Raw genomic sequence first — 112,601 nt, 5'->3', positions numbered from 1 at the left:
GAGTAAGGTGGATCGTCACTAAACTCGATAGGACATTCCAACGTGAGCCTTTTTGAGTCTCTGCCCATTCCGTACCTTCATGGAGTGAAAATAATACCGCTCCATGTGAAGGAAAAGGCATTTTATTCGTAATCCCCGCTCTCATCAATTCTGCCGAATGGTGATCGCCTACCTTCGAATGGTAGATATAGTGATTGGTAAATGCCGAAATGCTTGGATGCATCCGCCGCTGTTCTGGAAGTAATAATAACTGAGGGTGGTCCTTGCCCTTATCAACGGCATTTGCCACCTGAGCCGAATGGAAGATGTCTTCTTTCAGCCACTTGGTTACCATCGGATGAAAGGAAGTAGAAATAGGCGGGAGCTGTTTAAAATCCCCGCAAATAATGATCTTTTTACCAAGGGATGCAGCAAATGCTATCTGAGGTATATAGGCCATACTCGCCTCATCCACGATTACAAGGTCAAACTCTTCTTCATAAAGAATGCCATCAATCGCAGCTTTAGATAAAGTCGTACCGATGACCCTTGCCTCTGTAACAAGTTCACCTTCTCTTCTTTTAAACTTTTCTTTGATTTTTTGATAATGGACCTCAAGTTGAGACAACCTTTCTGAATCATAACTTGAGTACGTTTTAGCCAGTTTATTTTTTAACCTTCTCCGGTAGGTTTCGACCTTTCCTTTTTCCTCTGCAAGGCTGGGGTCAAGGTGTTCCAATAATTGAAGGACACTTAAATCTGTAACTTCTTCCCTATACCCTTTCCGATTGGCACCATAGCGGAGGACTTCTCCTCTCTTCCACCGATCATGACTGCTGAGAAAGTGATGCATTTCTTCTATTAAGACATCAACTGCAGCGTTACTATGGGAAAGAAGCAGCACTTTTTTTCCTTCTGAATAATGATAAGCAGCTACTCTGGCAAGTGTATAGGTTTTTCCTGTTCCAGGTGGTCCCCATAGATAAGTGACAAAATTATACTTACTGCGCACATATGCTTCGTGTAAAGGGTTTTTAAACGTAGTCTTCGGATGCCTTGTTTCTTTCATTGGATTCATCACATGCTGAATACGCTCTGTTTTTACGTGGCGCTCTTTTGCTTCTTCTAATCTTTCTATTAACTTCTCTAATATCTCCCATGGTTCATGCAATATTTGTCCATGAGAAATGGTGTCTCCAATGAATTGATCGAGCTCAATCATGCACTCCCGATCCTCTGAACTAATCACCACCCCTGTGATTCTTGATTGTTTTCTTTTAAGAACTACGCCCCCTCCTTCTGGTAAAGACCCAGGGTAACTAAGGGTGAACCAATAAATATAGGCATTTTCTTCTTTTCGGATACATCTGCCTTTCTCTATCATAACTCCAGATGTTTCCTGTTTTTTTAGTTGTAGTATTTCCATATCAAGAGCGATTTGCCACTCTTCTATCATTTCAGTCGTTTTCATCTGAATCACCTTTGTCATACGTAAAAATTCAAGAACCTTATCATAACAATTTATTATGGGAGTGTATATGATTATTGGGTTATTGGGAATATGCCCCTCCTTTTTCAACCCAGGTCAAAAAATAAAAAAGAACCGATAGTACATTCCGGCTCTTCTCCATAAATATAAAAATTACATAGCCTCGCCTGACTCCTCTTCTTCATCTTCTACAAATCGATCTGCATAGTACATAACATCTTCTACATATTTTTCGCTATGATTGTAGGCAAATACAGCTTGTTCGATTTTTCCATCAGCTGCTCCATTTCGTTCCAAATAGTTTGCAGCACTAAATACTGCATCTTCAATTTGAAATGGATCGGCTATACCATCTCCATTTGCATCGACTCCATAACCACCATACTTTTCAATGACTTCGGGGTCTGTTTTTTGGTTTTGTGGAATATTCCCCTTCCCTAAGCCTGAGCAACTCGGGTGTGACCAGCCGACAAATGTACATGGCATGAATTGCATGTGTCCTTCAGCTCCCACAGGAGACACAAGAGTTTTCATGGTTGAAAATTTTGTTTCGACCCGGTGATGGGCAGCCAGTAAATACCATGGTACCCCGTATTCCTCTTCAGCTGCTTTATAAATGGGAATATATTCGGGGGGTACCTCTTCTTTACCAAGTGAGGACAGGTGATAAGTGGTTTCTTCATTATTTACGGCATAATAAATAGCTAAGACGACGATGGGTATAAGGACGATCTTAAATGGTGAGGATCGTTTATTTTTACTGGGACGCTTTTTTTGTGCGAATTTTTTTGTCATCGATGTCTCGATCCTTTACAAGAGTATTGATTCCTCTTGTATTTTAATATGAGAACCACTCTGTGACAATCATTATGTAAAAAAAGATGACCCCCTGAAGTCATTCTTTCTTCACCGGATATTGGTAGAGAAATCATTGACTGTTGTTTGAGGTCACCTAACCATTATTCATTTATTATTAACAAACAAACGCTGCTCCAACGATAATTAATAGGATGAATAAAACTACGATTAACGCAAAGCCACCAGCGTAGCCACCACCGCAGCCATATCCATATCCAGGGTATCCATATCCATACATCATCAGTCACCTCCAGTTATCTTACTACGATATTAATGTATGTAGTGGACAAATTGTAGGTTAATTAAAATCTCCATTCACTTTTTGACTGTGAAGTGCATCTGGAGCAGATTGCCTATGAATAGAGGGTTTTGCATTTCTTGGTGAGGCGAAAAATGAGTAAAATGTCTAGATAGGAAGTGCTTGATATGAAAAAATGCGCCTGGAAAAATTCCAGGCGCTAAACCAATTTTACATGTGCTCTTTAGGTTCTTTTGTTTTTCTTGGCTTTGGTTTGATATATAAACCAAGCTCTTTTTTCTCTTGATTCAGTGATTTATACAGAGACAGCATCATCAGGGCCATAATGACCGAGAAAGGCAGTGCTGCGACAATTAATGCATTTTGTAATGCCTGTAATCCTCCACTATAGAGCAGGATTAATGCAACAGTAGACTGAGCAAGTCCCCAAGTTAACTTCACATAGTTTGGAGGGGTTAATGATCCATAGGTTGTTTGCATCCCCAGAACGAAAGTAGCCGAGTCAGCAGACGTAATGAAGAAGGTTCCGATTAATGTGATGGCAATGACCGATAGAATCGTTGACCATTCAAAACCGTTAAATACAGCAAATAACACCTCTTCAGTATTTAGCCCTGAGATATCCGTTCCTGCTTGTTGAATTTCAATGGCAGATGTACCAAAAGTAGCGAACCAAATGAAGCTGACTAAAGCAGGCAGCAGTAGTACACCGATTAAGAATTCACGAATGGTTCTTCCTCGTGATACACGTGCGATGAAGATTCCGACAAAAGGAGACCAGGAAATCCACCATGCCCAATAGAAAATCGTCCAGCCATTAATCCACCCGCGATGCTCTTCGTTTAATGGGGCAATCCGGAAACTCATGGCAGCGATGTTTTGAATATAGGCACCGATTGTATCGGTGAACATATTCAGGATGAGCAATGTAGGTCCAATAAAGAACATTAACACGAACAGGCCAATTGCCAGTACCATATTCGTATTAGATAGATATTTAATTCCCTTACTTAATCCAGACCATGCCGATATCATAAACAAGACGGTTACTACCGCAATGATAATGAATTGAACGGTGAAATTATTTGGAACTCCCAGTAGATATGAAAGTCCTCCGTTAATTTGTGCTGCACCGAATCCAAGCGTAGTGGCAACACCGACAACAGTGGCGAATACAGCCAGTACATCGATGATCGTTCCCAGTGGACCGTTCACTTTATCTCCAAAGATCGGTTTCAATGTTGCTGAGATTAAGCCTGGCTCATCTTTACGGAATTTATAATAAGCAAGTGCCAAAGCGACAATCGCATAGATTGCCCATGCATGTATCCCCCAGTGGAAGAACGTATAGCGCATTGATTCTTTGATCGCCTGATTCGTTCCACCTTCAGCAAGTGGAGGCGTCAAATAGTGTGACAGCGGCTCGGCTGCCCCCCAGAATACTAAACCGATTCCCATCCCTGCACTAAACAACATGGCGAACCATGTTCCTTTCGTGTACTCAGGTTTCTCGTCTGGCTTTCCTAATCTTATCGTTCCCATTGGACTAAAGATCAAGAATACGCAGAAAATAACAATGACTGTTACTAAAATAAGATAATACCAACCGAATGTTGAGGTAATAAAGGATTGCATATCAGCTGTTACATTTTCGAATGACTTTGGTGCGATGACACCATAGGCAACAGAAGCTGCAACTAATGCAACGGTAATCCAGAAAACATTTGATATCCTCTTCATAAAATTCTCCTTTCCATTTTCAATGTGTTTTTTGCTCTTTTCTGTGTGAAGGTAACGACAGCCGGATTGAAGGTGTTAATCTTAGTATGTACACCAGCGGCAATAATCTTCATCTTGAAAGAGTCTCAGTTAATGCAGATGGGAATATGTGCATTCTGAGGATTGGGGAGGAATAATTACTTATTACCTATTCCCTCACGACACTCTCATAAAACCAACATTTGTTACCCTATCAGAAATAAGTTTAACTTTGCAAGTGATAACCATTATATTTTTTATAGTGTCTGTTATTTAAACGTTTTCATTCCAATAAAAACTAATGAAGTATTAACTATGGGTTCTGGGTAAAGTTCTTGTAGTAATTTTCATGTATCGGTGAATGTTAATAACAGAATGTATGGGAGGAGGTCGAGACATGAAAAATGAACAAAACAAATCGCAACATGAAACAGCTGAAAAATTAGCTAAGCAACAAATGGGTGAGGAAATTGAGATAAACTCCGTAGCTCCTTCTGCTAGAAAAGGTTCCGAAGTTCAAGAAAAATAGTTTTTTGATACAAAAAGGACGCCTAAGTCGGCGTCCTTTTCAATTCATTACTCTTCAATGATTTTCACTTTGACATCCTGTACACCATATTTAAGGGCATCTTTTTCTTTTTCCATATAAATGTCGATGCGTTTTCCTTTAATGGCCCCACCTGTATCTTCTGCACGGGCATAACCGTATCCTTCTACATATACCTTAGATCCCAGTGGAATGACACTTGGATCGACGGCAATGACTCTGGCATCAGGGTTCTCGATTAAGTCCACCCCTGTCTTTGTAATGCCTATACAGCCTTCACAATAAGCTGTATACGCCGTAGCGGTTACGTTAACCTCTTTTACAACATTGTCCCCGGAAGTTTCCGAATCAGCGGATTTAACAGCTTGTTCTTCTTGTACGTTATTCACAGTATAGCCTTCTTCTAAAAGTTGTTGGCGAGTGCCAACCTCATCTATCGAAACGTGATATCGATTTGCAATCTCCCAAAGAATATCGCCTTGTTCTATATTATGATAGTCATTCATTGCCGTATCATCTGAATCTGCAGAGGCAGTAGTAAGTCCGATTGTTAGAAAAACTGTGAAGGAAAATATGGAAAATAATACTTTTTTCATCTTGTAGAATTCCTCCTTTTGTGTTTGGTCTATGAAACCAACAGTTGAAATAGTATCATAGACTTACCTCAGACATATAACAAAGTGTTTATAAACGGATAACAATTAGATGACAAGCATGTAATATTTATTGTTTTCTGTCGATTCAGCTGGAAGTGTTTCTAACTCTTTCATTTGTAGGAAAATGTTAGTTGAAAAGCGTAGATGAATTGAAAGGGAATTGTTAATGTAGAGACTATTATGAAAGTTATTCCATCTGCATCATTAGTTTAAGAGTTATGCTATTAGAAATGTATTGAAAAGCAAAAAAACCACTGAGAATGACTTCTCAGTGGTTCCGATCTATTATTTACTTTCAAGGATTTTTACGTTAACTGATTTTCTGCCCCAATCAACTGCTTGATCTTTTGATGGGATGAATACATCGATTCGATTTCCTTTAATCGCTCCACCAGTATCTTCAGCAGTAGCATATCCGTATCCTTCAACATATACTTTTGATCCCAGTGGAATGACATCCGGGTCTACTGCAATTACTTTTGCATCAGGGTTTTCTAAAAGGTTAACGCCAGTAGCTGTCGTACCTGAGCATCCTTCACAACTTGCTGTGTAAGCAGTTGCTTCTACAGTGATTTCCTTTACAGCTTCCTCTTGTGGAGCTGGTTCTGCTGCCGGTTCTTCTTGAGCAGGTTGTGCCTCAGCTGGTTCTGCTGCAGGCGCTTCAGCTTCTGGAGCTACTTCTGCTGTTTCTTCTTGAGCAGGAGCTGCTGCTTGCTCAGAAGTATTTGCAGTAGCTGAAGGTACTTTTTTATCTTCTAAATTGATGACTAACTCTTGTCCTGGGACAATCAGGTCACTCTCAAGTGCGTTCCAGCCAATTAAACTGTCGACGGAAACTCCATATTGTGAAGAAATTCCCCAGAGTGTGTCACCTTTTTTCACTGTATAGTATTCTTTGGATGATACCTTGAGTTCTTGGTCAGGGTAGATTAAATGTGAATTCAGATTGTTCCATTTCATGAGTTGATCAACTGATGTACCGTATTCCTGCGCAATTCCCCATAAAGTGTCACCTTTATTAACTTCGATGTCTTGTGCTGAAGCGCTAGCTCCACCAGACACTGCAAGTGTAGTAAATGCAGCCACAGAAATAATCGATTTTTTTAGTTTCATAGAAAAAATTCCTCCTTATGTAGCTAGCGGTTTATTTATTTTTGCTAACAGGGAAAATACTAACATAGTAAAATCTCAATTCAATAACAGGAACTTTAATATCGTGCGTCAAGAATATTTCACGACTGTAATAGAAAACGATTTCCTGTATAAACTATCATGTATAGGAATACTATGGTAATGATTAATGAAAATAATAGGTATAAAGGGTATTAATGGATAAAATAATTAAAGAGTTCTATTTTATTTGACGAAGATATTAGAAATCAAGGTGTCTTTTTGGTAGATGAATAATTCGTAAATGCTTCAAACATATTTATTTAAAGGAGGTATTGTCTAAAAATGAAGGATGTTTAATCTTAACAAGCCAGATGATTCCGACTATACTATAAGAAGTATCGGTTGAATTGGAGGCTGACTAGGTTGGAAAATCAGGATGAAAATATCGTACTTTATAAAGATGATCCCGACGAACACAGCGGTCGCTGCGACTGTGGGAACAATATTTTCAAATCACGTGTATTAGATGGGAAGTTTTATCGAAAGTGTCAAGAGTGTGGTAAAACGAAAATCGTTTAATAGAAAAAAGGGAAACCGGCATTAGAAATCGGTTTCCCTTTTTTTCTATTTATTCATTTTTTGAATGATTGTAGAAGCAAACTGAACCAATTCATCTGTTGTATGATTGATTTGCCTGATGGCTTCTACAATGTGATTTAATTCAGATTGATTTCGTTTGAACATACCCATATAGTTTTCCATTTCCATTTGAACGGTCATTATGCCATTTTGTACATTGCCTATCTCGTTACGGGAGTTCTCCGTTAAGTCTGTCATATTACGAACCCGGTTTGAGACAACTCCGATTTGCTTGTTGCTTTCATTCACGAGTTGATGAATGGAGTGACTCAGCTCCTTGGAGTCTTCGGCAAGCTTTCTCACTTCAGAAGCAACGACTGCAAACCCCCTTCCCTCATTACCGGCTCGTGCTGCTTCAATCGAGGCATTTAGTGCAAGGAGATTTGTCTGCTCAGCTATTTGCTGAATCGAATTTGAAAGCGGCGTAATCTGTTCTGCTATTGCTTTTACCCCTTGAATCTCGTTTAATAGCGTGTTGATTTGCTCCGTAATGATGCCAAAGCTTTCGATCATATTATCTGTTTGATCTTTGTTCATTTTTGAGAGCTGAAGAAGATTTTTACTGCTCTTTTCTGTGTTTTCAGATTCTGCACGAATTCGTTCCGCTTTCGTAGCGGTCTCTTTTAGACTTTTTTCTGTTTGGCTTAATGAAGAGCCGAGTTCTGTATTCATGTTGAACATTTCTACTTGTAGGTCCTGGTTTTCCTGATGAAGTTTCTCTAGCTCATCCATTCTGCTTTGGATATAGTATTCAGATACAATACTTGCGTCCAAATGGATACCATGATCTATTGCGACCAGTACGGAAGCGAGTTTAGATGGGTCGTTTTGATAAAGTTCTACAATCTTCGGAATCAATAAATGCTGAATGGTTGTGTAGGTGGAAATAAACCAATCAATTGTAACACCATTCCTGTTATGGGTCTTCCCCATCCTCTCCCTCATGGAGAAATATTCTTCATCTAATTCGCCAGAGAATAGAGAACGAAAGTAATCATGGAAAACGTTCTTTAATCGCTCTCGGCTGGAATGATTAACAGCAATCTCTACTAAACTTGGATGTTTATAAAGATGGTCCAATACCGTATCAAGTAAGGAATCGGATAACTGCTCATAGACGGGGAGAACTTCTTTTAGTTCATTTAAATGGTGTTCCTGGAATTGCATATAGTGCAATCTTTCATTCAATTTCTTGTCTTGCAGGACTATGACGTTAGATGTAGGTACAATTACAGATTCAGTCTTGGGTTTTCTTGAAAATAAAACAGCCATGGGGGGTCCTCCGATAATTAATGTTATTTTTTGTTTTATATGTATAATTTTTGTATAACTTCAATATATCTACTTTACCCCAACTTTTTTCCTATGACAATCATTTTGTTTGTGAAATTTAGATTATTCATTAAAGATGGTTCTATTGGATGTCTAAGGGAACCTTGCCCCGAAATTAAGATTCAACCATTCAGCACTTACTATTCCCTCCTATGTAACTTATTCAATTATCATTGTACAAAACTTATACAAAAAGAGGGACGGACCTTTGATCCTAGGAGTTACTCCTAGGAATCAAGGTCCGTCCCTCACTGCTTTATTGTGTTAAAATGATTGGTTCGTCTTTGGTTATGATGATGGTGTGTTCGATTTGGGCTACGAAGCTGTTGTCGGGTGTGATGTAGGTCCAGCCGTCACCTTTTTCGATTACGTTTTGAGCCTTGGTTGAGATGAAGGGTTCAAATGCAATGACCATTCCTTCTTTTAACAGTGCATTATCCCAAGGATCGAAATAATTTAAGATGTGATCAGGTTTCTCATGAAGAGACTTTCCTACACCGTGGCCGGTTAAGTTCATAATTACCGTATACCCATTTTTTCTTGCTTCATTATTAACCGCTTTGCCGATTCCGTTTTGTTTTGACCCAGCCCTTGCTTTCTGGAGTCCCGCTTGGAATGATTTTAATGCCGCTTCGCATAAATTTGTAAGCATTGGATCTCCTTCCCCAACAACAAACGAGATTCCTGTATCAGCATAGTAACCATCTTTAGATCCGGATACATCGATATTGACAAGGTCTCCCTCATTGATTACTCGTTCACCGGGAATTCCATGAGCCACTTCTTCATTTACACTAATACATGTGAAACCGGGAAAGTCATATTCCCCTTTAGGGCCTGAAATGGCTCCGTTATCTTCAAACATTTTCCCGGCGATATCGTCAAGCTTTTTTGTCGTTATACCAGGCTTAGTATGAGACCGTAATTCATCACGGATCTTAGCCACGATACGTCCTATCTCTTTTAACGCTTTTAAATCTTCATCAGTTTTGACAATCATATTATCTTCCTTCTCTTTTGAAATTTCACCTTCCCTTACTATACCGAATCACGCTCTGTTTTTAAAGGGAAAGCTATAACATACATACCTTTAACCATAAGTTTGAAAAGTAGTCCATTTGCATTTCATTTTTCTTCCACTTATCATTCCGGCTTCAACATTTCAATTTTTTCAGTTAAATAGTATAAGTCCCATTCTTGCATTTGGTTCATATCCATTCCATGCAGTACATATTTATGAAAATCGTACACGATATGCTTTCGATCCATACTGACTTCACGATACACCATGATGAGAGCGTCCATTATTGATAAGATGACTGAAATATCCTCTTTTCCATAGTGAACGAGTTGATAAAAGGTTTTATAAAGAATATGGTTAAAGGAAAATACAGTTACCAGTACCCTTGGGTGACGGTTTTCATCATGCATTGTAACGATTCCATCCTTTACCCGTTGAGTTTCACTGATGATAAGTCCGAGATATTTAATGGAATCCCTGGCAGTGTTGGGATCATTAATACCCGGGGAAATCGCCCTTAAAGCTATTTCAACTATTTTTTGTAGAGAATATGCGAGGTCATACTCTCCCATCCGTTCTCTTCCAAAATATATGTAAGAATGGTAATCCTCTACGTTACTTACCTTGCCATGAATCCGATAGAGAATATCTCCTTTTTTAACAAACTCCCCGACCTTTTTTTCAAAATCAATTAGTGTATTTTTCTCTGAAGCGAGTTTGACTAATTCTGAGAAATCAATATATTGAATAAAACCTGATTTAGGAGAAGGAATGTCCAACACTTTTTCGTAGTGATGAGGAATTGTCTTAAATGGTTTTACTTCTTGATCTTCCTGGATAGTGCAATAGTAATCTATCACTTTCAACGCTTCTTGTTCCAAACGCTCAATTAAACGGCTGATTTGAATGGATGTTGCAATATGGTGGATGAAGTAAGCGAAAAAAGCTAAGCAGACAATCGCATAGATGACTCCGACAAATGCAGATGATACGAGATGCTCCTCTAAGCTTTGTCTCATGAATAAGAGAGAAATAATGGAATAAATAAAACCGCCCAGAAAAATCCCCAGACCCCTCATCGTTGTTTTGTCTTTAACGAAATTTTGCAGGGTTCGAGGTGAGAACTGTGAAGAATAAGTTGTTAATACAACCATCACAGTAGAAAATGTGAAAGTTGTCATTGTCAGTAACGACGATGCAATGGCGCTAAGTACAGTTTGAGCGAGGTCAATACTGGTGAGCATCATCTCGGGCAGAAACGGTTCGACTTTATGGATCCAATAGGTATCAAGGGAGACTGTGAGAATGGCTAATGCCAATGAAGCCGCGCTGTAAATGGCAGGAACGACCCAAATGCCTTTGCGTAATTTCATTAAGAATCGTTTCATAGGCTCATTTCTCCTTTATATAATAAAGATGCTTTTCTTCATTAGCTTCTCCTTTCTACCAAACATCAAACAAAAAGAAAAAGTAAAGGGATGGCAAAAGACATGATAGTAGCGGTTAATGCCATCGCAGCACCACTGACCGCCCCCTCCCTGTCGCCTTCTTTAATAGCCTGTGCCGTCCCAACTCCATGGGAAATCACACCGAATGGAAGTCCTTTTGCTATGGGGTGTTTTACTTTCAACCATTTTAAAATAGTAGGGATGATCATAGCACCGAACATCCCTGTCACAATGACGACCGTCGGAATGACTTCTATATTCGCATCAATTACTTTCCCTATATCAACAGCTACTGGGGTTGTAATGGTTTTAATAAGCAAGGAGCGGTTCCATTCAGATGGGATCCCCAACCACATACTAAATAAATAAGAAATAACCATAGACATACCACTTCCGAAAAGGATACCGAAAAGGATCGGCTGTACATGCTGCACTAATAACTTTCGGTGCTGATAAAGGGGATACGCAAGGGAAACAGTAGCAGGTCCAAGTAAATAGGTTATGTAAGATGTGAAGTCTGCATACTGTTCATATGGAATATCGATAAACAGTAATGTGACAATTACAGCAATCGTACTAAGAAAAATAGGTATCGTTATCGGGATTGGCCAAAGTCGGTGAATTTTCACCCCAAAGATAAAATACAATATTGTAATGCCTATTGCCATAAGTGAACTAATGAGATGGATCATGGTTTCGCTTCTCCTTCCATCTTATTAAACTCTCTGCTGATAGGGCGGTTCCTACAAATCCTGTTATCCCGCTAATAACCAGAATGACAATGAGTTTCCAGCCGAAATCAATAAAATATGGCCCCAGAACCATTGCGCTAACTGACAAGGGAAGAAAAAAGAAGGAAAAATGTCTTAGAAAGAATCCTGTACCGTCCATTAATAATCTTTCTTTCACTACCCCCGTTAATAAAAGTAGAAGCAAAAAAAGCATCCCGATAACGCTTCCCGGAACGGGTAAATGAAAGAAGTCTGTACACCACTTTCCGAATTCATAAAATAAGCATAGAATGGCAATTTGAATGATCGTTCGAAAAACTTGCATAATTATCTCCTCGCTATATAGTCTTCTCACGATTTTATCACAATTGGGAGGTCAGTAGAGAGGAGTGAATAACAGAAAAAGAGCATGAGGTGTCATCACCCATGCTCTTTAGAATGAAAATACGTTTTATAGTACTTTAGCGAACGCTTCTGCAGTGGACTGACTGGATTGTGGATTCTGTCCTGTCACGAATTTCCCGTCGGTGATGACATGCTCACTCCATGCTTCAGATTTTTCAAATTGAGCTCCTTGCTCTCTTAATTTTGTTTCTAATAAGAAAGGCATTAATGAATCAAGTCCGGTTTGCTGTTCTTCTTCGTTGGTGAACCCAGTCATGCTTTTTCCTTCAACCAGCCATTTTCCATTTGATAGTTTCGTTCCAACGAATCCAGCAGGACCGTGACATACAGATCCAATGGCTTTGTTGTTTTCAGCAAAGTGAGCCAGTGCTTGCTGAAGTACTGGACTGTCAGGGAGATCAAACATTGTTCCATGTCCGCCCGGTAAGAATATCCCTGAATACTCGTTAACGTTCAACTGCGAAAGGACCATTGTTTGATCCAATTCTTTGGTGACGCCCTTCCACTTTTCCACCTGTTCATCATCAAGGCTGTTAGGATCTAAAGGAATACGGCCTCCTTTTAAGCTAGCCACATCTACATCAAATCCCTGATTCTTAAATTCTTCATATGGTTCAGCGAATTCAGATAACCAAAGACCTGTTTCGTGTTCATCATCAATTTTGCTTTCATTCGTTAAGACCATTAATATCTTTTTCAATGTGTACCCTCCATTTTTATATAGCTGTTTTCCTACCCTTTTGTTTTATCCTCTTCTCATGAAATTAAACTTCTGTAATCCAATTATTTTCTTTTTAAAGGTTTTAAGCTGAAAAAACGACTCCCTTAATGAGAGTCGTTTCGATGGGTTAATGTATATCAAATACGAATTGAATTTTCTTTTGTACAGGATCCCAACTAAGGTAAGCTGAAAACTCCTTCTCTCCTTTTTTGAAACCGTCGATTCGTTCGGATTTCCCATCCGTAAGTACTTTTTTTACGATTGCTTGTGTCATTCGCTTCGAGAGAATAGTCTTAGAAATGGTGAAGCTGCATTTTGTTTTTTGATAATTGGAACAGCCGTAGAACTTTCCTTTGTCAACCACTTTCCCGCCACATATTAAGCATGTGCCGACGCTGGTTTTCGATGTCCTTTTTCCTTTACTCCCTTTGGATCGTTGGATGGAAGCAGTATCGAGGTCTTCGAAATTCCATCTATTTGCCTCTTGAAGGGCGTTTTGAACAAGTTTGTCGCTTAATTTCTTCACTTGCTCCATAAACTCGGGTGCCGAAGCTTGCCCTTTTCCTATTTCCTGTAGTCGCTGCTCCCATTTTGCTGTCATTTCAGCTGATGCCAATACATTTTCACCAATTGCCCGAATCAATACCTTTGCTTTATCGGTAGGATAGACAATATTCTTTTGGATATCAATGTAGTTCCGCTCTTTAAGCATGGTTATGATTCCAGCGCGTGTTGCCTCAGTACCCAGACCTTCTGTTTGCTTTAGCACTTTCTCGAGCTCGTCATTATCCATGTATTTCCCTGCTGTTTTCATTAATGTAATCAGTTGACCCTCTGTGTAACGTTTTGGTGGCTGGGTTTTTCCTTCCTTCGTTTGGACACTTTTGACTTTGCCCTTGTCGCTTTCCTTAACAGGTGGCAGGAGCGGATCGTCATCCTTTTCATTCTGCATCAGAACCTGTCTCCATCCTTCTTGAAGAATTTGCTTTCCTTTAGAAATGAATTCAGCCCGTTCGTCCACGACGGTAGTGATGGTAGTGTAATGGATCACAGCTTTGTCGTGATGTGCAGCGATAAAACGTTTAACCACAACATCATATATTTTCCTTTCGTCTCCTGATAACGATTGAGGATCGGTTACCTGTTCAGTTGGAATAATCGCGTAGTGATCTGAAACCTTTGCTTCATTTACAAAACGTTTGTTATTCAGCAGGCTCTCATGAGGAGTCGGAATCCAGCTATTGTAAGGGCTATATTCCTTAAGCTTAGACAATATTTCCGGGAAGGTTTCAGCTTCCCCTTTCGTTACATATTGTGAATCTGACCTTGGGTACGATACAATGCCTTTCTGATAAAGCTTTTGCAGGACATCCAGTGTCTTTTTAGGTGAAAATTTATACATCTTGTTTATCGTTGCCTGGAGAGCTGAAAGATTGAATAGCAATGGAGGGGCAAATTCTTTTCTTTCTGTTTTCATCTCCAGAACGCTTGCAGGCTTACTTTGGCAGAACGAAGCAATTTTCTCTGCCAATTCCTTTGTTTGAATTCGGGACTCTCCATCCTTTTGCCAAACCCCTTCGTACGTGTGGTCTCCCATTTGAAAGACTGCTTTCACTTCCCAGAAGGGTTCGCTTTTGAATTGCTTTATTTCTTCCTCTCTTTTCACAATCAAGGCAAGAGTCGGCGTTTGTACCCTTCCTGCAGAGAAAACATCCGACATGCCTTGCTGCTTTAGTAGAATGCTATACGCTCTCGATGCATTCATTCCCACAAGCCAGTCCGCACAAGCGCGGGAATAGGCTTCATAATAGAGGCTCCGCATTTCCGTTTCTTCCCTCAAACTGGTGAACCCTTGAATGATGGCTTTCTCTGTAAGAGATGATATCCATAATCTCTTCATGGGCTTTTGAACGCGTGACATTGAAATAATATTCCGGATGATCAACTCACCTTCACGCCCCGCATCCCCTGCATGGATGATTTCTGTGACTTCACGTTTCTTTAGAAGTTCTTTAATGACTGCGAATTGTTTCGCTTTTGCCCGTTGAAGCTCATATTGAAATCGTTGAGGAATGATGGGGAGGTCTTCTAACGTCCATTTTTTCCATTTGCTTTCATATTTTTCCGGGGCTTGAAGCTGAAAGAGGTGACCTACAGCCCATGTAATATAAGCTCCTTTAGGGAACACATCATTAGAGTGTATTTCAATGTATCCTTGTCGTTTTCGATGAGGGAAAGGTTTAGCGAGGGTGGCTCCTTGATCGGGTTTTTCGGCAATAACAACTTTCATAACAATCTCCTGTCCGTCTTTATGATTCCTTCATTATAGCATGTTTTTAAGAACTCTTGTTCTATACGTGAGAAATCATATTTGTTTTTTTCGGTCATAGTTGAAACTAGTTTAATACAAATCTACTTGATAGAATAGGGTTGAATTTTTTGTGGAGCCAAGGGGGGAGTGTGGCTGTAGCTAGAGTGGAGATGGGTAATAGTATGATGGTGTTACGGATAAGGAGTCTTATCCGTAACACCGTTTGCTTATTGTCCTAAATTTTCCAGATTACCTTTAATCTCTTGTAACTGATTAAAGGTGTTGACGATCTCAAGGTTTTGTAACTCAGAAATTTGGACTTCTCCTTTATCAATTTCTACTAAGGCACGATCAATTCCTTCCAGCGCTTGCTCATTATATCCTTCTACTTTTTTGTGGATGTTTTCTGCAAGCTGAGGCGGAGTCAGATCATTGATTTCTTGTATTTCTGTTTTCATGTCTTTTAATCTTGTTTCAAGAGCCGGTATGGTGGATGGGTCTGCCGATGCATTTTCCACTAATCCAGGAAAATCGTTTGCAAATTGCTCTGCTTCATTGAGATAATCGGTCATTTCCTCAACATAGGTCAAACTGTTGTTTGCTTCTTCCAGGATTCCACAGCCTGCCAGCATGAAAAAGCTGATTAATATGAAAAATTTTTTCATTGAACTTCATCCTTCCCTAGCTTTCTTTCCTAATATATACGAATGACCTTCGTATTGGTTTCATTTCTTTTTCATGAAAAGAAGGCTAACACGCTGTTAGCCTCCTTTATGTCTTATTCAATAATTTGCAGTTCTTTAGGGAAATTGGTCAAGGTTTCATAACCATCCTTTGTTATTAGCACATCATCTTCAATTCTTACACCGCCTATTTCCGGAACGTAAATTCCAGGCTCGATGGTGTAGGTCATTCCTTCTTTTAAAATCCCATTATTTAAATGGCTCATTGATGGGAATTCATGTACGTTGATCCCAAGACCGTGACCAATCCGGTGTGGGAAATAGTCCCCATACCCTGCTTCTGTAATGATATCCCGTGCGATTTGATCCAGATCACCAATACGGTTTCCGGGCTTACTTGCTTCCAGTGAAGCCAGTTCTGCTTTTAAAACGGTAGTATAGATTTCTTTTTGCTTGTCTGAAATCGATTTATAAGCGAAAGTACGGGTGATGTCAGAAGTATATCCTTCAAGGACAACTCCAAGATCAAACAAGACAAAATCTCCTGCTTTCAGCTTCCGGTCTCCTGGGTTTCCGTGTGGATCTCCAGCTTTTTCTCCAAAGAGCACCATCGTAGAGAAAGACATTTCACGAATCCCTTTTTTCTTCAACTCATACTCGATCTTCGCAAGAACTTCCATCTCCGTAATGCCTTCTTGAAGTGCACTCACACCTACTTCAACCCCGAAGTCTGCCATTTCTGCTGCACGACGCATGATGGCGATTTCACCATCATCCTTCACAACACGCATCTCATTTAATTTGTCTTCAACATTCACTATAGTCGGCGAGTTGAAAATGTTTATAAATTCCTGACTGCGGCCATACGTTACGACTTCATTTTCGAAAGCCACCTTGCTGCCATCAATTCCTCGTCTTTGAATGGCTTGTTGAATGAATTCCCATGGGTTTTCATGATCAGAGTAGCCGATCACTTCGTTACTCCAGCCGGCATCCTTTACTTGACGTGCTTCCATTCCAGGTACGACCACAAAGGGTTCGGCATCAGGAAATACAAACAGACCCATTAATCGCTCATGTGGATCCGTGTGGAAATTTGTTAAGTAGAATACATTTTCAGTTGAATTGATAAATGCGGCATCGATCTTTTCTTCTTTTAACCAATTTTTCAGCATTTCTATACGTTGTTTCATCGTGTGTTCCTCCTCGAATTTCGTGATGGTATGTAATTGATTAATATGAGCATATCTATGCTAACACATTTTGAAGAAAGTTTGAAATAATCGTATTGTATCTGAAAGTTCTCAATGGGGTTTTATGTTTTTTTGGTAGGGGTAAGCTTTTCCTACCTCTTGCCTATAAAGTACAGGGGGCGTTTGTGATATAATTTGAAGCACACAGTGAATGTAGGGTGGGAGTGGCCACTTCCTTATAGAAGGAGGTGGTGCTTATAGTGACAACGTATGAGGCATTAACGCTAATGATTACTTTTGGCTCTTTAATTGTCTCCATCATTGCCGTAGTTATTTCAAATGACAAAAAGAAATAACCCCACCCTCATGAAGCGCCTAAACTTTGAAGGGTAGAGTTATGTTCCTTTCTCTATTGGGCCACTGCTTTCCTTGCAGTTTGCTGTGTAGCAAGAGACATTGGTTGCCGCCAGTGTCTCTTGTTTTATCATTATGCTCTACTTTTAAGATAGTATAAATCGAGTCTGAAAGCAAGATGAGTACAAGCAAAACTTCACGAAAAAATGTAGCTTGAAGAAGAAATCCTCTAAATACCTGATTAATAAACAGGATCTGCTTTCTTAGGCTTGCGAACAAGTGCCATGACTCCTGCTATCAGGAACAGAAGGCCAGGTACGAAACCAAAACCTATCGTGCCAAGTCCGATGACAAGGGCAGCAATGATAAACATGATTCCGGATAATACCGGTTTTTTATTCTTTACAATGGTCAGTACAGCAATGATCCCCAGGATGGACGCAATGATCCCTAATATAACAAGGTAAGAACCAGCTGATTCGGCAGCGCTTATAATGGAGCTTAGATCTCCGGCAGTCATCTCTGCATTTTGTATATTTGGATCACTTTCCATACCTTCTTCGAGTTGTGACATGACCTCAGGATCACTCATCCCCATATTGACTACGATTCCGATTATGGAAAATAATGCGGATAAGATAATTCCGATGACTCCCATTACTACTTCTCCTGTTCTTTTCACCATTCTACTCTCTCCTTTATAAATAAATACTTTATAATATATTGTGCTAAAACGATACTATTCCCTTAAATGGATAGTGTGTTTAGCTTCTTACTCATGTAGGATTCCAGGATGGAGTGATCTTCTGGAAATCCCAGGGGCAGGTTCTTTAACTCTTGAAGTGAAATCCATTTTATTTTATGTATTAATTGATCAGGGTCCTGTATGGTTGCCTCTCCTCCAAGGAACCTGACTTCATAGTAATGAATTCTTATAGAAATACTTCCTTCATTCCCCCACTTAGTATACAGATGTTTTTCTACTTCAACATCATAGCCTGTTTCTTCCCAAACTTCACGTTTACAGCATTCCTGAAGGGATTCACTTGATTCCATCCCCCCTGAAGGAACCGACCAACGTTTCTCTTCTTCTTCTTTCCCTTGTAATACCATCAATAAACGGCCTTCATGCATGCAAAGAGCAGATGCACCCTTCCATTCATTCAATCAATCACCTCATTTCGTGTAGAAGCACTTAAACTCATTCAATTTTTTAATAAGTGAGTTTAAAGAAATGTCTTCTTTAGCATATTCTCTCTTTTGACAAAATTCTCCTTCTGTATAATAAAATTCTTTATATTCAGACATTATCCGTGCTTACTATAAGGTCCGTCCCTCTTGGGTCTTTTTCATCCCGAGTTTCTTTAAGATGATGTTTTCCATTATGCTCCATGGTAGGATACTTTTGAGTAATAGGGTTAATCGCACTCCTTTGCCTATGGGAATTCTAAAAGTTTTTTTCTTGTTTTGTGCTATTTCACATACGATCGAGGCAACCTCCCTTGGATCTCCAAGTGTATCTGCACCTGCTTGAATTTCCGTGTTGATTGCCTCCATATAGCGAAAGTAAGGAGAGTTTTTCTGCATCGAGAGTGGAGTGACTTTCTTACCTGATGTCCAGATATTCGTTTGATAAGAACCGGGTTCGATCAGGTGCACGGTTATGCCGTAGGGCTTAAGCTCCAATCTCAAACTTTCGGTGTATCCCTCCAATGCGTGCTTGGATGAAACATAAGGACTGAGTCCAGGAAAGCCGAATCTGCCACTAATGCTGCTCATATTGATGATTTTCCCTTCTCCTTGCTTTCTCATATAAGGGAGAACAATTTGAGTCATTCTCATGACACCAAAAACATTCGTTTCAAATTGTTCGCGGAACTCATTGATTGTAACTTCTTCTGCAAATCCTGCACCGGCAAACCCTGCATTATTCAGGAGAATGTGCACCCTGCCCAAATCATTAAGAGAGGTAGAGAATTCCTTGATGGATGCTTCCGACGTTACATCCAATGGATGAATATCAACCAAATGCCCCACCTTTAGTTCCTTAGCACGTTGAAGCAATGCACTTCCTTTATGAGGGTCTCTCATGGAGGCGATTACTTTATATCCAAGTTGTGCAAGCCCCAGTGTCGAGAGAAAGCCAAACCCGCTATTTGCCCCCGTCACCACAGCTATTTTATGATTCATTCCAGCTTCCTCCCCATTTTTCTTTCTATTAGTATAGCAATAATATTCTTATCCACTGACTTTTTTGTTAAAAAAATGCAAAAAAAGGGTGGCTTCATCCCATTGAAGCCACCCTTTTGACGAGGAAGTCGTGTCAATTTCTATTCTTAATTTACAGCAACGTCATAGGATATTCAACAACACTAAGAAGAGATGAACAGTTCTCTCGGGAAATGAATCGTCATATACGGTCAATTTCATCAACTATTCATATATTTATATAATTGTAAGCATATTTATGGATGATTATTTTGCCTGTGTCGAAGCAACTATTGTTCCATCACTAGAATAAAAGTTCACTTGAGGAACAAGGAGCATGCCTGAGTAAGGTTCCATGTGAATGAAATAATCATTCTCTTCAAGCTCGATTCGATTGAACTGGATATTTTCCCGGTATGTAAAGTAGTCAGCCTCAATTTCGTCGCGGTCACCGTAAACGATAAACTGATTAGTAGGGAGAAATTCCGTTCCGACAGATAATTGTGGAGAATCATTAATCCTGTATAGCTCATAAAGGGGAAGGACATTCATTTTTCTATAAAAGGCCAGGCCGATTTGCTTTTCTCCGTCATTATTCAAATATGTGTAGAGAAGGAGGTATTGCTCCCCGGCTTTCTTTTCTGATACAACGTTCAGATCATGGTAATGGCGACCGAATTCTAACTGTTCAAGGTGCTGCCTGAATGCACCCTTTCTTGTAATAGAGTCACCTTTTTCGAAATAGAAAGTGATGGCAAAGGCAATTAGTGAAGACATTGACAGTGATAGGAGGAACCTTCCCCTGGTATTCTTTTTTTCTTCCAACCAGCATTCCCCCCAAGTTGACATCTTTATCCCAATTTTACCATGTGCCCTACAGGAATTCCCAGTGTATACAAAGAAAAGGGCAGAAATTCATACTGCCCTTTTCCTGCTTACGACTGCAAATCCACTGGCACTACTGCATTCTTAAGCTCATTATTCAATTCCACTCTATATTGCTGTTCCTGCTCTTCATTCCATTTCAGAAGCTTCGCCATAATCTCGATCACAGGCTCCTTCCATTTCTCCACCCACTCACGATCAAAGAATAAAGCACCAGTCCTTCTAATAAAGAAATCAACCGGCGTCGCTGCCATCTCCTCTTGGATCGCATAAATCAGTTGCGCATATAAATAAGGAGGGACGGACCTTACATTACTTGCTCCACTATAAGCATGAGCGAGTTTAAATAATTGATCCACATTTGATCCATACATTCCTGCAAGCTTCCTTCCCTCTTGATATGTTAGTCCATATTGAAGGGCCTCGGCTGCTTTTTGATCAATAAACGCGTGAAAGTTTTTCGATCCGCCTACATGACCTCCAGAGATCGGCATATATTTCGTGGACGATGCTGGGAATTTCTTTTTGTTCTCTTCACGTAAACGTTTCGATACAAGGTCCACAACGGTCTCTCCCATTTTACGGTAACCTGTCAGCTTCCCGCCGGCGATCGTGATGAGACCGCTGTCGGCTTCCCAAATTTCATCTTTACGGGAAATTTCAGAAGGGTCCTTCCCTTTTTCAAAAATTAAGGGGCGAACACCTGCCCAGCTCGATTCTACATCCTCTTTTCCTACGGATACATCGGGAAACATAAAATGAATTGCATCCAAGATATAATCCCGGTCCTCTGAAGTCATATGGGGAGATGTTTTATCCTGATCAAAAAATGTGTCAGTTGTCCCTACATAGGCCTTTCCATCCCTCGGTATGGCAAATACCATTCGCCCATCAGGTGTGTCGAAATAAACGGCTTGTTGAAGCGGGAATTTGCTTTGATCAATGACAAGATGAACTCCCTTCGTTAACCTTAGCTGTTTGTTATTCGTACTATAATCTTTTCCACGAACATCATCGACCCATGGGCCGGCAGCGTTGACGAATTTTGAACCTCGGATTTCAATCGTATCCCCCGTCACCAGGTCCTCAGCTTCAATTCCGACTACTTTCTTATTATCATATAGGAATCGTTGAGATTTCATATAGTTTATGACAGTCGCACCATGTGCAACTGCTTCTTTCATGACTTCTATCGTTAAACGGGCATCATCAGTCCGATATTCAACGTAGTACCCGCCTCCTTTAAGGCCATCTTTTTTCACAAGAGGTTCCTTATTCAGTGTTTCTGAAACTGAAAGCATGGATCGTCGTTCACTTCTCTTTACTCCAGCAAGATAGTCATACACCTTTAATCCAATCGATGTGCTGAATTTACCGAATGTGCCACCTTTATGCAGGGGGAGCAGCATCCATTCAGGAGTCGTTACGTGAGGTCCATTCTCATAAACGATTTCACGCTCTTTTCCTACTTCCGCGACCATTTTCACTTCGAATTGCTTTAAGTAACGTAATCCACCATGAACGAGCTTTGTCGAACGACTGGAAGTCCCGGCTGCGAAATCCTGCATTTCGACCAATGCCACCTTCATTCCACGTTTCGAAGCATCGAGGGCGATCCCTGCGCCAGTAATTCCCCCTCCGATCACAATCATATCAAAGTGGTTTGAGGCTAATGTTTCTTTCACTTCTCGTCTTGCAGTACTTGAAAATGTCATAAGTGGATCCTCCTCAGGTATCTATATATTATCTGTACTCTCACTCTTATTGTTTAACCATAAAAAAAGAGACCAAAACTAACATTATGGTGAATGGTTCCATAATGCAGGTTTGGTCTCTCGTGGTCTCTAACCGATTTTATTAACTTGTACTCAGTATATCATACGTTTCTTTTATTTAAAAGCCATAGCTGCTTTAACAGCTTTTTTCCATCCGTTATATAGTTCTCCTTGGGTTTCAACAGGCATTTGCGGCTCAAACTGCTTGTCTTTATTCCACTGCTTTGATATTTCATCCCGGTTATCCCAGAAACCTGTGGCTAATCCAGCTAAATAAGCGGCACCTAAAGCAGTTGTTTCATTTACAACTGGTCGCTCAACAGGAACAGATAAGATATCACTTTGGAATTGCATTAAAAAGTCATTTTTAACAGCACCGCCATCGACTCTCAGTTTCTTAAGGGAGATTCCGGAGTCGGCTTCCATCGCCGTCAGTACATCTTTCGTTTGATAAGCAAGGGATTCCAAGGTGGCTCTTACAAAATGCTCCTTAGAAGTTCCTCTTGTTAAACCGAACACGGCTCCCCGAACATCACTATCCCAATAAGGAGTTCCTAATCCTACAAAGGCAGGAACAACATAGACGCCATCTGTTGAGTCAACCTTTTCTGCATACCCTTGGCTGTCCTTGGCATCCTTCAGCATACGAAGTCCATCACGAAGCCACTGAATCGCAGAACCAGCCACGAAAATACTGCCTTCTAAAGCGTATTCCACTTTTCCATCAATTCCCCATGCCAAGGTTGTGAGTAAACCATTAGTAGACTTTACAGCTTTCTCACCTGTGTTCATCAGCATAAAGCAACCTGTTCCATACGTATTCTTTGCCATACCCTCTTCGTAACAAGCTTGTCCAAACAATGCTGCCTGCTGATCCCCTGCTGCACCGGCAATCGGAATCTCCTTCCCGAAGAAGTGGTAAGGAACCGTTTTCGCATAAATTTCTGATGAGGGACGGACCTCCGGAAGCATGCTCTCAGGAATGCCTAATATATCAAGGAGCTCCTGATCCCACTTCAGATCGTATATATTATACATAAGCGTGCGGGAAGCATTGGAGTAATCCGTTACGTGGGCTTTTCCACCAGACATCTTCCAAATCAACCATGTGTCGATCGTCCCGAACAGAAGCTTACCATTCTCCGCTTTTTCCCTCGCTCCTTCTACATTGTCAAGAATCCATTTAACCTTGGTACCAGAGAAGTAAGCATCGATCAATAATCCGGTTTTATCACGAAACGTCTCGTTATGACCTTGTGATTTAAGTTCTTCACATATCCCCGCTGTTTGACGTGACTGCCATACGATGGCGTTATAAACCGGATCGCCGGTTTCTTTATCCCAGACCACTGTAGTTTCACGTTGATTGGTAATCCCGATCCCTTCAATCTGATCAGGTTTAATACTCGATTCAGATAAAACGCTTGCAATAACGGCTAAAATCGATCCCCAAATTTCATTTGCACTATGTTCAACCCAACCCGGCTTTGGGAAATGCTGAGTAAATTCTTTTTGTGCAGTATGGGCGACCTCTCCTTTTTTATTGAATAGAATTGCTCTTGAACTTGTCGTCCCCTGGTCTAATGATAAAATGTATTTCTCCATTTTATTATCCCTCCAAAAAATTAGTTATCGGTTGATAGTTGATGCACTTTTTGAGCTAAGCTGATCTTTCTGTCACTGGCATAAGCAAGTCCAAGTACTGTCAATGTAACAAGTAGGACTACCCAAAAGCTTGTTGTGACCTGTCCAATGAAAATGGCTTTATAAAATACGCCTCCGAATGAACCTCCCAGAACTGGCCCGACTACAGGAATCCAGGAATACCCCCAGTTGGATGGTCCTTTACCTGGAATCGGCAGCAGGAAGTGAGCAATGCGCGGTCCTAAATCACGGGCGGGATTAATGGCATAACCTGTAGTCCCACCGAGAGAAATTCCGATAGCAATGATCAAGAAACCGACGATAAATGGATTAAGTCCATCTGTAAATGTATTCGCTCCTATAGATAATAATCCTACTACTAACACAAAAGTTCCAATGATTTCACTTAATAAATTGGAAAAATAGTGTGGGATGGCAGGTCCTGTCGCAAATACCCCCAATTTCACCCCGGGATCTTTCGTTGCATGCCAATGGGGTAGAAAGTGTAGATAGGTGATCGTTGCCCCAATCATCGCTCCCATCATTTGAGCTAAGATGTACTGAGGAACCTCATCCCAAGGGAAGTCTCCATTAAAAGCCAGTCCCAGTGTAACAGCAGGATTTAAATGAGCTCCACTAAACTGTCCAACGGCGTATACACTCATGGCGACACCCAGACCCCAACCAAATGTGATGACAATCCAGCCAGCGTTATAAGCAAATGATTTCTTAAGATTTACATTTGCACAAACCCCTGCACCAAAAATGATGAGTAAGGCTGTTCCAACTACTTCTCCTAAAAATGCTGTCATGCTTTTTCCCTCATTCCATTAATTTTTTTAAAAATAAAAAGACTCACGGAATGCCCCCTTGGAAATAGGCAGTTCACGTGAGTCTCTTCATCTCTTTCACAACGTATTAACTTGTGGATAATGTTACTCCACAATGAAAACGTTGTCAATACATTTTTCAGTATTTATTTCTGGTCAAAATGCTTCCATAACACACGATCTGACGTAGTGATGGCCGTAGCACCAGCCTCAAGTGCGGATTCCACTTCTTCAATAGTATCAATGAGCCCTCCCGCAAAAATAGGTTTCCCCGTTTTTTCTCTTATTTCCGTAATGATTTTAGGAATCACTCCAGGAAGTACTTCAATGAAGTCAGGGTCTGTTCTATGTATAAGCTCAATGCTGCGATTCATAGCACTTGAATCGATCACAAACATTCTTTGAGTGGAAAAGATACCTTTTTGCCTTGCTTTTTTAATCACATTCCCTTTAGTAGAAATGATGCCATAAGGCTTAATTTCCTGACAGACATATTCTGTTGCGTACTCATCACTGGATAGTCCGTGGATTAAGTCTAAATGCAGGAACATTTTCCGATTTTCCTTACGTGCGAAATCGAAAACACTCTTCAGCATTCCAACATGGAGATCGAGGAATACACCGTACTGGAAAGAGGTTTCGAGCATTTTATCAAAATCTTTCATGGACCGAATGGCAGGTAATATTTTCTGACCTTCAAAACTCACCTTCTTTTTCCTCCCTTTCTATTTTTAATGGATCTTTTTCACAAGGAGAAATTATATCATAAATAAAATATGTTTTCGTGAGAGTCCCATCGATTTACCACAATATTACATTGTTGTGGTACTGGCACATTCATCGGGGCGTAAAATTCGATTTCCCTCCTACAGATGATTATAATCATCTGTAAGGTTTTATATAAAGGAGTGTTCAAAATGAGTTCATTATATACTCGACTATTTTCAAAAGGAAACCTCGGTGCCAGCCTAACAAAGAATCGTTTCATCGTCGCACCCATGACAAGGGTGAGCGCAGATGAACGTGGCGTGGCAAATGAAACGATGGAAAAGTATTATGAACGTTTTGCAAAAGGCGGTTTCGGACTCATCATTACAGAAGGGATTTACACAGATAAACAGTACAGTCAGGGATACTTCAATCAGCCTGGGATTGTAGATAAAGAACAGACCGAAGCATGGAGAAAAATTGTGCAAACGGTTCATGAACAAGGAGCTTTAATGATTGCACAGCTTATGCATGCTGGAGGTCAGAGTCAAGGGAATGTTTATCAAGATTCAACTAAGGCACCTTCTGCCGTTGCCCCTAAAGGTGATCAGCTCGGATTCTACGGTGGAGCCGGACCCTTTCCAGTACCCGGGGAGATGACGATTGAAGATATAGAGGCTGTCAAGAAGTCTTTTGTAGAAAGTGCTCTGAATGCAAAGGAAGCAGGATTTGAAGGTGTAGAGATCCATGGTGCAAATGGATATTTATTAGATCAGTTCCTTACTGATTATTTAAATAAACGGGAAGATGCATATGGTGGATCACTTGAAAATCGACTTCGTCTATTAACCGAGGTCATTTACGATATCCGTAGTGCTGTTGGAGATGACTTTGTGGTAGGAATTCGTGTTTCTCAAGGGAAAGTGGCAGATCAAAGCTATAAATGGCCAGAAGGACAAGATGCTGCACAGACTATCTTCACTACTCTAGGAAAAGCAGACCTTGATTATATCCACACAACTGACGGAGATGGTGCAGAACCTTCTTTCGGTAAAAACAGTAAGACGCTCTCCGAGGCTGCTACTTTCTTTAGTCAATTACCGGTAATAGCCAATGGTCAACTCGGTGACCCTTCTAAAGCAGAAGTACTTTTACAAAAAGAACAAGCTGAGTTTATCAGCTTGGGTACAAGTGCCCTTGCGAATCCGGATCTTCCGAATAAGGTTCAAAAAGGCATGGATGTTGAGAAGTTTGACTTTGAAAAAACCTTGCTACCTCAAGCATATGTGAAAAAACATGAACTTGAGATGAACATCGTGGAATAAGCATAAACAAAAGAAGAACCTTTACTGACATGAAGGTTCTTCTTTTGCGATTTATGAGAAAGTAAGTGAATAATATTTCTTTAATAAATTCTGCAAGTTCAGTCCTGTTTTTCTAGGTATTTTCCTTTCGATGACAGGATATCGATTGCAAGACCTTATTTCACTTTTCCTAAAAGGGACTCGATACGAGCATGCATTTCCTTTGTACTTTGATACTCGAACATACCGATTCCATTCCCCCATGGATCTTGAAAGGTTGCCCACTTGACTGGGACTTCCTCTCTTTCATGGATGTCAAAGTGCTTTGTACCTAAAAGGGATGACAGTCTTTCCCGTTCTCTGCTAATATCTTCAACACCCAAACGGATGGGACCGGAATTAGGCGTTGGTTTGCCCTCTGCTACCTGTAGCCAACAGCCGGGAATGAGTTCCCATTCTGCAAATCCTTCGTGAGGAATGAAATCAGGAGTGCGGTTTAATAGAGTTTCATACCATTTTTGCCCTTTTTGCATATCAGTTACCCGGACTTGTACCGTCATTTCATAAATCATAGAATCTCTCCTTTTTTTAAGCAGGGTGATTTAATCATCTATTTCCTTTTAGGGAAGAGTGATTTAGGGTGATTTGATTTAGCAATACAACAACTGACCAAGACTAATAACTATTAAATCAGATAGCCCAGTTCCCATTACGGAAAATAGCGATCTTTCTTCCATCATGGCACACTCCATCTATATTCATATGTTCTGAACCAATCATGAAATCTTCGTGAACCACACTTTCATTGAGTCCTTTTTCTTCCCGTTCTTCATCGGATAAGATGTTTCCATCCTTAATACATGTAGGGTAAGAGGAACCGATTGCTAAGTGATTGGATGCATTTTCATCGAATAAGGTGTTAAAGAATAGGACGCCAGAATCAGAGATCGGTGACTGATGCGGTACAAGTGCTACCTCCCCAAGGTAGGCTGCGCCTTCGTCTGTCAGAATCAATTTTTTCAGAATTTCCTCCCCTTCTCTTGCTATGACTTTCTTAATTTCTCCATCTTCAAAAGTAAGGCTGAAATCATCAATCACGTTCCCATTGTAGGCCAGTGGCTTGGTACTTGAAACCGTGCCATTGACTCCGGTTTTTATTGGGACAGTATAAACTTCTTCTGTAGGCATATTGGCAATAAAATGGGTTCCTTCTGGTGTTTTACTAGCTCCTGTGAGCCATAGGTGGTCTTCATGTAGTTCTATGGTAAGGTCCGTCCCTTCCGATTGGTAGTGCAGGTTTTTGAGCTTTAATTGATTGAGTTCGCTTGCTTTGTTGGTTAGGGTTTCGATATGTGTTTGCCAAGCAAGGACTGGATTTTCTTGATTGATACGGACGGATGTGAAGATACGGTCCCAAAGGCACGGAATTCTTTCTTTCACTGGTAAATCAGGAAACACTTTGTCCGCCCATCTTTGTGAAGGGATGGCTACGATGGACCAGCTGATCTGGTCCTTTTCAATCGCTTCATAGAATCGGTCAAGAGCATCTCCACTTGCTTTTTCAAAATTAAGGATGCGGTCTGGATCTATTCCTTTCAACAGGTCCGGATCATTGGCTTCTATTTGAAGGAAGGCTCCTTTATTGTCCACAACCCATTCATGTGCAGCGGCCAGCCAGCTTGGAAACTCGTAGAATGTGTCATCCGGGGCAAGTTCATAATGTGTTCTCATGATTTCCTCGTCATACCACTGAACATGCACGTTTCTTGCTCCGGCAAGATAGGCTTCTTTTACAACAATGCGTACGAATTGTTCAGTTCCCAGTGGTGCAGAAATCCATAGAGGCTGATCATGCTGAACATTTACCCCCACTTTAATGGCGAGCTCAGCGTATTGTTTTAATTTTTCATCGAAATCTTTATTGAACGTCATATTATTTACTCCTATTCTAGTAATCTACTTATGTAGGTTTTCATTTTCTTCTGGGTTTCTTCCAGGGATCCACTGTATGTTTCAACGTCGGCCTCACCGTAGAATAAGTCTCCGAATCTTTCCGCTTCCTCATTACGAGGGATAACATGCATATGATAATGAGTTAATTCGTTGTATATGCCTCCATTCTGGCAGACAGTAATGCCATTTGGTTCATATAGAGCCTGAACGGCTTGAGCAATTAGTTGTGAAGCCTTCATTACGGAGAGGCTTTCTTCTGCATTTAATTCCGTTACTTCCACTTTGTGTCGTTTGGGGAGGATCAGTGTATGTCCGGGGTGATGCGGGACATGGTCCAAAAAGCAGGACACATGATCATTTTCGTATATAATGAATACTTTCTCCTTTTCATTTGCAAGGCGGCATCCGAGACAATTTTCCATTCATATACCTCCAATTTAAAGGATTTCCACCATTAATGTCGAAATCTGTTTGAATAGCTGAAAATTAAGGCTCCTCTCATAATATCATGTAATGGAAAGAAGGTCAGAAAATAATGGAAATTCAATTGCTCAATGAAAAACACGCCGAAACATATTGGCAGCTTCGTTTGGAAATGCTGCAACAGAGTCCTACGAGCTTCGGCAGCAGCTATGAAGAAGCGATTGTCCGTAAAAATCCACTTCAGATGACAGCCGAGAGACTTGTACAGAATGGCAGCTACACGTTTGGTTGCTTTGATGACGGTAAACTAGTAGGAGCGGTGACCCTTGTACGTGAAGGAGCTTTAAAAATGAAGCATAAAGCTTCTATTTTTGCCATGTATGTTGACCCTGCACATCGAGGGAAAGGGTTCGCAAGAGGGCTGCTTCAAGCTGCCATCACTCAAGCTAAGGCCGAGGATGGCATTGAACAAGTCATGATTACTGTTGTCACAACCAATGAAACAGCGAAGGGGCTTTATCATTCTTGTGGATTCAAGCCTTACGGGACAGAAAAGCGGGCATTGAAATATAACGATGAATATTTCGATGAAGAATTGATGGTTTTGTTCTTATAATCCCCTTTTCGTATTGCAAAACGGTGAGTCCCAAGATGTGGAATCACCGTTTTTTATAGTACATGATAATCAAAGCTAATAAGTAAAAACGCAATGACAAACACTGAAAGGACCAATGCCCGGACAGGATTTTTGAAATGAAGGTGCAGCATGGGGAACATGATAAAATAAAACAGTAGGGTCCACCATAGATTCCAGCCTTCGAAATATTCAATGGAATCCGTCTTTCCCGCTGCCCATTCAATAAATGTAGCAACGAATATATATTTTAAATAATAGAGGATTTTCACCCTGATTTCTTCTGGGTAGTGGCTTAAAAATAGAACCACAAGGCAAGGATAAGCGATCATCGTGTAAAGAGAATCCGTCACAAACATATTGATGAAAAATCCATCTAGTTCCCAAACCGCCTTCATGGTGTAGCTGATATACTGATAAAACATATTGAAAAAACTAAAATAATAGATCGTGGGCAGAAATTCTCTCCATCTATTCCAGGATCCCCACTTCAAGGAACTGAGAATGATTACTACAATGACTACAATATGAAACATGGGATCCCCCCATAGCCGGACTCATAATATAGACCTTATTGTTACCAAATATTTGGAAATTCATTCCTCGATCGATTGAGGTGCACCATTCTTCAGGAAAATAGGTCTGCCACTTTGTTACTAAACTCCCGTAAATAATATAGGTATTGGTCTCCTCCATAGTTGTATCGCTTGTTATACATCTTTGCCACCACCAAATTATAAGCAGGAATAACAAGAATCGTTGGACCGGTGACACCTACTATTTGATAAGAACCTGAAGGTACCCTATCCCCCAGTTCACTTTTATTTCGTGGAATATCTTGAACGTACCAAAAAAGACCGTTCCCAGGAATAGTGGAATCAGAATACGAAACATTCTGAATGGTGGTGGCAGTCTCAATCACTTTAGAGGGGACAATTTGTCTTCCATTCATCATGCCTTTCTGAACATGTAGCTGCCCCCAGAGAGCAAATTCCCTGGGAGATACAAATAAATTCTTCTCCTTACCATCTGAAGTAGTACCCAGGCCATGGAGTGCCGGTTTATCAAGGCGGTCGATGATAGGTACAAGATTTTCATTTGGCTCCGTTTTCCATCCCGTTTCACTAAATCCCAATGGAGTAAAAACCCTCTCTTTTAAAAGCTGCGTGAACCCTTTTCCGTACAATCGATGAATTAATTTTGTCATAATGTCCACACCTACGTTACGGTATGCCCAGCTGCTACCGGGCTTGAATTCACGAAATATGTCTCCTTTTTCGTTAGAATCAAGTCCATGGGAATGAGTAACAAGATGACGGATCGTTGTCCCTCTATACAGATGTTTATCAATCTCAGGAAAATATTGAGTGATGGGATCATCTAGACTTGAGATATGTTTATCATGTAAAGCGTAGGCAACCGTAAGCCCTAAATAACTTTTACGGGCAGAAGCTACATTAAATTGAGCCTTTTCTGTGATTTGAGGAGCATTTTTTTCATGGGAGTGCCTTCCGCTATAATGCTCTAAAACGACCTGGTCTTCTTTAATAATATAAAGGGATGTAGCAGAACTCCCGTTTTTATATTTAATGTCTTCAACCCAGGAGATCAATTCCTTAAGTGGTTCATGTACGGTCTGTTTCAAGACTTCTTCCATTCGTCAGCGAGCATGCCATATACAATATGATCTACATAATGATCGTAAATCCATTCCCTTTGCCGCAGCTTCCCTTCTTCCTTGAAACCAAGACGCTCGGGTATTGCCCGACTCCGATGGTTGAATTCTGCAGCGGTTATTTCGACTTTATTCATTTTATAGTAATCAAATGCGTGTGTCGTGAGTCCCTTTGCAACTGTCGTCATAATCCCTTTTCCTTGGTAGCCTTCACCTAGCCAATAGCCGATGTATGCCACCTTGTTCGACCAATCAAGTACGTTGAATCCCGCTACTCCCACTAGTTCATTTTGATAAATGATGCCAGTTGTTAAGCTCTTATTATTCGCGAAGCCTAAACGTGTCCCTTTAATAAATTCCGTTGAATCCTCAACCGTTTTTGAGTAATCCACCCATGGGAGCCACTCACGCAGATAGGATCTGGACTGATCAGTCAGTTCATGGATTCGTTCAGCATCCTGTAAATCGAGAAGTCTTAATTCTAATTCGTCGTTTAGTTTATATGTAAACATGATGATTGCTCCTTTATCCTTTTTGGATGTAAACTTTATATTGATAGGGTTAGAGAATTCGCATGACGATTGGCTTTTCTTGCTCTTCGTAGTGGCGATTCCATCCATACATTTTTCTAAGCACCGTTAAGGTCTGCTTGTAGTTCCCTTTTTTTCGCTTGCGACTAGCCTATGATGTAAATTCTTTTATTTGTGTTCATGAGAATTGCCGGTCTTTGTCTAATAGATAATCCAAGATCACCTGTTTAAAGCGATCGGCTTCCTCGTAATGGGGTGTATGACCACTACGTTTAAAATGAACGATACTCCCCTTTGCTGCATCTCTCTGAAATGTTTCTACATGTTTTTCACATGTAACGGGATCATACTCTCCTGTCAGAAGAAGCATAGGTGTTTCTATCAGCTTGATTCTATCTAACAAACTGGTAAAAATGACACCCTCTTCCCGGAGAAGATGATAGTGATGATCTGAACGGTCGTATAGGGTGTCCCATTCTTCGTCTGTGTAAGTAGCATAATAGTCAGTAGGGTTATCAAAATTATGAGTATAGATTTGCATGCGGTGTTCACCAAGTTCATCACTTAGCTTCATATAGTTTTCTGTAAAGTCCCTTGGAGAAATGTCCTCCTCTGCCAAATTCATGGCCTTCTCTTGTAACTCAGACTGATTGTATTTACCGAATAATCGAGCGGTTTTTTTAAGCAGTCCTTTGGATGTTAGGGTGAAATCGAAGGTAGGACATTCGAAAATGACTTTCTCGATGGAGTCAGGATACTGGGAGACATATGCAAGAGCGAGAAACCCTCCAAAGGAGTGACCTAGTACAGACCATTTATCGATTCCTAATTCTTTTCTAAGTGCTTCACAATCCTCTACCAAATCTTGAAAACCAAACTCTTCATTCCCTTGAATGGCTTCTGAACGGCAAACACCTCTTTGGTCAATCGCAACAAGATAAAAATGTTTCCCTAATCGTTCACTTTGATGAAAAGAGAAATCGTAGCAACTTTCCCCAGGGCCCCCATGCAAGTATAGTAAGGCGGGATGCTCCTTAGAACCATAGGTTTCGACATGAATCCCTTTTTTTCGAATGGTCCTTACATTTGCTTTCATTAATAAAAACTCCTTAGCTGAATTCTGTTCCTCATTAGACTTCTAGAAGATGGAGGGATTTTCCTTTATTATGTTGGAATATGTTGGTCCATGTCGGAAATGGTTTGATATAATACAGAAGATTGGAGGCGCTGAAATGGAAAAAATAAAACAAAATAAACTAATATATATCATGTTCTCCTTCACATCTGTGATTAATTTTCTAGTGTTTTGGTTAGATCCAAAATCCTACATGTATTTGGTCATCAGCCTTATCTTTTTTATGAATGCCTGTGTTTTCTTTATTAATAGCAGGGAACCCGGTGGCGACTACTGGAGACGTTGGGAAACCATCCGAAATAAAGGGAAATGGTTCTTTTCAGTTGTATATGGGTCGCTATTTACTGGAATGATAGTTTCAGTGATTCTGTATACAGTGATCAGAGACTACCTTCCCCTTTTGATCGTATGCTGTGTAGCAGCCGGATGGGTTTGGGGATACACCATGTGGATGTTGAATGAAAAACGATATCACTTTTTGAAGAAGTAAGCAGAAAAAACGTCCTGGAGCAGGACGTTTTTTTATTGTTTATATGAATGATTGTATGACTTTTCCTTTTCCACCTGAAACTTCCACCTCTCCATATGCGCCATTAATAAAAGTAATCTGAGGAGGCTGATGCCCACAGTCGATGTCGTACACGATTGGAATCTGCAGCTCGTCTGACAGCTCTTGGTAGACATCTTCAATCATATAATCACCAACAGGAGTGTTGCTATCACTTCTTCCAAACAGAATACCGGAAGAATGGTCGAACCAGCCGGCTAATTTCATCTGTACAAGTGTCCTGCGCAGATCAGCGGTATTCAGTTCACAGTTTTCAAAATACCAGAGGATGGAGTCATTCTTTATATACTTCTCTCTAAAATCTGCTATATTTCCGTAAGAGGTTCCGATCAAGTGCCTGATGACATCTATGCAGCCTCCGAGTAAACGTCCATTGACCTTTACACCTTGATTTCCTGCGGTTTTCCAATCAGTTGGCTCTGTTAAGTGAAAAACTGTTGGAGAAGGCTGGTCGTGATTCCATTCTTTTTGATAGTGTTGGGATGAATACTGAATAACAGATGATCCTTCTTTCGTTGAGAGAACGGATTCCCATTTTGCCGTCGTTGGATCGGAGTACTCCCCTCTTAAATCAACAAGATTGGTGCCATGTGCAGTGGCGATTCCGGTTTTTAATGTTAGTGCCAGTAATAGCACACTCGTGTCGGAATAGCCCAGCACCCATTTTGTTTTGGTATTTTCATAATCAATGAGGTCCAGGATTTCTATGAGAAGTTGGCCGCCCCATGGTGGAATGACAATGGAGATTTCTTCATCCTTCAGCATTTGGTTCAATTCTGCCGCTCTTTTTTGAGCTATGGAAGATTTAGCTTTATTCTGCGTCCATACGGTCTCTCCGCACTGAACGGAGTAGCCTTTGCTCACCATTTTTTCGATCGACTCCTTGAGAATGCCATGCAGTTCCGAGGGTACTCCCGATGAAGGTGCTGTCACGCCTATGGTTGCGTGTTTTTTTAGTATAGGGTATGTAATCATAATCTCTCTCCAAACTTTTTTAGATAATTTTACCAGATTGGTAGATTCGCTACAAGAGATGGGGTTGTGAATGGTTAAACATCATTTACGCAGCCCCCTTAATGTAAAACTTTCTTCATTCAATTCCACTGGTTTATAAGTCGCGTTGTCCCTTAAAGTGACTGTTGGATTCCTCCTCGAAACATTTCTCACCATGATTCTCTTAAATGAATGAGCGATTCCATTCAGCAAGAGAATAGTGAGGGCGAAACAGATCATCGGCACGAGAAATATCCACCATGCATTGTATAATTCTGAGTAATTTGTTCCCATTAATCCTGACCATTCCTGGACGAATGGCTTCGGCGGATGGCAAAATGGCTGATAGCAGATATCCGTTCCTCCGAAAAACAAAGTGAAAAAACCCAAGTGAGCAATGATCAGAAGGACTTGTATCACAATTTTGGGATAAATGACAAATAACCGGTTCTTAAGATGAGGCAAGAGATGCTTATAAAATATGTAGAAAGAACGTGCACCAAGGACCCTTGAGGAAATGATAAATTCCTCTTGCAGAATCTGTTCAGCTTCGTTTGCGATCAAGATGGCGGTCGTCGGAGTGACGATGATGGCCAGAACGACGATTTCAACGACTATCCTTTCTACTAGCGAAGTCTGAAACCCTTCCATAGGCTCCCACAGTAAAGGGTGAAGAATGTTATAAGCTATAATCGATTGCGGGATGAAATAAAGTGATGTAAATACCTTCTGAGTGAAGATTCTGAGCCTGCTTTTCGTGAATCCTCCTGCAATTCCAAAGAGGAAGGCCAGCAGAAAACTAAGAAATGATATAGTGAGGGCTGCACCTAACGTATATTGCGCTCCTTGAATGATTTTATCGGTCATATGATAGCCATCTCGGTCTGTTCCAAAAGGAAATTGAATGGATGGCGGGAATGGTGAATCTCCAAGGACTTTCCCTTCGTCACTGAACAGGATGAGAGTCTGTGAAATCTCCTCATTTGAGAGGTTGTATGCCATACTCCAAGATAGAAGAACAATGAGTATACTTGAGAAACCAATGAAGCTCATCCAATCATAACGATTCGATTTCATAGGCTCATCTCCTTCCCGATTTTTTTCCCAATGAGTGCCTGAAGGCTTTTTAGCACAAGATAGAGCGGAATGAACAGGAGAATGGAAGTTATTGCAAATATGGAAGGCTGATTGTAGGAAAACAAGAATGAAGTGACACCAAATACATTAAACAGATATTCCAAAACAAGTAGATTCGAAAGCATCATCCAAACGATCTGTTTTCCGTGATAGGTTAAACTGACCAACACATTTCGAATCGTATGTCTAAAAAGTATAGTAAACCTCCCAAGTCCTTTGCTTTTCGCCAATTCTACATAGGGCTTCCCTTCCTCATCCTTTAAGAAGACAATCATGTTGGTGAAAAAGAAAAATGTAGGAAGTATACATAGAGTGATAGCCGGTAGCAGTATCACCTGGTTTTCACCTACAGATGCCACGTCTAAAATCAGGATTCCGGTCTGTTTAAAATACCAGACAATCCCCAATTGAAAAAGAGCGATCACGAAAAGATCGGGTAGCCCCCCTATTAAAAAACCAACTGTCTGAATACCTTTTCTGAAAGATTTCCCCAAAGAATAATAGCCGATTAATAATATCGTAGAAAGTAATATGGAAATAACGAGAGCCAGAAAAAAGATCCTGATACTGCTCCAATAGGCTAAAAATATAATGGGAAACAAACTTCTTTCCACCCCGGAGCTCGGGTTTTCGTAAATGATCGCTTGCGGTGTCAGAAGCTCTTCACCGACATCCATCAACACAACGAAAAAACGATTTAATGAAAACGTCTGCCCCTCAAATAGCGCAGACGTTGCACTGACCAATACAATCCCAACCAGAATCAACCCCACCTCAAAACATACCTGCCACACTCTTCTCACCATACAGTTTCATCCCTTTGTCAGTTTAGGGACGGACCTCCATTTATCCAAAGAATGCGACACTTTTATTTCCAGGGTTAAATGGAGGTCCGTCCCTCTTCTTATGGTAACATTTTACTTTTTTGCGTGAAACAATTATTTACAATAATATGAACGATTTGAAAAGGTTATGGTGAAATGGGGTGTTTGTGAGGCTTGTATGGTAAAATAATTTGGTTGCGTAAAATTGTTTTTTGGAGGTACTGATTTGAAAAAGAATATGGTGAAGCAAAGCCTGTCGGTTTTGATGATATCCCTTATGGCCATGACGCCTTTTCAGCAAACGGCGCATGGGAAGACAAAATTAGATATTAATGCAGATGCTGCGATTTTAGTGGAAGCAGATACTGGTAAGATTGTGTATAAGGAACATGAAGATCAACTCCTCGGAATTGCCAGCATGACGAAGATGATGACAGAATACCTTGTGTTAGAAGCCATTGAAGAAGGAAAGATTGAATGGGATCAAACGTATAAAGTTAGCGACAAAGTCTATCAATTAGCGAATGCACCCGGATTGAGCAATGTACCCTTAAGAGCTGGCGAAGAGTATTCGGTAAGAGAATTGTATGATGCCATGGTGATTAAATCAGGGAATGGTGCAGCGATTGCTCTTTCCGAAGTTGTAGCAGGTTCCGAGGGTGAATTTGTAAAGCGGATGAATGCAAAGGCGAAGGAACTCGGATTTAAAAATTATCAATTTGTTAATTCCTCGGGTTTAAGTAACTATGATATGCTCGGCATGTTTCCAAAAGGGACTGATGTGAATGATGAGAACATGGTATCGGCTGAAGATATGGCCACTTTGGCATATTACCTTATTCATGATTTTCCGGAAGTATTAGAAACATCGGGTCTCTCGTCCAAAATTTTCAGACCGGGTACAGATGAAGAACTCGTTATGAGGAATACAAACGGCCTATTAAAAGATAAATCCTATTTTTATAAAGGTGCTGATGGATTAAAAACAGGTACGACACCCTTTGCAGGTTCCACTTTTACCGGAACTGCAGAACGGGATGGGGTACGATATATTTCAGTCATCTTAGATGCCAAAGATGAATATGGTCAGCCCAGCAGTGCCGAGCGGTTTATTCAAACAACAGAACTACTTGATTATGGATTTGATGAGTTTGAGACGGTTCATTATAGTTTGAGTGATATTGATGAGAAAAAGGAACCAACGTTAGAGGTTCCTGACGGTAAAGAACAATCGGTAACCATCAAGATAGACAAGCCTCTATCTATTCGAGTAACAAAAGAAGAGAAAGATAAAGTGAAAGCTTCACTCAAATTAGATGAAGAAAAACTTAATGACGATGGTACCCTTCAAGCTCCAATTGAAAAAGGAGAAAAGATTGGAGAAATGATGATCGAAACCCCGGAAAAGAATGAATATATTTTTGATGAAAAACAGCCTTCATATAAAGTGGATATTTATGCCGCTGAATCAGTAGAGAAGGCTAGCTGGCTAGTACGAAGTGCACGAAGCATTCAAGGATTTTTTGGGAATTTGTTTTAATTAGGCAGGCTACAATAAAGATTGGATGTTGCTTTTCTATCCAGTTCATGTCAAGCTTACTAAGTTAAAGGATTTAGAAAGAAGGTGGCATAATGATCGAAGTGAAAATATCGTCTCTTAGTGACGGTGATCTTAATCGCGGCGTTTTTGCAAAAAGAGATATAGCCAAAGGAGAGCTGGTTCATGAAGCACCAGTCATCCCCTATCCCAATGAGGAACATGAACATATTGAGAAAACGTTCCTGGCGGATTATGTATTTGAATACGGAATCAATCATACAGCACTTCTATTAGGATATGGAATGTTGTTTAATCATTCTTATACACCTAATACAATTTACGAGATAAATTTTGATAACCATACCTTCGACTTTTTTGCCTATAAAGACATTCAAGCTGGCGAAGAATTGCTCATTAACTATAATGGCGAAGTGGATAATGATGAACCACTTTGGTTTAATAAAGATAAGAACGAAGGTGAATAATTGAAAGGGACTTCCATTGGAGGTCCCTTTTTTTACTGACTAATGAGTTTCAGGAATGATCGTCATTCCATCATAGGCCCGGTCAGTCACCTTTTGATAGAAATACCAAGTAAGGATCATAAGAAAAAGGAAGATAAGCGAAAATAACCACTTTTTATTTTTCATAGGAACCTCCTTTATTAACGTCTAAAGATTACGACGGACGTGTCAGCTTCCCCCCATGTTGCAAATACATCGCCTATCTTTAAAATTTGCCACGGATTAAACATCGTTTGTCCGTGCTTATTAAAGACATAATTTCCTGTCAGTACATAGGCCGCATGAATGGGTTGATTGTGTTGGAACCAAACGAGTACATCACCGTGCTTATAATCAGTTGTATCTACTGGTGTATACTCGGCCCGTTCAAGGATCAAAAGCAAATCTTCCCCCTGCATCCATTTGTCCTTATAGGCTTGGTTCTTTGTGACAGCCGTAGCGACTGCAGCTAAACAGTTGGGGCCATTCTTGGATGAAAAGGTATCGATCAATGGTTGAAGATGTGGTGTCTGATTGGATATGGCTCGTTTACAAACTGCAGACAACCCTTTCCAGATGGGTTGTTCGTTTATCCACAAAGCTCCGTAGTTTAATAGAAACGTAAATTGTGATTGTTCTGAAAGAGAATCCCAGAGGATCCGATGTAAAAGGATGATGTCTTCCCCAGTCCCAAGTGTGGTGGTAGGGAGTTTCATGGTGGGTATTTGAAGTAATTCATGCAGATCTTCTTTAGTGAAAAGGAGTCCCCTTCCCATTTCCCATTGCTGTCTCACAATGTCATCTTGTGTTTCTTTTTCCAATGATACAAATAATTCTGGAGCCACTTTAGAATAGAACCGAGCATTTTTACTAATTCCCCAAGTAGCATAAGAGGTTCGGAGATCTATAGGCACCTGTGAATAATCAAGTGAATCCATGGACTCCATAGGAAGCGAATCATAATCATCAGCAAAATAAAACCACTCCACCTCAGGAATGAGCCTCCTTCCCCAATTCCTCAAAGTGTCTTCATCTATCCTATAACCATTTATATTCATCACCATATAAGCATCCCCAAGTTTTACTTTAATCTTAGCATGAAATTCCAATTCAGTAACATAAATAAAGATCAGAGGGACGGACCTCTGATCTGCATTCATCATTAAGAAAGATTGATATATAGGCTTTTCTACAGAATAGTTACATTTCGGAGGTCCGTCCCTCTTCCAGCTTCTCCAGGATCCGTCTTTTTCGGTAGAGCATACGACCGGTTTCGCCTATGTCTGAGATCATGGATTTGTTGATGAAGGAGCCGAACAGAATTCCTGCGATGGGAATCATTTGGAATAGTTTTTTCCAGCCGAAGTTGTCACGGAAGCTGGTCATCACTTCCCTCCAGCCTTGTAGCTGGGAAAGGGTCTGTTCTCTCTTCTCCTTATCCCTTTTGTTGAAGTCCGATAGTTCCTGAAGGATTGCTTGCTTCCCAACAATATCTGAAGAAACGAATTGTAAGCATTTAATAATGAAAATACGTTCCTGCTGATCATTTGGGTCGTATCCGTAACTTATTGCGATTTCCTGAAGAGTCTTAAGTGATATGCCGAGGATGAAAGGTATATCAATACTTAGAGTCAGGAAGCCGCCGATTCCGGTAGTTGCCCCCTGGGTCATCGCAACCTTCTTTCTCATACCCACTATCCCTTCGCTTACTCCATCCATATCAGCAATTGGCAGCTTTCCGATATCTTTTACCGTTAAATGAGGATTAGCTGTACTCTTAGTAAATCGCTTTACGACTTCTTTCTCACTTGTAAGGTAACTTCCGCCCTTTTGTATGTAGCTTCCTATTTCATCCAGTGCTTGTCCAATCTTGTTATGCACCATTTGAGGAGTGATTCGGTCCAGGATCATAAAGGGAATACGCCCGAGCTTCTCCCAAAACCATAACCCTTTTTGGTCTTCTGCCCATTTGTTTACAATTTCCAGTTCCCGTAAAAGAGCTTCTCTTGTTTCTGTCTCATGCATATAACAGTCTCCTCCTTCTTTCAATAATGAATCAAAAAAATAACAGGCAATGAAGAGCCTGTTATTTCCTGCTTATTGAACAATATCTTCGGTTTTTTCTTCCAGTATTTCCACTTTAATCGTGCGTACCCGGCGATTATCCACCTCTTCTACGCTCACTTTTAAGTTTTCATAGTCGAAGCTGTCGCCTTCTGATGGAAGGTCTTCAAAACTTTCTACGACCCAACCACCAAGTGTATGGTAAGAACTTTCAGGCTCTGGTACATCGAGTAACTCTGTAAATTCATCCAATTGGTATTGGGAGTCGAATTGATATTCTTTTTCACTGATTCTCCGCATGGAATGAGTTTTCTCATCTTGTTCATCCCATATTTCTCCTACAATCTCTTCCAAGATATCTTCAAGGGTGATGATTCCGGTTGTTCCACCAAACTCATCCACTACAATGGCCATATGCACATTGTTCTTTTGAAGCTTAGTAAGAAGAGTTGAGATTTTGACAGATTCAAATATAAACATTGGTTCCCGAATCAATTCCCGGATGTTTACTTCACCGAATTTGATCAAATGAGTAAAGAACTCTTTCTCTGAAAGAATTCCGATCACATTATCAATATGATCCTCGTAAACGGGAATTCGGGAAAATCGCTCTTCAAAGAACATTTCCTTAATTTCTTCAATTGGTTGATTCACTTCAACAGCCTTGACATCGATCCGGGGTGTCAAAACCTCGGTTGCAAGAATATCATCAAAGTCCATCGAGCGGTGAATCAATTCTCTTTCTTCTTTATCGATGACTCCTTCTTCTTCACTAATATCAAGCATCACTTTTAATTCTTCCTCTGTGACAGACGGCATCTCGTGATTTTTCGAGAAGAACTTCGATACCAACTCTTTTAATTTGATAAAAAAGAAGTTAATCGGTGTAAGAACTTTAATTAAGAAAAAGAGAACGCCTGATATGGTCAAGGAATAGGTTTCGGCATTTTCTTTTGCCAATGATTTTGGCAGGATTTCACCGAAAATCAAAATTAATAAAGTCATAACAAAAGTACTGATGACAAGACCCGTGTTTCCACCAAAAATATCTGTCGCAAGCTTTGCTGAAATACTGGCTGCGGCAATGTTCACGATGTTGTTTCCAACTAAGATCGTAGACAGTGCTTTATCAAAGTTTTCAGCAATATAATGAGCTTTAATGCTCCCTCTTCTTCCCTCACTTACAAAGTTCTTAAGTCTAATCTTATTCACGCTTGAGTAAGCCGTTTCTGCCGATGAAAAAAAGGCAGATAAAAGTATTAATGCCCCTAATAATATTAATGAATTCAGTGGTATATCGTCCAAAAAAAAGTCACTCTCCTGTAGTTGTTTATCTATTATGCTGGATTATCCAGAAAAAACCATTAATGTTTGGAATAAGGCCAAAGCCTGTGGGGATACCTGCTTTAGCATCCGTTTCCGTTCGTCATCCCCGAGCGTTTCCATAGCGTGTAAAACTTCATGTAATTCGTTATGCAAATGATCCATTTCATTTCGAATATGGTCTACTTGTTTTTCTAGAATCGAGGGATCTACTTCCACGGATTTCATTACCGTTAATCGATCTTTAATTTCATGTAAAGACATTTTCATCTGCTGACATTTTTCAATTATCTTTAAGTCAGCTAACGCATCTTCGTGATAATACCGATAATTATTACATGATCGATCGCATTTCAATAAACCCATTTTTGTATAATAATCAATCGTCCTCTTGGACACTTGACTGTGTTTGGATAGTTCTCCTATTCGATACAACTTCCCAAGGACATCACCTCTAGAGTAGTATACTTTATTTAAGGCAAACCGTACAGTTAAACGTTATGGTTTTATGTAAAAAGTATAAAGAGAACCTACCCATTATCATGCTTGTTTAGACTGCCCCTTCATTCGTAGATTTGGAGAAAAGTGAAAAAGAGTGGCGAGAATGATCAGAAAAAGTCCCATTAAGACAAATAACCAAAAAAGAATGTTCCCACCTGCTGTGGGGGAGGAAGCGATAAATGCACTCATCAAAAGATACATCCCTCCAAACAGAGTGAGGAATAATGGAAAGCCACGATGTTTAAGAAATCTGTGTCCAAGTAGAACCAAAAGGTAACTGGCGCTCATCATCATAACGCTTGGAAACAGTGGTGAAAACTTCGCAGCGTACACAAAGAAATCGAGATCCACTATCTGCCCCTTCATTAAAACACTGCCGTGAATCATCTCACTGAACGGAGTAGAATACTTCCATTCCCAAGGATCATCCAACAACGCACTCCCTTCATACCACGAAAACAATGCCGTAAATCCAAAGACCAACAAACCAACACCCACCTGAGACCAATACTTAATGGACATGAATTTTCTCCTTTCTTTATAGAGGGACGGACCTCAAATTGTTTCTACATTCACCTGAGGAATCCTTTATTTAATATGTATTAAACAGAATCCCATGATAAATAGAGGTCCGTCCCTCTCTTACTGAACTTTGATATGCATATTACTAATTTCCACCATAATGACAAGCGAATAAATGTATCTTTACCTCTTTTAACTAAGGAATATAGTCATAAAAAAACGCCAGGAGGCTCCCCCGGACACATTTGCTTACTGTCCGCCAGTAAACCAGCTGCCGGCTTTCACGCGTTCTTCTTCCTGGATCTGTCTTTCGTTTTGATTTCCTGATTCAAAGGAGTTCGTTGAAAACGTTCTTCTTAGAAACCCACTTAGTACTCCGAATCCGACGGCAATACCGATGATCCACCATAACATATGATTCTCTCCCATCAATTGAAGATGTCTATATATATGTACGTTTAATAAATGGATAAGTTTCACATTTACTTGAATTTCGGAACTCCAGTAAAAGTCTTGGTAGTTCACTTCAAGCCACTTAGCAAAAAATTAAAAGGAAGTACATGAAGATCCAAAATCAAATACGCAATCCTTCAATACAAAGGATTGCGTTTATGATTATTCCTCTTCATTTCCTTGTTCTTCCGTCTCTTCAAGTTGATCGGCATTACGGACCTCTTCTTCTGTGGATGAATCAAAGTACCCGTCTTTTTCGTATTGTTTCTTTAACTCGAAGTATTTGTCCATGGCACGTTTGGCGATGGTTTTGTTTACGTAAGGATCTTTGTTTTGGTGTGAATATGGTAATACGACTGAAAAGGCTACTTCAGGGTTGTTGTATGGAGCATAGCCAATAAGAGTCGTGTTGTAGGTATCATATTGTCTTTTTTCCTCAGGGCTATAATAGAAAGCTTGGGCCGTACCAGATTTTGCAGCTGCATCATAAGAAGCTGTTCTGAAATTAGTTGCTGTTCCTTTTGCACCATGAGTAACTTGATAGAAACCTCGCTGTACTTGTTGTATTTGTCTTTCCGTTGCATCTATTCTGTTTAAAACTTTAGATTGGTTTTCATATAAAAGTGGCCCTACTTTTCCTCTTTCCTGACTGGGTTCACGAATTTGCTTCATGATATGCGGTTGCATCCGGTAGCCACCATTTGCAATAGTTGAAGCGTATTGTACTAGCTGCATAGGTGTGTATAAATCATATTGTCCAATGGCCAAATCCATAAGTTTTCCAGGGATTTTCTCTGTTCCTTTTAATCCCTCAACTTCTCCAGGGAGGTCAATTCCGGTTTTTACACCTAGACCAAATTGACTATAGTAATGTCTCATTGTATCGAATGCTTTCACATCGATATCCATTGGTTGACCAGGTCGATATGTAGCATTAGCGATTTTGATAGCAGTTTTAAACATATAACCATTTGAAGAAATCTCAAGTGCTTGAATATCGGTGAAGTACTTGGAGTAATTGAACCATGATTTTTTTACAGGTGTGGCCTCTATACGTATCGGCTCATCATAAAGTGCATCCCCTACATTCAAAACCCCAGTCATATACCCTGTCAACACAGTAGCGCCCTTAACAGAAGACCCCACTCCATACTCAGAAGTGAAAGTACCTAAAGCATAATCCTGCATTTCCGTCTTTCCATCTGCATTCTTGCCATATTTCTTTCCGACCATAGAAAGGATTTCACCTGTGTGTGGATCCATCATGACAACAAATGCCCGATCCAGAAATGGAGATTCCCAATATTGGGATGCTTGTTTGCTCAGCTCTTCTTCTACGATCTTTTCGATTTCTTTTTGAAGCTGAAGGTCGATGGTCAATACGACATCCTTCCCACTGTGACCTTCGCTGACGAGCTGTGTATCAAGGACGCTTCCATTTTTAGTGATGTATTCGATTTCTTCCTTTTGCCCTTTTAGGACGTTTTCATACTGTGATTCGAAATAACTCGTTCCAACACGGTCGTTAAGTGCATATCCTTGAGCCTTGTATTCATTTACAAGCTCACTTGGGAGGCCCTGTTGTGAGGTCGAGACTCTTCCGAGAATCGTTCTTAACGTACTATCATTCACATATTTTCTTTCCCAGTCCGTGGTAACGTTCACACCAGGCATTTCTGAAAGGCGTTCACTGACTCTTGCCATTTCTTCCATGGAAACATCTTTATTTTTGATGATTTGAGGAGTAAGGGCGTAACCTGTATTAAACTCGCGGAATATCGCCAGAACTTCCTCTTCTTTTTTATTAAAAGAGTTGATGTTCTCTTCGGTTATCCTCTCGAGCTGCATTTCATAAACCTTTTTGTTCACATCATCTTTTGTAAGATCTTCGTCATCTTCGAGTTTCTTCAATTCATCCTCTGACACCAGATTCTCTGCTTTTTCAGGATGACTCAATAACCAGAAATCTTTTCGATCTCGATCTGTAATTTTGTCTGGTTTCATTTCGATTAACTCAGCCAGACTTCTTGCTACTTTCAACATATCCTCTGGTTTTGTCGTTTGCGTTCTGGTGTAAGTGATTGCATTTAAAGGTACGTTGTCCACGATTACATTTCGATAACGATCATAGACTTTTCCTCTTGGTGGTGTTCCATTATGTGATTTCACATTTTCGGTTCTCGCCACTTCCGCTTCATAATGGTTTCCCTGCACGATTTGTACAATCCCAAGACGAAGAATCAGAAGTGAAAATAGAAAAAAGACCGTAATAAACAGTAAATTCATTCTCAAAGGCACATGGGTTTTTTTCTTTTTCTTCTTTTCCTTCAATTGAATGACCCCTTCACAAGCTAGTATTTTACCAAAATATGATAATGTTCTAGTCCTATTTTATAGAAATCCAGACTATATTTCTACCTCTTTATGGCATAATTTCCAATTAGTATACTCATTTGGGGTATGATTCATGATCTGGAGAAAAGTGTTTGGGGGTTGAACGTTGGAAAAAAACGAAAATACTTATGGAAAACGCGAAATATGTCGAAGAAGGGTTATAGACAAGAGGGCTTATTTTCTTTTAGAATATAGTCGTAGAAAAGGTAAGAAAAGTGAAACCAAAGCTCTCCTGATTGCGTAGAATTAGTAACTAGATGAATGAGAGGTTGAATGGCTGTTATGTTTAGTAAACTGATGTGCAGGTTCGGTATTGGAGCAACAAAGATTGATTTGGTATTGAACAAAAAAGAGTTCTGCCCGGGAGACGTCATTAAAGGGGAATATGAACTTACAGGCGGACGAGTGGAGCAGAAATTAAAAAGGATTGAGACCGACCTATTACAGTACGATCAGAATAGTGATCGCTCATCTGTTCTTCATCACAATACTATATTAAGCTCATCAACGATGAAAGCAAACGAACAACGCACCATTCACTTTTCGTGCAGACTTTCAGATTCATTTCCACCGAGTAGTGACACTGTTTCTTATAAATTTGTCACCCGACTGGTCTTCGACGATGGTGTAAACAGTGTCGATCACGATGAGTTTCAGATAGTAGTATAATGTCAGAATTGAAATGAAGCCCTTCTATCTTTGAAGGGCTTTTATACTTTATTTCTTTCCTAAAGAAAAACCTTCGAACAATCGTCCTCCATGTGGTTCCAATACAGAGTCTACCAATCTTACAATAGGTTGTTTGTCCCCTTTGTGATAATAGTGGTTGAAAGCTTTTACATATTCTCTTGCAAAACTTTCATCATACTCCTTCAATGCCCGTATAATCCATTTCGACGCACCAATCCAATGACCTTGGGTTCTAAGTACAAACTCATGAAGGGATTCCCCAATAGCACCCGCGATAAAGATGCTTTCTCCTCTCTCCTCTGATCCAATAAAATCATCCAAAGCATCCGTAAGGAAATATCTCTTCATATCAATCGTTTGCCTGTTCCATTTTGGAGGTCCGTCCCTCAAAAGTTTATTCGCTTCTTCTTTGAGGCGTGGAATGATGGGATGATCGATGATGGGGATTCCTTCTGATACCATCCTTGGCAATGAAGGTCGGGCTCTTTGACAGTCTTTTTGGAAATAGTCCCGAATCGTTTCATTCGTGTGGACGAAGGCTTCAATCGGCCATCCATGTAAGTTGAAAGATTCCCGGTATTCTGAACGGAGGGTTCGGCTAATGATGACAATATCTAAATCGGATGTACTTGTTTCCTCTCCTCTGACAACACTGCCACAGAGAAGTGCTGCTTGACATGTTGGAAAGTTTTCTGATACAAATTTCTTGGCTGCTTCGATTGCAGGCAGTTTTTTCATTTTTATCCCACTTTCATTATTAAATCTTTCAAATCTAAGAGACAGCTTAACGTATAATCCGGTTTTTCTTTAGGACACTCATAACCAAATTTGTTGATCCATATCGTATCTAAACCGAAAGATTTCGCCCCTATTATATCTGTGAAATAATTGTCTCCAATAAATAGCGTGCGATCCGGACTACTCTCAAAGACATTCAAGGTGTGTTGGAAAATTTCAGTATCAGGTTTCGAAAAGCCTACCTTCTCTGAGATTATGACAGAGCTTTCCGGAAAGGTAGTGGATAGTCCTAGTCGATGTACCTTTTCATAAGCGTTAAATACGGTACCGTTCGTCACAATCCCCAATTTGACATATCTACTTAATTCTGATAAAAATTCATTCATTTCCTGCTGAGGTTGGATTCGATCAAGATAAGAGCATTGAAAGGCTTTTACGATGGCGAGGGAGACTTCTTTCTCTACAGAAACGTTGAATTCTATAAGGGTGTTCTCAAGTCTTTTCAAGGAGAATTCATGGAAATTTAAAAAATTGGAAGAAAACCTACCCCATAATAGATGATTATGCTTTAAAAAGGTTTTATAAAATACATTTGGTGCAATTGCCTTCAGTTCAGGAAATTGCTGAAGTGTATCCCAAACGCCCCTTTCATAAGCTTCCGAGTGACAGAACAATGTATCATCCAAATCAAATAATAATAAATCATAGTGTTCGAGAGTTAGAGGTTTCATATTAATATACTCCCTTTTTTAATTTGGTAAAAAAGAAAAGTCCAGCCGTCAAAAGTTAACTCATGAATACAATTCCTACTCCATCAATAATTAATCCCTTTCCGTCCCATCACCTTAAGAAATATCCACTTCTCTTAAAGGGATTCTGTAAAGTCTTCTTTTTCCTTTCTTCGCCCGATGCTGTACCCAATAACAATTCCGATAACTAGAATGAATAAATAATCCGTTTCAAATCCATTGGTGAAAAAGCCAGTGATTCCCCACCCTAAAAGTGCACCTACAATAACGAAAAAAAGTGATTTCATATGTATGCGCCTTCCTTTCTAATAGTATCCAATCATTGTGAGCAGCCCCACTCCTATTACGGTGGTTAAACCACCTGTTACGATTGCTATGAACAATATTCGTTTTTGTTTGGTTTCATACCAAATACTAAACGCAACCACGAGGGTGAGGATTAATCCAAAGAACACTGAAGCGTACGGGGTCGAAGGTGCTAATAAGTCATTCCAATTTAACCAGCTCATTTTGTCCTCTCCTTAAATACTAATTTTTTCACCTTCACTACTCATCGTCTTCGATTGGTGTAAATAGCCAGTCCGGCGAATAACTTCTATAATTTTTGTGGGTTCGTAGAGACCCGGTTGTTTGTGCATTATAAGGTGATACAGGAACAGGCGGCGTGACATTTCCGTTTATGAGTAACGTTATACATTTTTAGAAACTGGGGTGTGGGATCTTTCTCTTATGTTCTGCACTCCTTGCTTTTCTAAAAGTGATAGGATTCTATCCAAGTGAACCTGATTTCTGACTACTACAAACTGTGGTTGAAACCATTTGTTTTTCACCTTCACCTCTAATTTGTAGGCTTGATTGATTTTGTCATCCAGGCCGTACAGCTCGTGCCACTTAATAATCTTTTCTACTTTATATCCTTTAACCCTGCTCCAAGGAACATAATAGCCATTCAGTATAAGGCCTTCCCCTAACAAATAAAAATTTCCACGGTGTTTAATGGAACTGATCAGAATGAAAAAGAGATAGACAACGCTAAAAATAGATTGATGTAGCATATCGGTCAAGTATACAGCCGCTAATAAAGCAGTTAACAGGCTAATGACTCCTACCGTCCCCCATTTCACCCACTGATAAGATTTTGTTTCCTTTGTTAAAGGCTGCATCACCTTGAATTCACTTGGAATCACAATGCTGTTCATATCTTCTTCATTGGTTGGATACAAGGCATTGACTGCTTTTTCTGCGGAATATTTAAGGTTTAATCGAAACCGTATAAGATACACGATTCCGATGATGAAGATAATCATGAAGAATAAGTTGATCCACATAATGAAGCCCCCTTTGAAATGAATGTTGAAAGAGTAAGAATAGGTAAATTAATTTCTTCCTTTCCTATTTTACGATCATATGTAGTGTAAAGTTTCATTTTTTCCAATTATCTTGAATTCGCTTGTTTAGATTGAAACAATGTTTTATGGAATCTTTTTTTTCATTGACTGGAACATAAATAGTTACTATTTTCCATTATACCGATTAAAGACCATGATTTGGAATTTAATTAACTCTGATCATATAGTCACCACCTTAAACTATGAAAACATCCTAGTAATATTTACTATATGTTGATTTTATGGGATTACCGGGATGGTGGTAACAACTACCTGTTTCAAAATTAACAGAATTATATTTCAATAGAACTATGAAAACTTTAAAACTTTTATCTATCTTATTGTTGTCTGTCACTTTTGTCATTGGTTTTGGGCAAGCTTCTAATGTTTCCGCAGCAGGTACGTATACTGTGAGTTATGGAGACACAATGTGGAAGATTGCCGTTAAGCATCAGGTGGGTGTATCAGAGTTGATATCGGCGAACCCGAATGTCAGCAACCCGAATATGATTTATCCTGGACAAACCCTTAACATACCAGGAGCAAATCACACTGCTGAAAGTTATACATACGAAGTGGTGAAGCTGGTAAACCAGGAACGCTCAAAAGTGGGTTTACCTCCACTGAAGGAAAATTGGGAATTATCACGTGTGGCTCGTTATAAGTCAGAAGACATGATTGCGAAGAACTATTTCAGCCACACATCCCCAACCTACGGCTCTCCTTTCCAAATGATGAAGGATTTCGGAATCTCCTATCAAGCAGCAGGTGAAAACATTGCCGCAGGACAAAGGACACCTGCCGAAGTAGTTGAAGCATGGATGAACAGCGAAGGACACAGAAAAAATATCCTTTCTCCGACATATACAGAAATCGGAATAGGTTATGTGAAGGGTGGATCGTACGGTCATTATTGGACGCAAATGTTTATAAAGAGATAAAGCAAGGAGACCCTCAATGGTTATCGAGGGTCTCTCTTTTTTTACACCTTTGGAGGAGCGTAATACGTGTAGAACTCTCAGGTCAAATTAATAGATTTCCTGAACGATTTCTAAAATAACCGTGAAACGTTTGTCCCCTGTTGGAATGACATTTTGAATGGAAACATTTTGAGAGCCCGTTTCAGCTCTTTTTGCACCAATAAGATGTTGTAAGGTTTCTGATAATGAATCAGAAACCTCAATATCGATAAAAAATTGTTCTTTCATTCTTTTTCCTCCCCTATTCTTCCTTCTGTAAGCTCTCATACGAATTTATTGAGAAAAAAGTTTCATTTTGACGGAATATAAAAAAGAGCCAAACGAAGTTGACTCTTTCTTACTTTTAGAATGTTTGTGCTAAATCCTTAGCTCTTGCAATCGCATTGGCTTTGATTTCTTCAGCTTTGTCGGGCATAGCTGCATGACCTTCAACGAATAAGCCTTCGAACGAAGGAACTCCGTAGAATTGCATCATCACGTCAAGATAGCGGTGACCCATTTCCATTGTTGCAGCCGGGCCTTCAGAGTAAATACCTCCGCGAGCTTGAATATGAAGAGCTTTTTTGTCAGTTAAAAGCCCAACAGGTCCCTGTTCTGTATATTTAAATGCCTTCCCTGCAACAGATACAGAATCAATATATGCCTTCATTACTGGAGGGAAGGAGAAGTTCCAGAATGGAGTAACAAAGATGTATTTATCAGCTTCAACAAATTGATCTGATAATTCACCAAGTCGGCCTACTTTTGCTTGTTCTTCTTGTGAAAGCTCTTCAAATCCTTGCCCGGATTGTAATTTTCCCCAGCCGCTGAATACATCAGCGTCAATTTGTGGAATGTTTTCTTTGTATAAGTCTACATTCACAACTTCGTGAGTTGGATTTGCCACTTTATATGTGTCAATAAATGCTTTTCCTACTGCCATGCTATAGGAGTGTGTATCATCATGCGGATGTGCTGTAATGTATAAAACCTTTGTCATGTTGAATCGTCCCTTTCTGATTGTGAATTTCATCATCCAGTTCAATGAAATTAACTTGATTACCTCGAACTGAAATAGTTTTAATTCGAGATTAATATTATAGGATATTTTCTTTAATATCAAATATAAAGCTTCAACGTAAAAAAAATAAGGAATTAGTCATGGAAATTAGACTAATTCCTCCTTATTATCCTAATTAAGGATTGGGATAGGTTTTTTGAAGAAAGTTCACAGATTGATTTATCAATTGCTTTAAAACGTCTTGGTCCACATCTGCTACTTTGTTTATGTACACACATGCTTTTCCTGTTGTGTGCTTACCGAATACCTTCAATACCTTTTCCCTCTCAGGATCCCCTGGGGCAAAATATAGACTTATTTTCGCTTTCCTCGGTGAAAATCCGACTAACGGAGCATCCCCTTCGTGTCCTGTTTTATATTTATAATGATAAGAACCGAACCCAATAATGCTTGGTCCCCACATTTTCGCTTCAAACCCCGTTGTCTCTGTGAAAAGATCCAGCAATTTATAGGCATCCTCGCGTTTTTTTTCGCTCTCTACTGCTTCGATAAATTCAATTACACTGCTGTCATTTTGTCTTGTTTTCAATTCATACATTCGACTGCCCCTTTCTGATTCTCACATTTTATTCTACCCACATAGTTCTCTATATTCCAGCTCGATTCTTGCATCCAGCGTTAAGTTAAGAATATAATATGCACGGAATTGGTTAATGAAAATGAGTTTATTGGGTATTAGATGATTTATCGTCCGGATAAACACCAAATAATTGAAACCATATCAATCTAAAATCGTAAATATACTAACTATAAACTGAGTGGGGGAACGTGCATGGGAATCCTGATTGGGATTCAACTAATTGTTATAGTTCTTTTTTTATTATTAGGTTGGGCGATCCGATCCAAAAAAAATTACTGGCTGATTTCGGGCTTTGTGACGCGGAGTATGACAGAACAAGAAGAGTTGATTAATAATGGTTATCCCCAAAAGACCGGGTCTTTATTGATTTATACAGCGGTCGGAATGCTTATCCTCCTTCCCCTTGCTTTCACCTCTTTTCCATTTGTAATAGAAGTTCAATTTGGCTTTATGCTTGTCTTTTTAATGGGTGGTTTCATATATCTATCCAAATTTGAGGTTTCAGGCAAAAGGAAAAGAAGTTTCTGGATAAGTTCTACTTTGTTTGTGGCTGTTTTAGGATTTGTGAGTGTTCTTACTTATCTCGGGTATGAAGAATATGATTTGATCGTTAAGGATGATGAATTTGAGGTCACTGGTTTGTATGGAGAAGTATGGCAGCTTGAAGAGATTGAAACGGTTGAGTTAATGGAAGATATGCCAGAAGTCACCTGGAAAATCAACGGATTCGGTCTTTCCACCATGTCTAAAGGACAATTCAAAGTGAAAGGTTATGGGAAAAGCTTGTTGTTTATACACAAGGAAGCTCCTTATATTTATATAAGGGTGAATGATCAACAGATCTTCTTGAATGGTGAAAACCCTGGAGAAACCAAGAAGTGGTATGATGATTTGAGTAAAACATTGACGAGGTAACAGGACATAAAATCTCGCCACTTCACCCCGATACCCAAATTCATTGACAACCCTCCCCCCCATCGATTATGATAGTCTCATAATTTAATATTCTCCTAAAGGGGAGTAGCTGTAACAATAAAGTCGTCATTACAGAGTGTATCACTCTCGGCTTTATTGACAACCATGTTGTTAGCGAGACCTTTACCAGCTGGTGAAGGTATATATATGTCTAAAAAGACCTTTACCAATTCCGGTAAAGGTCTTTTTCTATATCACTTCATTTTGAAAGGAAGTTATCGTTAATGAAAAAATTAAAAACGAACCTCTCTCAACTAATAGAACAAAACAAAAATGAAATATTAAACGATAAAAATGAGATGAACAAAATTGAAGAAAAAATAGATAATAAATATTCTTCAATAAAAAAGGAGAATGGCTAATGATTTTACGTAAATATATGTCTCTCTTTGGTATAGGCTCTGCAAAGATTGATCTAGTACTACCTAAAAACTCGTTCAAGCAAGGAGAACTTTTACAAGGATACTTCTTTTTAGAAGGAGGTATTATCGAACAAAAGCTGAGGCGGGTGGAATGTGACCTGGTGATGCTTGATAATAATGGCAAGGAAGAAAAAATCATTGATTCAACTACCGTTTTAAAATCTGATAGCATAAAGGCTGAAGAACGAAACAAATTATCCTTCACCTACCGGATTCCTAAATCTCTGCCACACTCCGAAGAAAACGGGGTTCGCTACCTCTTTAAAACGAAGCTGACGTTCGATCAAGGCGTAGAAAGCCTGGATGAGGATTACATTACAATCGATTGAAGCAAGGCTCCTTAGTGAGGAGCCTTCTTCCATATGTATTATTTATTCTTGATTTCCTCGAGAAGCTTTATAATTCTCTCATTTTGCTCAATCATGGTTTGATTTTGCTTTCTGAATTTGGTGAAATCAAATGAAAAGATTAATAGAAAAATGGCTAGAATGATAACCACTCCATGACCTCCCTTTCCTATCTTCTTTGTTTATAGTAAACAATCTCCGGGTCCCCCGGGTCCAGGTTTTCGATCTTGCCACTTTGGGAATAGCCGTTTCCTTGAAATGTTTTATGCATTTGCTCGTTTGATCGATTTGTGGACGAGAATATTTTATCTGACTGCGAAATTTCTTCAACATATTTCAATAGTATAGAGGCATTGCCCTTCCTTCTTTCCTCTGGTGAAACAATGATGAGAGAGACGAAAGTGTTTCCGAAAAAGTGGTTGTTAAATATAAGAAACCCGGCAGCAGTCTCTCCTTCTCTAACGACTAAACATCTCTTTTCTACTATTGCCTGCTGGATTTGTTCATACCTGCTTTCATTTCCAATCACCTGACAATCTATTTGTATAAGAGATTCCATATCGTCAATTTGTGCATAGTGTACGATTCTCATAAGGCTCCTACTTTCTTTTCTTTAAAAATATGGAATGGAATACGATGATCAGGATTAGTACACCCGTTCCAATGATCAGTATACCGGCATTTCCTATTGAAAAATAACTGTCATTATAGATGTATTTTTCACTTGTTGCAGTCAATTTGCATTTCCACCTTTACATAGAAAGAGTCACCAAGGTATCCTTTGTTGGAACTTAAAGAGTCTTTGACATTAAGACATTGGTCACTTCGAACCCTGTATTCTGGTACAAGGAAAGAGCCACTTTGTTATGACCAAAAACATGCAGCGATATTTTTGATATATCTTTCTCCCTCGCATAGGAGTCAAGGGACTTTAAGGCTTCTTTTCCATATCCCCGCCCTCTTTTGCTTTCATGAATCTTAATATCATAAATGAATGCTTCTATACCATCCTCCTGTACATTAATCCATAATGACCCTACGTCTTCCTGGTTTTCACCATCAATTAAAGTAAATAAATAATGATCCTTTGACTCCAGTCCATCCGGCAGTAATTGATTAAATTCATTTTCGGCTTGCTCTAATGAAGTTTCCTTTTGGAAGTTACCGGCTATCGTCTTTTCCTCTGCGTACTCTTTAATCGATTCTTGAATCCAAAGAGTATATTCATGTTCTTTCATTGCTTGTAATAGAATCATAGAATGAGTGCCTCCTCTTTTTTTTCTATATCCAGCGGTTCCTGATTTCCCTCACTACAGTCTCAGGACGGTCCCAATGCAGTAGATGAGTGGTTTCGGGAATTGACTTTACTTCCCCCCTGGTTTGTTCCTTGAAAATGGCCGCAGTCTTATTACGGTTTTCCTCCATGCTACAGGGAAGGGTTGCTTTTAATAAAAGAATGGAACCGTCCAGCTTGTGATAAATATCCTCAGCTTCATCCTTGTGCATGGCCCTAATGATGTGACCGGCAGTACTACCACGTGCATGCCAATAATATCGATTATCTTTGTAGAGACAAAGATCCTTCGCGGCCTCCATCTTTATGGTGTTCCAGTTTAATGTTTCACTTTTGACGAGGGCGAGGAAGTCTTCCCAAGATTCCCAAACCTGCTCAAAGTCTTTGTTATAAAAATCAACTTCCTCTTCTACGCTTTGGTTTGAATGTCGCTTTCCCTGATAGCCCCCATCAATTAATATGCTATCGCGAACCCCATTAGGGTATTTTGCAGCATAATGAAGAGCGACAAAGCTCCCCCATGAGTGAGATAAGAAGTAAAAAGAATGTATTTCAAGAAGAACAATTACTTCATTTATCCAATCAGCCATCTTATCCATCTCATAGTCTTTTTCATTTTCAAAAGGAGGGGTTTTACCATGGCCCGGTGCATCAATTGAAATGATCCTATAATCCTCTTTTAGTTCCTCAGCCACTTCAATAAAACTGAGACTGGTACTACCAAGTCCATGCAGGCAAAATATCACTGGATCAGAAGAGGCTCCCCATTCTGTAATATGTATGTCTAAATTCCGGTGCTGAATATAATAGCGCTTCAACGGTGTTCATCTCCTATGTATTACGAATATCGTCACGAGCAAAAAAACAGAAGGAAGCAAGTTATTCGCCTCCTCCACCACCTCCACAATCCCCACCGCCAAATCCGGTGTCACAGCTGCCTGCTGAATCATGGCCACCATCATAAGGACCATAATAGCCCCCATCCCCACTTCTGCCGTCCCTTTTTGATGAATGGGAAAGATTTAAAGCAATCATTGTGAAGACGATTGGGATTAATATAATGAATAATATTCCTGTCATGTTCATCACCTCTTGATATAGTATACGGCTATGAATCAAACAAGGTTTCAGATTATTTAGAATTGATTCGGGGTGAACGTTGAATGAACAAATGGGAACAGCGTTTATCCAGCTCAGATAGAAAAAGCTCCTTTTCCCGAGGTGAAATCTTAACACTCCCCCAAAACCCGGTTCGGTAATAGATTTCAAGGGCATCCCTTGAAGACAAGATTCTGTATCCAGAAGAAATATCCCGGGTAGCTCTCACTCTGGTAAGATCACCATAGAAAATTCGGCTCCTGAATGGACCTCCTTTAATATATAGGTAATCTTCGCACAACTCATATTGCTGAAAGAATCCTGTCCATATAATGATTCCTGTTGAAAAAGCATATAAGCTTACAACGACTATGATATTCATTATGGATGGGCGACCTATAAAAATAAGTGGAAACAAATATGCAGTAGTGATAAGAAACAATGATATGAAAATCACAGAAATAAAAAATCGATCAATTTTAGAACGAAATTTCATTATATGTACATCCCCTTATGACTGTTTTTTTGACTTTCAGCGTTATGACCTGCTTGTTTGAAATATCCAAATATTACACGAATATGCCAGAATACATTCTAAATGCCATGGGAGTCAGGATTGATTGTACTATTCTTTTAGTTTACCATTATCATCCAATACTTTCACGTCAAAGTAATGGGTTTTATCAAAAAGCAACATCCCTCCTCCTAGGAATTCTTAACTGGATGCTGATTGTCATCTGGGTGAATCTTATTTTTGCTATTATTTAAGATGCATTGACTTTCATCAAAAAAAGACCCATGTCGGGTCTTTTTGATGATTACTAAATTATTCAGTTTATTATTGCAGCCAATAAAAAAGTATATATGAAACCTCCTACCCATTAATTCGGCTCCACATGTACATGCACATCGTACACTTCATGCTTCTTCATCAATTCTTTCTCTACGACGCTTGAAATATCATGTGCTTGTTTAATATCAAGTGTTGACCTTACTAAAATAACTACATCCACGACAGTGTTGTTCCCATAGTTTCTTCCGCGTATATCCTTTACCCCTTTTACACCAGGGATGGTTTGAATGGTCTCTTCATATGTTTGAATCAACTGTTCATCAAATCCGTCTGTTAAATAGTGTGAAGCTTCCCGAAAAATATTCCATGCGGTTTTACAAATTAAGAGTCCTACAAAAACAGCCGTCAGAGGGTCTAACCAAGGAAGATAGAATTGTGCTCCAACAATTCCGACTACTGTTCCGATACTCACCCATGCGTCTGAAAGATTATCCTTGGCAGCAGCCATAAGGGATTGACTGTTTATTTTTTCAGCCAGCCTCTTGTTATAGCGATATACCAGATACATGACGATAGCTGCACCCACTCCTGTCCATGCTGAAAGAAGATCTGGTGATTGGGTTTTTCCGTCAAATACAGACTGTATGGCATTATACAGTACTTGAAGCCCTACTATCATCATGATGAATGAGGCAATTAGAGAGGCAACGCTTTCTGCTTTCCAGTGACCATAGGGATGATCCTGGTCTGCAGGCTTTCTGGAATATTTCAGTCCAATAAGTACAGCAACAGAAGCCACAATGTCTGTCGCGTTGTTCAAGCCGTCTGCCTGCAATGCTTCTGAATTGGCCGTGTTGCCAATGATAAACTTTATTATTGATAATACGATGTATGCAAGGATACTGATGATAGCTCCGCGTTCACCTAATTTTAACTGTTTATATTTTTCTTGATCCACTGGTTAAATCCTCCACACTTTAATTGTGTTTATCATATCAATCCGCATTCATGTGGGTCTATAGCAACCTTCTTTAGTTCAGCTATCTTATTATGAAGAGGTTAAAAATGTTTTGTTGAGTAAACTTTTATGTAGGCATAAAAAAATAGGACAGCGAGTGCTGTCCTATTGATCTTGGAATTGTTGCTGCTTATGAATTTTTCGTTATTAATCTACAATATCCGCTGAAAAACTAGGCTTGGTCAAACCTGCTTCTTCATAAACGGCGGCCATTTTTTCTTCAAACGCAGAGAATTGTTCATCTGATTCTGTGTATTCGGCGTTCGCCTCATCTGAAAGATTGGCAGCTCTAGTTTCGTACGATTTTGCAAGGTCATCTAACGCTCCTTGGATTTCCTCTTTTTTAGAATCAAGTGAGGCAGGAACTTCAAGAGCATGAACATCTTCTGCCACGGTTTTAGCGGCAGCTTCTGCATCAGTTTTCAGTTTTGCGATCTCTTCATCAGATGGTTTGTCTTCTTCTTTCGCCTTGGCTGTTTCAAATGCATAAATAGCAGAATCATTTGCATTTACGGTGTTGATGATCTTCATCTGATAGTCTAATAGGGCACTCTTCATTTCCATTTCATCTGATTCTGACGTTTCCTCTGTTGCCACATTGTCCGTTTCTTTGTCTTTTTCATTTGTGCTTCCTTCATCGCTATTGCACGCGGCAATAAATAAACTCATAGATAGTAAAAGAAATGGTACAACTATTTTTTTCATCATCATTTTCTCCCCCAACGGTTTTTGTTTTTTCACTTACATATATTACCTTATTAAACTATAAATGTAAACAAATGGATATTTACTTGTATTATTTGTAAAAAGCAAAATGCAAATTTACCATTTCATCTCACTTTTACAAAACTCTAACTCTTCCTCTAATAAGTATTAAAAATCGTATGATACGTTGAATTCGATAAAAGCTCAGGGAGGGAATTTAATGTCTTCTCACAAATGGACGCTAATGGCTTTACTTGTTACTCTCTACTTCATCGGCTCGTCTTTTTCTTCAGCCAACAAAGAACGATATATTCCTGTACAGCTTTTAGGAGTCAATGATTTTCATGGTCAGCTTGAGACTTACCGGACAGTCGATGGGAAAATGACTGGTGGTGCTGAGTATTTATCCGCTTATATAAAGAAAGAGAAAGAAGAAAATGATCAAACTTTACTCGTTCACGCAGGTGATATGGTTGGAGGTAGCTCACCCGTATCTGCCCTTAAACAAGATGAACCAACGATGGAATTTATGAACATAGTCGGGTTTGATGTCGGGACAGTCGGCAATCATGAATTTGACGAAGGTGTAAAGGAAATGATGCGTTTACTCAATGGTGGGAAACATGAGAAAACAGGAACATTCAGTGGGGCAATATTTCCGTATACATTTGCCAATGTGGTGGATAAAAAAACGAGTAAGCCGATACTACCTCCTTATGTAATTAAGAAAATGAACGGTATTCCCATTGCGTTCATAGGAATCGTTACCACTGAAACAAAGGATATTGTTTTACCACAGGGAATTGAAGGAGTTGAATTCAAGGACGAGGTGACATCCATTAATGAAACGGTTAAAGACCTAAAGGGAAGAGGCATTCGTTCGATTGTCGTTTTAGCCCATGTATCTGCTTCCTCAAGGAAAGACGGGTCGATGCCTTCTAAAGAATTAGTCGATTTTGCCCCCCTTATTGATGATGAGGTGGATGTCCTTTTCGGGGGTCATAATCATCAACACGCCAATACCATAGTGGATGGAAAGCTCATAGTCGAGTCTTACTCATACGGAACAGCTTTTTCAGACGTTGATTTAAAGATAGATCCCAGGACAAAAGATATTGTTGAAAAGAAAGCGGACATTGTCCACACATTTCACGAAGGTATAGTGCCAGACAAAGAAACCCTTGAAATGGTTCAAGCACATGAAAGAGATCAAAGTGTACGTTTAAATGAAGTGGTCGGTCATGCTGACCAATCGATGACGAAGCATAAAAATGGTAGTGGCGAAAGAATATTGGGAATTGTCATTGCCGATTCAATCCGAGAAATGATGGGGAACGATTTTGCTTTTATGAATCCTGGAGGAATCCGTGCAAATATCGATAAAGGCGATGTTACTTGGGGTGAACTCTACACAATGCTTCCATTTGGCACCCATTTAGTGAAAATGTCCGTAACCGGTGCACAAATCAAGGATATTCTTGAACAGCAGTGGAGTGGAAATTTCCAAACCATTCTGCAGCCTTCTGGACTACATTATTCCTGGAAAAAGGATGCCCCTCGCGGTGAAAAGATTGTATCTTTAACTCAACGCGATGGTACGCCGATCTCACCTGAAGAAACCTATTCCATAGCAGTAACCAATTATCTTGCTACGGGAGGGGACGGATTTACCTTATTTAAGGAAGGAACAAATGTTATTAATGGTCCACTTACTTTGAATACATTCATAGCTTATTTGACAAAGAATGATGGGAACTTGTTACAACACCATGCGGGGAATCGCATTAGTCTAGAATAAAATAAAACGCAATGGTTCTTGGAAATGACCATTGCGTTTTATTTAGCTATTTACTTAAATATATTACGTTCTATAATTGTTGAATTAAGCCTGATTTCATCTGCAGAAATCATAAATTAATTAAAACCTCTCCGGTTACCACTCTATCCCATTTCCCACTAGCTTTTTTTCATGTATGAAAACCAAGGTTTTGGTTACGATGATTAATGAAAAAGATTCCCTTTGGAGGTGTGAATGGTGGTAAAAAAAGAATGTTCATGTGACCGCTGTACATGTAAAACTAAAAAAGAATGTGACTGCGCCTGCTGTTGTGAAAAATAATACATCCCCCTTGACTCTTCAGGAGTTGAGGGGATTCTTTTTTTATACCCTCACTTTGACGCCGACAATGTCGTCAAAGTATCGAACGGATTTCATCTCTTCATCAATCCATTCTGTTTGGTTCCAGGTATGTTCCATGAAAACCTCTGCGATCATTCGTTTTCTGTCCCCCCCCATTGTATAAGCGTCCTTTAAGGCAACGACACTTTCAAAAATTTTGGCCATTAACTCTCCCATTCTTTTTGCATGGTACGTTTGGGTATCCATATCAGCCGACACCATTTTTTTAGAAATCTGTTCTAACGTCGAGATTCCTTCTTTAACAGGTTTGCTGATTGAAGACAATTCTAAAGGGATATTCGATATCTCTTTCTTCATATTATTAATAAAATATTCGTGCGCCCGGTGCTTATTCATAAGCCTTAGTACTTCAAGGCCTAAAATATTCGCTGTTCCCTCCCACACAGTCAACACTTGGGCATCTCTTAGCAATCGTGGAAGGACAAAATCCTCGATATAACCATTTCCCCCGTGCATTTCAATTGCTTCATGCGAGAAATGAATCGCTTGTTCAGCTGATTCCTTTTTCAAAATCGCAATAAGTAATCTGTTGAGGACTGACTCTTCTTCTGTCGTCGGGATATCATCTGATACGACGCGATCAAATAAATGAACGAGATAAAATACTGCACTCGTTTCTACTTCCTGCTTGGCTGCAAGACGAGACAATGTTTCTTTGATCATCGGATATTGGGTCAATGGCTGACCGAATGCTTCACGGTAGAATGCATAATTTCTTGCTTCTAGATAGGCTCTTCTCATGATTCCAATCGAGGCAACGGCATTGCAGACGCGGGAAAGATTCAATGCCTCCATCATATAATATATGCCGCGATCCGGTTCTCCTACAAGATAGGCTTCAGCTCCATTGAATTCCACTTCTGCTGATGGAACCGCTCGGACACCGAGTTTATCTTTCAATCTTCTAATGTGAATGCCATTCAGTGAACCATCATCATTCCTCCAAGGAACCGCAAACAGACTGAGTCCTTTCGTTCCATCGCCAGAACCATCGATACGGGCAAGCACCATGGTCACTCCGCACATTCCTGAGTTGGATGCAAAATATTTTTCACCAAAAAGATGATAAGTATCACCGCTTTTGATGGCTTTTGTATCATTGGCGCCAACATCGGACCCTCCTTGTCGTTCCGTTAAGAATGTAGCCCCCTCGTATAATTCCACTTCTCCTGTTGAGAGGACATGTGGGAGGAATCTCTTTTTCACCTGTTCGGATGCGTATTTTTCAAGTAGCAGGGCTGTAGCCATGGAAAGGGTGACAGGACAATAGAAACCAGGCTCAGTTTGTGATAACAGATAGCCTTGAGCATAAGAATATACATAGTTTCCTTTATGGCCGAGTGCAGGAATGTCCTTATGGATATAACCTACTATTCCCTTGTTATAGGTTTGTTGCACCGTTTTCTTATACCCTTCGTTCACCCAGATTTCAGATATTTCTTCTCCTAATCTGTTGTATTTGATCAGTCTTGGCTGCCCTTCACGGTCGGTGTGTACGGCTCGGTCATCGATTTCCCCCGCGCACAATTCACCGAATGCGTCCAACTCTGGATCAGCCCATTCGAGGAAATCTTTGTCCAGATAATGCTTCATGAGTTCCTTGAAATGTGGATCCTCCCGATAGAAGTTATCAATTTTTTTCATGATTTCATCTCCTGTATTTCGTAGCGCCATGTTTTTTTCAAATCTTTACCCTTGGCCATTCGTGACAATAAACGTGAATTGTTCATTCTCATGTCGCTCCTGTCTCATATAATTTTCTGGTAAATTCATCCCTTAGTTCTTCCATTTCACTTCTCATGGCTTCTAGCTCTTCAATAAAGGTTGTCACCTCCTCAATTCGTTTGGTTCCATATTCAATCGTGCGTTCTAATTGCTTCCTTCCGGATCGGTCCTGATCAAATAATTGGATCATTTCTTTGATTTCATCCAAGGAGAAGCCGAATCGTTTTCCCCTGAATATCAATTTCATTTTCGTGATATCACTCTTCGAATAGATTCTCCTTCCTGACTCGCTCCTTTCCGGTTGCAACAAATTTAGCTCTTCATAGTACCTTATCGTGCGGGTTGTTACGTTAAATTCCTTAGCCATCTGAGTTATCGTATATGTCATTCTCATCATCTCTTTGTTAGAAAATTTTGATACTTACAGTTTACCATTGACGTTAACGTAAAGTTCAACTTGAATTGTAAAAGTTTTTGGTTCTTTAGAAGGAGTACCTGAATACATAATCTAAATACTGTTTTCCATATACTAGTATTAAATATTGCCGAGGTGGTGGATGAATCATGCAGAAGGTATTGTTATTTGCGGATATAGGAATCGACGATACCATTGCCTTGATCTATTCTTATCTGAGTGAAGAGATTGAACTGGTCGGGGTTGTTGCTGATTATGGAAATGTCCCAAGATCCCGTGCTGTGGCAAGTGTTCACTACCTTATGAAACAGTTAAACCTTATAGATCAGATTCCGATTATTGGCGGAGCAGAGGTTCCGATGACAGCAGAACAGCCTAAGTTCTATCCTGAAATACATGGAGAATATGGACTTGGACCAATTAAGCCTGGTCTTTATGAAGGAATTATTGAAAATTTCTTTGAGATTATAAGATTGATAGAGAAATATGGGGATGAACTGATCATTGTAAACGTAGGAAGGTTGACATCCCTTGCGAATATGTTCATCTTATACCAGACTCTTATGAACAAAGTAAAAAAGATCTATCTTATGGGCGGAGCGTTCTGGGTACCCGGAAATGTAACGGCGGTATCTGAAGCAAACTTTCATTCCGATCCGATTGCAGTTAAGATTGTTTTGACATATGCGAATAATCTTACCATCATTCCTTTAAACGTAACTGATCATGCCATTGTAACCCCTGAAATGGTTGATTACATTGAGTATAAAGGTCGATCGAAGCTTGTTAAGCCCCTGTTGGACTATTACTATGGTTTTTATAAGAAGAGAAATCCATTGATTAAAGGAAGCCCGGTACATGATGCTATCACCCTCATGTCAGCAGTCAATGATGACATGTTCACGTTTCGAAACCTACCCGTTCATGTAGTGACTTCCAGCACTGGTATCCACCGTGGACAAAGCATTGCTGATATCAGACCGTATATTCAGTTTGAAGAAACAGCCAAAAAGCATCGGATTGCCTTTTCGTTCGAGTATGAGATTTTTTTCGCGCGATTTATGAATGTGATGACCGGGGAATCATTTGAGAGGAAAAAGGAATGACCTCTTTATGAGGAGGTCATTCCTTCTCATTATATCAGGTGCTTATTTCAGGCAGTGCACATGAATCAGGGAGTTAATGCAAGTTCCTGCACTTTCTACTACCTGTCGTGATTCACTAATTTCTTAATATCGTCCTTCAGCTCCTGGATGGTCGCATTCATTTGTTTTTGTTGTTTTCCCATTGCGAAAATCTCCATGCTACATGCGATGAACAAGATGAACAAAAGGAATAAAATAATATTAATTAGTTCCATCATTGGTATACCCCCTTGAAGAGACGTTCTTCGCTAGGATACCATAATCAACCAAAGAACGTCTGCGTAGATGGTGTATTTTACTCCAATAATGATTTTGAATAAACGATCGGAGCGTCTATGCAATTCTTGGAATCATCGACTAATTCAATTAAAGCAATACCAGTTAACTTCGCTTCAATTAAGTCGCCTCTTTCTAAACAATGCTTAAAGCCCTGAGATAATTTTTCCGGTGAAAGCTTATTGGCTAAAGTACAGTGTGGAATCCATTTGTCAGGAAGATAGAGTGGATTAGCTGATTCATTGAATTCGTGAAAAAAATCATGATGATCCGAATGAAAGTTTAGCAGTTCTCTTGTGATGGTCGGGGAGAAAAATAGAGTACCAAAGTTTAGAAATGAACCTACGGTGTTAAAGGTGATATCGATCGGTTTTTTATGTTCATAGTACTCCTCTAATGCTAGTATGTATTTTTGCTTATCTAATTCTTCATAACTTCCTATCGTAATATGGGGACGCGCATCATTGATTTCTTCCTCATAGTAAGAAATATTTTTAACGGTAAGTTCCTTCCATATATCTTGTATCAACTCTTCAGTCTTTTCATCGAATAGAGCGATTACCCAGTACATAGCTTAACCACCTTTCCTATTATACGGATTGTTCATAAGCCCTTCTTCCTTATACTGTAACATAGACTCTCTTTCAGTGGGTTCATAAACTATTAATTGTAACCGCTTTAATACTTGTTGAATCAGGACTTTGTGCAAAAATCTAAAACCTTTTACCCTAAAATGATAAAAATCTTTGACATCGATAAGAAAATGATGTAAATTACCTTATGGACGAACATTTATAAAACAACCAAACTTTAATATTCGTGTTTAGGGGTGTAATAATGGAAAATGTATTTGATTACGAAGATATTCAATTAATTCCTGCAAAATGTGTGGTGAATAGCCGCTCTGAATGTGATACAAGTGTGACACTTGGTGGACATACGTTCAAATTGCCGGTTGTTCCTGCCAATATGCAAACCATTATTGATGAAAAAATCGCTGTATACTTAGCTGAAAATAATTATTTCTATATCATGCATCGCTTCGAGCCTGAAAAACGAATTTCATTTATTAAAGATATGAAGGCTCGTGGTTTGATTTCTTCTATTTCTGTAGGTGTTAAGGATGAAGAGTATGCATTTGTAGAGCAGTTAGCAGAAGAGAAGCTGATACCCGAATTTATTACAATCGATATTGCCCATGGTCATTCTAATGCGGTAATCAGCATGATACAACATATTAAAAAACACGTGCCCGAGAGCTTTGTGATTGCCGGGAACGTTGGTACTCCAGAAGCTGTAAGAGAATTGGAACATGCCGGTGCCGATGCTACAAAAGTGGGAATCGGACCAGGGAAAGTATGTATTACGAAAATCAAAACTGGTTTTGGAACAGGTGGCTGGCAACTGGCTGCACTACGCTGGTGTGCAAAAGCCGCTACTAAACCAATCATCGCTGATGGTGGTATCCGTACCCACGGTGATATAGCAAAATCCATTCGTTTCGGTGCGTCCATGGTGATGATCGGTTCCCTATTCGCTGGCCATGAAGAGTCCCCGGGAGATACAATCGAAAAAGACGGCAAGCTCTTTAAAGAATACTTTGGATCAGCTTCAGAGTTCCAAAAAGGCGAAAAGAAAAATGTTGAAGGTAAAAAGATGTTTGTTGAACATAAAGGATCATTGGAGCATACGTTGATCGAAATGGAACAAGACCTTCAATCTTCAATCTCCTATGCTGGTGGAACAAAGCTTGAAGCAATCCGAACAGTGGATTATGTTGTAGTAAAGAATTCAATCTTTAATGGGGATAAAGTATATTAATAGTGAAACGTTGAAAAGGTGAGCAATTGATGCTCACCTTTTATTATTGAAATATTCATTTTATTATGGATTAATATGAGAAACATCTTTTCCTTCAGAAACCATTTTAATATGAGGAATACGAAGGCTTAACTCATCAAGCAATTGTTGGGGCTCTTTAAGATTGCCTTTTACAATATTGTATTGTGGATACCCCATTTTCACATTGATTTTAGACATTCGTTTTAGCTTATCCGGCATTTTCTCCTGGTATTTCTCTTCATTGGACAGAATGAGCCCGATAAAAGCATTCCGGTAAATCTCATAAGGAATATAGCTTTCTATATCTTCCCATCTGATGTTAACAGGATGTTCCGGTAACACATATAAAACAAGAAATTCCTGTGTCAGGCTAACATGAGGCACATTATTGGTGAGCTTCTTAAAAATCTGAATCAAGCAAAAAAGAAAAAACAAGCCTCCTAACGCACCAACGGTCCCCATAAAGTAGTTAACATCAACAAAGAAGAATTCAAACGATAAATACAAACACACAAGGACAAATAATATACAACCAATCGCTAACATACCTAACCTTTTCTTCGATTCATAAAAATGAACACCCTTCTCTTCCATCGTTATTCCCCTTCCATAAATATACATTTCCAATTTCCTATACCCGCAATCACAAAAGTTAAACTCTGAGTAAACTTAGAGGGACAACTTAGAGGGACGGACCTCAAAAAGGTATAAAATCACGCACCTACTCCCTTCCTCTTCTTTTATAGGTCCGTCCCTCTTAACTCACTTAACTTGTTATAGACACTGTGGGAAATTAAGCTATAATTAGTTTTAATATTATCTTGGGAGGTGAAGTGACTGTGATGAGATTGTTGTTATTGATGGTATTGAGCATTGTGTTAGGGACAGTTCCTGTTCAACAACAGAATCAAAGCCCGGTATTTTTGAGTTTTGATGATGTGGCTTCTATTTCTGACCATGTGTTTTTAACCGATGCAAACATCATTATCGACGTGGTCCCTTCGCTGGTTCAGAAACAAGTTAGTATGACTTCTAATAAAACCTCCATTCTTCCAACATTGCACTTCAAAATAATCCCTCTAGCTGGAGGTCTATTTAGCAATGAGATTTTTCCAAACTCATTGGGTTTTCTTGAAGTAATCATGTCCCATTCAAATTACCTCTGATTTCTTTCATTCTAAAAATACATGTGATCGTAACCCCTTTTTTCTCTTTGCAGTTAAGAGTTTTTTTGCAGTGCCTATTTTTAATGAACATTGGTCCTTGAAAATTATATGAAACTGAGGTGCATTCATATGAGAAATTATGAATATCGTAAAGAATCTATTGCTTGTTATGTCTTCTGTACTCTTTTCCTACTTTGCTTTGTTGGAGTGATACTTTTATCTGGAGAATTGCGTGGAAATAGCATCATCTCATCCATCCCTCGGTTTTCTTGGGATATGATGATTAAGTGGAGAGAAATTGTAGAAATATTCGACTTAAAGTAAATTAAAGAAAAGTTTCGTACTGAAGCAACTTCCATAAGAAAGCGAGGAAATAAAAATGAATCTGGGTTTCGGTGAAATAGCGATTATTTTGTTCGTAGCACTATTATTCTTTGGGCCAAGCAAACTTCCAGAGCTCGGAAAAGCTGCCGGTGTTTCTTTGAGAGAATTTAAACAAGCGGTCAGTGGATTGATGAAGGATGAGGATACAGACCATAATGGTGACAAGAATATGAATAAAATCAATAGTATTACTTAACTGTGAGGGACGGACCTCCAACAGACTGAAAATCTGATAATCTGGCAATTTGGAACATTTGGAGGTCCGTCCCTCTCTTCTACCACATAATGACTTGAACAGCTCCGTACATAACAGCACCAATTACAGGTGCAGTTCGTAAGAGGGTGTATCCATTTCTGAAGGATAGTACCCGTTCAAGTGGGTTGAGTGCAGGAGATGCTAAATAATGTATAAGGCGATCCCATTTGGATGATTTCATTGGGAAATTTGGTACTTCAACCCCATATTCGTCAAGGTTTTTACGAAGAGTGTATTTTTTATTAAAGGGATCCTGAGTCATACTCCGTGTCCTCCATTTCTTTTTTTAAGATTTGAATAGCCTGGTGCATCCTTGACTTGACTGTGCCGAGAGGGATTTGCAATATATGTGCAATGTCTTTTTGGCTTAAATCATGAAAGTAGAATAAGAGAATCACTGCTCGTTGCAAGTCAGGCAATCTGGCGACAGCTTCTTGGACGGTCATTCTGTCATCCTGTGAAAGGCTGTCTTCTGTTATAGGAGTTAAGAATGGTAATAGTGAGCGCCATTTCTTACGTCGAATTAATTTATCAATCATAGTACGATAGGCAATTTGGAATAGATATGATTTCACTTTGCCCTTTGCAGAATCAAATTTCAATTTATTGATCTGAAGTTTTACAAACGTATCCTGAACCACATCGATACTCAGTTGCTCATCTCGACTGTAGCGGTAAATAAAGCTATACAGTGAAGGTTTATATAGGCGGTACAACTTTTCAAGTGACTTTTGATCTCCTCTTTGATACGCAAGCATCCAGTCTTCTTCTGATTCACTCAATTGAATCGCCCCAACGCTCTTTAATCGCTTTCAGTGTGTTGGAAATCCGTACAATTAAATAGATAAACGAAACCAATGTCCACGCCTGGGATTGATTGGTGAAAAATTGTACATAGTCATTCTCTACAGTTTCTCCATTAATGATCAGCACATTTAATATTTGTACACAAATAACCGTGTATATCGCCAATCCGAGAGACATAGTATCAAACATATTCCACCTTAAAAAAATCTTCGTTTTTTTATAATTGATCTTTCCATTTTCCCTGACAATGTATTTTCTTTCCATTGGAATCGCAACGGCTAATATAAACACCATTAAAACTCCGGACACAACAAAGGAAATTATCCACCCTTGATCCATATGATCACTCCTCTTTCTTTTCTTCTCATAAGCTATACCACTGAGGGAGTGAAAAGGTTCAATGAAATTGTTTCTTTCTGAGGGACGGACCTCCAATATGTACTTATTCAATCTATTTAGTCGTTTTTCGATCAAACTTATCAATTAATAAATCCTTACAATTGAAGGTCCGTCCCTCCCATTTAAAAACACGAACCTACGGCAGAGGTAGGTTCGTGGAGTTATTAGGTGAATCGAATGTTTTGTAGTGGTTTGATTGCTTGTGCAGACTTAGTTTCACCGTAGAATAGGATAGTTGGTTCGATTACGTTGGTTTCCCCCGTTGCTGCAGACCACTCGTTTGTTGATGCTACTAGAAGAACATCTTGATTTAAGTATGCTTCTGACCGTTTTCTGGTGCTTGGGTGAACAAATGTCAAAGATTCTTGGTCATCATCCGATCCAACCGTAATAAATGGTGTATCTCTCAATACGAATTCCTCGACGCCTGCATAGTATTTATGGACCATTCCTTGTGTTGGAGGTATAACGAAACTGGATGTTAATGTTTCTCCAGTCTTGAAAAAAGCCTCTAAATCAAGTAAATCTTTCGTATACGTTCTTCCTGAATCCTGCTGAATCTCTGCGTATACAGCCAGGACCGGCACTTCTGGAAGTGTTAAAGCATATTGACGAAGAACAATCCCCTTCATCTCTTCATGCTCCTTAAATTCTGTTGTTAAACAAATCCCTGTCCACTCATGGCCTTTGTGATCCAACTTTGTTACAGATCCGATTTCAGTATTCTCTTTCAACATTGAATAGGAACTAACGGATTGGAAAGAGTATCTGATACCCCCACCCCAAGGATTCCACCACGCCCGTGGACCAGGGTTTGGATATAGATGATCCAGGGTTTCCTTACCGTCAATCGATAAGGAATAGATACCAGGGTAATAAGCAGATGACGCTTTAAACGAAATGACGCCATTATCTACAGCCCAAACATCCTCGTTCCTCTCAACCTTTACTTCCCTCTTCCCCTTAACAAGGTGGATTACATCTACTTTTCCGAAGAGACTTTTGGATTCGAATTGTCCATCCAACCATTTTACGCCTGGTGAAGGATGCTCAAGTTCAAGATTCAATTGGGTGACTGAATCAGCTTTATCCACTTCTTTCGCAAATGTTTCATTGTCTGATTTAACGGTTAATTTACCATGAATATAGGGAGTTAGCATGGATCGAAATGAATAATTTTCCCTTTCACCAACATAAGAAATAATATCTCCATCAGTTTTACCTAAAGCATACAGGGGCAGCTCTTTCAACTCCCTATCATCACCCACCACCAACTCCCGCCACTTAGCCCAGTGGTTGGAAGTATTGATCCCTACCTGGATGGGACCTAAACACATTTTTTCCTGGGATTGTATCAAGTCGATTTCATATTCAAGAGCCATTCGCCAATCATCTTTTCTTCCAAGAGCTTCTTCTGACCATGCAAGTCCGATCGTATCACCATTCGAGGAGCGTGTAAAAATCCAACGTTCAGCCATTTCTTTATCATTAATATACTCCATAAAAGGAACCAAGGACTCATTCCCGATTAAGACTCCATCCCTTTGTGGGATAGCCATTCCTTCAAAGTTTATAAAAACGGGCTGAATTAGGGAAAGATGCTTCCTGTCTTCTTCTCCTGCATTCACTACTTCATGTTTGATTTCAACTAATCCATCACCGTAAATTTTAAAATAGGTGTTCAGAAGCATGGCGGAAAACGCATCGGACTTTAGTGTTGTTTTCATCACGAAAGCTTCAGGAAGCTCGATATATTCTACAGAAGATGCTTCTTTCTTAGAAAACTCTTCACTATATGGTTTTCCGAATTTTGGTGTGAAGAAAGTTATCGGATCTTGGGTTGAATTCATAGAGCCCACTTTGACGATATGGTTTCGTTTTTCAATCTCTACGTAGTGCGGACCGTTGAATCCGATCCAATTCTCTTCTGTCTCGCCACCAAATTTCGACCCAAATCCAGGTAGAGCCAATGAAAGACGAGTGGAAAAAGTAGTCGCCTCCCCGTTTTTTCGTTCAACAGAAACATTCACTTCTTTTGACAAACAACCATTTTTCAATAGCTGGATCGGAAGAGGAATGGAAACTCTCTTTTTACCTTCGATTTTCACTATCACTTCTGAAGTTTCCCACTCCACTACCTTATTTACAGGCAGTTTAATTGTCCAGGTAGTTTCTTCTTCTAATTGGCTTTCCAAATCAAGATAGAGCATCCCTTTACCATGGGATCTCCAATTCTTTTTCACCGACCTTAAATGAAGCTTCCCTGCTTGCTTAGGGAAGACCCCTAGTGCTAGGGGAATCGATTGACGATCCACCTCAACTGTCACCCCAACAGTTGGGTGCTTTTTCCAAGGACTTGGTTGACTAGTTGGCATGGCGACGCTGACAGGGAATTCCCCAATCCAGTTCTTCCCCACTAAGACGGTCTCATGGAATTCATGCTTTACATGAGAAGATGATATTCCTCTTAAGGAGATTTCAACCGGATTCTCTTTGCGATTTTCTACATGATAAGTCACATTGTGTTCTTCTTTCTCGAGCATCTTAAAGTCAGGCAGCCTCATTTCCACTAAAAAATCCTTTGTTTCAATTAAGCGAATGCCTCTTCCCGTCCGTTCAAATTGAATTCGAACGAACTCATTTCCAGCTTCCCATTTATATTCATAATACGTATGATCTCGATCTTTCAGTCCATCTGGTTTGATTTCGATTAATCGCTGACTCGTTGTATACCAATCATGCTTCTCAAAAAACGGCTTCAGCCAGTCTATTTGGAGCACCATCGGAATAAAATTCATCAGATGCACGGTGTCATCGCGCTCTTCCCAGAAAAATCCGCATTTTTTGTATAGAGGGACGGCTTTTGTATTACCCGCCCACGTAAATAAATCCAGTCTTGGCCATTTTAATTCCACAGTCTTCTCTAACGCTTTCAATACGAGTTGTTTGCCGATCTTTAAGCCCTGATACTTGGGGTGCACGTTCAAAAGAGGAATGTATAAGGCACCTTCGTCCTCTCGATATTCAGATAATCCGCAGTAGCCTGCCACTTCATCTCCCACCATAGCCAAGAACAGGTGGAGGTTCGTGGAGTTAGCTTCCTTGTCTTTTACGTCTTGTTCCGTTGTGATAACAGAATCTCCACCCCAGTTTTCACGGCTTTCATTCCACATTTTTGCTATTCCTTTTGCTAATCCTTCATGATATTCCACGATTTTCACTTGCTCCAAAGTAGTCTTCATAATGTCCTCCTACGCTAGGTTTTTATATATAGAACCTCATCCTCATTTATTAGTTGAATTGCATCGACGATTGTCATCATCGTCATCGCCTCCTTTCATATTGTTGGTAATATTTTCTTCCCACACCCACAGTTTAAGATTTTATGAGTAGTAAGTAAAGAATATTCTAACAAGAAAAAAAGTTCATTTAATGATGTGATTGTAAGAGAAATGGAAAATGTAGAATATTTTCAGGGTGACTGGACAAACCTACAAGATAAAAAGAGGTTATGATATTGAAAATGAAACGACTTATTCCAATGATTCTATTCACACTGTTTCTTGCCAATATGACAATCGTTGAGTTCAATCCGATGGTGCACGCTCAACAAGAAATACCCTCCTACGCTAAATGGGGAAGTCTGGCAGTAAAAAAGACGCAAGAGAAATATCCTGATGCATCGATTGTTGACTATCTCCATATCGGTAAGGAAAACGGATCGAAGGTATCGACTGAAAAATTTAAGCTATGGTTAAAACGAGGCGGGAAAGAATTTGGTGTATTTGTAGACATTCAGTTTGAAACGGATACTGAAAAGATGATTGATATTAAATTCACGGAAACGGATCGATAATTGAAAATTCTCTTTTCATTCAAGGACCACACCTCTTAGACAGCATAGCTAAGAGGTGTGAATGCGTTTATACGCATTCACCCATTCCCTCGATCAATCATATAAACATTATAAGTTGAATTATTTGGTTATTTACCAAAAGGGGGAAATGAAATGGGGAAATCAGGTTATGTGCCGGATAATACTAATATTAAGAAAACAAGTGGTACACCCAACCTCTTCTTTGATTCGAAAAAGAATGTATTCTTTGAGAGAAACCCCGATAATGTCGCCTATGAAGTGACTTCCACTCAATTGCCGGCTATGGTAGGGGGTGCATTCGTAGATCTATATCTATCAATGGGCCATATACGCGAACCTCACTGGCATCCGAATGCATGGGAATTGGATGTTGTCGTTTCTGGTGAAGCCGTCATATCAATCATTGATCCCGATACAAATAAGCTTCATACGTACAGTGCTAAAGCGGGGCAAGTGGTGTTTATTCCTATGGCATGGTGGCACTGGATCACACCAGTATCAGATAAGGCACACCTGCATCTATTTTTTAATAATGATCAATTTGAAACGGCAGAGGGATCGGATACGTTGCGTCTAACCCCCCCTGAGGTATTCGAGCTATCCTATGGCATCAACCCTGAAATGATCGCAGAGGCTCTGTCACCAATAAAGGATTCTGTAGTCATTGGTCCTCCGATTCAAAATCGAAATAGAGTCGGTCTCCCAAAAAAGAGGCTGAAGGATTCTAAGAATGAGGGAAACATATCAATCAATATAAATAATAAATCCATTGATTTTTAGAATGGTCAATAGGTAAGGATAATCCCTGCCAATTGATTTGTTGAATATCGACAAGCTTCTCGAATGAGAAAGAAAGATCAAAGGTCATGTCCCCTTTGATCTCTTTTATTTTTACAGCTTCACTCTCTGCAGGCGCAGGGCATTCAACACAACGGACACAGAACTAAATGCCATTGCAGCTCCGGCAAGCCATGGTGCTAAGAATCCCATTGCGGCTATGGGGATGCCGAGTGAGTTGTAGGCAAGGGCCCAGAAAAGGTTTTGTTTAATATTGCGAATGGTTTTCTTACTCATGAAGATAGCATCGGGAATGCTGTTCAAATCACCGCGGATAAGGGTGATATCGGCAGCTTCCATGGCTACGTCTGTACCGGTTCCGATCGCCATACCGATATCAGCCGTCGCAAGTGCAGGGGCATCATTGATTCCATCTCCGACCATCGCTACTTTCTTTCCTTCCTTCTGCAGTTTTTGAACTTCTTTTGCTTTTCCTTCAGGTAATACTTCCGCAAGTACATGATGGATATTAGCTTCTTTTGCAATTGCTTCAGCGGTCCGTTGATTGTCACCAGTGATCATGATGACTTCTAAGCCCATATCTTTTAATCGTAGAATGGCGTGTTTAGAAGTATTTTTAATAGTGTCCGCTACAGCGACAAGGCCGGCAAAGTTTCCATTAATAGAAACGAGCATAACCGTCTTACCTTCAGTCTCTAGAGTTTGCTTTGTTTCTAACACATGATTGATCTGGGCACCATTTTGCTCCATAAGTTTCGTGGTACCGATAACCACTTCACTATTCCCAACTTTTGCTTTTACACCATACCCTGGTATAGCATCAAATTCTTCACTACTTAATAAACGAATCCCTTTTTCTTTAATCCCTTTAACGATTGAAACAGCTAGTGGATGCTCAGAAGAACGTTCCGCTGCACCAACTAAAGCAAGAAAATCCTCTTCAATCTGTCCAGCTTCCACTATTACATCTGTTAAAACCGGCTCACCGTTTGTAACAGTACCCGTTTTGTCGAGTACAACGGTTGTAACTCCATGGGTTGATTCCAAATATTCTCCGCCTTTAAAGAGAATCCCATATTCTGCTGCACGTCCCGAGCCTGCCATTATCGAAGTCGGAGTAGCTAATCCAAGGGCACACGGACAGGCAATCACAAGTACGGCAATCAGTTTTTCAAGTGCTTCGGCAAAATTGCCTGGTTCGATCCAAATGTACCAGACAAGAAATGTCAGGACTGCAATCCCTACAACAATAGGGACGAATATTCCAGATATTGTATCTGCTAATCGTTGAATAGGAGCCTTGGAACCTTGAGCATCCTCCACCACTTTTATAATTTGTGCCAAGGCTGTATCTTTTCCTACCTTTGTAGCTTTCATTTTGAGGAATCCGTTTTTATTCATTGTAGAACCGATTAATGTATCACCTATAGATTTATCCACCGGTACGCTTTCTCCAGTTATCATCGATTCATCCAGTGCTGAACGTCCTTCGATGACTTCTCCATCTACAGGGACTTTTTCACCTGGTTTGATGTAGACAATATCTCCTGTGACAACGTCTTCTAAAGGAATTTCTACATCCTTTCCATCTCTTTCCACCGTTGCGGTTTTAGCTTGAAGTCCCATAAGCTTCTTAATGGCTTCAGAAGAACGACCTTTTGCCCTAGCTTCAAACAATTTCCCGAGGATAATGAGTGTGATTAAAATGGCACTTGTTTCAAAATATAGTTCAACCATATGGATTCCCGATCCAATGGACTGATAGGCAAGAAACACACTATAAAAGTAAGCAGCCGATGTACCAAGTGCTACTAAAACATCCATATTGGCACTCTTGTTTTTTAATGCTTTATAAGCCCCTACGTAAAACTGTTTCCCAATAAAAAACTGTACAGGGGTGGCTAAAGCCATTTGCACCCAAGGATTCATTAAGATTTCAGGTAATGGGATGAACGAAGTGAATTCAAAATGACTGACCATCGACCACAAAAGGGGAAGAGATAATAAGAGTGACCATATAAACTTTCGTTTTTGGTTCTGAATCTCTTGAAGTTTATGATCCGTTTGTGTTTCTTGATTATCATTATTTTTTACTGTTGCACCGTAGCCAATTGAATCCACCTTTTTTATGATTTGATCTGTTGTGATTGTTCCAGGGTTATACTCAATCGTTGCTTTTTCCAAGGCCAAATTTACCGTCGCATGTTGTATACCTTCTTGTTTATTCAATACTTTCTCGATTCTTGCAGAACAAGCAGCACATGTCATTCCGGTAATATCAAACTCGGTTTTTTCGAGTTGTACGTCATACCCTAGATCTCGAATCCTTTTTTGAAGATCGATTGGTTTCACAACTTCTGGATTGTATTTGACCGCTGCTTTCTCCATGGTGAAGTTGACCGCTGCATTTTCAACACCGTCCATTTTATTTAAACCTTTTTCGATCCGATTCGCACATGCAGCGCAAGTCATTCCTGTTATATCTATATTGGTTTCTTTATACTGATCCATTCCTTGTCCCTCCATACCTATACGGGGTATATTTTATAGTAAAAGAAAACCGTGCTGAGAAAGCACAGTATCCTTACACGACATCATATCCCTGATCATCGATTGTTTCTTTGATGTCATCAAGCTTTACTAGTGAACCATCAAATTCGACTTCTACTTTCTTGCCTTTCAAACTTACTTGCACCGATTTCACACCTTCTAATTTAGCGACATTGTCTTCAATTGCTTTAACACAATGTCCACAAGACATACCTTCCACTGTTAACGATTCTTTTTGCATCTGTAAACTCTCCTTTATTTTTTCATAAGTTTTTGGATAGTGACCATAACTTCATCTAATACTTCTGTGTCTCCTTCGTGAATTCGATCAAGAACACATGTTTTCATATGACCTTCTAATAGAATTTTGGCTACGCTGTTAAGGGCAGATTGGGTGGCGGATATTTGCGTAATGACGTCGTCACAATACGTATCGCGCTCAATCAAGCCTTTAATTCCTCTTATTTGTCCTTCAATCCGATTTAATCGTGTTACAAGATTTTTCTTAACTTTATCAGAGTGATGACTTTTCCGGACTTCTTCATCTGAGCATACTGCATGATCCATTACACGCTCTTCTTCTTGAATCACGGATGGGTTAATTTCCGTTTTTTTTTCATTCTTTTCAGTGGTCATAATCCCACCTCCACAATCTCAATATACTATACCCCATTATGGTATGTAAAGGATTATGATTTGATATAAAAAAAGCGTGTCTCCTCATTGGGGTCCACGCACTTAGATTCTTCTCATTATGTATGATCGTTTTGTCGATCTTTTTGGTTGGAGGTATAGATTTCAGTAGAGGCAGTGGCAACACCTATAATAGTGCCTTCTTCATTTAATAAGGGATGGGCATAGACATTATAGGAAACAGTTCCTGTTTTTAAAGGAATCGAGACTACTCGATTGATAGGAGTCTTTTTCTCTAATACATCCTGTTTCAACTTCATTAAAGTCCTATTTCCTTCATTATTATCAAGCTCTATGTCGGTTTTACCAATGTGATCGTCTGGAACAAGATCAGGAGTGTTGAAGATCCATGTATAGCGTAATTGTGTGTCACAATGAGCGAGCACGACAGGTGCATTCTTTAAGGCAATCGAGAATGGATTTTCCTCGAGATTAAAGCTGGATGCGTGAAAGTCCAATACTTCCCCTAGCTTGATGGTGACCTCACTGCTCGGTTTGCGGATTCCATTCTCAATTTGAGCATAATAGGATCTTTCAATAAAAGCTTTCGAAGCGACTTCCTGTTGGGTCATCTTTTTCCTTTTTCTTAATTTAATTAGCCAAGTTCTTTTATTCAATCTCCAATCTCCTTTCTGAACCGCAATGGCAGAAAAGCAATGTATAAACTCTATTAGAGGGTGGCTAAACAGAAACATTCCCAAATGGTTATATTCGATATAATAGATGGTAAGAAAGTATTTAAATATCCTACACTTTTATCTTCATCATGTTGTGAATCTTTTTTTTTGTAAAGTGACCTCTTCATGAGACATCTATACGTCCTCATTTAGTATCATTGCTTAAGTACTCCTTATAGAAAAGCATAACATACAATTCAGCGTTTCCTCTATCCTTTTTTCCAAATATATTTACATAATCGTAAAACCCGCAGTTTGATCAAATTAGGAGGTTATCTAATGTCAATGAAGGCTATTCATGACGAAAATAAGTATCTTGAATTCATTAACAACATAGTGGATGCAAAGACGAAATTGATTCAAGGAAGAACAAACCAAGACGCTCCTTACCCTACTATTGTAAATGTATCGCTGCGGAAATGGAGAGAGGAAATGATTGAGCTTTTAGCCCAGTCTCTGCGTACTGCTAATAGCAACATTATCTCGAGGTGGGCATGTTCTTCCGTTACTCTCTTTAGGCAGTTAGATTTATCCCTCGAGGTAGCGATAGAAGATCTTCACTATTTTCGGAATGAGATTGGTAACATGATTAAAACAGATTCAATCAAGATCGAGCTGCCAATTGATACATTTTATGAACTTCTTTCTCTTTTTCATTCTGGTTTGGATCGAGCAATATACCGCCTTACGATGGCCTACTCCCATCCTCTCTCTGAAACCATTAGTTCCGAGCTTTCGATCCCGATTGTGAAAGTGACAGATACGATCGCCATTTTGCCGCTTATAGGGGATATCAACTCCGCACGTGCAAAGGATTTAATGGAAAGGTCTCTTTCACAAGGGTCGGCATTGGGCCTGAGTTATCTAATTATTGATCTATCAGGGGTAACGGTTGTTGACACGATGGTTGCCGATCAGTTATTCAAAGTGGTAGCCGCACTCAAATTAGCTGGAATTCAAGTCGTCTTAACAGGCATTAGACCTGAAATTGCTCAAACAATGGTCAACCTCGGCATCGTGATTAAACATATTCCCACTTTCGCCAGCCTTCACACCGCTCTTATACAATTGCAAAAGCAAAGAAGCATCCTTAGGAATTAGGATGCTTTTCTTATGTATAAACGTTTTTTCTAGTGAGAACGAAAATGACTTACATAAATAGACAGCAAAACATATTTAAAGACTCTATAGGGACATGCTGTAATTTTACAGATTAGGCTTAGTTAAATAATCATATAGAAGCTTTCCGATTACAGCAATTGTGTCTCGTGCTGTTTCGTTTTCATCAAGTTCGTCAATTAATACAGCTATGTAGGCGGTTTTTTTTTCACAACGAATAATTGCACAGTCATGCTCAACCCCAGGTAACTCCCCTGTTTTATTGGCTACATAGATTTTTTCTTTATCCATCTTTGCAGGGAGCTTAGTATTAAATTGCTGTTGATGCAATATATATATCATTTTATCCCGGCTTTGCTTACTAAATAGCGTCCCTTGGTCTAAACTGCGTAAACAGGTGATGATATCAGAAGCAGAGGTGAAATTGTCATATCCTTGTTTCATTGCTTGAAAATCCATCATTTTCCGACTAAGCTTAGTGTGTTTTAACGCTAAAGAGTTACATAGACTGTTTATCGGATCTGAACCTAAACGGTCGATAATGAGATTCGTCGCGGTGTTATCCGACACAATGATCATGAGTGTGAGGAGGTCTTCTAACGTCAACGAAAATTTTTCGGATAATGTTGACAACACTCCTGCCCCTCCCACTCTATACTCATTAGGGACCATTACGGTTTCATCTAAGTCGATTTCCCCTTGCTCTGACTGCCGGAAACCTTCTAGTAAGATCGGAACCTTGATTAAACTTGCAGCAGAATAAGGAGTGTCACTATTGATTTGAATGGAGTGTGAAGCCAGGTCAATGGCTATACTGATCCTGCCTTTACATTTATCAATAGCGTCCAGAATTCTTTCCTCTAATATATTCTCATTCATCCACTATTCATCCTTTACTTTGTGACCGCTACTTCGTCATGATTCTTGGTTATTTCATTGTCGTATAAGTGACAAGCAACAAAGTGCTGTTCTTCTACTTCCTTCCATTTTGGTTTATGGCTGGTGCACGCTTCCATGGCTACTGGACAACGGGTTCTGAATACACAGCCACTTGGTGGATTGATTGGACTGGGGATTTCTCCTTGGATGATCATTCGTTCACGCTCATCCTCTACATCGGGATCAGGGATGGGGATAGCTGAAAGTAATGCTTGGGTGTAAGGGTGAAGAGGCTTTTTGTAAAGCTCCTTACTTTCGGTTAATTCAACCATATGACCCAGATACATTACTCCGATTCGGTTGCTGATATGCTTTACCATGGAAAGATCATGAGCAATGAATAAAAAGGTCAACCCCTTTTCTTTTTGAAGCTTTTTCAATAGGTTTACGATTTGTGCTTGAACGGAAACATCCAGAGCAGAAATAGGTTCATCTGCGATGATGAAATCTGGATTAAGGGCAAGAGCCCGTGCTATGCCAATTCTCTGACGCTGTCCACCACTGAATTCGTGGGGATAGCGATTAGCATGATCCCTATTCAGTCCGACATCTTCCAGGAGCTGATATATACGTTCCATCTGCTCATTTTTATCCCGGTATAAATTGTGGGCCTCCATCGGTTCTGCAATGATTTCACGTACCGTTGAACGAGGGTTAAGAGAAGCGTACGGATCCTGGAAAATCATCTGCATGTTTCGATAAAAAGAGAGCTTTTCTTTTTCAGAAAGTGTATGAACGTTTTTTCCATCATACAGGACTTCCCCTTCCGTCTTGTCATACAAACCGATTATGGTGCGGCCAGTAGTCGACTTCCCGCAACCCGATTCCCCTACGAGACCGAATGTCTCACCCTTATATATATCAAATGAAATACGATCCACTGCCTTTAAGGTTTTACCTTTGTCAAGCTGAAAGTATTTTTTTAATTCCTTTACTTCGAGTAGTTTGTCATTCGTCATGATGATCCCTCCGTTTCCTCCCAGTAGCGTTTTGCTATACATAGCTCCTTCTCGTAGTAGGTACCTTTCAGGGGAAGAATTTCAATGGTTTTCCCAGTATTAGGAGAGTGGATCATCTGTCCGTCACCATGATAGATTCCAACGTGATGTATGCTCCCCTTCCCTTCTTCATAAGCAAAAAATAAAAGATCACCAGGCTTTAATTGATTCAGTGGTACTTCTTTCCCGGCTTTTGCCTGGTCATTTGCATCACGGGGAATCAGATAACCATTCGCCTTACACATGGTATAGCTGAATCCTGAGCAATCAAACCCATAGCTCGTCATCCCTCCCCATAAATAAGGAAGATCAAGAAAGGCTTCTCCTGAAGTGACGATGTCTTGGCCGCTACCCTTTTGGTCGTTAACCTTGGTGGTTGAGATGATTACATCTTTCTGTTTTAAGAAGCGTGTACCTAACGGAGTCATAACTTCGATAACATGATCATGCTCTTTCACGACGGGTAAAATCGTTTGGAAACTGAGTTCCAATTCCACCGCATCATCCTCATTGAATAAATCCGCAAATTTGCTTGTGATTATGGCATATGTATCCGTTTGAGGGTACTCCCCGTGTGAAAGTTGAGCGCTAGGGACCCAACCAGGGTATCCTTGATTGTCTTTGGATGTGGCTTGGTCTGGAATGATCACATGAGACCAACCGTCCTCCTCTTCCAACACCAATACTTCCTGTCCGAATAAAGCTTGAGATTGTATACGATTCTCATCGCAAAGAGCCAACCGGGTTTCATGGGTCAAGGATCCTAACCATTCGTTGATTTGCACGGGATTGGAAACGGCAGGTGAATCCAAATCACGGGCTGAACCCTTGGATGTCCATACGGTTGATACGGGTACTGCTATTAGCGCTTTTGTCGTCATATTAATTCCCCCTCGTATTCATTTAAACTAATACTCTCTCTATCCCTAATCCAGGTTGGGTGGGCATCGTTATCATTCGACCGTTATATTCTATGCCTCCCACTACAATATCTTTTGCCAACATAAGAGGGGCGTCGAAATCAAATCGTGTCACGTTTTTCTTGCTTGCTGCAAAATGAGCTGCTGCCGTAATACCGAGTCGCGTTTCGATCATGCTCCCTACCATACATTCGACACCACAAACCTCCGCAAGAGCGTTAATTTTCTGAGCGTAATAAATGCCCCCGGCTTTCATGAGTTTGATATTGATCAAATCTGCACTGCGGGTTTTTAACACCTCAAATGCTTGATATGGTGTAAAAACACTCTCATCAGCCATAATCAGTGTATCCACTCCATCAGTGACTCTCTTCAGCCCTTCAATGTCATGAGCAGGTACAGGCTGCTCGACTAACTCAATATTAAGATCAAGGTCTTCCAGTTTACGAATCGCTTTGACAGCCGCTTTCGATTCCCACCCTTGATTGGCATCCAGTCGAATTTTGATATCATACCCGATACGTTGGCGGATTTCATGAATTCTTTTAATATCCGTCTCGATATCATCTTTTCCCACCTTGACCTTCAAAACATCAAAGCCTTGATTCACATAGGCTTCTGCATCCTCACCCATTTCCTTTGGACTATTAACGCTCACAGTATAATCGGTCTCCAGCCCATGACGGTACCCACCGAGAAATTGATAGAGTGGAAGATTGCAGTGCTGAGAAAGGCAATCATATAAGGCCATATCTACAGCTGCCTTTGCGCTTGAATTACGCACAAGTAATGAATGTAATTGTTGAAAAAGCTGTTCATAATTTAAGAGACTCTTACCCATGATGGCCGGCTTGATCACTTGTTGGATGGCCCATTCAATGCTGGATAAACTGTCCCCTGTAATGACAACTGTTGGCGGTGCTTCTCCCCATCCAACAGTCCCGTCATCACACGTTAATTTCACAACGATGGCTTCTGCCACTTCAACGGTGCGCAATGCAGTTTTAAAAGGGGTATGCAGGGGGACCGCTGTTCGGAATGTTTCCAGTTGATGGATCTTCACTTATTCTCATCCTCTCTTATGCCGGTTTCTACGATAAATGTTTGGTTATACGTATTCATTCGTCCCATGCTTCCTAATGGTATGGCGATACTTGGGGAAGAGTGACCGATTTGAAATCCTTTTAAAACAGGTATACCTGCATCTGAAATATGTTCTTTGAGCACCTCATCAAGAGTCAGAGATTGTTCGTGTTTTTCTGGCATACAGTTTTTGAAATCCCCGATGATAATACCGGATGCGTCATGGAATTTCCCCGCCATTTTCAGCTGATTCATCATTCGGTCCACTTTATAAGGTTTTTCATCAATATCCTCGATAAATAGGATTTTACCTTTTGTATCCAATTCAAAAGGAGTCCCTAACGTGCTAACCAATAAGGTAAGATTTCCACCTATTACAGTTCCGCTTGCTATACCTTCTACAACTGTTTCCAACGGGGATAGCTTGTTTGTATACTCGATGTCTTTCGCATGAAACAACTGTTCAAAAGACTTCCTCGTTAAGTGATGTGCATCCGAAAGACCAATATCAGAACTTAACATGGGCCCATGAAATGTCACGATTCCAGTTTGTTGTTGAATAGCTGTATGTAAAAAAGTGATATCACTATATCCCCAAAAAATTTTCGGGTTTTTCCTTATCAAGTTGTAATCCAATCGGGATGCGATCCGTCCTGTGCCAAAACCGCCGCAAGCACAAATGATGGCTTTAACGTCACGGTCTTTGAACATCATATGTATATCTTCTATCCGCTCTTGATCATAACCTGCCAGGTACCCATATTTCTTATGGACAGATTTCCCCAATTTTATGTCCAAACCTAAATCTTCAAGAAATGATAAGGCTATTTTTAATGGTTCAGGTTTCGGAGGGCTTGCAGGAGCAATGACTCCTATTGTATCTCCTACTTTGAGTCTGGAAGCTTTTATCACCATACATTACCCCTTTCGTAGAAAAAGAGGGAGCAAACGCAAGGCTTCATGCAGCCTTGCGTCATCTCCACTCACTATTCGTTCAAGCACTTATTTCTTGTCTGCCCATTTTAATTCCATGTATCCAACTGGATGTCGAACGATGCCGGAAACATCTTCATTTTGTAAGTACACGTGATTGTAGAAGTGGATTGGAATGATCGGCATTTCGTCCATTAAGATTTTCTCTGCTTCATACATTAATTCGAAGCGCTTCGCTTCATCTGCTTCATTCATGGCTTGTTTGATTAAGCTGTCAAACTTTTCGTTACTCCAACCTGTTCGGTTCATAGAGTGGCCAGTTTGGAAGTTTTCAAGGAAGTTGATCGGGTCTGCGTAATCTGCCAGGAATGAGCTTCGTGATAATTGGAACTTCAATGCTTTTTGCTCATCCTGGAATACGTTCCATTCCATATTGGCTAATTTAACGTCAACCTCCAAGTTCTCCTTGAACATTTGTTGTAGGGCTTCAGCGATTTTCTGATGTGTATCACTAGTACTGTATGTTAATGTTACTTCAGGAAGCTGATCGTATCCTTCTTCTTCCATTCCTTTTTTCAGAAGGGATTTCGCTTCTTCGATATCTGTTTTCACTAAATCTCCATTTGCTTCCCGGAAGTCTTTTCCAGAAGGATCTTTGAACCCTTTTGATACGAAGCCGTAAGCAGCTTTTTCCTTATTCTTTGTCACAAAGTCTACCATTTGCTGTTGATCTACCGCCATGGCAAATGCTTTACGGATGTTTTGATTTTGGAAAGGCTCTTTTTCTAAATTGAAACGGTAGAAGTAGGTTCCTGCTTGATCTTCTACATTCACTTTCCCTTCTTCGAATAACTGTTTACTTAAATCAGCTGGTACGTCTGCTGTATCCAGCTCACCCGTTTTGAATAATTGATAATCCGTGTTTGTATCGTTCACCATTGCCCAGTGAACTTTATCCAATTTCACTGAATCTTTATCCCAATATTGATCATTCTTTTCCATAACAAAGTGACTGTCATGCTCCCATTCTGTTAATTTAAAAGGACCATTTGCAACGAATGTATCCGCTTCTGCAAACCACTCAGGATTTTCAGTAGCAACCTTCTCATTGATTGGGAAGAACGCTGGATTCGCAATGACGCTTAAGAAATACGCTTGTGGACTAGTTAGAGTGACCTCAAATGTTTTCTCGTCTTTCGCTGATACCTTCACTTCATCAGCTGACCCTGTACCTGTATTGAAGGCTTCTCCACCTTCGATGAAATATCCTAAGAAGGCAGCCGGTGAACCCGTTTCCGGATCCAACAGACGTTTCCAAGCAAAAACAAAGTCTCCAGCAGTTACATCATCTCCATTAGACCATTTGGCATTGTCACGAATGTGGAATGTGTATACTTTTCCATCTTCAGACACGTCCCATTTTTCTGCCATTGCCGCTTCTGGTTCATGATTAGCGTTTAAGCGCGTCATCCCTTCCATTAAATTGTTTAGTGCTGTCCATGAATAGGAATCGAATCCAATGGGAGGATCAAAAGACGTTGGTTCTGCACCATTATTCAAGTGAAGAACCTTTCCTGTATTTTCTTTCTTACTGTCTTCACTGCTTGACTCACTGCCTGCATCCTTCGTAGCTGTACAAGCTGCCAACACAAACAAAAGCATTCCTACTAAAAAAAGTGATAATAGCTTCTTCATTTTCTTCCCCCTCTTATTCTTTTTATATCAAACAATTAACCTAACGGATGGTTAAGTTAATCGATGAAAGCATCGCTTTTTTGGCACGTTTATCCTGAAGCCAGCAGTCAACGTGGTGATCATCTGATAGCTGTGTTTTCGATGGATATACACGGTCGCACACTTCCATCGCCTTTTCACACCTTGGTACGAAAGGACATCCAACAGGCGGTGAAAATAAATCAGGCGGTGAACCTGGTATAGGAATCAGATCTTCCCCATCAAGATCAAGTCTTGGAACTGATTTTAGTAACCCTTGTGTATACGGATGTTGTGGGTGATAGAAGATCTCTCTTCTGGTTCCTTCCTCTACAATTTTACCGGCATACATGACGGCAATACGATCAGCAACTTGAGCTACTACACCTAAATCATGGGTAATCAAAATAATCGAGACACCGGTTTTCTGCTGGATTTCTTTGAATAATTCCAAAATTTGCGCCTGAATGGTTACATCGAGAGCTGTTGTTGGTTCATCGGCGATGATAACGTCCGGTTCGCATACGAGTGACATGGCAATAACAATCCGCTGCCTCATACCTCCGCTGAATTGATGGGGATATTGCTTTAATCGTTCTTCAGGGTTTGGAATACTGACAAGTGTCAGCATCTCAATCGCTTTTTGTCTTGCCTGTTTCTTGGAAACATCGTTATGCTGAAGAATTCCTTCTATGATTTGCTCCCCGATTGTAAGGGTCGGGTTCAGAGCCGTCATGGGATCTTGAAATATCATCGAAATATCGGCCCCTCGAATCTTTCGCATTTGCGGTTCGGTTACATCTAAAAGGTCTTTTCCTTTAAATAGTATCCTGCCGTTCGTCACTTTCCCAGGAGGACTCGGAATTAATCTCATAATGCTTTGAGACGTTACACTCTTTCCGCATCCAGATTCACCGACTATGGCAAGTGTTTCCCCCTTATGTAAATCAAAGCTCACTCCTCGAACCGCTTTGACTTCTCCTCCATATGTGGAGAAATGTACGTGTAGATCTTGTACAGATAATACTTGATTCATGATGATTACCTCCTTAGCTTCGGATCAAGTGCATCTTGTAGTCCGTCACCTAAAACGTTGAATGAGAACATGGTTAGTGAAATAAATAAAGCCGGGAAGAATAATCGCCACCAATAGCCTGATAGAATGGTAGATAAGCCGTCATTAGCCATGACTCCCCAACTGGCATACGGAGCTTGAATCCCCAATCCAAGGAAGCTTAGGAATGCTTCCGCAAAAATAGCGCTTGGTACAGTGAGTGTCATCTGAACGATAATCGGTCCCATCGTATTTGGCAGAAGATTCTTACGTATGATACGGGCTGTTTTCGTACCAAACGTTTTAGAAGCAAGAATGAACTCATAGTTTTTAATTTGGAGCACTTGTCCCCTTACAATTCGGGCCATCCCTATCCAGCCCGTCACGGTTAAGGCCACGATAATAGTGAGCAGGCCCGGCCCCATCACGACCATTAATAAAATCACAACTAATAGGTAAGGTAATCCGTATAGGATTTCAACAACACGCATCATAACGTTATCGGTTTTACCACCCTTATAACCTGCAATGCCTCCATATACAATCCCGATAACAAAATCAATGAGTGCGGCCATAAAACCTACAAACAATGATATCCGTGCACCGTACCACGTACGGGTAAATACATCTCGTCCCATATCGTCTGTACCAAACCAGTGATCAGAGGAAGGCGGCAGGTTTTGGTTCGAAAGTGTTTGCTTCGTTACGTCATGGGGAGAAATAATGGGGCCAATGACAGCCATCACCATCAATCCGATTAAAAAAACAAAGCCAAGCATTGCCAGCTTATTTTTCACAAGACGCTTCCACGCATCCTGCCAATAGGAAAGACTCGGTCGGACCACCGCTTCCGCATCATCTTTATTCCTCTTCTTGGGTGTAAACCACTCATCCAGTACGTCTGGAGTCACATTTGGTTCTTGGTGTTTTGGAACTCCCATTATTTCGCCTCCTTCTTATGTAACTTAATACGGGGATCAAGGTATCCATAAGCTAAATCTACTAAAAACAGCATAAGTATGAGAAATGCACTGTAAAATACAGTCGTCCCCATAATGACAGGATAATCACGCTGATTGATGCTCTCCACGAAATACTTTCCCATTCCAGGAATCGCAAAGATTTGTTCAATAACGAATGTACCTGTTAATATTCCTGCTGCTAGAGTACCCAGTACAGTTACAACCGGGAGTAAGGCATTTCGCAGGGCGTGCTTAAACACAATCTTGATTGGTGACAACCCTTTGGCACGGGCCGTTCGAATATAATCCTGGGTTAACACTTCCAACATACTAGAACGAGTCAGACGGGCAATGATGGCCGTTGGCCCTGTTGCTAATGCCAAGGTCGGAAGAACCATGTGACGCCAGCTCGTCCATGTGGCTACAGGGAAAATCCCCCTGTTTACAGCCAATTCCTGAATAAGTAATGTCGCCATTACAAAGTTTGGAATCGAAATCCCGAGTACGGCGAAGGTCATTGCCATGTAATCGATAATACCGTTATGTCTGAGAGCAGCCAATACACCTAAAATAATGCCAGACAATACGGCAATTACGAGAGTAATCATTCCTAATTCAAAGGAAATTGGAAATCCCCTTCCTAATAAGTCATTTACGGTTTGTGATGGTTGTGTAATAGATGGACCAAAGTCTAATGAACTAAGGGACTTTAAATAGAGAAGATATTGAATCATCAACGGCTCATTCAAATGATAATGAGCTTCTAAATTTTGCTGTACTATCTCACTTGTATTTCGCTCTTCATTAAATGGTGACCCTGGTATGGCATGCATTAAGAAAAATGTTAATGTCACAATCAGCCATAACGTTATCACCATGGCCAGAAGTCGTTTCAACAAATATGTACCCATTGATCTCACACTTTCTAACAGAATGTTGTTCGCATCGCCAGTTCAGTCATTACAACCATGGCTCTATAGGCTTCCAGGATATCTTTCGCCTCAAATCGTACAGTGGTTGTACCAGCTTCTAGTACTGTCCCCGGCATGAGGCTTGCCCACTCCGCTTGTCCGTAATTCACAAATTCTATTCGCAATGTCGGTTGGTCAGGTGGATTGAGAGGTTTTACGTTTTCTTTGTTATGTATCGCTTCTTCGGTTTTCTCCTTTAATAATTGTGCTGATTTCTGAGGTGTCAGGCTTTTCGCCACAGAACGGGAAATCGTTTCTTTCACGACGGCTGTCGTAACATTGGGGATCAATGCTTCTGCCTCAAGTGCTGCCTGGTCATCTCCGGCAACCATCAACACTGGAACCCCGTAAAATCCTGCAACATACGCATTAAAGCCCAGTTCACCCACGGCAACATCATCGATATACATGTTGCGAACACCGAAAATCATCGAGTGGGACATCACACCCTTCGTCGATGCCCGTGCGTGATAGCCCACAAAAAAAGCCCCATCAAACGTCTCATCCAGCCCTTGAACCATGGAATATGGTTTCGCTCCACCGGATATCAACTTTGTTTCTGGATGCAGCTTTTCAATTAATAAATTGTTCATTTGTGAATGACTATCATTTACCAGTACCTCGGCGCAACCTGACTCAAAGGCAGCAGATATTACCGTATTCGCTTCCTCCGTCATGATGATTCTCCCACGCTCATAATTATGCTTGCTCGAATCTACATGTGTATGATCAACTAAGCCTGTAATTCCCTCCATATCCACCGACATATATACATTCATATAGTGACCCCCTTTCCTAGGAAATATTTATTAAATTTTCTTAATATTATAAATATTAATTCGCCTAATTACAACAATTTTTTGAATAAAAAGGAATTTATTCCTATTTTCATAAAATAAGGAAAATAGAACTATATTTAGTTTCAATCAATAGGGTTTTTCTCCTTTTTAGTCAATAAATAGTTAATTGGAATCACCTAATCTAATGAAAAACTAAAAATGCGATGGATTTCGTAATCGAAACCACACCGCATTTTTTGTTCATATAGATGGTATATATCCTTAGGTTTGAGCGTTTCATGAAGGATAAATGACCCAGGTTCATTTTAATGTTTCCGACACTTATCGTTTTATGATAATGAACCTTCCATAAGAAAAGACCTGGAGAAATCACCTCTCCAGGTCTTAAACTCGGTTAAAGTATGTTAGCTTATTTTATTCAAAAGTTTTTCTGAGTGCTGAGAGCCCATCTCTGCCACTAAATCGAGTAATTCTGCTTTCGTTGTCTCATCTAGGCCTTTATAAATAAGGAAAGCTTGTGTTGCATCAGAAGTAATCAACTTTCGGTATAACTTGGATATCCTTTTACTCCTGTGGGTGTCCATTAGATCCTCCTCTATAAATCCTTTCTGTTATTATAATAAATATAGGCTTGTTTTTTCAATATATTCTTAAAAAATTAATTATGTAACAAAAATGAATCAACTACATTACAGTCTTTCTAATGGTCAACCTTGGAGGAGAAAATAATTTTCTTAGACCTTTACACGTAGGTGATTATCTAATAGATAAATCAGGTGCTAATTTTCCAAACTCAAGTGCTTCGAGAATGATTTCCTCAGAGAAACCTGTATATTGAGAAAGCATTTGGATCGTTATTTTCTGAGATTTACGAGAAGCTTGATTTTTTGCCATATGTGTTTGATACAAAACAATGGAATATTTGTCATGTATATTGAGCAACGATCGTCACAGCTCCTATTATTCTCTCCTCACAAGGTTGCGGGTAAAGGCTACTTACTATTTACCCAATGATCTTTTTTTGAAAACACATAGTGACATGAATAATAGCGAATATTTTCATTCACCAAAAGTAAACCCCCGCGAGATACAAATTTCCTTTCATTATCGTATTCCTCTTCTGAATGTCCATCTTTCAGAAAGAAAATAAGCTAAAATCGCCATTATTAGAGGAGTTCTTCAGGATATTTTCATCATAGGAGCCTTCTGTGAAAAATGAGCCGATTGCCCCTGTCGTACAACGGTGACCAGAAATCAGAATCTTCTTCTCATTATTTCCATACTCCTTTTTTAATTCAGTCAAAAATGAAAAAATTCTCTCCATGAAACAATCTGTTTCTTCAAGTCCTTTATAAATTCTGGCATCAGGGAGAATCCCAGCCATTTCTACCTCGCTTTTCAGTAGCCCGTCCGCTTCACCTAAATCATAAACATCCAACCTTCGATCTATGAGGGCTTTCTTACCAGTGGCAATTTCAGCCGTCTGAATCGCCCTTTCTTGTGGAGATGAAAAGACATAGTCAAAAGGAACCTGTGACAGTTTGTACTTTAAGTATTCAGCTTGTCTGAAACCTTCTTTATTTAAGGGAAGGCCGTTTCTTCCTTGTAATCTGCCTTCCTTGTTCATGTCGGTTTGACCGTGTCTGATAACGCATATCATATAGACAGTCCTTTCTATCACTCTATCTTATATAAGCATATAACCAAATCACAATTGTTTTTCCATAGTCATCTTCTTTTTCAAAGAAATAAAAGTAACAAAACATAACAAGATATACATGAAACCAATAATTAATCCTAATGCTGTAGAATAACTCATTACTCTATAGAGTGTCAGCACCCCCATGACAATTAAGAGAATAAGGAATAATAATCCGTTCTTCTTATTTTTAAGCAAAATTGATGAAAATATGGCTAATGCTAGTGTAGTGGAGACTAAATGTCCGATTATTAAAATGACTCCCCACAAAACATCGTTGTTAATAGATATCAAGTTTAATAGTGATTCTGGATACATCATATTGCCTCCTGAATCAATCATTTCTCACTGTTTGTACTATTTAGTCTCCCTCCTTCTATGTTTCTCAATATGTAAAACAAGATAAGCCACTCCACTAAAACCAATAATGCCAAATACACCAGCGATTACTCCCTGAACAGAATGATCGAAGAGTGTGAAACCCATAACAAAACTAGAGCCAACAAGTAGGAGAAGTAACCAGTGGGCATATCTGCTTATAAAGTGGTTCATATTTAAGATCCCTCCCAAAAATCAATATTCAATTCATTTTAACATAATATTCCAACATCTTTTAATAAAAAATAAGCCATCCGCAGAAGGATAGCTTATTTCACTTCACTTTATATTCTCAAGAAACAACCGGACTACATCTGCCCCACCAATTACAGTGCCAAGTGTACTCCCTAAGTTAGCAAGTACGACAATGAGCAGGATTCGCGTTACTTTGTTACGCCAGAATCCTTTTACACTCAGAACGTCTTCAGAAAGTGAATCAAAGTCACCGACATTCGGTCTGCGGAAATATGCCTGGACGAATCCTGCAAACCATCCTGCTGCCAGTAGTGGATTTAACGAGGTAAATGGTGCTGCAATGAATGCTGTCAATATTGCTAATGGATGACCTAATCCGATGGCTACGCCAAGTGCAGAGAAACCTCCGTTCCATAATATCCAACTGATCCCCTGCTGTATCCCTGCATCCGGATTGGAAATAAAGGTATAGGCAATCACGGCAAGAATCATGACGGGAATGGCCCAGCCAATAATCTTTGGCCATTTTGATTTAGCAGGACGTTCGTTCAGCTTGTCCAGATTATGTTCATTATAGATTTCTTTCGTTATACCGGGTACATGAGCAGCGCCTAATACTGCTACAATTTTCTCTCCTGGGGCATCCTTGATTTTCTGGGCAAGGTATTGATCCCGTTCATCGATTAATGGTGTTTTCAACTTAGGAAACACTTGGGTGAATTCATTTAGCATCGAATCCAGCATATCTTGAGATTTGATTTTCTCAAGTTCTTCTTCTGTAATCGTATCGGTACTGAAAATACTATAGATGATTTGTGTCATGAGTTTCGCTTTGCCACTGAATCCGACACTGTTCCAAATACGGGAGAACGTGATCTGGATATTCCGGTCAGCCAAGACGAGTTCAGCGCCAATTTCTTTAGCCGATTCAATACCTTGTATCATTTCCTGGCCTGGTTTGATTCCGAATTGCTTGGCCATACGCCGTTGGAATGATCCAATGGCAAGATTCATAAGAAGTAACGTTGCTTTTTTGTCTTTAATTACTTGAAAGATGTCAGTATCTTTCCATTTATCACCCTCGACGATTGATTGATACCTTGGTTCATCGAGTTCCACACAAACCGTGTCCGGCTGTTCGGCTTCGACCACTTCTTTTACCTGCTCCGCACTCTGACGCGACACGTGAGCAGTTCCGATGAGAATGTATTCTTTCCCATCCATATGTATTCTGGTAATATTCTTTTCGTTTTCTGTCGACATAATGTACCTTCCTTTAACTCCATTGACTTCCATTTGGATTCAATTGAATCTACCTTATAATGATAAACTAGTTTTGGCAAAATTTAAATAAATTCTGTTTAGAATCGAGAAAGTTATTGAATGTTGAGGTAATTTTATATGTTTTGTATGGGATAACGTTGGATTTTGGTGTGTTGACTGCTATTCGTCCGATTGAACGGCGCTATTCCAATTTTTTCGGCGAAATTCAAGATATAACGGCGAATTCATGATGATAGACATCAAGCATTTCTATAATGAAAAATCCCATCTAATGAATAGATGAGATCCAATATTCAATATTAACATCAACGTCTCTTCTGAAATACAATCTCACTCACTATATCATACATTTTTTCAACACCTTTAGAAGAAGCTTCAAATTGATAGGAGCTCTCTATGTCAATCCCAATATTCAGAGCTTCTTCAGCAGCATCGATATTCGCACCTAGAAAAATGAACTCCCAATTGTATCGCTCTTTTTGATGACTGATAAGGTCCTTCACCTTACTCGCGGAAAACTCAACGCTGGCATTTTCCATACCATCGGTTGTGATAACGAAGATGACTTTACCTGGTCGCTCCTCTTCCTCAAGAGCAGATAAGCTGTGACCTACTTTAATAATCGTTTTACCGACAGCATCCATTAGAGCAGTGCAACCCCGTACATAATATTCCTCTTGTGTGAGCCTTACTTTATTAGCCTCCATCCCACTCCATAATTGCTCAACCTTATCATCAAAAAGAACGGTAGTAACGAGTGTTTGACCCGGTAATTGACTCTGCTTTTTAATAAAAGAATTAAAACCCCCAATCGTTTCATGTTCAAGTCCACCCATTGATCCGCTTCTGTCTAACAGGAATATAATTTCGGTTAAGTCATTATTCATTTTTTTCCATCCTCTCTTCATGGTTTCTGATATAATCATAACCACGAATAGTACGAAACAGGTCGCCCCGTAAGCGACATTTTGGAGGTGAACGGATGCTTAATGAAAAGATTTTGCAGGAACTTCATGATTTCGTGGAAACAAATAGAGAACTACGGATATATGATATACATAAAGAAGAACCCTTCTTAGATGGTCAGATTTACTCCAGTGAGCTGGAAGAATTTATTGAGCTGCATCAATCAGCGTCTTTTTCAGATAGGTTGTTTCAGTATATCGATGCCACGGGCCAGACAGATGCTGCCATCTACAAAAAAGCGGGGATCGACCGAAAGCATTTTTCAAAGATCAGATCAATTCCTGAATACAAGCCGAGTAAAAGGACAGTAGCAGCACTATGTCTTTCTCTTGAACTGTCGGAGGAAGAAACCGATGAATTGTTGAGTGCTGCCGGTTTCTCCCTATCAGGAAACGACCGATTCGATCTCGTGATTCAGTTTTGTTTAGAGAAGAAAATCTATGACATCGATGACGTGAATCAGGCACTGTATTCACTTAAGTTAAAGCCACTATAAAAAAGTAGAGTGCTAGAAACGGCACTCTACTTTTACTAATATTTCTTTTCGATTTTTTCTTGTAACGTTTCGATTTTTTCTGGAAGAACGAATAAGTATTCAATGAGGCCTTCTAATAATTCCATCAATAAGCCTGCTGTTTCATCGTCAATTTCCCTTTCCAATTCAAGCATTTCATAGAAGGGAGAGTTTGGATGGACAAGGTGGCTCAGCGCCTGGATTGGCTTAGTAAGGTCGACATTTTTGGGTAACTGATCGAACTGCTCCGATAAGGATTGCCCGTTTACTTTGTCCCCATTAAAATTCTTCAGAACACTCTCGAGGACACGCTTAGACATGACGGCTGTAGCAGAGTTATCCTTCGACTGGCTGACATTTAGAGCGGATCGAAATGATCGGACGAGGTCCTGTGGGATCCTTTTATTCCCTTGAATCTGATCCAACGGTCCGTTCGTTGCCAGGGGATCATAAATATAAAGGCCAGCTTCCTCTTTCCGATTGACCAAATCATCATTAAGCATAATAACGAATAGGGAAGGTTTCTTACACTCTGAACAATTTGCCTCTGCAAACAGTCCTGTTTTGTTCACTTGATAAAAATTGGCCTTCAAAACAAACTCACTTGACTTAGAACAACTTGGACATTGACTTTTGACCTTCTTAGGAACTTTTTGATAACCATACTGAATATGAGACAGTACAGATCCAGGTAATATTTCTCTCATTTGTACCTCCTAAAAACGCAACATAACGAATGGATTTTAACTATTTTGAAAATTAATGATAAATAAAAAAACGCTTTCCTTATATCAAAATTATACCTTTGCTAGAAATGATTACAAGGTTTAATATTTGGAAAATAGGATTTGTGAGATTGGGACTATGAATGATATGGAGCGACTTAGTTATTTATTCAACCTCCCTAGCGTTTCTTCCATTTGAGTTACTATGGATTCGAGCAGATCTTTCGCAGATATGTCCCTGCTGAGCCTTGGACTTTGTCCAGACCACAAGGACATGAATTCTGGGTTGCCCTGAATACCCGCTTCTTTTCTCAGTTCTTTCGTTAGCGCATTTTGGATGGGATAAGGAGGTAATTGTCTCTCATATTGCTGCATTTCCCTAGTAAATCTGTTGTCGATCCCTCGAGCTGGTTTCCCGCTAAAGGCAGCTGTGATGACCGTATGAGTTTCTGCTGATTCTAACACAGCCCTTTTATGGGAAGTCCCAGCCCCACTCTCTTTACATGTAAGAAAAGCAGTTCCCATTTGGACTCCCTTTGCCCCTAATGCAAGTGCTGCCATAACCCCTCTTCCATCCATAATACCTCCTGAAGCAATCACAGGTATGCTTACGGCATCCACCACTTGTGGAACGAGAGAAAAGGTTCCGATCATTGATTGTTTAAATGAACCGAGGAACGTGCCCCGATGCCCACCCGCTTCGCTTCCTTGGGCGACAACGATGTCTACGCCGCGCTCTTCATTGACAACAGCCTCTGCAACAGTCGTCGCAGTGCCGATCACGATGCTCCCTTCCTTTTTTACCTCTTTCACAAGCTCTTTAGAAGGTGCACCGAACGTAAAGCTGCAAACGGGTATCTTTTCACTGAAAATGACTTCTAGCTGCTTTTCAAAATCGGTTTGCAGAACTGGAAACGAGCTGTTGTCCGTTATGTGTAATTCTTTTTTAAAAGGCTCCAACATTCTTCGGGCATTGGTTAATTGTTCTTCCTTTACTATTGGATTTTCAGGTATGAAGAGGTTCACCCCAAAAGGCTGATTCGTTTGTTCTTTTATTTCTTTGATTGCTCGTTTCATATCATCAGCAGACAAATATCCTGCTCCCAAGGTTCCCAATCCTCCCGTATTTGATACTTCAGATACCAGATTTGCAGTAGTGACCCCACCAGCCATTCCTGCTTGGATGATGGGATAATGTGTGCCGAGTATATGAGAAACGTTGTTTTGATTCCACATGGTTTCTCCTCCTTTTTCTTGAATAACTTAAAATTGTAGTATAAATAAATTATGACAAATTTATCCTTCATCTACAATTGATTTCACTCAATCTTCTATAGCAAGTGAAGGGGAAAAATGTAAGATTCTAATTGAGATTGTATTAGCCCTAGAACTCATATACGAATACCTCATTAACTGCATTGAGAAATACTTACTTCCAAGGTGGTATTGGCACCTGGAAGTACCTTTACCTAGAAAAAAGCATTCAGAGCTTTTATTGCTCTGAATGCTTTTTTAGTCTTTTTTAAATGAAGTAAACTTTAATACAATTTTCATAAATTCCTCATAAGAAGTGAAATGCTTATTCCATGAGTTATACCATTTTCGGATTGTTTCAAGTAACCAAAACGGAATGGCTCTTCCATCAATGAGGTGGTAATGCTCTTCGTATGCTTTCTTTAAATGCTCCCATCTAAAATCATTTCCTGGAAGGACGTATTCGGATACATCAATGATTTTGGCTCTTCCATTTTGAAGCAATATATTTTTTAAATGAATATCACGGGGATTCAATCCCTGATCACGAACATACTGTCTGGCCTCCTCAACATCTTGAATTACTTGTTCTGGAAGGTGAATTCCTTGGAGCAGACAATCGAATAGTGTTGGTCCATCTTCGTAACTTAAAACGAGAAATTTATCGTAAGCTGCATAGCAGGTTGAGAAAAAAGGTGAATTCCCAATGGTATTGTACACTTTTTCTTCTATATTAATTTTCGATCCCTTATCCTCCGCGTACAATTTGAACGCATACTCCGGAGCATAAATGGATTGAAAGACCGCTGCATCCGTCCCGACACCGATGCACCTTAGACTATCATCTCCACCATGGATCCTGACAGGTTCATTATTGAGATTGGAAAACACGGTAACCTGAGAAAGAGATGGTAGTGCTGCTTCCCATTTATTATCCATAAGTTCTCCCTTCTTTGGATTGAACTTTATAAAAGGTATGATTGGAATTCATACCTTATTCAGAATAATATAGCACCTACCAAACCCTGATTTCAATTTTGCACCTTTTTAATTTGCTAGAAATTTTAGACAGCTGTATATAATAGCAGAAATTCTGAATCATGATGAACATATCTTCCTTAAAAATATTTTAAAAAATAGGAAATAATAACGCCCCCAATTCGTTAATTCGTTAATCTACTTTTACATTTCCTACTTTCTACAAGTTAAGTCATTTCTCTAAAAGCTCCGTTAATAAAGTAATATTTACTCCAAGTGCTTCAATTATTGATCGGCAGGTGATGTCACTCACTTTGCCTTTCCCTCCTTCAAGCCTCTTAATCGTTTGAGCACTCACGTTTGCTTTATGAGCTAATTCCTCTTGCGTTAATTGAGACTTCACACGCAAAATGTGAACGATTTCGCCCATATGTAGTTTTTCAGTATTCGAGTCATCTCTTACAAAACAATTATTTATGGAGTTGCATAATTTCTTCATGTCCTTCATAGGTAGACTCCTCCAACAATTGGTAAAATTATATTTACTAAATATAAAGAAATTTCTACACATTTTCAAGGGGAAGCGTATTATTTTCTTATTTACATTATACGGTGATACCGGAAGTGTTTGATTGAATGAATATTAGGTGCGACTTTTGAACGGGCTGAAAAATGCACAGAGAAAAATATATACTTTTTTATATAAAAACAGATGGGAAAATACTTAGAGGGTTGACTCTAAACATTTTCCCATTTTCATTACGATCAAAGGCATATCGGATTTGATCAATCTCGATTGTTATTCAGATGATTAATGTATCTAGGCAATTCCATCAGATCATCAATCACCCAATCTGCTTGTTCCGCATGACTGAAATGATGGTCTTTCTTCCAAACACCTTTCATCCCGATTTTTGAGCACCATACACATCATACTCAGGGTGATCACCGATAAAGATGCATTCATGAGGTTCTAAATCCAACCTTACTAACGCTCTCTTAAAGATTTCAGGGTCAGGCTTCTTCAAGCCTTCCCACTCTGAAACTAGAATTTCATCAAAATATGCTTTTATATCAAGAGCCAGGATGTTGTCCATTTGAAACTGGCCAAAGCCATTTGTGATCATTCCCAGCTTGATATTTTTTTCTCTTAACTCATCCAACATTTTATGTAAATGTGGAAAAGGTACACAGCTGTGCTTAAACTCACTGAGGTAATCCTCAAGCAGTTCTTCCCAAGTTAATTCAGGAATAGTGAATTCATCGATAAGTTGCTTGTACACTTCATCTTTCCATACGTAGCCGCGCTGGTCTAATTCAATGAACCTGGTTATGTACGATTCTTTCGGGATATGTCTCAGCCATTTATCCAATCTTTCATATTGTCTGTTGATGAATTCATTTACAGAGGCATCTCTGTTCAGCAGGGTCCCGTCCAGGTCGAATATGGCAGCTTTGATCATGATGGGGTGTCCTCCCTTTCTTTTTTAGTCGAAGGTTCATATTGCATATAGAAAATTAGTCAAGGAGGAGCAGATTTCGCCCGAATAAGGGAATTTGCGTCGTCATCCAAGCTGTTTCTTGTAATATATGCCTCGCATAGATTGGATTCAGTTACTATGTTAATTTGTTTTCGTATATAGGATCCATTTAATCTGCCTCAATCCTAAAAAACTTTTCCATATATTCACTATATTAACGCATTTTAGAATATAATGGAAAGAGATAAATAGAAAGGGAGTTACATATGGGATTGGAAATGAAGACGGATTGTCAGGCCTGCCGGAGGACTTTGACGGATGACGCGTATATCTGTGTGCATGAATGTACCTTTTGTGAGGATTGTACAGCTAAAAATGACTCTATCTGCCCGAACTGTAGTGGTGAGTTAGTCAGAAGACCGAAACCACCTGCGGGAATTGAGCATTAAGGTGGGAATCGTTTGAAGAAAAAGCACTGCTGACCATTGATTACATAATGGAATGTTCTCAATACTACCACCGATTCATCGAGGAGACACTCTGTTTCTCTAGATGGGAACAAACTCAGCGTGCGAACCCTGAGCTTGTTTCACTAGTTGATGTCTCCAAGATATATTACCGGAGTTAGTTCTTTGTTTAGATACGGAATGATTTTCCTAGGATATAATCTACACTTCGTTAACTCAGTCAAATCCATCCATTCGACCCCTACCTGATGACTATCTGGATTGGTAGGGGCAGGATCTTTGTCCATTTCATTGAGAATTGAACATTTAAAATAAAACTCCATCTGATGTACGTCATGATCAAAGGAAGCATGTTCATGGTTCTTCCCGATGTACTCGCGTATATGTATGAGTTCCCCTACTTCCACTTCCCTTCCGGTTTCCTCGATACATTCTCTTTTTAAAGCTTCATGAAGCGTCTCACCCTGCTCCTGGCCCCCACCTGGAAATAGATAAAAGAATCCATCCTTGTCTTTATTCTTGGTGAGCAGTACTTTATTTTCTTTTATAATAAGGGCTTTAGTTGAATTTCGGATGGGCATTAATAATCTCTCCTTCTAATTGCTTTCATTTCTCATATGTATACTAACGGGAGACTCTGAAAAAAAGTCTCCCAACTATTAAATGCTGACTATTGACAAACCATCAACACATTCCCATCAGGATCTTTAAAAACAAAGTAATGATCATTTTGGATATCCGTTACTAATTCGACACCATTGTCTTTCATAAATTGATAGGAGCCATGGATATCATCAGTGGCAAATTGAATCGCAGGGAAATTCAGTCTTGGTCCTTTTCCATTATTGTCTTTCCACATGGGCATCGTGTCAAGAATCATACCTGCACCATCCATGTCGGCAACAAAGAGATGATCGAAAAGGTCTTCTCCTTTTTCGATTCCGAGGATTCTCGCGTACCAATCTTTAGACTTTTCAATGTCACTTACAGGAATAAAAACCAGGTTCACTTTGTTTTTGATCGGACTCTTGATCATATAGCTTCCTCCATTTCTTGTAGAGTACTAGAATACCATTCAATATAAGGCATCACATATCCTGCCTGACTCTTTGATTTCCACCTTAGGAGTAAGAGATCTCGGTTCCCAGACTGAGTACTTTAAGATGAACCATTGATACACTTAGTTTATATACGACTCGAAAGGATGATTAGTTTGATAGATCGACTATTGGTTGAGAATACAGTCCGTTCATTTCGTGAGAGATATCAGCTTCCTGGCATCTCAATCTGTTTTACAGATTCTTCTGGAGAGGACTATCCAATGGCAGCAGGGGTTCGTCATATCGCATCAGATGCAAGGTTGGACCCGTATGATCATCTACGGGTCGGGAGCATTACGAAGATCTTCATCAGCGCACTTATTTTAAAATTGAAGGATGAAGGCATTGTGTCACTTGAACAAACTGTAAATTCCATCTTACCAGGCATCTTGAAAGAGGGGACTCATATAACCGTCCGGCATTTGCTACAACACAGAAGTGGTTTGAAGGACTATATATGGATGGATGTTGCAGGAACAAATTGTATTCAGCACGCAATATCCAGCCTTCATGATGAATTCCCGCCACAGAGCCTTATCCGACTTGTTGCCACCCATGACCTTCAATTTGAACCGGGTACTGAATTTAACTATTCAAATACAGGTTATATCCTGCTTGGAATAATAGCGGAAAAACTAACCGGAGAGTCGATAGAATACCTTCTCGAACAATGGGTCATCCAACCGCTTCAATTGGAAAGGACATACTTTCCCCGTACGAATGATCTGAGAAAACCTTTTGCGACAGGTTATTCTAGAGCTACTCCTGACCTGACAGACCTTTCAGATGAAATATCAGAAATTACGAATCTCAACATATCGATTCTATGGACTGCAGGGGCTGTTATTTCTAATCCTCTCGAAATTCAAACGTTCATGAAGTCCCTTTTTAATGGTCAGCTACTATCTAAGGAATCTTTGACTGAAATGATGTGTTTCCTGGAAGCTGATGATCCGAAGCAGTCCTATGGTTTGGGACTCCATCAATATACCTTTGATGATGGAAGACAAGCCGTTGGTCATCAGGGAGGGCTACATGGATACGAATCAGTTACACTTTATTATCCTGACTGTAAAATGTCTTTGACCGTTATCGTGAATCAAATGCCAGTCGGGGTTGTGGCAATGGCAGATCAGTTGTTTCGAGAAATTACCAAGGGGATTTGAGTGGAAGGTTGGCCTATTATTATGAAGAAAAAACGCTCAGTCGGAGCGTTTTTTCTTACTCGATCAAATGACTAACTCACATTATCGTCTTTTCACAGCTTTCTTCTTCTAAAAGTATGAGCTGCTCCCCATTATTAAACCACCAGCGATACGAAACAAGGTGCCAACAACAATCCAGAGACTGGATAAGAAAACACCCACCATAAATATAAAGAATCTCCCTATAAAAAGAACGTATGCTTTTTTTCGTCAATTCACCTTTGCTATATTGAAAGCTTCTCAAGAATCACCAAGAAGATCAACATGGTGATGGCAGATGCTATAGTAGATATCGTTAATACATATTCTTTTGTTTTCGGATATAACAACCATTCCATGAGAGCTCTGAATACGTGATGAACAATGAAGAAGGTCAGAAAATACAATTCAGGGCTAATGATATTTTCATTATTGAAAAGAATGATGATTACGCCGGCGACCATGAGCACTAATAGTATTCTCTCTCCCCATTGATGTACCGGGTGCCTTAATTCATTCAGATCCTCCTTATAAATATGAAAGGTTTTTCTTAATTTTTTTTCAAGCATAGCGTTGAAGACCATTAAGATTAATGCAAACGCTGAGGTAAGATACCAATGAAGAATGACTATTCCCCCCCCTATTAATCTCTTTCTATTTTAACATAAATTTCCTAATATGCTAGTAATCCAATGCTTGAGCCCTTTAGCGATAATGATCAATTCCTTTTAATTAACAATTCAAGTAGACATAATAATATTATGAATAACTTAAAATATGGAAGTTAACTACCTATGTACTTATTCAATCAATGGTAGTATGAAATTGTTATAAAAATAGAATGGCTAAGTCATTAATGACTTAGCCATTCTTTTCCTTTATTTGTTCCCTAATACTTTCTAGTTCTTCAAGAGTCAACCTGCTCAAAGACTTTTTGATTTCATCCTCAACCTGCTTTTTGTTTTTCTCCCTATACTGATCCCACCATTGCCTAAGATCTTTCGTATTTGTCAGGAGATATTCAAGGTCAATCTCTTCTATTTCATCATCGGATAAATAGTTCAGAACAGCCGCTAACATTTGTTCCAGCATCTCGTTTTTTTCTTTTTCATGTACCAATTCCCCTTTTTGTTCAGTTGAGGAGTCATCTTTCCTTGGCATGTTAGTCCCTCCTTTGCATCACTTCTTACTCCTAGTATTGCCTTAAGATCTAATTTGGTAAACGAATCTACTATAAAATGTCCTTAAAGTAATAACCCTTGAATAATGAGACCATTTTAATTCGTATTCCGTATTTAACGATGATAATTCAGGTAAACAATGCTTTTTCATGAGAAAAGAGGGTTACACCTCCAATAATTACTCTGTGTTTACTCCAGGTTTACGTACACTTTCTCCTTTTGTTCACCTCTCTTTTTCCTTGTATGGTTATGCTACCCGGGAATACAAAGAGAGGCGCGCCAATCAGAAGGAATCTGAGTTGGAGAAATTTGAAGAGCTTTATAAGCAATATGATTTAATGATTCATAAAGTGATTCACTCTTTGCACATATACAAAAATAAGCATGAATATTATCAGACTGGTCTCATCGCACTCTGGGAAGCACATGAAAATTTCGATCCAGAAAAAGGGGCTTTCCCGGCATATGCTTATTCATTTGTACGTGGCAGAATACTATCTCAATTAACAAGTGAAAACCGGAATGAAGAGAGAAGTATTTTCAAAGAAGCGGATTTTTTTGAAATCATGGAGGATGAAAAAGTGAATGATGGGTTGGCACAAGAGTTACTGTATAGTTATTGTGAGGACTTAACTGAAAATCAGAGGAAATGGGTGCTTTATACATGTTTTCACATGCTGACGGTAAGTGAGATTGCAGAGATAGAGAATGTTTCGATTTCCGCAGTGAAGAAGTGGCGTAAGGGAGCGAAAGAAAGGATTCGGGGAACGTTGGACATAAGATGATCGTTGATTCGTTTTCAAGCCCAGGACACTCAAAGGCCAATGATCTAGACTTGGCCTTTCCTGTATTATTTCTTACGACTTCAAATTTTTCACAACAGCCATTTCCCGACCGAATCTATCTCCCTGGTCAACAAATCCCAGACTGGAATATAAATGGTGTGCCCCTTTATTTTCAGGATGATACCCCACTACAATCTTATCGACATCAAGGGTTTCAATCATCCCTTCAATCATCAAGTCAGTTGCAGTTTTTCCAATACCCTTACCCTGATAGCTTTTATCCACCATGATTCGGTATACCCAGAAAGCATCGAGTTCTTCTGGCACAGTATTGTACATTAAAAAGCCGACCACTTTGTCCTCATAAAAGATGGCAAAGGGCTTTAGTGAAGGTTCAAATTTTGATTGAGCTATCGATACCGCATTTGACTCGATGAATGCCTTTTGATCATCAGAAATTTCCAGCTGACAGCAATCGTACCAAGTATCTTTATTTACTTCTACTATTTTCACACTGTTTGAATTCATTGATTTTCCCCTTTCGATATTACAGACCCAGCCTATTCATTATCCTCAATACCTTGACGTTACTTGAAATTATTCATTCTGTGATTACCGCAGAACGATGCCAAGAAACCAGATAAATATAGAAATAAATTTTCAGACTATTGTATTATACCACTGTTATCTATTAGAACCTCATATTTACTATTTACACTAGTGTCATTTGTAAATTTAAAAAAAGCTCCCCACAATTGGAAGCCTTTAGTTCACGTCAATTCTTTGATAAACGAAGGAACCGTGGATAAGCTGCGATCGCAATGAAACCACCCGCTATTCCAGCGATAAGCAAAATTCCGATATTAAACAAAACATCCCTTATTGTGCCATTTGCAAGGATCACCTCTTTGTAACCTTCGATAGCCCAGTATTGAGGCAATGCCTTGCTGATTGTTTGCATGAACTCCGGCATTAGTTCGACTGGTAGCCATAAACCCCCAAGCATAGCACCACCGAGGGCTATGATCTGAGTCATCGCAATCCCCATGTTTTCCGTTTTCACCAATACTGCGAGTGCCATACCCCATCCGGTTACAATAAATGCTAATGACAAAGATAACAGGATCAATGCAAATGGATCTCCTAATGGCAGATCATAAACAACCACACCGAAACCAAATAATACTGCCACTTGGATCAGCACAATCAACAAAAATGGGATCCATTTTCCGATAAAATAGTCTCTGATCGGTAATGGGGTACTAGCGATACGGGATACCATGCCCTTATCCCTGTCCTTAACAAATGCAATCACCATGGAGATCATGATATAAAAGGCAAACATAATCGTGTAGCCGGGAATGATCTGTGTAACAACTTCCTTATAACTTGTATTTTCATCACCTGAAAATATGGCGACAAAAGCGATAATAAATACGATTGGTAAGATAAATGTCCAGAACCATAACCCTTTATCCTGAATATTTTTCTTTAATTCCGTCCGTGCAATAGCCCACATGCTCATCCTCCCTTTCTATGAATCTCGCAGTTGTGTTCCAGTCAAAGCGAAAAAGATATCCTCCAGTTTTGGCTGGTACAATTCAAGCCTTCTTGGCATAATGTTTTGATTGCGTAACTCGACAATCAATTCTTCCAGCGTCACCAAAGGATCTTCACTTTGCAAAAGAAATCCATTTCCTTTGGCTTTGACCTGCCCATGTATGGATAAGCGGACTTCATCTAAACCTTCTCCCGAAATATACAATGAAGGTTTATTATATTTTTGTTGCAGTTCTTCCATTGTTCCACATTCGACTAATGTCCCCTTGTCGATTAGTCCGATGCTGTCACACAGCTGCTCTACTTCCTCCATGTAGTGACTTGAATAGATGATTGTACTTCCCTTCTCCTTTAACTCATGGATGATAGAGAAAACCGAGTTTCTTGATTGTGGATCGATTCCTACGGTAGGTTCATCCATGATTATAATGGAGGGATTATGCAGTAAAGCACAGCCAATATTCAATCGGCGCTTCATACCTCCTGAAAAGGTGATGACTTTGTCTTTCCCCCGTTCTTGTAAACCGATTTGTTGTAACACTTTCTCGGAACGATCTTGTAGGTCTTTGCCTTTCAGTCCATAAAGGCTGCCGAAATACATTAAATTATCCTTGGCAGTGAGGGTTTCTTCTAGACAGATATCTTGAGGTATGTATCCAATGAGCTTTTTCACCTTTAATCTTTCTTTCAAGACAGAATGCCCTTTGACGATGATATCCCCATCAAAGCTTTGTAATACTCCGGATAAGATTTTCATCAGTGTCGACTTCCCTGCCCCATTCGGTCCTACCAGCCCAAAACAAGAGCCTGCTGGAATAATGAAATGAATATCGTCAAGTGCTTGAATCGAATCATATCGCTTGCTTATATTCTTAACTTTGATCATAAAATAACCCTCCTCCAAATCAAATACTCTTAATGAGATGTACGAAACGGAATTGGTAAAAGTTTCACTTACTGTAAAGAAACGAAAGAAAAAGGAGTGGGTTTGCTCTCCACTCCTTTCTGATTTTCAATATCTTCAAATGAAATCAGTGTATATTTTGCACATCAACGTTACCTAACTAAATAAAGTAATAGGAATGAAAGGATACCTAAAAGGACAATCATAAAAGCATCTTTGAATCCATCTTTCACACGAATGTGGGCAAGCAATCCACCGATAGCTGTGACTCCAAGAATGAGAGATCCAGGGCCAATGTACGTTTCATCCCAATAACCAAGTACCAATAGTACGGCACCGGTTAATTCCACCAATCCAGTGACGACCCGAAACCATTGAGGTAAACGTAAATGATCAAATACACCACGATGCATACTCGAACCGGTCAATTTTCCGACAGCTGCCATTAAAAACATCGCAGCCAATATCCCTTGTAAAACCCAGATGAAGATGGTCATGTTGTTTTCCCCCTTCGAATTGGAAAGCAATGGGCCCTGTTACATGAATATGCCAGCTTGAATGATTACATGCATTTTTTTGGATGTAATGAATTTACATGGATGCACTAAAAATGTGGACAGATTGAACAACGTCTACTCCATCACTTTCAATCCCAATAGGCCTGCAAACCCGATTGCTTGCTCAGGTGAAACTTCACAACCAGAAAGATTGTCAAGAGCTACATTTATACGTGTAAACCTGCAGGTACTAATATCAATTCCTTTAAGGTCAGTCTGGGTGAAGTCAATCTCATTAAGATCGCATCGATCAAAGTTTACTTTCAAAAGTTCACAGTCAGAGTAGTTGGCATTTTGTAAAAGGGACTGGTTAAAGATCACCTGCTTTAATCGTGCTTCAACAAAGTCACTCATGTTCGCCAGGCACTCCTCAAAACGGACATTGCCTAAATTAGCCCCCGAAAAATCCACACCCAATAATTTGCATTCCTTAAAGGTCACCCTATGTATGATTCCCTCGTTAAAGTTTGCATTCGACAGGTCACAGTTTTCAAAAACGACATCTGTCATATCAATTCGTGGGAATGATGCACCAACGAATGAAACATTTTTAAACAACACTTTAGATAGCACGAGCTGATCGATCTCTTCCTGGTCAAGTCTGGCATTTTCTATCTTACAATTCGATAGGAATGGATCTTCTTCATAATAGACATCTTGAAAATTTGCCGACTCTAAACGAGCAGGGATTTTTGGGTCTTCTATTTTAAACCTATACCCCATGATTATTACACCTCAATTATGTTCATTTTGTATAAAGAAACTATAACATGAAGAAAATTGAATAATAGTCTTGGATTTTTTTCAGGTGTGTGTCTCGCATAGAAGACAGTTGTGGGTACACTGCACCTTTTTAAATGAAAGAATAGTAGATAGCTTACAATTTTTTCTCCGAATTGAATTTATTTTTCCCCGCTCATGACAAAGAATCATAACACCTATCTTATGTTTCGAGTTAAAATAGGATGGAATGATTAAAGAGAGGTGTTCCATATGAAGGTAACAGAAACATCACGACTCACCTTGAGATGGGTTGAGGAAACTGACGCAGAATTTATTATGAAATTACTAAATGAACCTGGATGGCTTCGATACATAGGTGACAAAGGAATTCGTACTATGGATGATGCAAAGGGCTATATCACGGAAGGTCCTAGGGCAATGTATGAACGGGAAGGATTCGGTTTGTTCTTAACAGAACGTAAGGATGATCATTCTCCGATAGGATTGTGTGGATTGATTAAGCGCGACGGACTTGAAGATGTAGATATCGGCTTTGCGTTTCTCTCTGACTATCAATCTCAAGGGTATGCATTTGAAGCAGCACGAGCTATGATGGAGCTTGCAAAGAACATTGGAATAAAACGTGTGGTAGCTATTACGACGAAAGACAATGAGTCCTCATCTAAACTGTTGGAAAAACTCGGAATGCAATTAGACGGGTATGTGACATTGCCAAATGATACAGAAAAACTGAAAAAATACGGCCTGGATTTTTAGGTATAGAACTATATTCATATTGAAAAGAGCTGGTGTCTCGCAGCTCTTTTTCTCAAATTGAAAAGCGTGTACTGAATAAATGATAAAAAGGAACGAAAAAAACACCTATCCACTATGAGATAAGCGCTCAGCAGGTTCTTATTGATATAACTTCTTCAACTCTCTCAATACATAGTTCTCCCGTTTAATCCAACGGTTGTTATCAAACTGGTCCATCCGTTTTTCATTCTTCTCAATCGCTTCATCCAGTGTAACCCACATTGGCTTCATATCCAGTTCCGATTCATATCCTTCTAATTGTTGTGGTATTCTATCTCTGTCAGTTAATTCACATTTAAAATAATGGGAAGTCATTTCGAACAAGGCATCATCTTCAAACACATCCATATGCCTTTGGATCACGATTCCAAGGGGCTCTTTAACAACACAGTTTATAAAGCCTGTTTCTTCAGCCACCTCCCTTATCAGGGCACGAGTCAAGGTTTCACCCTCTTCAACCCCGCCCCCAGGAAATTTATAATTCCCCCTGTTTGAATGCATGAGAAGAATCTTATGATCTTGAATGATGACTGCTTTTACGGCGGTTCTATATTTCATTTTGAATTCAGTTATCTCGCTTTTCGGTTTTCCTAATACGGTTTCAAACAAAAGTGACCCTCCTTCCTTTTACTTAACAATAGCCATTCCAACAACTTGATCCGAGAAGACAATCATTTCATCCATTTCAATAATAGAATCGGGGGCTGAAATTGATTTGAATCGAACGTTTTTAATATGTATCGGGCCTGTGGCATTTGTTGCCATCATATCAGGTGAAAGTTCCTGGAGTTCTTCCCCAAATCGATCGAGCCCATATTCAAGGAATGTCTTCATCTTTTCATCACCATCAAAAAAATTCACTTACCCCTCAATCATGGCAGTTTGAGTAAGGATTTGAATCCTGTCTTGTTTGTTTGAAATCACTTCTTCTGGAATCAATCCTTCTTCAAACTGTTGTTTTTGATCAGCCAGGTGAGTGATAATCGCTTTCTTGTAATCCATCGCTTTATTAATGATTTCCAACTTTATCATGGCTATTCTCCTTTTAATGGTAGATTCATTATCCTTGCCATATGAGATTTTCTTTCCTCAATTATTTCTTTTCAATCAATCCAATTCCCACTCCGGTAGGATCCATCAAATATGCAAGGAAGAAATCATCAAATTCCATCTTATCTCTGACCACCGACGCCCCGTTTTCTTTCGCTGCTGCAATTGTTATGTCAATGGAGTGTACTTCAATTTGTATACGTGTACCGTGTGGATGATCATGAGGTCCTTTGCCTATACCCACCCCCATTCATTTCATCACCTTGACCTGTTGAGACTGACCAGAAATCCCATTTAGGTTCAGCCACTTCCCATCCGAATACGCTTGAGTAAAATGCTGCCGCTTTTTCTGGCTCCTGACTGCTTAATTCAAAGCCAACCACTTTGCCATCTGGATTTTTCACGTTCGTTGCCTCCATATTCTTTTTTTTGAAAAATTTCACTTATGCATACGCGTATTATTTCTATTCGACAAATTTTCCCAATATCCTCCATTAGAACGAACATTCCCAAAGTAATGCCGAGTTTTGTTTCAGTCAAAAGAATAACGTATGTCTAGAACTCTATGGGTATTGCGGGCAAAATTTACTATTGCACTTGTTGATTTCTGTTATATTGATTAAGGAACCTAATTATTAGATTAGTCTTCAGCGACGAATATGTAGAAAGCCCGAGATCTAATGAAGATCTCGGGCTTTCTAGTATACATTTCATTTATTTTTCTCCATGACAGCAAAGTAATTATCCTCATAATCTGCAAAGTTGAATACTCTTCCAGAAGGCATTTCAACGATTTGTCCCACCGTTATATTTTTATCCGACAGGTTATTATGTAATTGATCCAAATCATCTGTGAATAGCATTAAAGATGGAGTTCCGAGATTAAGTTCGGGCTGCATTTTAGCAATCAGTTCCCTGTTGTGAAGCACAATGCTTGTCTCTGCATCTTTCGTCGGTGCGATTTCAATCCATCGCATCCCCTGCCCGTTATTTTCTTCGGATTGAACTGTAAACCCGACTTTTTCAGTCCAAAAGTGTACCGCCTCATCCTGGTTATGAACCTATAACATGATATGCCCGACTTTACTGATCATCTATATCACTCCTATTAAAGAATACTTCAATTATATCACTCTCCTATTGAAACGCTTACAATAAATAAAACCTGCGTTGTGTATACCAACGGGTTTACTTTAGAGGTGCAAACATTGTAAAACACATAGGAAAACGCACTTCAATTCACTATATCATTCACAGTGCGTTTTTTATTGTTTCTGTAGCATTTTGACGAATGTTAATTGCTTATTGTTTCCTAATTCACATAGTAAATCACAGGGTATGAAATAATTATTGGAGGATATGTGAATTAGGTGTGATTTAGTAAGAAAATTGAGCAACCAGTGATAGGTAAAATAAGCGGAGATATTCCCGTTATTATGTGGAATAGAGCTCTATTCGGGGAGAATAAGGGGAGTTTTCTCCCTTATGCAAAGCAAAATTAACGATTCTTACGTTTTTTGAGTCAATAGGGGAAATCTTTCCGTCTATTTAAGCTATCCTCAGTGCTATTTCCTCATTATGAGTAAATTCTCCGCTTATTTATCAGACTCGCCTCGCTTTAGCGATATCCTGTGAAAAAAGAAAATTCAAAAAAGGCTTAGAGAAATTTGTATCTCTAAGCCTTTTTGACTGTGAATTATGCTGTGAAGTTTATGTGATTTGCTAATAGATCTGGTCTGCGAGTTACCGTTTTGCACCTTACAAGTAAACCCGTTATGTGTATACATGGAGGTTTTTTCTCACTAGCTGTTTCGTTTCCCTATATATTCGGATTGCGGCCGGTATATCGTATTCTTTTCTGCCTGCTCCAATACATGTGCAGTCCATCCAACGATTCGACTGGCCGTAAATGTCGGTGTGAAAAGATCCGATGGCAGATTAATCGATTTCATGATGGCAGCTGCATAAAACTCTACATTTGTGTATAGGGATCTCCCTGGCTTAATTTCAGCTAAAAGTTCAATCGCCTTATTCTCCACATATAGTGCTAGATCCAGAGAGTGATCATCCCCCTTATTTTCTAACAGGGTATTTCTTAAAGCGATGGCTCTCGGGTCATGAGTTTTATACACCCGATGGCCAAACCCCATCAGCTTCTCTCCTTTCAGCAATTTTCTTCTTATGACTTTTCCGGCTTTTTCAGCGGTCCCTATTTCGTTCAGTAAATCAATGACCCCGGATGGTGCTCCTCCGTGCAGCGGTCCTTTCATTGTTCCGATGGCTGAAGTGATGGCTGAAACCAGATCGGATTCCGTTGAGGCTGTGACTCTTGCTGAAAAAGCAGACGCATTCATTCCGTGCTCAAGGGTCAGGACCATATACGTTTCCAATGCATCAGCAACTGCCTTGGACGGTTTGCTTCCGGATAGCATATAGAGATAATTCTCCACATGGTTCAGCTGGGGATCCGGATCAATGAAAGGTTTTTCCATATTTATATTAAAACGGTAGGCGATGATGGTCGGAATAACGGCTGTCAATCTCATTGCCTGATCAATAGTTGGCTTCCAATTGTATTCTAGGCATCCGAGAGAGGAGATGACGGTTCTTAATACACTCATCATGTCCATTTCCACTGGTAGAGAATGAAGGATCTCCTTCATTGCAGGCGTTAAGAATCGGAAATTGCTCAGTTTATTTTTGATGTCCACGGCATCCTCCATTGCAGGAAGATGCCCATACCATAATAAGAAAGCGGCTTCTTCAAATGACAGGTCTTTGAGTTCCCCGATTTCATATCCCCTATAGATGAGGACGCCATTCTTTCCATCGATATGGCTGATCGTAGTTTGTGCTGCTATAATTCCTTTTAATCCTTCACTAAACATTCGTTTCATCCCCTTTTCCTTTATTACAATTATTGTATAATGGATTTATAATTAAGAAAATTAAATATATTTAATTAAATTGATTATATTTATTAATAAAGATAGGGTGAAGAAAGTGGATTTGAATGTGGTGAAAACGTTTATTAAAGCAGCTGAATTCAATCATTTCAGGAAAGCGGCCGAGCGATTATATATTTCACAGCCGACCGTTACGGTACACATTAAACAACTTGAAAAAGAACTGGGAGTTATCCTATTTGAGAGAGTGGGGAAGAAACTAAAACTGACAGAAGCAGGAAGGTCCTATTTACAGCATGCTAAGAGATTGATTGAGATCTATGAGGAAGGAA

Annotated in this window: 131 protein-coding genes and 3 pseudogenes (1 of these 134 running past the window's edge); 27 read left to right on the top strand and 107 right to left on the bottom strand. The window is 39.7% G+C overall.

Features of this window, described 5'->3' with window-relative positions:
- The 4 genes from ACXAF2_RS00670 to ACXAF2_RS00655 form a co-directional block, all read right to left on the bottom strand.
- Window positions 1–1,450 carry the 5' portion of a DEAD/DEAH box helicase gene (locus ACXAF2_RS00670; RefSeq protein ID WP_475136925.1) on the bottom strand. Its footprint begins 776 nt before the window's first position, so only the first 1,450 of its 2,226 coding nucleotides appear in the window; its start codon is at window positions 1,448–1,450; its stop codon lies beyond the left edge, outside the window.
- 171 nt (window positions 1,451–1,621) lie between these two features.
- Window positions 1,622–2,263, bottom strand: coding sequence for a lytic transglycosylase domain-containing protein (locus tag ACXAF2_RS00665; RefSeq protein ID WP_475136924.1), 642 nt, complete (start codon window positions 2,261–2,263; stop codon window positions 1,622–1,624).
- Between the two features lie 178 nt (window positions 2,264–2,441).
- The gene (locus ACXAF2_RS00660) at window positions 2,442–2,564 is read right to left on the bottom strand and encodes a YjcZ family sporulation protein (protein ID WP_172655644.1); all 123 of its coding nucleotides are present in this window, start codon (window positions 2,562–2,564) and stop codon (window positions 2,442–2,444) included.
- Between the two features lie 231 nt (window positions 2,565–2,795).
- On the bottom strand, window positions 2,796–4,325 hold the full coding sequence (locus ACXAF2_RS00655) for a glycine betaine uptake BCCT transporter (RefSeq protein ID WP_475136923.1): 1,530 nt from the start codon (window positions 4,323–4,325) through the stop codon (window positions 2,796–2,798).
- Window positions 4,326–4,740: 415 nt separating this feature from the next.
- Here ACXAF2_RS00655 and ACXAF2_RS00650 point away from each other — a divergent pair, with 415 nt between their 5' ends.
- Window positions 4,741–4,872 carry a hypothetical protein gene (locus ACXAF2_RS00650; protein WP_475136922.1) on the top strand — a complete coding sequence of 44 codons (132 nt, stop codon included), beginning with the start codon at window positions 4,741–4,743 and terminating at the stop codon, window positions 4,870–4,872.
- Between the two features lie 47 nt (window positions 4,873–4,919).
- On the opposite strand, the gene ACXAF2_RS00645 is transcribed toward ACXAF2_RS00650, so the two are convergent.
- A complete protein-coding gene (locus ACXAF2_RS00645; RefSeq protein ID WP_475136921.1) occupies window positions 4,920–5,486 on the bottom strand; it encodes a 3D domain-containing protein in 567 nt (188 codons plus the stop codon).
- A 345-nt stretch (window positions 5,487–5,831) separates the two neighbouring features.
- A complete protein-coding gene (locus ACXAF2_RS00640; protein ID WP_475136920.1) occupies window positions 5,832–6,659 on the bottom strand; it encodes a 3D domain-containing protein in 828 nt (275 codons plus the stop codon).
- Window positions 6,660–7,082: 423 nt separating this feature from the next.
- On the opposite strand from ACXAF2_RS00640, the gene ACXAF2_RS00635 reads away from it, so the two are divergent.
- A complete protein-coding gene (locus ACXAF2_RS00635) occupies window positions 7,083–7,238 on the top strand; it encodes a DUF8096 family protein (protein WP_475136919.1) in 156 nt (51 codons plus the stop codon).
- A gap of 45 nt (window positions 7,239–7,283) precedes the next feature.
- Here the strand turns inward: ACXAF2_RS00635 and ACXAF2_RS00630 are convergent, their stop codons facing one another.
- From ACXAF2_RS00630 to ACXAF2_RS00590, 9 genes are all read right to left on the bottom strand, one after another.
- A complete protein-coding gene (locus ACXAF2_RS00630) occupies window positions 7,284–8,570 on the bottom strand; it encodes a protoglobin domain-containing protein (protein WP_475136918.1) in 1,287 nt (428 codons plus the stop codon).
- 316 nt (window positions 8,571–8,886) lie between these two features.
- A complete protein-coding gene (gene map, locus ACXAF2_RS00625) occupies window positions 8,887–9,630 on the bottom strand; it encodes a type I methionyl aminopeptidase (RefSeq protein WP_475136917.1) in 744 nt (247 codons plus the stop codon).
- A 143-nt stretch (window positions 9,631–9,773) separates the two neighbouring features.
- Window positions 9,774–11,039 (bottom strand): DUF2254 domain-containing protein, encoded by a 1,266-nt coding sequence (locus ACXAF2_RS00620; RefSeq protein WP_475136916.1) that lies wholly within the window; start codon window positions 11,037–11,039, stop codon window positions 9,774–9,776.
- Between the two features lie 65 nt (window positions 11,040–11,104).
- Window positions 11,105–11,791, bottom strand: a complete 687-nt coding sequence (locus tag ACXAF2_RS00615; RefSeq protein WP_475136915.1) for an LrgB family protein — start codon at window positions 11,789–11,791, stop codon at window positions 11,105–11,107.
- Window positions 11,775–12,155 carry a CidA/LrgA family protein gene (locus tag ACXAF2_RS00610; RefSeq protein WP_475136914.1) on the bottom strand — a complete coding sequence of 127 codons (381 nt, stop codon included), beginning with the start codon at window positions 12,153–12,155 and terminating at the stop codon, window positions 11,775–11,777. Before ACXAF2_RS00610 ends, ACXAF2_RS00615 begins: the two co-directional genes overlap by 17 nt.
- A gap of 126 nt (window positions 12,156–12,281) precedes the next feature.
- A complete protein-coding gene (locus ACXAF2_RS00605; protein WP_475136913.1) occupies window positions 12,282–12,935 on the bottom strand; it encodes a type 1 glutamine amidotransferase domain-containing protein in 654 nt (217 codons plus the stop codon).
- A 148-nt stretch (window positions 12,936–13,083) separates the two neighbouring features.
- Complete coding sequence (locus tag ACXAF2_RS00600; RefSeq protein WP_475136912.1) at window positions 13,084–15,246, bottom strand: DNA topoisomerase III; 2,163 nt, start codon at window positions 15,244–15,246, stop codon at window positions 13,084–13,086.
- 248 nt (window positions 15,247–15,494) lie between these two features.
- On the bottom strand, window positions 15,495–15,932 hold the full coding sequence (locus tag ACXAF2_RS00595) for a DUF6376 family protein (RefSeq protein ID WP_475136911.1): 438 nt from the start codon (window positions 15,930–15,932) through the stop codon (window positions 15,495–15,497).
- Window positions 15,933–16,045: 113 nt separating this feature from the next.
- The gene (locus ACXAF2_RS00590) at window positions 16,046–17,143 is read right to left on the bottom strand and encodes a M24 family metallopeptidase (protein ID WP_475136910.1); all 1,098 of its coding nucleotides are present in this window, start codon (window positions 17,141–17,143) and stop codon (window positions 16,046–16,048) included.
- Between the two features lie 248 nt (window positions 17,144–17,391).
- On the opposite strand from ACXAF2_RS00590, the gene ACXAF2_RS00585 reads away from it, so the two are divergent.
- Window positions 17,392–17,499 (top strand): putative holin-like toxin, encoded by a 108-nt coding sequence (locus ACXAF2_RS00585; protein ID WP_475136909.1) that lies wholly within the window; start codon window positions 17,392–17,394, stop codon window positions 17,497–17,499.
- 239 nt (window positions 17,500–17,738) lie between these two features.
- Here ACXAF2_RS00585 and ACXAF2_RS00580 read toward each other — a convergent pair whose 3' ends face one another.
- From ACXAF2_RS00580 to ACXAF2_RS00545, 8 genes are all read right to left on the bottom strand, one after another.
- Window positions 17,739–18,182: a DUF4064 domain-containing protein gene (locus tag ACXAF2_RS00580; protein ID WP_475136908.1), complete on the bottom strand. Its 444-nt coding sequence runs from the start codon at window positions 18,180–18,182 to the stop codon at window positions 17,739–17,741.
- Between the two features lie 62 nt (window positions 18,183–18,244).
- Entirely contained in the window at window positions 18,245–18,664 is a 420-nt protein-coding gene (locus ACXAF2_RS00575) for an NUDIX hydrolase (protein WP_475136907.1), read from the bottom strand.
- 153 nt (window positions 18,665–18,817) lie between these two features.
- Complete coding sequence (locus tag ACXAF2_RS00570; RefSeq protein ID WP_475136906.1) at window positions 18,818–19,687, bottom strand: SDR family oxidoreductase; 870 nt, start codon at window positions 19,685–19,687, stop codon at window positions 18,818–18,820.
- 285 nt (window positions 19,688–19,972) lie between these two features.
- A complete protein-coding gene (locus tag ACXAF2_RS00565) occupies window positions 19,973–20,530 on the bottom strand; it encodes a hypothetical protein (protein ID WP_475136905.1) in 558 nt (185 codons plus the stop codon).
- 110 nt (window positions 20,531–20,640) lie between these two features.
- The gene (locus ACXAF2_RS00560) at window positions 20,641–22,305 is read right to left on the bottom strand and encodes a glycerol-3-phosphate dehydrogenase/oxidase (RefSeq protein ID WP_475136904.1); all 1,665 of its coding nucleotides are present in this window, start codon (window positions 22,303–22,305) and stop codon (window positions 20,641–20,643) included.
- Between the two features lie 174 nt (window positions 22,306–22,479).
- Window positions 22,480–23,970, bottom strand: a complete 1,491-nt coding sequence (gene glpK, locus ACXAF2_RS00555; protein WP_475136903.1) for a glycerol kinase GlpK — start codon at window positions 23,968–23,970, stop codon at window positions 22,480–22,482.
- Window positions 23,971–23,990: 20 nt separating this feature from the next.
- Window positions 23,991–24,821: an MIP/aquaporin family protein gene (locus ACXAF2_RS00550; protein WP_475136902.1), complete on the bottom strand. Its 831-nt coding sequence runs from the start codon at window positions 24,819–24,821 to the stop codon at window positions 23,991–23,993.
- Window positions 24,822–24,985: 164 nt separating this feature from the next.
- Complete coding sequence (locus ACXAF2_RS00545) at window positions 24,986–25,546, bottom strand: glycerol-3-phosphate responsive antiterminator (RefSeq protein ID WP_475136901.1); 561 nt, start codon at window positions 25,544–25,546, stop codon at window positions 24,986–24,988.
- 210 nt (window positions 25,547–25,756) lie between these two features.
- On the opposite strand from ACXAF2_RS00545, the gene ACXAF2_RS00540 reads away from it, so the two are divergent.
- On the top strand, window positions 25,757–26,872 hold the full coding sequence (locus ACXAF2_RS00540) for an oxidoreductase (RefSeq protein ID WP_475136900.1): 1,116 nt from the start codon (window positions 25,757–25,759) through the stop codon (window positions 26,870–26,872).
- 155 nt (window positions 26,873–27,027) lie between these two features.
- Here ACXAF2_RS00540 and ACXAF2_RS00535 read toward each other — a convergent pair whose 3' ends face one another.
- From ACXAF2_RS00535 to ACXAF2_RS00525, 3 genes are all read right to left on the bottom strand, one after another.
- A complete protein-coding gene (locus ACXAF2_RS00535; RefSeq protein WP_475136899.1) occupies window positions 27,028–27,423 on the bottom strand; it encodes a VOC family protein in 396 nt (131 codons plus the stop codon).
- Window positions 27,424–27,541: 118 nt separating this feature from the next.
- Window positions 27,542–28,783, bottom strand: a complete 1,242-nt coding sequence (locus tag ACXAF2_RS00530) for an aminopeptidase (protein WP_475136898.1) — start codon at window positions 28,781–28,783, stop codon at window positions 27,542–27,544.
- An 11-nt stretch (window positions 28,784–28,794) separates the two neighbouring features.
- Window positions 28,795–29,226 (bottom strand): HIT family protein, encoded by a 432-nt coding sequence (locus ACXAF2_RS00525; protein ID WP_475136897.1) that lies wholly within the window; start codon window positions 29,224–29,226, stop codon window positions 28,795–28,797.
- A 113-nt stretch (window positions 29,227–29,339) separates the two neighbouring features.
- Here ACXAF2_RS00525 and ACXAF2_RS00520 point away from each other — a divergent pair, with 113 nt between their 5' ends.
- Complete coding sequence (locus ACXAF2_RS00520) at window positions 29,340–29,843, top strand: N-acetyltransferase family protein (RefSeq protein WP_475136896.1); 504 nt, start codon at window positions 29,340–29,342, stop codon at window positions 29,841–29,843.
- Window positions 29,844–29,896: 53 nt separating this feature from the next.
- Here the strand turns inward: ACXAF2_RS00520 and ACXAF2_RS00515 are convergent, their stop codons facing one another.
- From ACXAF2_RS00515 to ACXAF2_RS00500, 4 genes are all read right to left on the bottom strand, one after another.
- Window positions 29,897–30,397 (bottom strand): CBO0543 family protein, encoded by a 501-nt coding sequence (locus tag ACXAF2_RS00515; RefSeq protein ID WP_475136895.1) that lies wholly within the window; start codon window positions 30,395–30,397, stop codon window positions 29,897–29,899.
- Between the two features lie 92 nt (window positions 30,398–30,489).
- Window positions 30,490–31,506 (bottom strand): serine hydrolase domain-containing protein, encoded by a 1,017-nt coding sequence (locus tag ACXAF2_RS00510; RefSeq protein ID WP_475136894.1) that lies wholly within the window; start codon window positions 31,504–31,506, stop codon window positions 30,490–30,492.
- A complete protein-coding gene (locus ACXAF2_RS00505; protein ID WP_475136893.1) occupies window positions 31,503–32,048 on the bottom strand; it encodes a GNAT family N-acetyltransferase in 546 nt (181 codons plus the stop codon). The genes ACXAF2_RS00510 and ACXAF2_RS00505 overlap by 4 nt, the downstream gene beginning before the upstream one ends.
- 196 nt (window positions 32,049–32,244) lie before the next feature.
- Window positions 32,245–33,162: an alpha/beta fold hydrolase gene (locus ACXAF2_RS00500; RefSeq protein ID WP_475136892.1), complete on the bottom strand. Its 918-nt coding sequence runs from the start codon at window positions 33,160–33,162 to the stop codon at window positions 32,245–32,247.
- Window positions 33,163–33,298: 136 nt separating this feature from the next.
- Here ACXAF2_RS00500 and ACXAF2_RS00495 point away from each other — a divergent pair, with 136 nt between their 5' ends.
- Complete coding sequence (locus ACXAF2_RS00495; RefSeq protein WP_475136891.1) at window positions 33,299–33,691, top strand: hypothetical protein; 393 nt, start codon at window positions 33,299–33,301, stop codon at window positions 33,689–33,691.
- A 39-nt stretch (window positions 33,692–33,730) separates the two neighbouring features.
- On the opposite strand, the gene ACXAF2_RS00490 is transcribed toward ACXAF2_RS00495, so the two are convergent.
- The 3 genes from ACXAF2_RS00490 to ACXAF2_RS00480 form a co-directional block, all read right to left on the bottom strand.
- The gene (locus tag ACXAF2_RS00490; RefSeq protein WP_475136890.1) at window positions 33,731–34,744 is read right to left on the bottom strand and encodes a S66 family peptidase; all 1,014 of its coding nucleotides are present in this window, start codon (window positions 34,742–34,744) and stop codon (window positions 33,731–33,733) included.
- Between the two features lie 81 nt (window positions 34,745–34,825).
- A complete protein-coding gene (locus ACXAF2_RS00485; RefSeq protein WP_475136889.1) occupies window positions 34,826–35,839 on the bottom strand; it encodes an ABC transporter permease subunit in 1,014 nt (337 codons plus the stop codon).
- Entirely contained in the window at window positions 35,836–36,705 is an 870-nt protein-coding gene (locus ACXAF2_RS00480; protein WP_475136888.1) for an ABC transporter permease subunit, read from the bottom strand. The genes ACXAF2_RS00485 and ACXAF2_RS00480 overlap by 4 nt, the downstream gene beginning before the upstream one ends.
- A gap of 244 nt (window positions 36,706–36,949) precedes the next feature.
- Between ACXAF2_RS00480 and ACXAF2_RS00475 the strand changes: the two genes are divergently transcribed.
- A complete protein-coding gene (locus ACXAF2_RS00475) occupies window positions 36,950–38,263 on the top strand; it encodes a D-alanyl-D-alanine carboxypeptidase family protein (protein WP_475136887.1) in 1,314 nt (437 codons plus the stop codon).
- Between the two features lie 92 nt (window positions 38,264–38,355).
- Window positions 38,356–38,748, top strand: a complete 393-nt coding sequence (locus ACXAF2_RS00470) for an SET domain-containing protein (RefSeq protein WP_475136886.1) — start codon at window positions 38,356–38,358, stop codon at window positions 38,746–38,748.
- 39 nt (window positions 38,749–38,787) lie between these two features.
- Here the strand turns inward: ACXAF2_RS00470 and ACXAF2_RS00465 are convergent, their stop codons facing one another.
- The 8 genes from ACXAF2_RS00465 to ACXAF2_RS00430 all read right to left on the bottom strand — a co-directional run bounded on the left by ACXAF2_RS00465 (window position 38,788) and on the right by ACXAF2_RS00430 (window position 45,915).
- Window positions 38,788–38,913 (bottom strand): hypothetical protein, encoded by a 126-nt coding sequence (locus ACXAF2_RS00465; protein WP_475136885.1) that lies wholly within the window; start codon window positions 38,911–38,913, stop codon window positions 38,788–38,790.
- A 14-nt stretch (window positions 38,914–38,927) separates the two neighbouring features.
- A complete protein-coding gene (locus ACXAF2_RS00460; protein ID WP_475136884.1) occupies window positions 38,928–39,755 on the bottom strand; it encodes a hypothetical protein in 828 nt (275 codons plus the stop codon).
- Window positions 39,756–39,966: 211 nt separating this feature from the next.
- Window positions 39,967–40,791, bottom strand: a complete 825-nt coding sequence (locus ACXAF2_RS00455) for an EcsC family protein (RefSeq protein ID WP_475136883.1) — start codon at window positions 40,789–40,791, stop codon at window positions 39,967–39,969.
- Between the two features lie 72 nt (window positions 40,792–40,863).
- Complete coding sequence (locus tag ACXAF2_RS00450; RefSeq protein ID WP_475136882.1) at window positions 40,864–42,135, bottom strand: hemolysin family protein; 1,272 nt, start codon at window positions 42,133–42,135, stop codon at window positions 40,864–40,866.
- Window positions 42,136–42,177: 42 nt separating this feature from the next.
- On the bottom strand, window positions 42,178–42,588 hold the full coding sequence (locus ACXAF2_RS00445; protein WP_475136881.1) for a MerR family transcriptional regulator: 411 nt from the start codon (window positions 42,586–42,588) through the stop codon (window positions 42,178–42,180).
- A gap of 105 nt (window positions 42,589–42,693) precedes the next feature.
- On the bottom strand, window positions 42,694–43,176 hold the full coding sequence (locus tag ACXAF2_RS00440) for a YjdJ family protein (protein ID WP_475136880.1): 483 nt from the start codon (window positions 43,174–43,176) through the stop codon (window positions 42,694–42,696).
- A gap of 249 nt (window positions 43,177–43,425) precedes the next feature.
- Window positions 43,426–43,590, bottom strand: a complete 165-nt coding sequence (locus tag ACXAF2_RS00435; protein WP_475136879.1) for a hypothetical protein — start codon at window positions 43,588–43,590, stop codon at window positions 43,426–43,428.
- 201 nt (window positions 43,591–43,791) lie between these two features.
- Complete coding sequence (locus ACXAF2_RS00430; RefSeq protein ID WP_475139055.1) at window positions 43,792–45,915, bottom strand: peptidoglycan D,D-transpeptidase FtsI family protein; 2,124 nt, start codon at window positions 45,913–45,915, stop codon at window positions 43,792–43,794.
- A gap of 381 nt (window positions 45,916–46,296) precedes the next feature.
- Here ACXAF2_RS00430 and ACXAF2_RS00425 point away from each other — a divergent pair, with 381 nt between their 5' ends.
- On the top strand, window positions 46,297–46,692 hold the full coding sequence (locus tag ACXAF2_RS00425) for a sporulation protein (RefSeq protein ID WP_475136878.1): 396 nt from the start codon (window positions 46,297–46,299) through the stop codon (window positions 46,690–46,692).
- Between the two features lie 48 nt (window positions 46,693–46,740).
- On the opposite strand, the gene ACXAF2_RS00420 is transcribed toward ACXAF2_RS00425, so the two are convergent.
- From ACXAF2_RS00420 to ACXAF2_RS00400, 5 genes are all read right to left on the bottom strand, one after another.
- Window positions 46,741–47,451, bottom strand: a complete 711-nt coding sequence (locus ACXAF2_RS00420) for a nucleotidyltransferase domain-containing protein (RefSeq protein WP_475136877.1) — start codon at window positions 47,449–47,451, stop codon at window positions 46,741–46,743.
- 2 nt (window positions 47,452–47,453) lie between these two features.
- Window positions 47,454–48,182 (bottom strand): HAD family hydrolase, encoded by a 729-nt coding sequence (locus ACXAF2_RS00415; protein WP_475136876.1) that lies wholly within the window; start codon window positions 48,180–48,182, stop codon window positions 47,454–47,456.
- A 134-nt stretch (window positions 48,183–48,316) separates the two neighbouring features.
- Window positions 48,317–48,487, bottom strand: coding sequence for a tRNA U-34 5-methylaminomethyl-2-thiouridine biosynthesis protein (locus ACXAF2_RS00410; RefSeq protein ID WP_475136875.1), 171 nt, complete (start codon window positions 48,485–48,487; stop codon window positions 48,317–48,319).
- A gap of 18 nt (window positions 48,488–48,505) precedes the next feature.
- Entirely contained in the window at window positions 48,506–48,709 is a 204-nt protein-coding gene (locus ACXAF2_RS00405; protein ID WP_475136874.1) for a hypothetical protein, read from the bottom strand.
- A 180-nt stretch (window positions 48,710–48,889) separates the two neighbouring features.
- On the bottom strand, window positions 48,890–49,528 hold the full coding sequence (locus tag ACXAF2_RS00400) for a hypothetical protein (RefSeq protein WP_475136873.1): 639 nt from the start codon (window positions 49,526–49,528) through the stop codon (window positions 48,890–48,892).
- A gap of 371 nt (window positions 49,529–49,899) precedes the next feature.
- Between ACXAF2_RS00400 and safA the strand changes: the two genes are divergently transcribed.
- Window positions 49,900–50,529 (top strand): SafA/ExsA family spore coat assembly protein, encoded by a 630-nt coding sequence (gene safA / locus ACXAF2_RS00395; protein ID WP_315635845.1) that lies wholly within the window; start codon window positions 49,900–49,902, stop codon window positions 50,527–50,529.
- Window positions 50,530–50,616: 87 nt separating this feature from the next.
- Here safA and ACXAF2_RS00390 read toward each other — a convergent pair whose 3' ends face one another.
- The 3 genes from ACXAF2_RS00390 to ACXAF2_RS00380 all read right to left on the bottom strand — a co-directional run bounded on the left by ACXAF2_RS00390 (window position 50,617) and on the right by ACXAF2_RS00380 (window position 52,166).
- Window positions 50,617–50,796 carry a hypothetical protein gene (locus tag ACXAF2_RS00390; protein ID WP_475136872.1) on the bottom strand — a complete coding sequence of 60 codons (180 nt, stop codon included), beginning with the start codon at window positions 50,794–50,796 and terminating at the stop codon, window positions 50,617–50,619.
- 115 nt (window positions 50,797–50,911) lie between these two features.
- Window positions 50,912–51,547 (bottom strand): FMN-dependent NADH-azoreductase, encoded by a 636-nt coding sequence (locus ACXAF2_RS00385; RefSeq protein ID WP_475136871.1) that lies wholly within the window; start codon window positions 51,545–51,547, stop codon window positions 50,912–50,914.
- A gap of 196 nt (window positions 51,548–51,743) precedes the next feature.
- Window positions 51,744–52,166 carry a DUF1801 domain-containing protein gene (locus tag ACXAF2_RS00380; RefSeq protein WP_475136870.1) on the bottom strand — a complete coding sequence of 141 codons (423 nt, stop codon included), beginning with the start codon at window positions 52,164–52,166 and terminating at the stop codon, window positions 51,744–51,746.
- A 234-nt stretch (window positions 52,167–52,400) separates the two neighbouring features.
- On the opposite strand from ACXAF2_RS00380, the gene ACXAF2_RS00375 reads away from it, so the two are divergent.
- From ACXAF2_RS00375 to ACXAF2_RS00365, 3 genes are all read left to right on the top strand, one after another.
- Window positions 52,401–53,123: a DUF3784 domain-containing protein gene (locus ACXAF2_RS00375; protein WP_475136869.1), complete on the top strand. Its 723-nt coding sequence runs from the start codon at window positions 52,401–52,403 to the stop codon at window positions 53,121–53,123.
- A 284-nt stretch (window positions 53,124–53,407) separates the two neighbouring features.
- A complete protein-coding gene (locus ACXAF2_RS00370; protein WP_475136868.1) occupies window positions 53,408–53,545 on the top strand; it encodes an FbpB family small basic protein in 138 nt (45 codons plus the stop codon).
- Window positions 53,545–53,934 (top strand): sporulation protein, encoded by a 390-nt coding sequence (locus ACXAF2_RS00365; RefSeq protein WP_475136867.1) that lies wholly within the window; start codon window positions 53,545–53,547, stop codon window positions 53,932–53,934. Before ACXAF2_RS00370 ends, ACXAF2_RS00365 begins: the two co-directional genes overlap by 1 nt.
- Before the next feature lie 38 nt (window positions 53,935–53,972).
- Here the strand turns inward: ACXAF2_RS00365 and ACXAF2_RS00360 are convergent, their stop codons facing one another.
- The 9 genes from ACXAF2_RS00360 to ACXAF2_RS00320 form a co-directional block, all read right to left on the bottom strand.
- Window positions 53,973–54,104, bottom strand: coding sequence for a hypothetical protein (locus tag ACXAF2_RS00360; protein ID WP_262371695.1), 132 nt, complete (start codon window positions 54,102–54,104; stop codon window positions 53,973–53,975).
- Window positions 54,105–54,121: 17 nt separating this feature from the next.
- The gene (locus ACXAF2_RS00355) at window positions 54,122–54,544 is read right to left on the bottom strand and encodes a GNAT family N-acetyltransferase (protein ID WP_475136866.1); all 423 of its coding nucleotides are present in this window, start codon (window positions 54,542–54,544) and stop codon (window positions 54,122–54,124) included.
- 7 nt (window positions 54,545–54,551) lie between these two features.
- On the bottom strand, window positions 54,552–54,689 hold the full coding sequence (locus ACXAF2_RS00350; RefSeq protein ID WP_475136865.1) for a hypothetical protein: 138 nt from the start codon (window positions 54,687–54,689) through the stop codon (window positions 54,552–54,554).
- Window positions 54,690–54,743: 54 nt separating this feature from the next.
- Window positions 54,744–55,208: a GNAT family N-acetyltransferase gene (locus tag ACXAF2_RS00345; RefSeq protein ID WP_475136864.1), complete on the bottom strand. Its 465-nt coding sequence runs from the start codon at window positions 55,206–55,208 to the stop codon at window positions 54,744–54,746.
- Between the two features lie 25 nt (window positions 55,209–55,233).
- On the bottom strand, window positions 55,234–56,064 hold the full coding sequence (locus tag ACXAF2_RS00340; protein WP_475136863.1) for an alpha/beta fold hydrolase: 831 nt from the start codon (window positions 56,062–56,064) through the stop codon (window positions 55,234–55,236).
- A 61-nt stretch (window positions 56,065–56,125) separates the two neighbouring features.
- The gene (locus ACXAF2_RS00335) at window positions 56,126–56,326 is read right to left on the bottom strand and encodes a hypothetical protein (protein WP_475136862.1); all 201 of its coding nucleotides are present in this window, start codon (window positions 56,324–56,326) and stop codon (window positions 56,126–56,128) included.
- A gap of 52 nt (window positions 56,327–56,378) precedes the next feature.
- A complete protein-coding gene (locus ACXAF2_RS00330) occupies window positions 56,379–56,726 on the bottom strand; it encodes a PH domain-containing protein (RefSeq protein ID WP_475136861.1) in 348 nt (115 codons plus the stop codon).
- A gap of 499 nt (window positions 56,727–57,225) precedes the next feature.
- Window positions 57,226–58,095: a cation diffusion facilitator family transporter gene (locus ACXAF2_RS00325; protein ID WP_475136860.1), complete on the bottom strand. Its 870-nt coding sequence runs from the start codon at window positions 58,093–58,095 to the stop codon at window positions 57,226–57,228.
- Window positions 58,096–58,302: 207 nt separating this feature from the next.
- Window positions 58,303–58,863, bottom strand: coding sequence for a hypothetical protein (locus ACXAF2_RS00320; protein WP_475136859.1), 561 nt, complete (start codon window positions 58,861–58,863; stop codon window positions 58,303–58,305).
- A 217-nt stretch (window positions 58,864–59,080) separates the two neighbouring features.
- On the opposite strand from ACXAF2_RS00320, the gene ACXAF2_RS00315 reads away from it, so the two are divergent.
- Window positions 59,081–60,658: a bifunctional metallophosphatase/5'-nucleotidase gene (locus ACXAF2_RS00315; RefSeq protein WP_475136858.1), complete on the top strand. Its 1,578-nt coding sequence runs from the start codon at window positions 59,081–59,083 to the stop codon at window positions 60,656–60,658.
- Window positions 60,659–61,021: 363 nt separating this feature from the next.
- Here ACXAF2_RS00315 and ACXAF2_RS00310 read toward each other — a convergent pair whose 3' ends face one another.
- Together ACXAF2_RS00310 and ACXAF2_RS00305 are read right to left on the bottom strand one after the other, a co-directional pair.
- Entirely contained in the window at window positions 61,022–62,704 is a 1,683-nt protein-coding gene (locus ACXAF2_RS00310) for an acyl-CoA dehydrogenase family protein (RefSeq protein WP_475136857.1), read from the bottom strand.
- Window positions 62,705–62,792: 88 nt separating this feature from the next.
- The gene (locus tag ACXAF2_RS00305; protein ID WP_475136856.1) at window positions 62,793–63,173 is read right to left on the bottom strand and encodes a MerR family transcriptional regulator; all 381 of its coding nucleotides are present in this window, start codon (window positions 63,171–63,173) and stop codon (window positions 62,793–62,795) included.
- 173 nt (window positions 63,174–63,346) lie between these two features.
- Here ACXAF2_RS00305 and ACXAF2_RS00300 point away from each other — a divergent pair, with 173 nt between their 5' ends.
- On the top strand, window positions 63,347–64,306 hold the full coding sequence (locus ACXAF2_RS00300) for a nucleoside hydrolase (RefSeq protein ID WP_475139054.1): 960 nt from the start codon (window positions 63,347–63,349) through the stop codon (window positions 64,304–64,306).
- 98 nt (window positions 64,307–64,404) lie between these two features.
- On the opposite strand, the gene ACXAF2_RS00295 is transcribed toward ACXAF2_RS00300, so the two are convergent.
- Together ACXAF2_RS00295 and ACXAF2_RS00290 are read right to left on the bottom strand one after the other, a co-directional pair.
- On the bottom strand, window positions 64,405–64,563 hold the full coding sequence (locus tag ACXAF2_RS00295; RefSeq protein WP_475136855.1) for a hypothetical protein: 159 nt from the start codon (window positions 64,561–64,563) through the stop codon (window positions 64,405–64,407).
- A gap of 77 nt (window positions 64,564–64,640) precedes the next feature.
- Window positions 64,641–65,192, bottom strand: a complete 552-nt coding sequence (locus ACXAF2_RS00290; RefSeq protein ID WP_475136854.1) for a 2'-5' RNA ligase family protein — start codon at window positions 65,190–65,192, stop codon at window positions 64,641–64,643.
- A gap of 266 nt (window positions 65,193–65,458) precedes the next feature.
- Between ACXAF2_RS00290 and guaC the strand changes: the two genes are divergently transcribed.
- The gene (guaC, locus tag ACXAF2_RS00285) at window positions 65,459–66,442 is read left to right on the top strand and encodes a GMP reductase (RefSeq protein ID WP_475136853.1); all 984 of its coding nucleotides are present in this window, start codon (window positions 65,459–65,461) and stop codon (window positions 66,440–66,442) included.
- A 63-nt stretch (window positions 66,443–66,505) separates the two neighbouring features.
- On the opposite strand, the gene ACXAF2_RS00280 is transcribed toward guaC, so the two are convergent.
- Window positions 66,506–67,057 carry an STM3941 family protein gene (locus tag ACXAF2_RS00280; protein ID WP_475136852.1) on the bottom strand — a complete coding sequence of 184 codons (552 nt, stop codon included), beginning with the start codon at window positions 67,055–67,057 and terminating at the stop codon, window positions 66,506–66,508.
- A gap of 239 nt (window positions 67,058–67,296) precedes the next feature.
- Between ACXAF2_RS00280 and ACXAF2_RS00275 the strand changes: the two genes are divergently transcribed.
- Entirely contained in the window at window positions 67,297–67,629 is a 333-nt protein-coding gene (locus ACXAF2_RS00275; protein WP_475136851.1) for a hypothetical protein, read from the top strand.
- 379 nt (window positions 67,630–68,008) lie between these two features.
- Window positions 68,009–68,209 (top strand): twin-arginine translocase TatA/TatE family subunit, encoded by a 201-nt coding sequence (locus tag ACXAF2_RS00270; RefSeq protein ID WP_475136850.1) that lies wholly within the window; start codon window positions 68,009–68,011, stop codon window positions 68,207–68,209.
- Between the two features lie 79 nt (window positions 68,210–68,288).
- Here the strand turns inward: ACXAF2_RS00270 and ACXAF2_RS00265 are convergent, their stop codons facing one another.
- From ACXAF2_RS00265 to ACXAF2_RS00250, 4 genes are all read right to left on the bottom strand, one after another.
- The gene (locus ACXAF2_RS00265; protein WP_475136849.1) at window positions 68,289–68,531 is read right to left on the bottom strand and encodes a hypothetical protein; all 243 of its coding nucleotides are present in this window, start codon (window positions 68,529–68,531) and stop codon (window positions 68,289–68,291) included.
- Window positions 68,512–69,027: an RNA polymerase sigma factor gene (locus ACXAF2_RS00260; RefSeq protein WP_475139052.1), complete on the bottom strand. Its 516-nt coding sequence runs from the start codon at window positions 69,025–69,027 to the stop codon at window positions 68,512–68,514. Before ACXAF2_RS00260 ends, ACXAF2_RS00265 begins: the two co-directional genes overlap by 20 nt.
- Before the next feature lie 16 nt (window positions 69,028–69,043).
- A complete protein-coding gene (locus tag ACXAF2_RS00255) occupies window positions 69,044–69,415 on the bottom strand; it encodes a group-specific protein (RefSeq protein ID WP_475136848.1) in 372 nt (123 codons plus the stop codon).
- Window positions 69,416–69,639: 224 nt separating this feature from the next.
- Window positions 69,640–72,717, bottom strand: coding sequence for a GNAT family N-acetyltransferase (locus ACXAF2_RS00250; RefSeq protein ID WP_475136847.1), 3,078 nt, complete (start codon window positions 72,715–72,717; stop codon window positions 69,640–69,642).
- 281 nt (window positions 72,718–72,998) lie between these two features.
- Here ACXAF2_RS00250 and ACXAF2_RS00245 point away from each other — a divergent pair, with 281 nt between their 5' ends.
- Window positions 72,999–73,331, top strand: coding sequence for a YqzG/YhdC family protein (locus tag ACXAF2_RS00245; protein WP_475139050.1), 333 nt, complete (start codon window positions 72,999–73,001; stop codon window positions 73,329–73,331).
- A 153-nt stretch (window positions 73,332–73,484) separates the two neighbouring features.
- Window positions 73,485–74,132: a cupin domain-containing protein gene (locus ACXAF2_RS00240; protein ID WP_475136846.1), complete on the top strand. Its 648-nt coding sequence runs from the start codon at window positions 73,485–73,487 to the stop codon at window positions 74,130–74,132.
- A 111-nt stretch (window positions 74,133–74,243) separates the two neighbouring features.
- Here ACXAF2_RS00240 and ACXAF2_RS00235 read toward each other — a convergent pair whose 3' ends face one another.
- The 4 genes from ACXAF2_RS00235 to ACXAF2_RS00220 all read right to left on the bottom strand — a co-directional run bounded on the left by ACXAF2_RS00235 (window position 74,244) and on the right by ACXAF2_RS00220 (window position 78,010).
- Complete coding sequence (locus ACXAF2_RS00235; RefSeq protein WP_475136845.1) at window positions 74,244–76,661, bottom strand: heavy metal translocating P-type ATPase; 2,418 nt, start codon at window positions 76,659–76,661, stop codon at window positions 74,244–74,246.
- Between the two features lie 73 nt (window positions 76,662–76,734).
- Window positions 76,735–76,941 carry a copper chaperone CopZ gene (copZ, locus tag ACXAF2_RS00230; RefSeq protein WP_475136844.1) on the bottom strand — a complete coding sequence of 69 codons (207 nt, stop codon included), beginning with the start codon at window positions 76,939–76,941 and terminating at the stop codon, window positions 76,735–76,737.
- A gap of 14 nt (window positions 76,942–76,955) precedes the next feature.
- Complete coding sequence (locus tag ACXAF2_RS00225; RefSeq protein WP_475139049.1) at window positions 76,956–77,267, bottom strand: metal-sensitive transcriptional regulator; 312 nt, start codon at window positions 77,265–77,267, stop codon at window positions 76,956–76,958.
- A 185-nt stretch (window positions 77,268–77,452) separates the two neighbouring features.
- Window positions 77,453–78,010 (bottom strand): helix-turn-helix domain-containing protein, encoded by a 558-nt coding sequence (locus tag ACXAF2_RS00220; protein WP_475136843.1) that lies wholly within the window; start codon window positions 78,008–78,010, stop codon window positions 77,453–77,455.
- Between the two features lie 339 nt (window positions 78,011–78,349).
- Between ACXAF2_RS00220 and ACXAF2_RS00215 the strand changes: the two genes are divergently transcribed.
- Complete coding sequence (locus tag ACXAF2_RS00215) at window positions 78,350–79,171, top strand: STAS domain-containing protein (RefSeq protein WP_475136842.1); 822 nt, start codon at window positions 78,350–78,352, stop codon at window positions 79,169–79,171.
- A 105-nt stretch (window positions 79,172–79,276) separates the two neighbouring features.
- On the opposite strand, the gene ACXAF2_RS00210 is transcribed toward ACXAF2_RS00215, so the two are convergent.
- The 16 genes from ACXAF2_RS00210 to ACXAF2_RS00135 form a co-directional block, all read right to left on the bottom strand.
- Window positions 79,277–80,068 (bottom strand): serine hydrolase, encoded by a 792-nt coding sequence (locus tag ACXAF2_RS00210; protein ID WP_475136841.1) that lies wholly within the window; start codon window positions 80,066–80,068, stop codon window positions 79,277–79,279.
- 14 nt (window positions 80,069–80,082) lie between these two features.
- Window positions 80,083–81,087, bottom strand: coding sequence for an ABC transporter ATP-binding protein (locus tag ACXAF2_RS00205; protein ID WP_475136840.1), 1,005 nt, complete (start codon window positions 81,085–81,087; stop codon window positions 80,083–80,085).
- On the bottom strand, window positions 81,084–82,007 hold the full coding sequence (locus ACXAF2_RS00200; protein ID WP_475136839.1) for a C40 family peptidase: 924 nt from the start codon (window positions 82,005–82,007) through the stop codon (window positions 81,084–81,086). The genes ACXAF2_RS00205 and ACXAF2_RS00200 overlap by 4 nt, the downstream gene beginning before the upstream one ends.
- 22 nt (window positions 82,008–82,029) lie before the next feature.
- Entirely contained in the window at window positions 82,030–83,109 is a 1,080-nt protein-coding gene (locus ACXAF2_RS00195; protein ID WP_475136838.1) for a dipeptide epimerase, read from the bottom strand.
- On the bottom strand, window positions 83,106–84,044 hold the full coding sequence (locus ACXAF2_RS00190) for a S66 peptidase family protein (RefSeq protein WP_475136837.1): 939 nt from the start codon (window positions 84,042–84,044) through the stop codon (window positions 83,106–83,108). Before ACXAF2_RS00190 ends, ACXAF2_RS00195 begins: the two co-directional genes overlap by 4 nt.
- A gap of 87 nt (window positions 84,045–84,131) precedes the next feature.
- Window positions 84,132–85,757: an ABC transporter substrate-binding protein gene (locus ACXAF2_RS00185; protein ID WP_475136836.1), complete on the bottom strand. Its 1,626-nt coding sequence runs from the start codon at window positions 85,755–85,757 to the stop codon at window positions 84,132–84,134.
- A 40-nt stretch (window positions 85,758–85,797) separates the two neighbouring features.
- Complete coding sequence (locus ACXAF2_RS00180) at window positions 85,798–86,811, bottom strand: ABC transporter ATP-binding protein (protein ID WP_475136835.1); 1,014 nt, start codon at window positions 86,809–86,811, stop codon at window positions 85,798–85,800.
- A gap of 5 nt (window positions 86,812–86,816) precedes the next feature.
- On the bottom strand, window positions 86,817–87,770 hold the full coding sequence (locus ACXAF2_RS00175; RefSeq protein WP_475136834.1) for an ABC transporter permease: 954 nt from the start codon (window positions 87,768–87,770) through the stop codon (window positions 86,817–86,819).
- On the bottom strand, window positions 87,770–88,702 hold the full coding sequence (locus ACXAF2_RS00170; protein ID WP_475136833.1) for an ABC transporter permease: 933 nt from the start codon (window positions 88,700–88,702) through the stop codon (window positions 87,770–87,772). Before ACXAF2_RS00170 ends, ACXAF2_RS00175 begins: the two co-directional genes overlap by 1 nt.
- 14 nt (window positions 88,703–88,716) lie before the next feature.
- Window positions 88,717–89,541: a M55 family metallopeptidase gene (locus tag ACXAF2_RS00165; RefSeq protein ID WP_475136832.1), complete on the bottom strand. Its 825-nt coding sequence runs from the start codon at window positions 89,539–89,541 to the stop codon at window positions 88,717–88,719.
- A 425-nt stretch (window positions 89,542–89,966) separates the two neighbouring features.
- Complete coding sequence (locus ACXAF2_RS00160; RefSeq protein WP_044337098.1) at window positions 89,967–90,146, bottom strand: hypothetical protein; 180 nt, start codon at window positions 90,144–90,146, stop codon at window positions 89,967–89,969.
- A gap of 551 nt (window positions 90,147–90,697) precedes the next feature.
- Window positions 90,698–91,222, bottom strand: a complete 525-nt coding sequence (locus tag ACXAF2_RS00155) for a histidine phosphatase family protein (RefSeq protein ID WP_475136831.1) — start codon at window positions 91,220–91,222, stop codon at window positions 90,698–90,700.
- Between the two features lie 48 nt (window positions 91,223–91,270).
- Window positions 91,271–91,579 carry a hypothetical protein gene (locus ACXAF2_RS00150; RefSeq protein WP_475136830.1) on the bottom strand — a complete coding sequence of 103 codons (309 nt, stop codon included), beginning with the start codon at window positions 91,577–91,579 and terminating at the stop codon, window positions 91,271–91,273.
- A 39-nt stretch (window positions 91,580–91,618) separates the two neighbouring features.
- Window positions 91,619–91,813, bottom strand: coding sequence for a hypothetical protein (locus tag ACXAF2_RS00145; RefSeq protein WP_475136829.1), 195 nt, complete (start codon window positions 91,811–91,813; stop codon window positions 91,619–91,621).
- A gap of 105 nt (window positions 91,814–91,918) precedes the next feature.
- On the bottom strand, window positions 91,919–93,097 hold the full coding sequence (locus ACXAF2_RS00140; RefSeq protein ID WP_148969070.1) for a TraB/GumN family protein: 1,179 nt from the start codon (window positions 93,095–93,097) through the stop codon (window positions 91,919–91,921).
- Window positions 93,098–93,423: 326 nt separating this feature from the next.
- The gene (locus ACXAF2_RS00135) at window positions 93,424–94,005 is read right to left on the bottom strand and encodes a vWA domain-containing protein (protein ID WP_475136828.1); all 582 of its coding nucleotides are present in this window, start codon (window positions 94,003–94,005) and stop codon (window positions 93,424–93,426) included.
- A 95-nt stretch (window positions 94,006–94,100) separates the two neighbouring features.
- Here ACXAF2_RS00135 and ACXAF2_RS00130 point away from each other — a divergent pair, with 95 nt between their 5' ends.
- On the top strand, window positions 94,101–94,580 hold the full coding sequence (locus tag ACXAF2_RS00130) for a hypothetical protein (RefSeq protein ID WP_475136827.1): 480 nt from the start codon (window positions 94,101–94,103) through the stop codon (window positions 94,578–94,580).
- A gap of 35 nt (window positions 94,581–94,615) precedes the next feature.
- Here the strand turns inward: ACXAF2_RS00130 and ACXAF2_RS00125 are convergent, their stop codons facing one another.
- The 5 genes and pseudogenes from ACXAF2_RS00125 to ACXAF2_RS00105 form a co-directional block, all read right to left on the bottom strand.
- The gene (locus tag ACXAF2_RS00125; RefSeq protein ID WP_475136826.1) at window positions 94,616–95,305 is read right to left on the bottom strand and encodes a hypothetical protein; all 690 of its coding nucleotides are present in this window, start codon (window positions 95,303–95,305) and stop codon (window positions 94,616–94,618) included.
- 180 nt (window positions 95,306–95,485) lie between these two features.
- Window positions 95,486–96,559, bottom strand: coding sequence for an NAD(P)H-dependent flavin oxidoreductase (locus ACXAF2_RS00120; protein WP_475136825.1), 1,074 nt, complete (start codon window positions 96,557–96,559; stop codon window positions 95,486–95,488).
- 276 nt (window positions 96,560–96,835) lie between these two features.
- Window positions 96,836–97,516: a serine/threonine protein kinase gene (locus tag ACXAF2_RS00115; RefSeq protein ID WP_475136824.1), complete on the bottom strand. Its 681-nt coding sequence runs from the start codon at window positions 97,514–97,516 to the stop codon at window positions 96,836–96,838.
- A gap of 271 nt (window positions 97,517–97,787) precedes the next feature.
- Window positions 97,788–98,063 carry a helix-turn-helix transcriptional regulator gene (locus ACXAF2_RS00110; RefSeq protein WP_475136823.1) on the bottom strand — a complete coding sequence of 92 codons (276 nt, stop codon included), beginning with the start codon at window positions 98,061–98,063 and terminating at the stop codon, window positions 97,788–97,790.
- Window positions 98,064–98,341: 278 nt separating this feature from the next.
- Window positions 98,342–99,018 (bottom strand): annotated as a pseudogene (locus ACXAF2_RS00105) (HAD family hydrolase).
- Between the two features lie 284 nt (window positions 99,019–99,302).
- On the opposite strand from ACXAF2_RS00105, the gene ACXAF2_RS00100 reads away from it, so the two are divergent.
- On the top strand, window positions 99,303–99,485 hold the full coding sequence (locus ACXAF2_RS00100; protein ID WP_475136822.1) for a DUF1272 domain-containing protein: 183 nt from the start codon (window positions 99,303–99,305) through the stop codon (window positions 99,483–99,485).
- Between the two features lie 143 nt (window positions 99,486–99,628).
- Here the strand turns inward: ACXAF2_RS00100 and ACXAF2_RS00095 are convergent, their stop codons facing one another.
- Together ACXAF2_RS00095 and ACXAF2_RS00090 are read right to left on the bottom strand one after the other, a co-directional pair.
- Window positions 99,629–100,084: an NUDIX domain-containing protein gene (locus ACXAF2_RS00095; protein ID WP_475136821.1), complete on the bottom strand. Its 456-nt coding sequence runs from the start codon at window positions 100,082–100,084 to the stop codon at window positions 99,629–99,631.
- Window positions 100,085–100,173: 89 nt separating this feature from the next.
- On the bottom strand, window positions 100,174–100,539 hold the full coding sequence (locus ACXAF2_RS00090; protein WP_475136820.1) for a VOC family protein: 366 nt from the start codon (window positions 100,537–100,539) through the stop codon (window positions 100,174–100,176).
- 177 nt (window positions 100,540–100,716) lie between these two features.
- Between ACXAF2_RS00090 and ACXAF2_RS00085 the strand changes: the two genes are divergently transcribed.
- Window positions 100,717–101,769 (top strand): serine hydrolase domain-containing protein, encoded by a 1,053-nt coding sequence (locus ACXAF2_RS00085; protein ID WP_475136819.1) that lies wholly within the window; start codon window positions 100,717–100,719, stop codon window positions 101,767–101,769.
- A 263-nt stretch (window positions 101,770–102,032) separates the two neighbouring features.
- On the opposite strand, the gene ACXAF2_RS00080 is transcribed toward ACXAF2_RS00085, so the two are convergent.
- A complete protein-coding gene (locus ACXAF2_RS00080; protein ID WP_475136818.1) occupies window positions 102,033–102,371 on the bottom strand; it encodes a DUF4181 domain-containing protein in 339 nt (112 codons plus the stop codon).
- 277 nt (window positions 102,372–102,648) lie between these two features.
- Window positions 102,649–102,948 carry a hypothetical protein gene (locus ACXAF2_RS00075; RefSeq protein ID WP_475136817.1) on the bottom strand — a complete coding sequence of 100 codons (300 nt, stop codon included), beginning with the start codon at window positions 102,946–102,948 and terminating at the stop codon, window positions 102,649–102,651.
- 319 nt (window positions 102,949–103,267) lie between these two features.
- Between ACXAF2_RS00075 and ACXAF2_RS00070 the strand changes: the two genes are divergently transcribed.
- Window positions 103,268–103,753, top strand: a complete 486-nt coding sequence (locus tag ACXAF2_RS00070) for a sigma-70 family RNA polymerase sigma factor (protein WP_475136816.1) — start codon at window positions 103,268–103,270, stop codon at window positions 103,751–103,753.
- A 72-nt stretch (window positions 103,754–103,825) separates the two neighbouring features.
- On the opposite strand, the gene ACXAF2_RS00065 is transcribed toward ACXAF2_RS00070, so the two are convergent.
- From ACXAF2_RS00065 to ACXAF2_RS00045, 5 genes are all read right to left on the bottom strand, one after another.
- Window positions 103,826–104,281: a GNAT family N-acetyltransferase gene (locus ACXAF2_RS00065; protein ID WP_475136815.1), complete on the bottom strand. Its 456-nt coding sequence runs from the start codon at window positions 104,279–104,281 to the stop codon at window positions 103,826–103,828.
- 247 nt (window positions 104,282–104,528) lie between these two features.
- Window positions 104,529–105,272, bottom strand: a complete 744-nt coding sequence (locus tag ACXAF2_RS00060) for an ABC transporter permease (protein WP_475136814.1) — start codon at window positions 105,270–105,272, stop codon at window positions 104,529–104,531.
- A gap of 15 nt (window positions 105,273–105,287) precedes the next feature.
- A complete protein-coding gene (locus ACXAF2_RS00055) occupies window positions 105,288–106,199 on the bottom strand; it encodes an ABC transporter ATP-binding protein (protein ID WP_475136813.1) in 912 nt (303 codons plus the stop codon).
- A 170-nt stretch (window positions 106,200–106,369) separates the two neighbouring features.
- Window positions 106,370–106,714: a DoxX family protein gene (locus ACXAF2_RS00050; protein ID WP_475136812.1), complete on the bottom strand. Its 345-nt coding sequence runs from the start codon at window positions 106,712–106,714 to the stop codon at window positions 106,370–106,372.
- Window positions 106,715–106,849: 135 nt separating this feature from the next.
- Window positions 106,850–107,497, bottom strand: coding sequence for a pentapeptide repeat-containing protein (locus tag ACXAF2_RS00045; RefSeq protein WP_475136811.1), 648 nt, complete (start codon window positions 107,495–107,497; stop codon window positions 106,850–106,852).
- Between the two features lie 270 nt (window positions 107,498–107,767).
- On the opposite strand from ACXAF2_RS00045, the gene ACXAF2_RS00040 reads away from it, so the two are divergent.
- Window positions 107,768–108,274, top strand: a complete 507-nt coding sequence (locus ACXAF2_RS00040) for a GNAT family N-acetyltransferase (protein ID WP_475136810.1) — start codon at window positions 107,768–107,770, stop codon at window positions 108,272–108,274.
- Between the two features lie 138 nt (window positions 108,275–108,412).
- Here the strand turns inward: ACXAF2_RS00040 and ACXAF2_RS00035 are convergent, their stop codons facing one another.
- The 6 genes and pseudogenes from ACXAF2_RS00035 to ACXAF2_RS00010 all read right to left on the bottom strand — a co-directional run bounded on the left by ACXAF2_RS00035 (window position 108,413) and on the right by ACXAF2_RS00010 (window position 112,251).
- Window positions 108,413–108,922, bottom strand: a complete 510-nt coding sequence (locus tag ACXAF2_RS00035) for an NUDIX hydrolase (protein ID WP_475136809.1) — start codon at window positions 108,920–108,922, stop codon at window positions 108,413–108,415.
- Between the two features lie 18 nt (window positions 108,923–108,940).
- Complete coding sequence (locus tag ACXAF2_RS00030; protein WP_475136808.1) at window positions 108,941–109,174, bottom strand: hypothetical protein; 234 nt, start codon at window positions 109,172–109,174, stop codon at window positions 108,941–108,943.
- Window positions 109,175–109,345, bottom strand: coding sequence for a hypothetical protein (locus ACXAF2_RS00025; RefSeq protein WP_475136807.1), 171 nt, complete (start codon window positions 109,343–109,345; stop codon window positions 109,175–109,177).
- A 61-nt stretch (window positions 109,346–109,406) separates the two neighbouring features.
- Window positions 109,407–109,782, bottom strand: a pseudogene (locus ACXAF2_RS00020) (VOC family protein).
- Window positions 109,783–110,073: 291 nt separating this feature from the next.
- A pseudogene (locus tag ACXAF2_RS00015) lies at window positions 110,074–110,457 on the bottom strand (VOC family protein).
- Between the two features lie 708 nt (window positions 110,458–111,165).
- Window positions 111,166–112,251: a citrate synthase/methylcitrate synthase gene (locus ACXAF2_RS00010; RefSeq protein WP_475136806.1), complete on the bottom strand. Its 1,086-nt coding sequence runs from the start codon at window positions 112,249–112,251 to the stop codon at window positions 111,166–111,168.
- Between the two features lie 115 nt (window positions 112,252–112,366).
- Between ACXAF2_RS00010 and ACXAF2_RS00005 the strand changes: the two genes are divergently transcribed.
- Window positions 112,367–112,601 (top strand): LysR family transcriptional regulator (locus tag ACXAF2_RS00005; protein ID WP_475136805.1); only part of this gene is annotated, 235 nt, incomplete at its 3' end.

The organism is Rossellomorea sp. ABR4_004 (assembly GCF_056159585.1).
This window is presented reverse-complemented; position numbering and strand designations above follow the sequence as displayed.

What these genes read in the sequence shown, in the direction of transcription:
- ACXAF2_RS00665 (WP_475136924.1), bottom strand. Translation starts at nt 2,263, where the DNA reads ATGACAAAAAAATTCGCACAAAAAAAGCGTCCCAGTAAAAATAAACGA.
- ACXAF2_RS00660 (WP_172655644.1), bottom strand. Translation starts at nt 2,564, where the DNA reads ATGTATGGATATGGATACCCTGGATATGGATATGGCTGCGGTGGTGGC.
- ACXAF2_RS00655 (WP_475136923.1), bottom strand. Translation starts at nt 4,325, where the DNA reads ATGAAGAGGATATCAAATGTTTTCTGGATTACCGTTGCATTAGTTGCA.
- ACXAF2_RS00650 (WP_475136922.1), top strand. Translation starts at nt 4,741, where the DNA reads ATGAAAAATGAACAAAACAAATCGCAACATGAAACAGCTGAAAAATTA.
- ACXAF2_RS00645 (WP_475136921.1), bottom strand. Translation starts at nt 5,486, where the DNA reads ATGAAAAAAGTATTATTTTCCATATTTTCCTTCACAGTTTTTCTAACA.
- ACXAF2_RS00640 (WP_475136920.1), bottom strand. Translation starts at nt 6,659, where the DNA reads ATGAAACTAAAAAAATCGATTATTTCTGTGGCTGCATTTACTACACTT.
- ACXAF2_RS00630 (WP_475136918.1), bottom strand. Translation starts at nt 8,570, where the DNA reads ATGGCTGTTTTATTTTCAAGAAAACCCAAGACTGAATCTGTAATTGTA.
- map (WP_475136917.1), bottom strand. Translation starts at nt 9,630, where the DNA reads ATGATTGTCAAAACTGATGAAGATTTAAAAGCGTTAAAAGAGATAGGA.
- ACXAF2_RS00620 (WP_475136916.1), bottom strand. Translation starts at nt 11,039, where the DNA reads ATGAAACGATTCTTAATGAAATTACGCAAAGGCATTTGGGTCGTTCCT.
- ACXAF2_RS00615 (WP_475136915.1), bottom strand. Translation starts at nt 11,791, where the DNA reads ATGATCCATCTCATTAGTTCACTTATGGCAATAGGCATTACAATATTG.
- ACXAF2_RS00610 (WP_475136914.1), bottom strand. Translation starts at nt 12,155, where the DNA reads ATGCAAGTTTTTCGAACGATCATTCAAATTGCCATTCTATGCTTATTT.
- ACXAF2_RS00600 (WP_475136912.1), bottom strand. Translation starts at nt 15,246, where the DNA reads ATGAAAGTTGTTATTGCCGAAAAACCCGATCAAGGAGCCACCCTCGCT.
- ACXAF2_RS00595 (WP_475136911.1), bottom strand. Translation starts at nt 15,932, where the DNA reads ATGAAAAAATTTTTCATATTAATCAGCTTTTTCATGCTGGCAGGCTGT.
- ACXAF2_RS00590 (WP_475136910.1), bottom strand. Translation starts at nt 17,143, where the DNA reads ATGAAACAACGTATAGAAATGCTGAAAAATTGGTTAAAAGAAGAAAAG.
- ACXAF2_RS00580 (WP_475136908.1), bottom strand. Translation starts at nt 18,182, where the DNA reads ATGGTGAAAAGAACAGGAGAAGTAGTAATGGGAGTCATCGGAATTATC.
- ACXAF2_RS00570 (WP_475136906.1), bottom strand. Translation starts at nt 19,687, where the DNA reads ATGAATCATAAAATAGCTGTGGTGACGGGGGCAAATAGCGGGTTTGGC.
- ACXAF2_RS00560 (WP_475136904.1), bottom strand. Translation starts at nt 22,305, where the DNA reads ATGACATTTTCAAGTACTGCAAGACGAGAAGTGAAAGAAACATTAGCC.
- glpK (WP_475136903.1), bottom strand. Translation starts at nt 23,970, where the DNA reads ATGGAGAAATACATTTTATCATTAGACCAGGGGACGACAAGTTCAAGA.
- ACXAF2_RS00550 (WP_475136902.1), bottom strand. Translation starts at nt 24,821, where the DNA reads ATGACAGCATTTTTAGGAGAAGTAGTTGGAACAGCCTTACTCATCATT.
- ACXAF2_RS00540 (WP_475136900.1), top strand. Translation starts at nt 25,757, where the DNA reads ATGAGTTCATTATATACTCGACTATTTTCAAAAGGAAACCTCGGTGCC.
- ACXAF2_RS00535 (WP_475136899.1), bottom strand. Translation starts at nt 27,423, where the DNA reads ATGATTTATGAAATGACGGTACAAGTCCGGGTAACTGATATGCAAAAA.
- ACXAF2_RS00530 (WP_475136898.1), bottom strand. Translation starts at nt 28,783, where the DNA reads ATGACGTTCAATAAAGATTTCGATGAAAAATTAAAACAATACGCTGAG.
- ACXAF2_RS00525 (WP_475136897.1), bottom strand. Translation starts at nt 29,226, where the DNA reads ATGGAAAATTGTCTCGGATGCCGCCTTGCAAATGAAAAGGAGAAAGTA.
- ACXAF2_RS00520 (WP_475136896.1), top strand. Translation starts at nt 29,340, where the DNA reads ATGGAAATTCAATTGCTCAATGAAAAACACGCCGAAACATATTGGCAG.
- ACXAF2_RS00515 (WP_475136895.1), bottom strand. Translation starts at nt 30,397, where the DNA reads ATGTTTCATATTGTAGTCATTGTAGTAATCATTCTCAGTTCCTTGAAG.
- ACXAF2_RS00505 (WP_475136893.1), bottom strand. Translation starts at nt 32,048, where the DNA reads ATGTTTACATATAAACTAAACGACGAATTAGAATTAAGACTTCTCGAT.
- ACXAF2_RS00500 (WP_475136892.1), bottom strand. Translation starts at nt 33,162, where the DNA reads ATGAAAGCAAATGTAAGGACCATTCGAAAAAAAGGGATTCATGTCGAA.
- ACXAF2_RS00495 (WP_475136891.1), top strand. Translation starts at nt 33,299, where the DNA reads ATGGAAAAAATAAAACAAAATAAACTAATATATATCATGTTCTCCTTC.
- ACXAF2_RS00490 (WP_475136890.1), bottom strand. Translation starts at nt 34,744, where the DNA reads ATGATTACATACCCTATACTAAAAAAACACGCAACCATAGGCGTGACA.
- ACXAF2_RS00485 (WP_475136889.1), bottom strand. Translation starts at nt 35,839, where the DNA reads ATGAAATCGAATCGTTATGATTGGATGAGCTTCATTGGTTTCTCAAGT.
- ACXAF2_RS00480 (WP_475136888.1), bottom strand. Translation starts at nt 36,705, where the DNA reads ATGGTGAGAAGAGTGTGGCAGGTATGTTTTGAGGTGGGGTTGATTCTG.
- ACXAF2_RS00470 (WP_475136886.1), top strand. Translation starts at nt 38,356, where the DNA reads ATGATCGAAGTGAAAATATCGTCTCTTAGTGACGGTGATCTTAATCGC.
- ACXAF2_RS00465 (WP_475136885.1), bottom strand. Translation starts at nt 38,913, where the DNA reads ATGAAAAATAAAAAGTGGTTATTTTCGCTTATCTTCCTTTTTCTTATG.
- ACXAF2_RS00455 (WP_475136883.1), bottom strand. Translation starts at nt 40,791, where the DNA reads ATGCATGAGACAGAAACAAGAGAAGCTCTTTTACGGGAACTGGAAATT.
- ACXAF2_RS00440 (WP_475136880.1), bottom strand. Translation starts at nt 43,176, where the DNA reads ATGTCCATTAAGTATTGGTCTCAGGTGGGTGTTGGTTTGTTGGTCTTT.
- ACXAF2_RS00435 (WP_475136879.1), bottom strand. Translation starts at nt 43,590, where the DNA reads ATGTTATGGTGGATCATCGGTATTGCCGTCGGATTCGGAGTACTAAGT.
- ACXAF2_RS00430 (WP_475139055.1), bottom strand. Translation starts at nt 45,915, where the DNA reads ATGAATTTACTGTTTATTACGGTCTTTTTTCTATTTTCACTTCTGATT.
- ACXAF2_RS00425 (WP_475136878.1), top strand. Translation starts at nt 46,297, where the DNA reads ATGGCTGTTATGTTTAGTAAACTGATGTGCAGGTTCGGTATTGGAGCA.
- ACXAF2_RS00420 (WP_475136877.1), bottom strand. Translation starts at nt 47,451, where the DNA reads ATGAAAAAACTGCCTGCAATCGAAGCAGCCAAGAAATTTGTATCAGAA.
- ACXAF2_RS00415 (WP_475136876.1), bottom strand. Translation starts at nt 48,182, where the DNA reads ATGAAACCTCTAACTCTCGAACACTATGATTTATTATTATTTGATTTG.
- ACXAF2_RS00410 (WP_475136875.1), bottom strand. Translation starts at nt 48,487, where the DNA reads ATGAAATCACTTTTTTTCGTTATTGTAGGTGCACTTTTAGGGTGGGGA.
- ACXAF2_RS00405 (WP_475136874.1), bottom strand. Translation starts at nt 48,709, where the DNA reads ATGAGCTGGTTAAATTGGAATGACTTATTAGCACCTTCGACCCCGTAC.
- ACXAF2_RS00400 (WP_475136873.1), bottom strand. Translation starts at nt 49,528, where the DNA reads ATGTGGATCAACTTATTCTTCATGATTATCTTCATCATCGGAATCGTG.
- safA (WP_315635845.1), top strand. Translation starts at nt 49,900, where the DNA reads ATGAAAACTTTAAAACTTTTATCTATCTTATTGTTGTCTGTCACTTTT.
- ACXAF2_RS00390 (WP_475136872.1), bottom strand. Translation starts at nt 50,796, where the DNA reads ATGAAAGAACAATTTTTTATCGATATTGAGGTTTCTGATTCATTATCA.
- ACXAF2_RS00385 (WP_475136871.1), bottom strand. Translation starts at nt 51,547, where the DNA reads ATGACAAAGGTTTTATACATTACAGCACATCCGCATGATGATACACAC.
- ACXAF2_RS00380 (WP_475136870.1), bottom strand. Translation starts at nt 52,166, where the DNA reads ATGTATGAATTGAAAACAAGACAAAATGACAGCAGTGTAATTGAATTT.
- ACXAF2_RS00375 (WP_475136869.1), top strand. Translation starts at nt 52,401, where the DNA reads ATGGGAATCCTGATTGGGATTCAACTAATTGTTATAGTTCTTTTTTTA.
- ACXAF2_RS00370 (WP_475136868.1), top strand. Translation starts at nt 53,408, where the DNA reads ATGAAAAAATTAAAAACGAACCTCTCTCAACTAATAGAACAAAACAAA.
- ACXAF2_RS00365 (WP_475136867.1), top strand. Translation starts at nt 53,545, where the DNA reads ATGATTTTACGTAAATATATGTCTCTCTTTGGTATAGGCTCTGCAAAG.
- ACXAF2_RS00355 (WP_475136866.1), bottom strand. Translation starts at nt 54,544, where the DNA reads ATGAGAATCGTACACTATGCACAAATTGACGATATGGAATCTCTTATA.
- ACXAF2_RS00345 (WP_475136864.1), bottom strand. Translation starts at nt 55,208, where the DNA reads ATGATTCTATTACAAGCAATGAAAGAACATGAATATACTCTTTGGATT.
- ACXAF2_RS00335 (WP_475136862.1), bottom strand. Translation starts at nt 56,326, where the DNA reads ATGACAGGAATATTATTCATTATATTAATCCCAATCGTCTTCACAATG.
- ACXAF2_RS00330 (WP_475136861.1), bottom strand. Translation starts at nt 56,726, where the DNA reads ATGAATATCATAGTCGTTGTAAGCTTATATGCTTTTTCAACAGGAATC.
- ACXAF2_RS00320 (WP_475136859.1), bottom strand. Translation starts at nt 58,863, where the DNA reads ATGATGAAAAAAATAGTTGTACCATTTCTTTTACTATCTATGAGTTTA.
- ACXAF2_RS00315 (WP_475136858.1), top strand. Translation starts at nt 59,081, where the DNA reads ATGTCTTCTCACAAATGGACGCTAATGGCTTTACTTGTTACTCTCTAC.
- ACXAF2_RS00310 (WP_475136857.1), bottom strand. Translation starts at nt 62,704, where the DNA reads ATGAAAAAAATTGATAACTTCTATCGGGAGGATCCACATTTCAAGGAA.
- ACXAF2_RS00305 (WP_475136856.1), bottom strand. Translation starts at nt 63,173, where the DNA reads ATGACATATACGATAACTCAGATGGCTAAGGAATTTAACGTAACAACC.
- ACXAF2_RS00295 (WP_475136855.1), bottom strand. Translation starts at nt 64,563, where the DNA reads ATGATGGAACTAATTAATATTATTTTATTCCTTTTGTTCATCTTGTTC.
- ACXAF2_RS00290 (WP_475136854.1), bottom strand. Translation starts at nt 65,192, where the DNA reads ATGTACTGGGTAATCGCTCTATTCGATGAAAAGACTGAAGAGTTGATA.
- guaC (WP_475136853.1), top strand. Translation starts at nt 65,459, where the DNA reads ATGGAAAATGTATTTGATTACGAAGATATTCAATTAATTCCTGCAAAA.
- ACXAF2_RS00280 (WP_475136852.1), bottom strand. Translation starts at nt 67,057, where the DNA reads ATGGAAGAGAAGGGTGTTCATTTTTATGAATCGAAGAAAAGGTTAGGT.
- ACXAF2_RS00270 (WP_475136850.1), top strand. Translation starts at nt 68,009, where the DNA reads ATGAATCTGGGTTTCGGTGAAATAGCGATTATTTTGTTCGTAGCACTA.
- ACXAF2_RS00265 (WP_475136849.1), bottom strand. Translation starts at nt 68,531, where the DNA reads ATGACTCAGGATCCCTTTAATAAAAAATACACTCTTCGTAAAAACCTT.
- ACXAF2_RS00260 (WP_475139052.1), bottom strand. Translation starts at nt 69,027, where the DNA reads ATGCTTGCGTATCAAAGAGGAGATCAAAAGTCACTTGAAAAGTTGTAC.
- ACXAF2_RS00255 (WP_475136848.1), bottom strand. Translation starts at nt 69,415, where the DNA reads ATGGATCAAGGGTGGATAATTTCCTTTGTTGTGTCCGGAGTTTTAATG.
- ACXAF2_RS00250 (WP_475136847.1), bottom strand. Translation starts at nt 72,717, where the DNA reads ATGAAGACTACTTTGGAGCAAGTGAAAATCGTGGAATATCATGAAGGA.
- ACXAF2_RS00245 (WP_475139050.1), top strand. Translation starts at nt 72,999, where the DNA reads ATGAAACGACTTATTCCAATGATTCTATTCACACTGTTTCTTGCCAAT.
- ACXAF2_RS00240 (WP_475136846.1), top strand. Translation starts at nt 73,485, where the DNA reads ATGGGGAAATCAGGTTATGTGCCGGATAATACTAATATTAAGAAAACA.
- ACXAF2_RS00235 (WP_475136845.1), bottom strand. Translation starts at nt 76,661, where the DNA reads ATGGATCAGTATAAAGAAACCAATATAGATATAACAGGAATGACTTGC.
- copZ (WP_475136844.1), bottom strand. Translation starts at nt 76,941, where the DNA reads ATGCAAAAAGAATCGTTAACAGTGGAAGGTATGTCTTGTGGACATTGT.
- ACXAF2_RS00225 (WP_475139049.1), bottom strand. Translation starts at nt 77,267, where the DNA reads ATGGATCATGCAGTATGCTCAGATGAAGAAGTCCGGAAAAGTCATCAC.
- ACXAF2_RS00215 (WP_475136842.1), top strand. Translation starts at nt 78,350, where the DNA reads ATGTCAATGAAGGCTATTCATGACGAAAATAAGTATCTTGAATTCATT.
- ACXAF2_RS00210 (WP_475136841.1), bottom strand. Translation starts at nt 80,068, where the DNA reads ATGAATGAGAATATATTAGAGGAAAGAATTCTGGACGCTATTGATAAA.
- ACXAF2_RS00205 (WP_475136840.1), bottom strand. Translation starts at nt 81,087, where the DNA reads ATGACGAATGACAAACTACTCGAAGTAAAGGAATTAAAAAAATACTTT.
- ACXAF2_RS00200 (WP_475136839.1), bottom strand. Translation starts at nt 82,007, where the DNA reads ATGACGACAAAAGCGCTAATAGCAGTACCCGTATCAACCGTATGGACA.
- ACXAF2_RS00190 (WP_475136837.1), bottom strand. Translation starts at nt 84,044, where the DNA reads ATGGTGATAAAAGCTTCCAGACTCAAAGTAGGAGATACAATAGGAGTC.
- ACXAF2_RS00185 (WP_475136836.1), bottom strand. Translation starts at nt 85,757, where the DNA reads ATGAAGAAGCTATTATCACTTTTTTTAGTAGGAATGCTTTTGTTTGTG.
- ACXAF2_RS00180 (WP_475136835.1), bottom strand. Translation starts at nt 86,811, where the DNA reads ATGAATCAAGTATTATCTGTACAAGATCTACACGTACATTTCTCCACA.
- ACXAF2_RS00175 (WP_475136834.1), bottom strand. Translation starts at nt 87,770, where the DNA reads ATGGGAGTTCCAAAACACCAAGAACCAAATGTGACTCCAGACGTACTG.
- ACXAF2_RS00170 (WP_475136833.1), bottom strand. Translation starts at nt 88,702, where the DNA reads ATGGGTACATATTTGTTGAAACGACTTCTGGCCATGGTGATAACGTTA.
- ACXAF2_RS00165 (WP_475136832.1), bottom strand. Translation starts at nt 89,541, where the DNA reads ATGAATGTATATATGTCGGTGGATATGGAGGGAATTACAGGCTTAGTT.
- ACXAF2_RS00160 (WP_044337098.1), bottom strand. Translation starts at nt 90,146, where the DNA reads ATGGACACCCACAGGAGTAAAAGGATATCCAAGTTATACCGAAAGTTG.
- ACXAF2_RS00155 (WP_475136831.1), bottom strand. Translation starts at nt 91,222, where the DNA reads ATGATATGCGTTATCAGACACGGTCAAACCGACATGAACAAGGAAGGC.
- ACXAF2_RS00150 (WP_475136830.1), bottom strand. Translation starts at nt 91,579, where the DNA reads ATGTATCCAGAATCACTATTAAACTTGATATCTATTAACAACGATGTT.
- ACXAF2_RS00145 (WP_475136829.1), bottom strand. Translation starts at nt 91,813, where the DNA reads ATGAACCACTTTATAAGCAGATATGCCCACTGGTTACTTCTCCTACTT.
- ACXAF2_RS00140 (WP_148969070.1), bottom strand. Translation starts at nt 93,097, where the DNA reads ATGTCGACAGAAAACGAAAAGAATATTACCAGAATACATATGGATGGG.
- ACXAF2_RS00135 (WP_475136828.1), bottom strand. Translation starts at nt 94,005, where the DNA reads ATGAATAATGACTTAACCGAAATTATATTCCTGTTAGACAGAAGCGGA.
- ACXAF2_RS00130 (WP_475136827.1), top strand. Translation starts at nt 94,101, where the DNA reads ATGCTTAATGAAAAGATTTTGCAGGAACTTCATGATTTCGTGGAAACA.
- ACXAF2_RS00125 (WP_475136826.1), bottom strand. Translation starts at nt 95,305, where the DNA reads ATGAGAGAAATATTACCTGGATCTGTACTGTCTCATATTCAGTATGGT.
- ACXAF2_RS00120 (WP_475136825.1), bottom strand. Translation starts at nt 96,559, where the DNA reads ATGTGGAATCAAAACAACGTTTCTCATATACTCGGCACACATTATCCC.
- ACXAF2_RS00115 (WP_475136824.1), bottom strand. Translation starts at nt 97,516, where the DNA reads ATGGATAATAAATGGGAAGCAGCACTACCATCTCTTTCTCAGGTTACC.
- ACXAF2_RS00110 (WP_475136823.1), bottom strand. Translation starts at nt 98,063, where the DNA reads ATGAAGGACATGAAGAAATTATGCAACTCCATAAATAATTGTTTTGTA.
- ACXAF2_RS00100 (WP_475136822.1), top strand. Translation starts at nt 99,303, where the DNA reads ATGGGATTGGAAATGAAGACGGATTGTCAGGCCTGCCGGAGGACTTTG.
- ACXAF2_RS00095 (WP_475136821.1), bottom strand. Translation starts at nt 100,084, where the DNA reads ATGCCCATCCGAAATTCAACTAAAGCCCTTATTATAAAAGAAAATAAA.
- ACXAF2_RS00090 (WP_475136820.1), bottom strand. Translation starts at nt 100,539, where the DNA reads ATGATCAAGAGTCCGATCAAAAACAAAGTGAACCTGGTTTTTATTCCT.
- ACXAF2_RS00080 (WP_475136818.1), bottom strand. Translation starts at nt 102,371, where the DNA reads ATGGTCTTCAACGCTATGCTTGAAAAAAAATTAAGAAAAACCTTTCAT.
- ACXAF2_RS00075 (WP_475136817.1), bottom strand. Translation starts at nt 102,948, where the DNA reads ATGCCAAGGAAAGATGACTCCTCAACTGAACAAAAAGGGGAATTGGTA.
- ACXAF2_RS00065 (WP_475136815.1), bottom strand. Translation starts at nt 104,281, where the DNA reads ATGAATTCAAACAGTGTGAAAATAGTAGAAGTAAATAAAGATACTTGG.
- ACXAF2_RS00060 (WP_475136814.1), bottom strand. Translation starts at nt 105,272, where the DNA reads ATGTGGGCTATTGCACGGACGGAATTAAAGAAAAATATTCAGGATAAA.
- ACXAF2_RS00055 (WP_475136813.1), bottom strand. Translation starts at nt 106,199, where the DNA reads ATGATCAAAGTTAAGAATATAAGCAAGCGATATGATTCGATTCAAGCA.
- ACXAF2_RS00050 (WP_475136812.1), bottom strand. Translation starts at nt 106,714, where the DNA reads ATGACCATCTTCATCTGGGTTTTACAAGGGATATTGGCTGCGATGTTT.
- ACXAF2_RS00045 (WP_475136811.1), bottom strand. Translation starts at nt 107,497, where the DNA reads ATGGGGTATAGGTTTAAAATAGAAGACCCAAAAATCCCTGCTCGTTTA.
- ACXAF2_RS00040 (WP_475136810.1), top strand. Translation starts at nt 107,768, where the DNA reads ATGAAGGTAACAGAAACATCACGACTCACCTTGAGATGGGTTGAGGAA.
- ACXAF2_RS00025 (WP_475136807.1), bottom strand. Translation starts at nt 109,345, where the DNA reads ATGATAAAGTTGGAAATCATTAATAAAGCGATGGATTACAAGAAAGCG.
- ACXAF2_RS00010 (WP_475136806.1), bottom strand. Translation starts at nt 112,251, where the DNA reads ATGTTTAGTGAAGGATTAAAAGGAATTATAGCAGCACAAACTACGATC.